At 49.0% G+C, this 115,343-nt stretch carries 86 protein-coding genes, 1 other RNA gene and 1 riboswitch (1 of these 88 cut by a window edge); of the genes, 47 read left to right on the top strand and 40 right to left on the bottom strand.

What is annotated here, in order from left to right; translation table 11 throughout:
• Positions 1–137: 137 nt before the first annotated feature.
• From B2739_RS14525 to B2739_RS14545, 5 genes are all read right to left on the bottom strand, one after another.
• The gene (locus B2739_RS14525) at positions 138–854 is read right to left on the bottom strand and encodes a hypothetical protein (protein ID WP_331346564.1); all 717 of its coding nucleotides are present in this window, start codon (positions 852–854) and stop codon (positions 138–140) included.
• A 151-nt stretch (positions 855–1,005) separates the two neighbouring features.
• Entirely contained in the window at positions 1,006–2,298 is a 1,293-nt protein-coding gene (locus tag B2739_RS14530; protein WP_331346565.1) for a ribonucleotide-diphosphate reductase subunit beta, read from the bottom strand.
• 156 nt (positions 2,299–2,454) lie between these two features.
• On the bottom strand, positions 2,455–5,394 hold the full coding sequence (locus B2739_RS14535; protein ID WP_331346566.1) for a ribonucleoside-diphosphate reductase subunit alpha: 2,940 nt from the start codon (positions 5,392–5,394) through the stop codon (positions 2,455–2,457).
• 66 nt (positions 5,395–5,460) lie between these two features.
• Positions 5,461–5,655: a hypothetical protein gene (locus tag B2739_RS14540; protein WP_331346567.1), complete on the bottom strand. Its 195-nt coding sequence runs from the start codon at positions 5,653–5,655 to the stop codon at positions 5,461–5,463.
• Positions 5,656–6,170: 515 nt separating this feature from the next.
• A complete protein-coding gene (locus B2739_RS14545; protein ID WP_331346568.1) occupies positions 6,171–8,216 on the bottom strand; it encodes a PhoX family phosphatase in 2,046 nt (681 codons plus the stop codon).
• A 258-nt stretch (positions 8,217–8,474) separates the two neighbouring features.
• On the opposite strand from B2739_RS14545, the gene B2739_RS14550 reads away from it, so the two are divergent.
• Positions 8,475–9,335, top strand: a complete 861-nt coding sequence (locus B2739_RS14550; protein ID WP_331346569.1) for an HDOD domain-containing protein — start codon at positions 8,475–8,477, stop codon at positions 9,333–9,335.
• A 66-nt stretch (positions 9,336–9,401) separates the two neighbouring features.
• Here B2739_RS14550 and B2739_RS14555 read toward each other — a convergent pair whose 3' ends face one another.
• Positions 9,402–11,033 carry a methyl-accepting chemotaxis protein gene (locus B2739_RS14555; RefSeq protein WP_331346570.1) on the bottom strand — a complete coding sequence of 544 codons (1,632 nt, stop codon included), beginning with the start codon at positions 11,031–11,033 and terminating at the stop codon, positions 9,402–9,404.
• 296 nt (positions 11,034–11,329) lie between these two features.
• Positions 11,330–12,355: a DUF72 domain-containing protein gene (locus B2739_RS14560; protein WP_331346571.1), complete on the bottom strand. Its 1,026-nt coding sequence runs from the start codon at positions 12,353–12,355 to the stop codon at positions 11,330–11,332.
• 260 nt (positions 12,356–12,615) lie between these two features.
• Here B2739_RS14560 and B2739_RS14565 point away from each other — a divergent pair, with 260 nt between their 5' ends.
• Both B2739_RS14565 and B2739_RS14570 read left to right on the top strand, forming a co-directional pair.
• Positions 12,616–19,056 (top strand): beta strand repeat-containing protein, encoded by a 6,441-nt coding sequence (locus B2739_RS14565; protein WP_331346572.1) that lies wholly within the window; start codon positions 12,616–12,618, stop codon positions 19,054–19,056.
• A gap of 162 nt (positions 19,057–19,218) precedes the next feature.
• A complete protein-coding gene (locus B2739_RS14570; RefSeq protein ID WP_331346573.1) occupies positions 19,219–20,109 on the top strand; it encodes an AEC family transporter in 891 nt (296 codons plus the stop codon).
• Between the two features lie 115 nt (positions 20,110–20,224).
• Here B2739_RS14570 and fusA read toward each other — a convergent pair whose 3' ends face one another.
• Together fusA and B2739_RS14580 are read right to left on the bottom strand one after the other, a co-directional pair.
• Complete coding sequence (gene fusA, locus B2739_RS14575) at positions 20,225–22,318, bottom strand: elongation factor G (RefSeq protein WP_331346574.1); 2,094 nt, start codon at positions 22,316–22,318, stop codon at positions 20,225–20,227.
• Positions 22,319–22,526: 208 nt separating this feature from the next.
• The gene (locus B2739_RS14580; RefSeq protein WP_331346575.1) at positions 22,527–23,924 is read right to left on the bottom strand and encodes a PLP-dependent aminotransferase family protein; all 1,398 of its coding nucleotides are present in this window, start codon (positions 23,922–23,924) and stop codon (positions 22,527–22,529) included.
• Between the two features lie 191 nt (positions 23,925–24,115).
• Between B2739_RS14580 and B2739_RS14585 the strand changes: the two genes are divergently transcribed.
• Together B2739_RS14585 and ilvE are read left to right on the top strand one after the other, a co-directional pair.
• Positions 24,116–24,928, top strand: coding sequence for a PhzF family phenazine biosynthesis protein (locus B2739_RS14585; RefSeq protein WP_331346576.1), 813 nt, complete (start codon positions 24,116–24,118; stop codon positions 24,926–24,928).
• Positions 24,921–25,817, top strand: a complete 897-nt coding sequence (gene ilvE, locus B2739_RS14590; protein ID WP_331346577.1) for a branched-chain-amino-acid transaminase — start codon at positions 24,921–24,923, stop codon at positions 25,815–25,817. The genes B2739_RS14585 and ilvE overlap by 8 nt, the downstream gene beginning before the upstream one ends.
• On the opposite strand, the gene B2739_RS14595 is transcribed toward ilvE, so the two are convergent.
• Positions 25,769–26,692: a hypothetical protein gene (locus tag B2739_RS14595; RefSeq protein ID WP_331346578.1), complete on the bottom strand. Its 924-nt coding sequence runs from the start codon at positions 26,690–26,692 to the stop codon at positions 25,769–25,771. The genes ilvE and B2739_RS14595 overlap by 49 nt on opposite strands.
• 221 nt (positions 26,693–26,913) lie before the next feature.
• Between B2739_RS14595 and purU the strand changes: the two genes are divergently transcribed.
• Positions 26,914–27,774 (top strand): formyltetrahydrofolate deformylase, encoded by an 861-nt coding sequence (gene purU / locus B2739_RS14600; protein WP_331346579.1) that lies wholly within the window; start codon positions 26,914–26,916, stop codon positions 27,772–27,774.
• A gap of 79 nt (positions 27,775–27,853) precedes the next feature.
• On the opposite strand, the gene B2739_RS14605 is transcribed toward purU, so the two are convergent.
• Positions 27,854–29,029 carry an MFS transporter gene (locus B2739_RS14605; protein ID WP_331346580.1) on the bottom strand — a complete coding sequence of 392 codons (1,176 nt, stop codon included), beginning with the start codon at positions 29,027–29,029 and terminating at the stop codon, positions 27,854–27,856.
• A 217-nt stretch (positions 29,030–29,246) separates the two neighbouring features.
• On the opposite strand from B2739_RS14605, the gene B2739_RS14610 reads away from it, so the two are divergent.
• The 5 genes from B2739_RS14610 to B2739_RS14630 all read left to right on the top strand — a co-directional run bounded on the left by B2739_RS14610 (position 29,247) and on the right by B2739_RS14630 (position 36,714).
• Entirely contained in the window at positions 29,247–29,960 is a 714-nt protein-coding gene (locus B2739_RS14610; RefSeq protein WP_331346581.1) for an ABC transporter ATP-binding protein, read from the top strand.
• 3 nt (positions 29,961–29,963) lie between these two features.
• Complete coding sequence (locus B2739_RS14615; protein WP_331346582.1) at positions 29,964–32,324, top strand: ABC transporter permease; 2,361 nt, start codon at positions 29,964–29,966, stop codon at positions 32,322–32,324.
• Positions 32,325–32,338: 14 nt separating this feature from the next.
• Positions 32,339–33,592, top strand: a complete 1,254-nt coding sequence (locus tag B2739_RS14620; RefSeq protein ID WP_331346583.1) for an efflux RND transporter periplasmic adaptor subunit — start codon at positions 32,339–32,341, stop codon at positions 33,590–33,592.
• Positions 33,593–33,771: 179 nt separating this feature from the next.
• Entirely contained in the window at positions 33,772–35,079 is a 1,308-nt protein-coding gene (locus B2739_RS14625) for a PAS domain-containing methyl-accepting chemotaxis protein (RefSeq protein ID WP_331346584.1), read from the top strand.
• 36 nt (positions 35,080–35,115) lie between these two features.
• Complete coding sequence (locus tag B2739_RS14630) at positions 35,116–36,714, top strand: L-lactate permease (protein WP_331346585.1); 1,599 nt, start codon at positions 35,116–35,118, stop codon at positions 36,712–36,714.
• 14 nt (positions 36,715–36,728) lie between these two features.
• On the opposite strand, the gene glgP is transcribed toward B2739_RS14630, so the two are convergent.
• The 7 genes from glgP to B2739_RS14665 form a co-directional block, all read right to left on the bottom strand.
• Positions 36,729–39,275 (bottom strand): alpha-glucan family phosphorylase, encoded by a 2,547-nt coding sequence (glgP, locus tag B2739_RS14635; RefSeq protein WP_331346586.1) that lies wholly within the window; start codon positions 39,273–39,275, stop codon positions 36,729–36,731.
• Positions 39,268–42,060: an HAD-IC family P-type ATPase gene (locus B2739_RS14640; RefSeq protein WP_331346587.1), complete on the bottom strand. Its 2,793-nt coding sequence runs from the start codon at positions 42,058–42,060 to the stop codon at positions 39,268–39,270. Before B2739_RS14640 ends, glgP begins: the two co-directional genes overlap by 8 nt.
• A 29-nt stretch (positions 42,061–42,089) precedes the next feature.
• Positions 42,090–43,088 carry a 2-hydroxyacid dehydrogenase gene (locus tag B2739_RS14645; protein ID WP_331346588.1) on the bottom strand — a complete coding sequence of 333 codons (999 nt, stop codon included), beginning with the start codon at positions 43,086–43,088 and terminating at the stop codon, positions 42,090–42,092.
• A gap of 102 nt (positions 43,089–43,190) precedes the next feature.
• Complete coding sequence (locus B2739_RS14650; RefSeq protein WP_331346589.1) at positions 43,191–43,802, bottom strand: PqiC family protein; 612 nt, start codon at positions 43,800–43,802, stop codon at positions 43,191–43,193.
• A gap of 1 nt (position 43,803) precedes the next feature.
• Positions 43,804–44,793: an MlaD family protein gene (locus B2739_RS14655; protein WP_331346590.1), complete on the bottom strand. Its 990-nt coding sequence runs from the start codon at positions 44,791–44,793 to the stop codon at positions 43,804–43,806.
• A 54-nt stretch (positions 44,794–44,847) separates the two neighbouring features.
• A complete protein-coding gene (locus B2739_RS14660) occupies positions 44,848–45,606 on the bottom strand; it encodes an ABC transporter ATP-binding protein (RefSeq protein ID WP_331346591.1) in 759 nt (252 codons plus the stop codon).
• A gap of 2 nt (positions 45,607–45,608) precedes the next feature.
• Positions 45,609–46,739: an ABC transporter permease gene (locus B2739_RS14665; RefSeq protein ID WP_331346592.1), complete on the bottom strand. Its 1,131-nt coding sequence runs from the start codon at positions 46,737–46,739 to the stop codon at positions 45,609–45,611.
• Between the two features lie 163 nt (positions 46,740–46,902).
• Here B2739_RS14665 and B2739_RS14670 point away from each other — a divergent pair, with 163 nt between their 5' ends.
• Positions 46,903–47,274: a DUF6164 family protein gene (locus tag B2739_RS14670; RefSeq protein ID WP_331346593.1), complete on the top strand. Its 372-nt coding sequence runs from the start codon at positions 46,903–46,905 to the stop codon at positions 47,272–47,274.
• Positions 47,275–47,294: 20 nt separating this feature from the next.
• Here the strand turns inward: B2739_RS14670 and B2739_RS14675 are convergent, their stop codons facing one another.
• Positions 47,295–48,149 carry a 6-carboxytetrahydropterin synthase gene (locus tag B2739_RS14675; RefSeq protein WP_331346702.1) on the bottom strand — a complete coding sequence of 285 codons (855 nt, stop codon included), beginning with the start codon at positions 48,147–48,149 and terminating at the stop codon, positions 47,295–47,297.
• 234 nt (positions 48,150–48,383) lie between these two features.
• On the opposite strand from B2739_RS14675, the gene B2739_RS14680 reads away from it, so the two are divergent.
• From B2739_RS14680 to B2739_RS14705, 6 genes are all read left to right on the top strand, one after another.
• On the top strand, positions 48,384–48,971 hold the full coding sequence (locus tag B2739_RS14680; protein WP_331346594.1) for a YfiR family protein: 588 nt from the start codon (positions 48,384–48,386) through the stop codon (positions 48,969–48,971).
• Positions 48,972–51,707 (top strand): response regulator, encoded by a 2,736-nt coding sequence (locus tag B2739_RS14685; RefSeq protein ID WP_331346595.1) that lies wholly within the window; start codon positions 48,972–48,974, stop codon positions 51,705–51,707.
• Entirely contained in the window at positions 51,704–54,154 is a 2,451-nt protein-coding gene (locus B2739_RS14690; RefSeq protein ID WP_331346596.1) for an EAL domain-containing protein, read from the top strand. The genes B2739_RS14685 and B2739_RS14690 overlap by 4 nt, the downstream gene beginning before the upstream one ends.
• Position 54,155: 1 nt before the next feature.
• The gene (locus B2739_RS14695; protein ID WP_331346597.1) at positions 54,156–56,162 is read left to right on the top strand and encodes a TonB-dependent receptor; all 2,007 of its coding nucleotides are present in this window, start codon (positions 54,156–54,158) and stop codon (positions 56,160–56,162) included.
• A gap of 5 nt (positions 56,163–56,167) precedes the next feature.
• Positions 56,168–58,255, top strand: coding sequence for a TonB-dependent receptor (locus tag B2739_RS14700; protein ID WP_331346598.1), 2,088 nt, complete (start codon positions 56,168–56,170; stop codon positions 58,253–58,255).
• Between the two features lie 267 nt (positions 58,256–58,522).
• Positions 58,523–59,440 (top strand): LysR family transcriptional regulator, encoded by a 918-nt coding sequence (locus B2739_RS14705; protein WP_331346599.1) that lies wholly within the window; start codon positions 58,523–58,525, stop codon positions 59,438–59,440.
• On the opposite strand, the gene B2739_RS14710 is transcribed toward B2739_RS14705, so the two are convergent.
• Together B2739_RS14710 and B2739_RS14715 are read right to left on the bottom strand one after the other, a co-directional pair.
• Positions 59,437–59,868 (bottom strand): response regulator, encoded by a 432-nt coding sequence (locus tag B2739_RS14710; protein ID WP_331346600.1) that lies wholly within the window; start codon positions 59,866–59,868, stop codon positions 59,437–59,439. The two genes, B2739_RS14705 and B2739_RS14710, sit on opposite strands and share 4 nt — an antisense overlap.
• A complete protein-coding gene (locus tag B2739_RS14715) occupies positions 59,861–61,348 on the bottom strand; it encodes a PAS domain-containing sensor histidine kinase (RefSeq protein WP_331346601.1) in 1,488 nt (495 codons plus the stop codon). The genes B2739_RS14710 and B2739_RS14715 overlap by 8 nt, the downstream gene beginning before the upstream one ends.
• Positions 61,349–61,467: 119 nt before the next feature.
• Between B2739_RS14715 and B2739_RS14720 the strand changes: the two genes are divergently transcribed.
• Entirely contained in the window at positions 61,468–61,590 is a 123-nt protein-coding gene (locus B2739_RS14720) for a hypothetical protein (RefSeq protein ID WP_331346602.1), read from the top strand.
• A gap of 20 nt (positions 61,591–61,610) precedes the next feature.
• On the opposite strand, the gene tpx is transcribed toward B2739_RS14720, so the two are convergent.
• Positions 61,611–62,108: a thiol peroxidase gene (gene tpx / locus B2739_RS14725; protein WP_331346603.1), complete on the bottom strand. Its 498-nt coding sequence runs from the start codon at positions 62,106–62,108 to the stop codon at positions 61,611–61,613.
• Positions 62,109–62,478: 370 nt separating this feature from the next.
• On the opposite strand from tpx, the gene ffs reads away from it, so the two are divergent.
• From ffs to B2739_RS14805, 16 genes are all read left to right on the top strand, one after another.
• Positions 62,479–62,574, top strand: an RNA gene (ffs, locus tag B2739_RS14730) — signal recognition particle sRNA small type.
• 197 nt (positions 62,575–62,771) lie between these two features.
• Entirely contained in the window at positions 62,772–64,757 is a 1,986-nt protein-coding gene (gene dnaX / locus B2739_RS14735) for a DNA polymerase III subunit gamma/tau (RefSeq protein ID WP_331346604.1), read from the top strand.
• Between the two features lie 37 nt (positions 64,758–64,794).
• A complete protein-coding gene (locus B2739_RS14740) occupies positions 64,795–65,115 on the top strand; it encodes a YbaB/EbfC family nucleoid-associated protein (RefSeq protein ID WP_331346605.1) in 321 nt (106 codons plus the stop codon).
• Positions 65,116–65,175: 60 nt separating this feature from the next.
• Positions 65,176–65,769 carry a recombination mediator RecR gene (gene recR, locus B2739_RS14745; protein WP_331346606.1) on the top strand — a complete coding sequence of 198 codons (594 nt, stop codon included), beginning with the start codon at positions 65,176–65,178 and terminating at the stop codon, positions 65,767–65,769.
• Between the two features lie 5 nt (positions 65,770–65,774).
• A complete protein-coding gene (gene rnd / locus B2739_RS14750) occupies positions 65,775–66,926 on the top strand; it encodes a ribonuclease D (protein WP_331346607.1) in 1,152 nt (383 codons plus the stop codon).
• 92 nt (positions 66,927–67,018) lie between these two features.
• A complete protein-coding gene (locus tag B2739_RS14755) occupies positions 67,019–67,315 on the top strand; it encodes a YcgL domain-containing protein (protein WP_331346608.1) in 297 nt (98 codons plus the stop codon).
• Between the two features lie 45 nt (positions 67,316–67,360).
• The gene (locus B2739_RS14760; RefSeq protein ID WP_331346609.1) at positions 67,361–67,804 is read left to right on the top strand and encodes a YcgN family cysteine cluster protein; all 444 of its coding nucleotides are present in this window, start codon (positions 67,361–67,363) and stop codon (positions 67,802–67,804) included.
• 57 nt (positions 67,805–67,861) lie between these two features.
• Complete coding sequence (locus B2739_RS14765) at positions 67,862–68,350, top strand: hypothetical protein (RefSeq protein ID WP_331346610.1); 489 nt, start codon at positions 67,862–67,864, stop codon at positions 68,348–68,350.
• Between the two features lie 214 nt (positions 68,351–68,564).
• The gene (locus B2739_RS14770; protein WP_331346611.1) at positions 68,565–70,520 is read left to right on the top strand and encodes a vWA domain-containing protein; all 1,956 of its coding nucleotides are present in this window, start codon (positions 68,565–68,567) and stop codon (positions 70,518–70,520) included.
• Between the two features lie 22 nt (positions 70,521–70,542).
• Positions 70,543–71,004, top strand: a complete 462-nt coding sequence (locus B2739_RS14775; RefSeq protein WP_331346612.1) for a GNAT family N-acetyltransferase — start codon at positions 70,543–70,545, stop codon at positions 71,002–71,004.
• A gap of 135 nt (positions 71,005–71,139) precedes the next feature.
• Positions 71,140–71,607, top strand: a complete 468-nt coding sequence (locus B2739_RS14780) for a Dps family protein (protein ID WP_331346613.1) — start codon at positions 71,140–71,142, stop codon at positions 71,605–71,607.
• A 448-nt stretch (positions 71,608–72,055) separates the two neighbouring features.
• Complete coding sequence (locus B2739_RS14785; RefSeq protein WP_331346614.1) at positions 72,056–74,989, top strand: TonB-dependent receptor; 2,934 nt, start codon at positions 72,056–72,058, stop codon at positions 74,987–74,989.
• Between the two features lie 171 nt (positions 74,990–75,160).
• Positions 75,161–76,732 (top strand): tryptophan halogenase family protein, encoded by a 1,572-nt coding sequence (locus B2739_RS14790; RefSeq protein WP_331346615.1) that lies wholly within the window; start codon positions 75,161–75,163, stop codon positions 76,730–76,732.
• Between the two features lie 44 nt (positions 76,733–76,776).
• Entirely contained in the window at positions 76,777–77,508 is a 732-nt protein-coding gene (locus B2739_RS14795) for a SapC family protein (protein WP_331346616.1), read from the top strand.
• Positions 77,509–77,530: 22 nt separating this feature from the next.
• Positions 77,531–78,544 carry a cupin-like domain-containing protein gene (locus tag B2739_RS14800; protein WP_331346617.1) on the top strand — a complete coding sequence of 338 codons (1,014 nt, stop codon included), beginning with the start codon at positions 77,531–77,533 and terminating at the stop codon, positions 78,542–78,544.
• A gap of 87 nt (positions 78,545–78,631) precedes the next feature.
• Positions 78,632–80,125, top strand: a complete 1,494-nt coding sequence (locus tag B2739_RS14805) for a tryptophan halogenase family protein (RefSeq protein ID WP_331346618.1) — start codon at positions 78,632–78,634, stop codon at positions 80,123–80,125.
• On the opposite strand, the gene B2739_RS14810 is transcribed toward B2739_RS14805, so the two are convergent.
• Complete coding sequence (locus B2739_RS14810) at positions 80,122–80,844, bottom strand: DUF6445 family protein (protein ID WP_331346619.1); 723 nt, start codon at positions 80,842–80,844, stop codon at positions 80,122–80,124. The two genes, B2739_RS14805 and B2739_RS14810, sit on opposite strands and share 4 nt — an antisense overlap.
• 489 nt (positions 80,845–81,333) lie before the next feature.
• Between B2739_RS14810 and hrpA the strand changes: the two genes are divergently transcribed.
• The 6 genes from hrpA (at position 81,334) to B2739_RS14840 (ending at position 89,287) form a co-directional block, all read left to right on the top strand.
• Positions 81,334–85,296 carry an ATP-dependent RNA helicase HrpA gene (gene hrpA / locus B2739_RS14815; RefSeq protein ID WP_331346620.1) on the top strand — a complete coding sequence of 1,321 codons (3,963 nt, stop codon included), beginning with the start codon at positions 81,334–81,336 and terminating at the stop codon, positions 85,294–85,296.
• A 214-nt stretch (positions 85,297–85,510) separates the two neighbouring features.
• Entirely contained in the window at positions 85,511–85,855 is a 345-nt protein-coding gene (locus tag B2739_RS14820; protein WP_331346621.1) for a hypothetical protein, read from the top strand.
• On the top strand, positions 85,855–86,718 hold the full coding sequence (locus B2739_RS14825; RefSeq protein ID WP_331346622.1) for a DUF692 domain-containing protein: 864 nt from the start codon (positions 85,855–85,857) through the stop codon (positions 86,716–86,718). The genes B2739_RS14820 and B2739_RS14825 overlap by 1 nt, the downstream gene beginning before the upstream one ends.
• Entirely contained in the window at positions 86,715–87,473 is a 759-nt protein-coding gene (locus B2739_RS14830; RefSeq protein ID WP_331346623.1) for a DNA-binding domain-containing protein, read from the top strand. Before B2739_RS14825 ends, B2739_RS14830 begins: the two co-directional genes overlap by 4 nt.
• A 294-nt stretch (positions 87,474–87,767) precedes the next feature.
• The gene (locus B2739_RS14835) at positions 87,768–88,721 is read left to right on the top strand and encodes a porin (RefSeq protein ID WP_331346624.1); all 954 of its coding nucleotides are present in this window, start codon (positions 87,768–87,770) and stop codon (positions 88,719–88,721) included.
• Between the two features lie 98 nt (positions 88,722–88,819).
• Entirely contained in the window at positions 88,820–89,287 is a 468-nt protein-coding gene (locus B2739_RS14840) for a hypothetical protein (RefSeq protein ID WP_331346625.1), read from the top strand.
• A 65-nt stretch (positions 89,288–89,352) separates the two neighbouring features.
• Here the strand turns inward: B2739_RS14840 and B2739_RS14845 are convergent, their stop codons facing one another.
• The 3 genes from B2739_RS14845 to B2739_RS14855 form a co-directional block, all read right to left on the bottom strand.
• The gene (locus B2739_RS14845) at positions 89,353–90,078 is read right to left on the bottom strand and encodes a hypothetical protein (protein ID WP_049629396.1); all 726 of its coding nucleotides are present in this window, start codon (positions 90,076–90,078) and stop codon (positions 89,353–89,355) included.
• Positions 90,079–90,383: 305 nt separating this feature from the next.
• Positions 90,384–93,071 carry a TonB-dependent receptor domain-containing protein gene (locus B2739_RS14850; protein WP_331346626.1) on the bottom strand — a complete coding sequence of 896 codons (2,688 nt, stop codon included), beginning with the start codon at positions 93,069–93,071 and terminating at the stop codon, positions 90,384–90,386.
• Positions 93,072–93,191: 120 nt separating this feature from the next.
• Positions 93,192–94,850, bottom strand: coding sequence for a hypothetical protein (locus B2739_RS14855; protein ID WP_331346627.1), 1,659 nt, complete (start codon positions 94,848–94,850; stop codon positions 93,192–93,194).
• Positions 94,851–95,223: 373 nt separating this feature from the next.
• Here B2739_RS14855 and B2739_RS14860 point away from each other — a divergent pair, with 373 nt between their 5' ends.
• Positions 95,224–95,988, top strand: a complete 765-nt coding sequence (locus B2739_RS14860) for a VacJ family lipoprotein (protein ID WP_331346628.1) — start codon at positions 95,224–95,226, stop codon at positions 95,986–95,988.
• A 77-nt stretch (positions 95,989–96,065) separates the two neighbouring features.
• On the opposite strand, the gene B2739_RS14865 is transcribed toward B2739_RS14860, so the two are convergent.
• The 3 genes from B2739_RS14865 to mutS form a co-directional block, all read right to left on the bottom strand.
• Positions 96,066–96,377, bottom strand: coding sequence for a PilZ domain-containing protein (locus tag B2739_RS14865; protein ID WP_331346629.1), 312 nt, complete (start codon positions 96,375–96,377; stop codon positions 96,066–96,068).
• Positions 96,378–96,566: 189 nt separating this feature from the next.
• The gene (gene fdxA, locus B2739_RS14870) at positions 96,567–96,890 is read right to left on the bottom strand and encodes a ferredoxin FdxA (RefSeq protein ID WP_049629401.1); all 324 of its coding nucleotides are present in this window, start codon (positions 96,888–96,890) and stop codon (positions 96,567–96,569) included.
• A gap of 239 nt (positions 96,891–97,129) precedes the next feature.
• Positions 97,130–99,799, bottom strand: a complete 2,670-nt coding sequence (gene mutS / locus B2739_RS14875; RefSeq protein ID WP_331346630.1) for a DNA mismatch repair protein MutS — start codon at positions 99,797–99,799, stop codon at positions 97,130–97,132.
• A gap of 319 nt (positions 99,800–100,118) precedes the next feature.
• Between mutS and hemN the strand changes: the two genes are divergently transcribed.
• Complete coding sequence (gene hemN / locus B2739_RS14880; protein WP_331346631.1) at positions 100,119–101,510, top strand: oxygen-independent coproporphyrinogen III oxidase; 1,392 nt, start codon at positions 100,119–100,121, stop codon at positions 101,508–101,510.
• 176 nt (positions 101,511–101,686) lie between these two features.
• On the opposite strand, the gene B2739_RS14885 is transcribed toward hemN, so the two are convergent.
• The gene (locus B2739_RS14885; RefSeq protein WP_331346632.1) at positions 101,687–103,303 is read right to left on the bottom strand and encodes an antiporter; all 1,617 of its coding nucleotides are present in this window, start codon (positions 103,301–103,303) and stop codon (positions 101,687–101,689) included.
• 230 nt (positions 103,304–103,533) lie between these two features.
• On the opposite strand from B2739_RS14885, the gene narL reads away from it, so the two are divergent.
• A complete protein-coding gene (narL, locus tag B2739_RS14890; protein WP_331346633.1) occupies positions 103,534–104,178 on the top strand; it encodes a two-component system response regulator NarL in 645 nt (214 codons plus the stop codon).
• 18 nt (positions 104,179–104,196) lie between these two features.
• Positions 104,197–105,444 carry a gephyrin-like molybdotransferase Glp gene (gene glp / locus B2739_RS14895; RefSeq protein ID WP_331346634.1) on the top strand — a complete coding sequence of 416 codons (1,248 nt, stop codon included), beginning with the start codon at positions 104,197–104,199 and terminating at the stop codon, positions 105,442–105,444.
• 63 nt (positions 105,445–105,507) lie between these two features.
• Here glp and B2739_RS14900 read toward each other — a convergent pair whose 3' ends face one another.
• The 6 genes from B2739_RS14900 to moaA all read right to left on the bottom strand — a co-directional run bounded on the left by B2739_RS14900 (position 105,508) and on the right by moaA (position 109,903).
• On the bottom strand, positions 105,508–106,794 hold the full coding sequence (locus B2739_RS14900; RefSeq protein ID WP_331346635.1) for a VCBS repeat-containing protein: 1,287 nt from the start codon (positions 106,792–106,794) through the stop codon (positions 105,508–105,510).
• 297 nt (positions 106,795–107,091) lie between these two features.
• Positions 107,092–107,562, bottom strand: a complete 471-nt coding sequence (locus tag B2739_RS14905; protein ID WP_331346636.1) for a molybdenum cofactor biosynthesis protein MoaE — start codon at positions 107,560–107,562, stop codon at positions 107,092–107,094.
• A gap of 8 nt (positions 107,563–107,570) precedes the next feature.
• Positions 107,571–107,870 (bottom strand): MoaD/ThiS family protein, encoded by a 300-nt coding sequence (locus tag B2739_RS14910; protein ID WP_331346637.1) that lies wholly within the window; start codon positions 107,868–107,870, stop codon positions 107,571–107,573.
• Complete coding sequence (moaC, locus tag B2739_RS14915; protein WP_331346638.1) at positions 107,821–108,333, bottom strand: cyclic pyranopterin monophosphate synthase MoaC; 513 nt, start codon at positions 108,331–108,333, stop codon at positions 107,821–107,823. The genes B2739_RS14910 and moaC overlap by 50 nt, the downstream gene beginning before the upstream one ends.
• Positions 108,334–108,337: 4 nt before the next feature.
• Positions 108,338–108,883, bottom strand: a complete 546-nt coding sequence (gene moaB / locus B2739_RS14920) for a molybdenum cofactor biosynthesis protein B (RefSeq protein ID WP_331346639.1) — start codon at positions 108,881–108,883, stop codon at positions 108,338–108,340.
• A 33-nt stretch (positions 108,884–108,916) separates the two neighbouring features.
• Entirely contained in the window at positions 108,917–109,903 is a 987-nt protein-coding gene (gene moaA / locus B2739_RS14925; protein ID WP_331346640.1) for a GTP 3',8-cyclase MoaA, read from the bottom strand.
• Positions 109,892–110,011: riboswitch (molybdenum cofactor riboswitch) on the bottom strand. (Overlaps the previous gene by 12 nt.)
• A gap of 148 nt (positions 110,012–110,159) precedes the next feature.
• Here moaA and yegQ point away from each other — a divergent pair.
• Entirely contained in the window at positions 110,160–111,494 is a 1,335-nt protein-coding gene (yegQ, locus tag B2739_RS14930; RefSeq protein ID WP_331346641.1) for a tRNA 5-hydroxyuridine modification protein YegQ, read from the top strand.
• Positions 111,495–111,607: 113 nt separating this feature from the next.
• Positions 111,608–111,823 (top strand): 4Fe-4S dicluster domain-containing protein, encoded by a 216-nt coding sequence (locus B2739_RS17895; RefSeq protein ID WP_331346642.1) that lies wholly within the window; start codon positions 111,608–111,610, stop codon positions 111,821–111,823.
• 171 nt (positions 111,824–111,994) lie between these two features.
• On the opposite strand, the gene B2739_RS14940 is transcribed toward B2739_RS17895, so the two are convergent.
• From B2739_RS14940 to ubiU, 4 genes are all read right to left on the bottom strand, one after another.
• Positions 111,995–112,372 (bottom strand): putative zinc-binding protein, encoded by a 378-nt coding sequence (locus B2739_RS14940; RefSeq protein WP_331346643.1) that lies wholly within the window; start codon positions 112,370–112,372, stop codon positions 111,995–111,997.
• Between the two features lie 102 nt (positions 112,373–112,474).
• Positions 112,475–113,734: a nitrate/nitrite transporter gene (locus tag B2739_RS14945; protein WP_331346644.1), complete on the bottom strand. Its 1,260-nt coding sequence runs from the start codon at positions 113,732–113,734 to the stop codon at positions 112,475–112,477.
• A gap of 179 nt (positions 113,735–113,913) precedes the next feature.
• On the bottom strand, positions 113,914–114,807 hold the full coding sequence (locus tag B2739_RS14950; RefSeq protein WP_331346645.1) for a U32 family peptidase: 894 nt from the start codon (positions 114,805–114,807) through the stop codon (positions 113,914–113,916).
• 16 nt (positions 114,808–114,823) lie between these two features.
• On the bottom strand, positions 114,824–115,343 hold the 3' portion of the coding sequence (ubiU, locus tag B2739_RS14955) for a ubiquinone anaerobic biosynthesis protein UbiU (protein ID WP_331346646.1). Its footprint extends 488 nt past the window's final position; only the last 520 of its 1,008 coding nucleotides appear in the window; the start codon falls outside the window, past its right edge — the gene reads right to left on this strand; it ends in the stop codon at positions 114,824–114,826.

The following is a 115,343-nucleotide window of genomic DNA, read 5'->3' on the forward strand; positions in this document are numbered from 1 at the left end:
CCCAACATGACCATGCATCCGCAACCACCAAAACACGTGCATCGTTGATTGGTTTTTCGTATTCACGAAAAATGTGCCTTTTGCGATTACGAATGTTGCGGTTCGCAAGCTCAACAGCAGCCTCCATTAAGCCCAGCCTACGTGCTGGTTTGCTTTTCGTTTTTAATTTCTTCCTCTACTTTTACTTCGTATTTTTTGCTTGATAATTGCCAATAAATTTGAGTGCTACCTATTATCAATGAAAATAGAAGACCAAGGATTGATACCCAATATGATGTTTTTGAATCGGAAAGGTATTCGTCAACGAGTTGGTTTTTTGAGTGAAGTTCATCTGCGATATTATTGATGTCATTCGATATTTTTGAATAATCTTCTTCCGACTTTATGCGGATGTTGACAAATAGGTCTCGTTGTGAATTTTGAAGCTTATCAAATGGATTGGTTTCTTCATGTTCAGAAATTACCAAATCTATTTTCGATAAAATAGATTTCTCTTGGTTTATTAACGCATTTATTTTTATATCTTCAAGTACAGATGAAAGTGGAACATTTTTAGGGTAATAGTTATTTTTATTGTTTGCTAAGGCATCCGATAATGTGAAGTCGGGTGTTTGAGACAAGAGTGCGTGTTTTATTGATCTCAAATTACCATCATTTGAGATGATGGCTTTTAGCTGATCTTGCGTGTTTTTTTTATTAATAAGTTGTTCTTGTGTTATGAAAAAGCTATATCCAAATGCACCAACAAAAGTGGGTATTCCTAATAGGCATATACTTAATATTGCTCGGCTAAATACGCCGAGAGTAAAAGATCTAGCTGTAGAATGATCTTTATCTACTAATATAACTTTCATTTTTTCTACTCATTAAAAAACCGCCATTCAGCCCCACCAGAAAACATCTGACAAAACTCAATAGCGGTTCAGGTTTATTCACTCCGGAATATGTAATCCGTTCGTAATGGTTCCCCGCGAGCGGGGATGACACCGAATTAAAAAATAATTTTTAATCCCAAGAAAGCGCCCCACCAGTCTGATATTCAATCACTCTTGTCTCAAAGAAATTCTTCTCCTTACGCAAATCCATAATCTCACTCATCCACGGGAATGGGTTTTGTGCGCCGGGGAATTGTTCTTTTAAGCCGAGTTGTGAGCAGCGGCGGTTGGCGATGAAGTGGAGGTATTCTTCCATCATGGCGGCGTTCATGCCGAGTACGCCGCGTGGCATTGAGTCGCGCGCGTATTGGATTTCCAATTCGGTGCCTTCCAAAATCATTTGGATTACTTCTTGTTGGAACTCTGCGCTCCACAAGTGCGGGTTTTCCAATTTGATTTGGTTGATGACATCGATACCAAAATTCAAATGCATGGATTCATCGCGCAGGATGTATTGGAATTGTTCGGCAACGCCGGTCATTTTGTTGCGGCGGCCCATGCTGAGGATTTGGCTGAATCCGCAGTAGAAGAAAATACCTTCAGTCACTACGTAGAATGCAACCAGGTTGCGCAGCAATTCCTGGTCGGTTTCTGGTGTGCCGGTGGTGAAGGTTGGATCGCCCAAGGTTTGGGTGTGCTTCAAGCTCCACGCGGCTTTGTTCGCAACGCTTGGCAATTCGCGGTACATGTTGAAGATTTCGCCTTCATCCATACCGAGCGATTCAATGCAGTATTGATACGCGTGAGTGTGGATCGCTTCTTCAAATGATTGACGCAAAATGTATTGGCGACATTCAGGGTTGGTGATCAAACGATAAATCGCGAGTACCAAGTTGTTAGCAACCAATGAGTCAGCAGTTGAGAAGTAACCGAGGCTGCGCATCACGATGCGGCGCTCGTCATCGGTCAAGCCGTCTTTGCTTTTCCAGGTGGCGATGTCAGCGGTCATGTTCACTTCTTGTGGCATCCAGTGGTTAGAGCAACCATCCAGATATTTTTGCCATGCCCAGTCGTATTTGAACGGAACGAGTTGGTTCAAATCCGCGCGGCAGTTGATCATGCGCTTTTCATCAACCTGAATACGCGCAGCGCCCATTTGCAATTCTTCAAGGCCCGGTGCCGGATCAAGCGCCGCGAGATTTGCGCGCGCTTTTGCGAGCTCAGGGCTAATGCCTGCTTCTTTCGCTGCATCGGCAAAGCTGGTGTTTACCACGGTATTCTGAGGTGCAGCGGCTTGTGCTTGGGCAACTTGTGCAGGCTGCGCTTGTGATGCAGCAGGTTTATTTAAATTGGCTGCAATCGCTTCTTGGCGTGCGGTTTCTTTTGCTGCTTCTTCGGTATCAAAATCGTCCCAACTTAACATGGTGTTCCTCGTTCTCTCTGTTTGGTTTCTACCCTCACCCTAGCCCTCTCCCAGAGGGAGAGGGGACTGGATCGCGCAAGGTTTTAGTCTGCGCGTATATCACCAGGTGAGCGCTTTATTCCCCTCTCCTGTGGGAGAGGGGCTAGGGGTGAGGGCCTACTGGCACGCCTCGCAATCCGGATTATCAATCGAACAAGCCAAAGGCACTGGCGCTGCTTGGGCAAAGCTCGCTGCTTCTACTTCTGATACGGCAGGTTTTGCTGCAGCAGGTGCTGCGGATAAACCGCCTGCGCCACCGGATGATACCGCGTTCAATGCGCCGGTATTGATGGTGGATTTTTCAGTAGTGGTTGCTGCCAAGGCACGCAGGTAATACGTAGTCTTTAAGCCAGAGAACCATGCCATGCGATAAGTAATGTCTAATTTTTTACCGTTAGCGCCAGCGATGTACAGGTTCAAACTTTGCGCCTGGTCGATCCACTTCTGGCGACGGCTTGCTGCTTCCACAATCCAGCGTGGTTCCACTTCAAATGCGGTGGAATAAATCGCTTTCAAATCGGCAGGAATGCGATCAATTTTTTGCAGCGAACCTTCGTAATATTTCAAATCGTTAACCATTACCGCATCCCACAATCCACGCGCTTTTAAATCGTGAACGAGGTGCGGGTTAACCACGGTGAATTCGCCGGAGAGGTTGGATTTCACATACAGGTTTTGGTAGGTCGGCTCAATCGATTGGGTAACGCCAGTGATGTTGGAAATGGTTGCTGTTGGGGCAATCGCCATCACGTTGGAGTTGCGCATACCTTTCGCTTTCACTTCAGTGCGCAGGGTGTCCCAATCAAAGGTTTTGCTGCGATCTACTTTGATGTAATTCTCGCCGCGGTTTTGTACCAGCAATTCAATAGAGTCGATGGGCAATACGCCTTTGCTCCACAGTGAGCCTTCAAAGGTTGAATACTTGCCGCGCTCTTGCGCCAGTTCGCACGACGCTTTGATCGCGTAGTAGCTCACTGCTTCCATTGAGGTATCGGCAAAATCAACCGCTTGTTGTGAGCTGTAGGCGATGCGTTGTTCGTACAGCGCATCCTGGAAGCCCATGATGCCCAAACCGATTGGACGATGGCGCAGGTTGGACTGCTTGGAGGTCGCCACGGCGTAGTAGTTAATATCGATCACGTTATCCAGCATGCGGATTGCGGTTTTAACGGTGCGCTCGAGTTTTGCTTGATCGAGCTTGCCATCAACAATGTGTTGCGCCAGGTTAACGGAGCCGAGGTTACATACCGCGATTTCATCGTTGGCTTTAGTGTTCAGCGTGATCTCGGTACACAGGTTGGATGAGTGCACCACACCGGCATGTTGTTGCGGGCTGCGCAGGTTGCATGGGTCTTTAAAGGTGATCCATGGGTGACCGGTTTCAAACAGCATGCCCAACATTTTGCGCCACAGGTCTAATGCGCGCACGGTTTTGAATACTTTGATTTTGCCCGCTGCAGCTTCACGCTCGTAGTGCTCGTAGCGCTCTTCAAACGCTTTGCCGTACAGGTCGTGCAGGTCAGGTACATCGTTAGGCGAAAACAGGGTCCACTCTTTGTCATCGAATACGCGCTTCATGAATGCATCAGGCACCCAGTTGGCGGTGTTCATGTCGTGGGTACGGCGACGGTCATCACCGGTGTTTTTGCGCAACTCAAGGAATTCCTCGACATCCATATGCCAGGTTTCCAAATAGGCACACACAGCGCCTTTGCGCTTGCCACCCTGGTTTACTGCTACGGCGGTGTCGTTCGCTACTTTTAAGAAGGGAACCACACCTTGTGATTTACCGTTGGTGCCTTTGATGTAAGCGCCCAGAGCGCGTACTGGTGTCCAGTCATTACCCAAGCCGCCCGCGAATTTGCTGAGCATGGCGTTGTCTTGCATTGCACCGTAAATACCGTGCAGGTCATCGGGTACGGTGGTCAGGTAGCAAGAGGACAACTGCGGGCGCAAAGTGCCTGAGTTGAACAGGGTTGGGGTAGAGCTCATGTAATCGAACGAAGAGAGCAGGCGATAGAATTCAATCGCGCGGTCTTCTTTTTGCTCTTCCTGAATCGCGAGGCCCATGGCTACGCGCATAAAGAATATTTGCGGCAGTTCGATGCGGGTGTCGTTGCTGTGGATGAAGTAACGGTCATACAGGGTTTGCAGGCCGAGGTAGGTGAATTGCAGGTCGCGCTCGGCGATCAATGCTTTGCCCAGTTTTTCCAAGTCGAAATTCAACAGCTCTGGCGATACCAGCTCCAGCTCAACGCCTTTTTTGATGTACAGCGGCAGGGTTTGCGCGTACAGGGTTTCCATATCGGCTTGGGTGGCAGAGGTTGCAACACCAAAGAAGCTCAGGGCTTCGGCGCGCAGTTTGTCCATCAGCAAGCGGGCGGTCACAAACGAGTAGTTGGGTTCTTTTTCAACCAGGGTGCGGGCAGTGATCACCAGCGAGGTATTCACATCTTTTTCTTCTACACCATCGTAAAGGTTACGCATGGCTTCATCGAGAATCGCTCTCTCTTCTACGCCCGCCAAACCGGCACAGGCTTCATGCACGATGGTACGCATACGGGCGATGTTCAAAGGCGCGCGGGTGCCATCGGCCAGCAATACGTTCAGGCTAGGGTAATCCGGATCGGGTTCTTGTGAGGTCGCTTGTTTTTGCGCGCGCAGGCGGGCGTGCTCTTCGCGGTAGAGTACGTAATCGCGTGCGACTTTTTGCTCGCCGGAGCGCATCAGGATCAGCTCAACCTGGTCCTGGATCTCTTCAATATGGATAGTGCCGCCAGAGGGCATACGGCGTTTAAAGGTGGCAGTAATTTGCTGGGTCAGGCTGCTCACAGTTTCGTGCACACGGGTAGACGCAGCCGCAGTGCCGCCTTCTACCGCCAAAAACGCCTTGGTCATGGCGACAGCAATTTTGCTGGCATCGAAGGGAACCACCGTTCCGTTGCGCTTGATCACACGCAATTGTCCTGGCGCGGTTGCCGTCAGGCTCGACGAGCCGCCATGGATGTCGTGTTGGACGTTGGTTGTACCGGTGGTTTGTTCAATGTCAGTTTGCATAGACGTCTCCCGCGTGAGGTCATTCCTGGTTGAATTTGCTACGTAATAAAAAAGTGTTGGGTATTGCTAGCTAGCGTTTGCGATCTTGCTGACCCGCTGGATGGCGTTTGTATCGGCCATCTGGTTATTAAAATCAGGGTCCAGAACACCGTTTTCTGCGATTTTATGACCACTAGATATAGTGGTCAGCTTGCAGCCGTTTGTGCCCATACTACTGATGCCCGCCAATGAAGGATGAATCATCGCACTGGCCGTTAACATAACGCTGCTTTTCAGCACACATTGTGATTAACGTTCAATTGGGTCAAAAATTTGCTTGACGATTTGCCCGCCAAGGGATAGGTGCTGCTTGTAGGTTTAACCTAAGCAATACCTATATCTAGGGGTAAATCGTGAATGGGCTACAAGATAATGCGGTTGGGGGTTTTATGCAAGCTTGACAACCTGTGGATAAGATGTGGGTGACAGGGGTAAAAACTGGGGGCAAGTCGCGCTAACGCCTTGAACCAAGGGCAAATGCAGCATTCGCGCGACTCATAATAAAAATGACAGATGTTCAATTGATTTAGATTTTTTTGGCATACATTGGCGGGGCGATTATGACTACATCTTGTGTTTGTGTTTTTTTGGTGAAATAACGCTTCTGCATCCAATAAAAAAAGGGGCCTAAGCCCCTTGATATGCCCCACATCCCGGTTGGTTTGTTCTCCACATCCCTGTGGTGCCGTCTTTTTATGGTGAGTGAGTGTTGGTAAGACGGTTATGTCCGGCAACATTTACGATCCAATCATGCCGCCGTCATTCTTGGTCACAATCACTGTGGCAGAGCGGGGGCGGGCAGTACCGCCTTCTGGCCAGTGGCTGGTGAAGTTGGTTGATGTAGAGCGGTCACCGGGGTGTTGGATATTCACAAACAGAGTTTTCATATCCGGTGTACCGGTCACGCCAGTCACTTCTGCATCGATTGGCCCAACAAAGAAGCGCTTCACTTGTTTGGTTACCGGGTCGGCGGCCAGCATCTGGTTGTTGCCGTAAGGGCCGGTGCCTTGCTGGCTGCCGCTCATGTCGGTTTGAATCCAGAGCACGCCGCGCGAATCAATCCACAGGCCGTCGGGGCTGGCAAAGTGGTTGTCTGCAGTCAGGGTGACAGCTTTATCGCCAGTGCCAGTGGTGGTGCCTACATCGCCACCCAGCAGGAAGATGTCCCACTTAAAGGTGGTTTTGCCAGCTTCTTCATTCCAGCGGATGATGTGGCCAGTGGCGTTGTTGGCGCGTGGGTTGGCGGCATCAATTTGCTCAGCGGTACGGCTGGTGTTGTTGGTGAGAGTGAAATACACCTCGCCGGTTTCCGGATGTACAGCACCCCATTCAGGGCGATCCATTTTGGTGGCGCCCATGATGTCGGCGGCCAAACGGGTGTTGATCAACAAATCAGCCTGGTTTGCAAAGGTCACACCAGCGGTAGCTGCCTTGGCAGTGAAGGTGCTGTTGGTGATATCTAGCGGCAGCCACTCACCGGTGCCATCGGCATTGAACTTGGCAACATAGAGTACGCCGCTGTTCAGCAGCCAACCGCCAGCCGTCGCTTTATGGAAAGGTTCGGCAGAGACAAATTTATAGATGTATTCGTTTTGTGAGTCATCGCCTGAGTAGCACACTACAGGTTGGCCTTCGACTGCGGGGGCGAAGATCACACCTTCATGGCCAAAACGGCCAAGAGCGGTACGTTTTTGTGGACGGGCTTCCGGGTCAAATGGATCGATTTCTACCATCCAGCCAAAAGTGTTTGGCTCGTTGCGGTAGTCGTCCAGTGCGGTTGCTCCTTTGGTCGATGCATCAAAGCGCACGTATTCATCCGCACCTGAGTCTGCCAATTCCCAGAAGTAGCGGCCATTTTTGGTGCTTACACCGTAACGCTTGTGTTCGCGTGGCTGGGTTGCATCTTTATTAACAAAGTAACCTGCCCAGTTTTCTTCAGCGGTGAGGTAAGTATTCCAAGGGGTATAGCCCATACCACAGTTATTCAGGGTGCCGCGGGTAGCGGTGCCATTTGGACTGTACTTGGTGGCAAGTTTTGCATAGCCGGCAGCGGGGCCACGGATATCCATTGGCGTTGCACCGGTGATACGGCGATTGAATGGGCTGCCGTTAACGACTTCCCAGTTGCTGCCATTCTTTTTAATGTGAATCACACTCACACCGTGACCGGCGATTTCTTTGCGTACTTCATCGGCAGGGCGGGTTGCACCAAGGGTTGCACCATTGGGGTGGAAAATTTTGTCATCCAGATATTCATGGTTCATCACCAGCAAACCTTCGCTGGAATTGGTGCCGGTGGTTTTGGCATCCATCGGGAAAAAGTGCACGCCATCGTGATGTGCGCCCACTTGTTGTTCCTGATCGGCACCGGTGTTGCTGGCATCGCCTTTATAGGCAGGCATAGTGCCAGTCAGCGGCGTGCCCCAAGGGACGAATGCAGTCGCGGTATAACCTTCAGGAACGGTAATCGCATCGTTACGGTTGGTGGCGATAGCAGTAAAACCAAGCAGGGGAGCCAGTGACGATGAAGAACTGGAGCTGCTGGAAGATGCCGGGGCACTTGAGCTGGATGCGCTTGAAGAACTGTTACTTTTTTTGTCGTCATCGTCGCCACCACAGGCGACCAGGCTTGCGCCCATAAAAGCAGCCACTGCAGTGCTCAGGCTACCTTTCAAGAATTGGCGGCGCTGGGTCATCACTTCGGCAAAAGTAGTGTTGTTGGAATTGTTCGACAAAGGCTCAATGCCGGAATTGTCGATCTCATAAATAGTATGGTCGGTCATCGGTTGCTTCCTGTTGTTTTCTTGAAGGGGATTCAGATGCAAGGATTAAAGCGACGCTCTATGTCAGTTAGACGACAGTTTTTTGAAGATTTGGTAACAGTCTGATGACGTTGTGCCTGCAGAGTACGGAATTAGGGGGCGGCTTGGCAGATTGCACTGATTACCCCGGCGGGTAAATCTGCTAACCTTGGCGACAACGATCAGTAACAAGATTAATGAAAACGATTAATTAAAAATCAGCGTGATATGGAATCCAGCGTGGAATCAGTGCAATCAGATTATTCAGTGTATCGCAGTGTAATTAGCGATCTATTAAACGGCAAAGAACAATTGCCCAGTCTGCCGTCTATTACCTTTGAAATCCGCAAGGCGATGGGGCAGCAAGACCTGTCTATGGTCGAACTCAGTAAGTTATTAGCGAAAGATCCCGCGTTGTCTGCAGTCTTGTTGAAATACGCTTCCAGTCCATTAGTGGGCAGCCAAACACCACCGCAAAATCTTCTCGATGTGATTCGTCTGTTAGGGATGAATCAGGTGGAGCGCATCACCATGGTGCATTCCATCAAGAGTTTATTTTCTGTTCACTCGGTGAAACATAAGCGTTTGTTTATGGAGGCCTGGCGTCGCTTGGCATTAAAGGCGAGTTTGAGTACCTATATTGCCAAGCACCTGCATTTAAAAAACGTCTTGCCCGATAACGTACTCATGGCGGCGCTGCTGAGTGAAGTAGGAACGCTGGCAGTATTGTCAGCCTTTAAAAATTCCGAGCAGACTCCAGATATTCCCGCCTATGTTTCGCTCTGCCGCGAGTATGCAAAATCACTGGGTGTGATCACGCTTAAACAGTGGCAGGTAGATGAGCAATATCTAAAAGTAGTGCAGGAAATTGGCAACTGGACCGGCGAAAACCCGGGCCCGCCTAATCTCACCGATCTCATTAATTTGGGTTTGTATCACTCACTCAAACTCACCCACACCAAAACTGATTTGCCGCCCATTCAAGAATTGACGGCCTATAAAAAATTGGAAGCGCCAGAAAATTCTGTGGTTGCCGGTGGCCTTACGTTTGTGATGACCAACGTGCAGGAAATCAAAATGGTAGCGAAAAGTTTGTTCTAAACATTTTCGCTACCATTTACCCCGACATCCAAATCAGACCGTATAGATAGCGCAGTGTGATTTGGGTTAATGGGTTTTGAATTGTTTCACTGCTTCACCTAATACCGTAGCAAGGCGATCCAGCCCATTACTGGATTGGGTGATGGTGCGAGCCTCTTGCTCGGCCAGGTTAGCCGACTGGGTAATACGCTCAAAGTTTTTGTTGATCTCTGCTGCCACTGCCGATTGCTGTTCTGCGGTAGTTGCGATTTGGGTATTCATATCATTGATGCGTGTCACTGAGGCATTGATTGCTTTCAATGCATCGCCCGCGCGACGCGCTTGGTCCACACTTAAGCCCGCTTGCTCTTGTCCCTGTTTCATAACGTCTACTGCCTGCTGGGAGCCGTCTTGCATGCGCTGGATCACCTCTTGAATCTGGCGGGTAGACTGCTGGGTTCTACTGGCCAGGCCGCGCACTTCATCGGCCACTACCGCAAAGCCACGCCCTTGTTCACCGGCGCGTGCGGCTTCAATAGCTGCGTTTAACGCGAGTAAGTTTGTTTGTTCGGCAATACCTTGAATGACCTCCAACACTGAACCGATTTCACGGCTGCCGGCCGAAAGGTTATCAATCACTTGCGCTGCTTCACCCACTTTGCCCGCCAGTTGCAAAATGGTCTGTTGGGTCTTATCCACTTCTTGCTGGCCAGCAAGGAAATCGCTCATGGCCGTTTGCGCCACGCTTGCTGCTTGGTTGGTGTGTTGAGCCACATCAATAACGCTGCTGGCCATTTGTTGAATGGCTGAAGCGCCGCGTTCGGTTTCCTTTTTTTGTTGGCCAATCAGAATTTCATTTTGTTCAGATGTATGCAGCAAATCACGCGATGCCGACATTAAATCTGCAGCGGCTTTCATGGTGCTATTGGTCATGTGATTCAGGTGGCTATTTAATTTGTGCAGTGCATTCATGATGCTATTGGGTTTGGACGTATCCAATTGCAAACGTAAATCACCATCGGCGATCTGGTTGATAATAGACGCGGCTTTTTCTGGCTCGCCACCCAAAATCTGCAGTAAACGTTGCACTGTAAGATAAGAAAAGACGGAACCGATCACCACAGAAAGCGCGGTAATAATCAACATAAACCATTGGAAATTATTGGTTTCATCCCGCACGGATGTCACTGTGCTTTGAATCACTTTTTCTTGTTCATCAATCAGTGCATTAATACTTTCGAGCCACTGCGCATAAGAAGGCGATACTTCTGTCAATAAAAAACGCCGCGCTTGTTCAAAATCACCCGCGTTGATTTGATTTGTGGCCTGCTCTGTTAATGCCAGAGTTTTTTGCTCGATATTTTTGATCGCCGCTAGCAGTGCCAACTCTTCTTTATTGCTGCCATTTTTGGCGGCATAGAGTCTGTCCAACACACGGGCAGATTCCTGATAAAACTGATCGAGCTTCGCAATATCGGCAAAGTGTTTTTGGCTGAGATTGATATCCCCCTCCAGTACCGCATCGCGAATAGAGATGGCTCTATCGTGCACGCTGCCACGAAAGTTAATCGCTTGACGCTGTTCTACCGACGTCTGTTCGGCAACTTTGGTCAGCAAAGTATCGGCGTTATTGATTTTGACAACGCCAATCGCGGTGGTTAATACCATCAGTAATAACAAGAGTAAAAAGCCAAGATATAAACGATTGATCACTTTCATAGAATGGTTTCACCAGGTTGCGTGGTTTATAAGGCTTTATAGGAATAGTGGGTAATGTTGAGATTGCACTCAACTCGTCCGACTAAACGATAGGTGATGAATCATGTGTCAACCAGTGCGATTGCCTTTATCGCACAAATAAATATTTTCAATGAACTGAAAGTACAGATAGCACGTAAGCGAGGGCCAGTAAGTGAAGGCGAGCAAGAATGACAAGCAGGGATGAGCAGTGCAAAAGTCAGGGCAGCGAGGTGTGTGCGCTAGCCTGATGTATCGAGCACGCTTGGGATTAACTATCAGGAATGATTCTTGGAGTGAAGCGCCCGCGCCAGTTCGATCACCGACAAAGGCGCGGAGCCTTCCGCTTTATTACTCAGCGTGACAAATACATTTTGCCCGCCGTTTGCGGTGCCGCGAATGACGTTTGCTAATGCCATGCGCGTTTCGGTATCCGGGTCGATGATTTTATCGTAAGGCTCATAGGCGTCTTTTGCCTCTTCATAACCAAACGCACCGTGCACCGGGTTTAAATTCCAGCGGCACACCAACGGCCCCGGCCAGAGCGCGCGCAGAATCGGGAGCTGCTCGCTAATGCGCGGCATTTTGGCGTGAAGCCCCATGCAGTAGGTGGCACCGGTATCGCGCAAAGCGTTCACAAATTGCGGCGTTAGCCACTGCGGATCGCGCACTTCGACGGCGACAACGCCATCGGGCGCGGTATTTTTCAAGTTGGGGATCGATGCCAATAACTGATGCAAACGGTCAATCAATTTCGGCATCTGCGCGAGCCAATGACCGGGCAGGGGGCTGATCTGAAAAACCAATGCCCCCAATTTATGTTGCAAGCCTTCCAGTGCAGGTTCAACAAACATCTGCACTGCTTCTTCTGCATTTAAAAAATGCGCGTTGGGTCGCATGCCTCTGCCAGTTTCATCGCGAACCAAGGCATCGGTAATCAAACTCGGCGCTTTCACCACAAAACGAAAATCATCACTCACTTGCGATGCATACTGCGCGAACTGCGCAACATTGAGTGGGCGATAAAAACTGCGGTCGATACTCACGGTGCGGAACAGCGGATGTTTGTCGTAAGCCGCCAGCCCATAGCGCGACAAATTGGTCTCGGCGTATTCACCATTCCACACCAATCCATTCCAGCCCGGATAATTCCATGACGATGTTCCCAGCCGCAGATGCGACGGCAGTGAATCTGCCAGTGCAATCCATTCCGGGTCAGGAACAACCGGCTCCACAGATTTACCTGATTTTTTAGCGGGTTTTGCCGAGCGATCTTGTGGTTCACCGAAGAGAGAATCTTGCATATCCAAATCACTTGAAGCTGATGGTCATTGAGGCTAAGGAAGGATATAGAAGAGGTTTTTGGATGTCAGCTTTTACTAACATTTAATCAAAACAATCCCTTCAGCGTTGAGTCCGGCACATCAAGCATTTTTTTATTTCTTATGGGAATAAAAAGTATGATCTGAAATATCGTGTTATTTGTTTTTGGGCTAGAACAGTCTAGGCTTATCGATGTTTATTTACTTTGTTGAACATAACTATGAGTGCTTGGGGTACAAGTATGGCACGGTTGATATCTGGAAGCTCTTCGCAGTTCAAAATCTCTTTTGCTATTGCGCACCCTTGTCTGCGTGCGTTGTTTTTCTGGGTTGCATTAGCCCTGTCGATTCCAATTGCTTATGCAGCGGCTCCAGCAGACGAGAATTATGATGACGATAGTGGCGTTACATTTGATAACACGGACAGTTTCACTTCTGATGGTGTGAAATACACGATAACTGGCAGTGCAGGTCCTTATAGTTCACACACCTACAACGGCAATATATCTGCACCTTCTGGTTCTGCTTTGGGAAATAATGGAGCAGATTACTACATACAATTTGATACTGTGCCACTCGGTGGTGTTGCGAGCATTAAAATTGAAGCTGCAGATAACAGCTATTTCAAACTTGCTGGTTTAAGTATTGATGCAATAGCTGACGGAAATATAACAATCACGCCTTATGATGGAGTAATTGCCGGTACCGCAATTAATTATACAAGCAATGGTAGCTTCATTACGCATGAAAACATCGATCTTTCTGCGAACGCTAATTTTCAAAATATAAATAGCTTCACAATATCAGGTAGTAACCTGGTGCTGAATCTCGATGACATCAACTTTGAATCTGCTGTTATCCCTTCACCCATCATCACCTCTGTTAGCTACGACGCTTTCACCGGCACATTAGCTGTTACCGGCACCAATATCACCAATGGAGGTACTATCGACGTTAGCAAGCTGACTTTAACCGGCCAAGCCGGTGGTACCTATACGCTGACTTCATCCAATGTTACATCTGCTAGTACAACCTCCTTTTCAGTCACTCTTAACGCCGCAGATAAAATCAATGTTAATGGTTTGCTCAACAAAAATGGTGCAACGGCGGTGGGTGGTACTACCTATAACTTAGCAGCTGCAGCCAATTGGGATGTTACCGGCGCAGCGCCTGCAGATCTCACTGGAAACGCCGTAACTGTCAGTAATGTGAGTCCCCCAACAATTACATCTTCTACCTATGATGCAAGCACAGGTGTTCTTAGTGTTACTGGCGCTGGTTTGGTCAAAACGTCAGGAGCATCTAATGACATCACTGTGTCCAAACTTACGTTTACCGGCGAGGGTGGAGCTACATACGCGTTAACATCGAGTGATGTTGAAATTGATTCCGCCACCAGCTTTTCAGTGACGCTCAACGCTACCGACAAGGGCGCTATTAACCAAATCGTCAATAAAAACGGCACCAGCTCTACAGGCGGTACAACCTACAACCTTGCGGCTGCTGATGATTGGAATAGTGTCATTGGAAATACTGATACATCAGATGCCACGGGTAACGGTATTACCGTTAGCAATGTGGCGGTGCCGACCATTATCAGTGCTGCCTACGATGCCTCCACCGGCGGGTTGGTAGTAACGGCTACAGATTTGTTGAAAGTAAGTGGCGCGACCAACGACATAGTAGCCAATAAATTCACGTTCACTGGACAGGGAGGTGCTACTTATACCCTGACGAATACAGCCAATGTTGAAATTACATCGGGTACTAGTTTTACCTTGATACTCAGTGCAACTGATCGTAATGCGGTTAACTTGCTATTGAATAAAAACGGTACCAGCTCAATAGGAGGCACTACCTATAATCTGGCAGCCGCTGAAGATTGGAATGCAGGTGCAAATTCAGCAGTGGTTATTGCTGACACCAGTGGCAATGGCGTGACGGTAAGCAATGCTCCCACTGTTCCCGGCGCTCCAACCATAGGCGCAGCCACGGCCAGCGATGGCCAAGCCTCGGTCGCCTTTACTGCGCCTGTGAATGACGGCGGTGAGTCCATCGATAGTTATGAAGTGATTCCCAGCCCTGCCGTGGCGGGTGGTCCGTTCACAGGCAATGGTTCACCGATTCTCATCACAGGTCTTACCAACGGCACTGCCTATACCTTTACTGTCACCGCGACGAATGCCATCGGAACCAGTGTTGCTTCCGGTGCATCAAACGCGGCAACTCCCAAGGCCGATCAGGTAATTACGTTTGCCGATCCGGGTGCCCAAAACTTTGGTACCACACCCAACTTGTCGGCGACCTCAGACTCGGGGCTCACTGTCACTTTCTCATCGTCTACTACCGGGGTGTGTACGGTAAGTGGAGTGGCTCTGACCTTTGTGACAGCAGGCACTTGTACGATTGATGCCGACCAAACGGGCAATGCAGCGACCAATGCTGCCCCGACCGTAACCCATTCTTTTGCAGTGAATGCCATAGTTCCCGGTGCACCCACCATCGGCACTGCAACTGCAGGCGATACAGAAGCGAGCGTGAGTTTTGTTGCGCCTGCGAGCACGGGTGGCGCGGCGATTACCGGTTATACGGTGACGTCAAACCCCGGTGATCTGACAGGTACTGGTGCTGGTTCACCCATTACCGTAACGGGTCTGGCCAACGGTGTTAGTTACACCTTTACCGTGACCGCAACCAACTCGGCGGGTACCGGCGCTGCTTCTGTGGCATCGAATTCGATTATCCCTGCTTCGCCGCAAACCATCACCTTTAACGACCCCGGAGCACAGACCTTTGGGGCTACACCAACGCTGACAGCAAGTTCGTCGGCAGGCGGTGGTTATGTTGTCACCTTCACCTCATCCACCACCAGCGTGTGTACGATTACCAGTGGCGGGATACTGACGTTCATCAGCGCGGGTACCTGTACCATCAACGCGGATCAGGCGGGCGATTCATCCTACTTGCCAGCAGCCCAGGTGAGCCGTTCGTTCACTGTTAACCCTGCAGTGCCCGGTGCGCCAACCATAGGGACTGCAGTTGCTGGTGATACCCAGGCGAGCGTAGCCTTTACAGCACCGGTCAATACCGGTGGTACGAGTATCACCGGCTACACGGTGACGGTGAGCCCGCCGGATGTTGGTCCGGTAAACGGTGCCTCTTCTCCGATAGTGGTGACCGGTTTGACCAACGGGCAGGCCTATACCTTTACCGTGACGGCAAGTAACGTGGCCGGTGCCAGCCCTGCATCGGGCGCATCCAACTCGATTACGCCCAAGTCGATCCAGACGATTACCTTTACTAACCCGGGGCCGCGCAACTTTGGTACTACGCCAACGCTGATAGCGACCACCGATGCAATCGGTTTGACGCCGACGTTTACCTCATCGACCCCCGCCGTGTGTACCATCACCTCGGGCGGTGCGTTAACCTTTGTATCTGCTGGTACTTGTACGATCAATGCCGATCAGGCGGGCGATGGGACCTATCTGGCTGCCCCCCAGGTGACCAATAGCTTCACTGTGAACGCCGTAGTTCCCGGTGCGCCAACGATGGGTACCGCAACGGCGGGCAATACCCAGGCAACCGTGACCTTTAGTGCGCCTGCCTCCAATGGCGGTTCAGCAATTACCGGCTACACCGTCACCGCTAACCCCGGTGGTGCAACAGTGAATGGTGCTGGCTCACCGGTCACCTTCACCGGCCTGACCAACGGTACGGCCTATACCTTTACGGTTGCTGCGACCAACAGCGTGGGCACAGGTGCGGCTTCGGGTTCTTCCAATGCGGTAACGCCGTCAGTCCCGTCAAACAATGCGCCGGTGATTACACAGGGCGGTTCTGTCAGCGTCACCATGAGTGAAGACGGCACTCCGACACCTTTTGCCCTGAGCCTCAGCGCAACCGACAGTGACAACGACACCCTGACCTGGAGCATCACCAGTCCTGCCCAAAACGGCAGCGCCAGTGTGTCCGGCGGTAGCGTCAGCTATACCCCAACGGCTAATTTCAATGGCAGCGACAGCTTTACTGTTCAGGTCAGTGATGGCAGTGCAACGGCCAGTACCAGCGTCAGTGTCACCGTCACACCGGTGAACGACGCTCCGGTGATCAGTGGTACCCCATCCACCAGTCTGGATCAGGACACGGCTTACCGCTTTACCCCAACCGCCAGCGATATTGATACCGCCGATGTGCTGACCTTCAGCATCACCAACAAACCCACCTGGGCGAGTTTCAATACGGCAACTGGTGCTCTGACCGGAACGCCGGCAGGAACCGATAGCGGCAAAACCACCGGTATTGTGATTAGCGTGAGCGACGGCACCACCAGCACCGCGTTGCCGGCGTTTGATATTGAGGTCATCTCCACCATCGACCCACTGCAACCTATCGTTACCGCACCTGCAGAGCTGAATGTGGATGCAACGGCTCTGAGTACATCTATCACCCTGCGCCAGTTATTGGGTGCAAGCCCCAATGCCTCACAGGCCGAGGTTGATGCAGCGATTAAAGCCTTGGCAAAAGACGGTGTATCCGGCAATGACTGTTGTACCACCACAGTAGAAGGGCTGACAGCAACCAACGCCTTGTTGCTCGCACCGGGCCGCCACGAGCTCAAATGGAAAGCCATCAATACAGTGGGTGTGAGCGGCGAGGCAGTGCAGGTTGTTAACATCAAGCCGCTGGTATCCCTGAGCCCATCGCAAATTGCAGTTCGCGGCAGTGACATTGAGTTCCGTGTCGTGCTCAACGGCCCGTCGCCGGTTTATCCGCTGGCTATTCCCTACGTCATTGATGCCGCAACCACGGCGACGGCAGCAGAACATAACCTGACTGGTGGCACAGCAACCTTTACTCAAGCTGGGCAGGTGGAAGTGGTGATCCCGGTAGCGCTTGCCGATGTAACAGGCTTCAGCGATAGCCAATTGGTTGTCGCACTGGGCTCCGGCATCAACAGCGGTGCCGTCAAAACGCACGTTGTCGATATCCGCTCCGGCAACGTACCGCCCGTGGTGAGCCTCAGCATTACCCAGGGTGGTATTAACACCAGCCTGGTATCGCCAACCGGCGGGTCGGTGACGGTAACCGCAACCGTGGTTGATGCCAACAAGGCCGACACCCATACCTTCGACTGGTCAGCGACCAGTGGTTTGGCCGATACGGACGGCGATCCCGCCAATGCCAGTAGAACCTTTGATCCAACAGGTTTAACCGGCAGCCATCAATTGAACGTCACAGTGGCAGATTCTGCAGGGGCGAGTGTTCGGTCATCAGCCTACTTCCGTGTGGTCAGTTCACTGCCAGTGTTGGATGTGAATACCGACACGGATCTGGACGGTATAAGCGATGCACTGGAAGGTACGGGTGATACTGACGACAACGGCATTCCGGATTATCTGGATAACATGCCTTCAAGCAATGTCCTGCCGCAGCAGGGTAATACCACCAACGCTTTCTTGATCGAGTGCGATCCGGGCGTGCGTTGTGGTTTGGGCTTGTTTGCCCGCAGCGGCGGCAGCGGTGGGGTACAGATATTGGATCAAGAGATCGGTACGTTGAATGATTTGATCGTTGACCCTGCCTTCGAGCCTGTGGGTGGCATCTTTGACTTCGCCGTCCGCGACTTGCCGACACCAGGGCAATCGGTGCGTGTGGTTATTCCACAGCGTTCGGCGATTCCTGCCAATGCGGTCTATCGCAAATATCAGCGCGGCCGCTGGGTAAACTTTATCAGCGATACCAACAATGCGGTGCACTCTACAGCAGGCAACCCCGGCTATTGCCCACCGCCCGGTGCTGCAGATTGGACACCCGGCTTGACCGCGGGCCATATGTGTGTGCAGTTAACCATTGAAGACGGCGGCCCGAACGATGACGATGGTTTGGTGAACTCGGCTGTCGTAGACCCGGGTGCAGTGAGCCAGGCGAAAGCCGTTGAGCCACCGGAACCCAAACCACCGAAGGAGGTTAAGACCAGCGGTGGTGGCGGTGCAGCAGGTGCATGGTTACTGCTCGGGCTTGGGCTTTTGTCACTGCGCAGGACGAGGAGTGTTAAAGCCATGAAAAAAGTCATTGCACTGCTCACCTTCGGCCTAGTTGCCTCAGGCACCCAGGCCAATCCGGCGGACAAGCTGCACCTGCGTATTGATGCCTATCAGGTCAGCGGCAGCCAGAAGGCCGGTGATTTTAACCCGGCCATGCAATCGGACTTCAACTACACGCTGAGCCAATACGATGTGGATCGCAACGGCTACCAACTGTCGTTAGGCTATGGATGGAATAAATTCACCTACACCGAAATAGGCTATCTGGATCTGGGCGATGTCACCGTCAACCTGATGCTCGATGGTGCCACCGATGAAACCGCCTTCGGCAATTCAGTCGCCGGCCATTACCCGATCACGGCAGATGGTATAACCCTGGTGCAGGGTTATATCTGGCACTTTGCAGACCACTGGCAATTATCCCCCGAGCTGGGTCTATTTATGTGGAGCGGTGATGTTGATACCAAAGGAGCCGGGTTCAACGTGAAATACGATGACAGCACCGATTTACTCACGGGCTTGCGTCTGGATTATCTCTTCAACGATCACATAGGTCTGGGTGCGGGTGCGCGCTACATCCGACTGGATGACCAACATGTGACCCTGTGGGGTGTATCGGGGCGGTTCAGTTTCTAAATCAGAATTGAATGAACATGCTGCAAAAAAATCCCGCTGTGTGCGGGATTTTTTTATGGTTTGCGTTTTTAATAAATGTAATTGTCGTGCTCTGGAAAATGGTTGCTATTAATATGCGCACCCCGTTTTCTTTCTACATTAATTTTCTACGCTGGACTTTTTATGTTGAGCGAATTGCTCGCTATTCTCGCCCCTATTGTTATTTCCGTCGGCGCTGGATTTATTTGGGGTAAAACCGGTACTGGTTTTCCATCGGATTTTATTTCACGCATTGTCATGAATATTGGCTCGCCTTGTTTGATCGTCAGTGTCATGGCCAAGGTGGAAGTACAGCCAGAAGTGATGGGGCAGGTTGCCCTGGCAACAGCATTGACTATGACAGCGATGGGATTGTTTGGTTGGTTATTGTTGCGTTGGATGAAGTTGGAGATCGCTACTTATTTGCCGCCGCTGGTGTTTCCCAATAATGGCAACATGGGTTTGCCGTTATGTTTATTCGCTTATGGGCAAACTGGACTCGCGCTTGCGTTAGGTTCTTTCATGGTGATGATGGTTGCCACTTTCACCGTTGGTTTATTAATTGTTGCCAATAGCGAAGGTGGAATTTTTAAGCGTATGGAATCTATCGCTAAACAACCCGTCATTTATGCGATGGCAATCGCTGTGATTTTATTAATCACAGATACCGATTTGCCGCGTTGGATCAGCAATACACTGGATTTACTGGGTGGAATTGCTATTCCATTAATGACAATTGCATTGGGCGTATCGCTTGCAACATTAAAAATCCACTCATGGAAACGCAGTTTATTATTTAGTGTGTTACGTGTTGGTGGTGGTTTGTTGTTGGGCTTTATTGCCTGTGAATTAATGGGTTTGACAGGGGTGTCGCGCAATGTGGTGTTACTGCAGTCTGCAATGCCAATTGCAGTGTTTAATTATTTGTTGGCATTGCGTTACGGTCATAAACCGGAAGAAGTGGCAGCAATGGTTGTGGTGTCAACGCTTTTGGCTTTTATCGGTTTGCCGTTTTTACTAATGGTTATTTTGTAATGATATGTGTGCCGCGAGCTTCACAAAAAGTGGGGCAATAAAAAAAACCGCCTACAATAAAAAACCCGCCTAGAGACTAGGCGGGTTTTTTATTAGCGGGGCGTTTGCTTAAAACTTAGTTTTTAGCAGCAGCTGCTTTCTTTTCTTTCTCTTTGGCGATTACCGCTTCTGCCACGTTAGCAGGGCATGCAGCATAGTGATCGAATTCCATAGAGAACTGACCACGGCCAGAGGTCATGGTACGCAGGGTGCTGATGTAACCAAACATTTCTGATAGCGGAACCTGTGCCTTGATACGCACACCAGTTACACCTGAGTCTTGGCCATTGATCATACCGCGACGACGGTTCAAGTCACCGATAACATCACCTACGTGATCTTCTGGAGTGAACACGTCTACCTTCATGATTGGCTCCAACAATTGTGGGCCAGCCTTAGGCATAGATTGACGGAATGCACCTTTTGCAGCGATTTCAAACGCGATTGCAGAGGAGTCTACGGCGTGGAATCCACCGTCGAACAATTCTACTTCTACGTCCAATACCGGGAAGCCAGCCAATGGACCAGTGCCCATCATGCCTTCAAAGCCCTTCTCGATGGCTGGGTAGAATTCTTTTGGAACGCTACCACCCACAACGGTAGTGGTGAACTTGAAGCCAGAGTTTGGCTCGCCCGGACGGATGCGGTAGTCGATCTTACCGTACTGACCAGAACCACCTGATTGTTTCTTGTGGGTGTAAGAGTCTTCGATCTCACGGGTAATGGTTTCGCGGTAGGCTACTTGTGGTTGACCAACGTTCAGCTCAACACCGTAGGTGCGCTTCATGATGTCCACTTTAATATCCAAGTGCAGCTCACCCATACCTTTAAGGATGGTTTCGCCTGAGTCTTGATCGGTCTCTACACGGAAAGTTGGGTCTTCTGACACCAGCTTGCCGATGGCGGTAGCCATTTTCTCGATCATGCTCTTGTCTTTTGGTGTTACCGCGATAGAGATTACTGGCTCAGGGAATACCATGGGCTCCAAAGTACAAGGAATCTTTGGATCACACAGGGTGTGACCAGTTTGCACGTTCTTCAAACCAATCAACGCAACGATGTCACCGGCTTGTGCGGTGGTCAGGTCGGTACGGTCGTTTGCATGCATCTCCACCATACGGCCAACGCGTTCAGATTTGCCGGTGAAAGAGTTGAGGATGGTATCGCCCTTGTTAAGAACGCCTGAGTAGATACGAATAAAGGTCAGGGCGCCGAAACGGTCGTCCATGATTTTGAACGCCAGTGCGCGGAAAGGCTCGTCAGCAGAAACGATAGCGTAGTTACCCGTTTCGTTACCTTCTTCGTCAGTCAAAGGCTGTGGGTTAACTTCGGTTGGGTTTGGCAGGTAATCCACTACCGCGTCCAACAAGAGTTGCATACCCTTATTTTTGAAAGCAGAACCGCAATAGGTTGGGAAGAAGGCCATCTCGCGAGTACCTTTACGGATACAACGCTTGATGTCTTCGATAGATGGCTGCTCGCCTTCCATGTAAGCCATCAGCAGGTCATCGTCCACTTCAACGGCGTTTTCAACCATTTGGTCGCGGTACATTTCAACATCATCAACCATGTCAGCTGGGATGTCGGTAACTTTGTAGTTTTCTGGAAGGCCAGAATCATCCCATACATAAGCTTGACGGGTCAGCAGGTCTACCACGCCTACGAAGGTGTCTTCACGGCCGATAGGCAGGGTCATGATCAGCGGCTTGGCACCCAGTACTTTTTTGATCTGATCAGTTACGCGCAGGAAGTCAGCACCGATACGGTCCAGCTTGTTAACGAAAATCAAACGAGAAACTTTAGAGTCGTTCGCATAGCGCCAGTTGGTTTCTGATTGCGGCTCTACACCACCAGAACCACAAAATACGCCAATACCGCCGTCAAGTACTTTCAATGAGCGATACACTTCTACGGTGAAGTCAACGTGTCCGGGGGTATCGATAACATTGAAGCGGTGACCTTTCCAGAAACAGCTCACAGCTGCTGACTGGATGGTAATACCACGTTCAGCTTCTTGTTCCATGAAGTCGGTAGTTGTAGAACCATCGTGCGTGTCGCCGGCTTTATGGATTTTACCGGTCAGTTTGAGGATACGCTCAGTGGTAGTGGTTTTACCGGCGTCAACGTGAGCGAAGATACCGATGTTTCTGTAAAGGGATAAGTCAGCCATAGGACTCTCTTTATGTGTTAATACTAAGGTTAGAAAAAAGCTGGGTTAGAAAATAGCGGCGTAATATACAGGAAGTTATCCAAAATTGCGCACAGAAAAAGAAGGCTATCTTGATTGTTTTACATTTTTTGGATCGATAAGGGCGATTTTTGGGGTAATACGATGAAGTTTGGCCTGTCTGACGCTCTTGCTGATGAGTTCCTGTGGTTCATAGCAGAGAAGTTAAGCTCACCAGTGCCCGCTCAATCCGGTTGCTCCATACGCAGGCACAAGAAAGCCGGATAAATTGCCGGTATTTCTGGCTGGCCGAAAAAATAGGGCCGGGCGCGATGCTGATTCCCTGTTCCATGGCTTTGTATGCCAGGGCAAACGTATCCACATCACCCGGTAATTCCAGCCAGATGACAAAACCGCCTTCAGGACGGGTGATTTTGGTGCCTTCGGGAAAATAATGGACAACGGCTTCTGTCATGCGCGCCACTGCTTGTGCGTAATCGCTGCGCACCCGTCGTAAATGGCGCTCGTATTGACCGTTTTCCAGCAGTTCAGTAACTGCCAGTTGCGGAACTGTTGTTGTTGCCAGATTCAACACGTACTTCATGTACTCTACTTTTTCCTGATAGCGCCCCGGCGCAATCCAGCCTACGCGCAAACCCGGCGAAAGGGTTTTGGATACTGAGCTGCATAGAATGACGTTTTCATCCAAGCCCTTGAGTAACGAAGGTCGGGCGTGACTGAAGCCCAAATCACCATAGATATCATCTTCAATCAGTGTGATTTCCTTTGCTTTGAGCATCGTGACCAGTTTTTGTTTGTGTTCATCGGGCATGAGGCAACCCAATGGATTGCTGAAATTCGGTGTGACGACACAGGCTTTTACCGGCCAGCGGCCGAGTGCCAGTTCGAGCGCTTCCAGCGACATGCCTGAGTGTGGGGTAGTGGGGATTTCCAGAGCCTCCAACCCAAGTGACTCGATCACCTGTAACAATCCATAAAATGTCGGTGACTCTATGGCGACCACATCACCCGGTGATGTGACCGCGCGCAGCGCCAAAGTCAGTGCTTCCTGGCAGCCGTTGGTAATGACCAGATTGTCCGGATGCACAGCGCAGCCCGCATCGGCCAAGCGGCGCGATAATTGACGGCGCAGCTCGGGTGCGCCGGGCGAGAACTCATAATTTGCGGTGCGTACACGATAGTGACGCGCCGCTTTGGTGAGTGCTTGTTCAATCTGGCGTGTTGGTAGGAATTCTGCTGCGGGAACGGCCGCGCCCAACTGTACGACCGCCGGATCATTCGCGGCCTTGATCAGTTTCAACACCATATCCTGACCGGTTACCAGCGCCGGGCGCATAGTGGTAACAACAATGCGTGGAGGTGATACCGCCAACACCGGTTTGGTTTTGACATAAAACCCTGAGCGGTTGCGTACTTCCAGTAAGCCCCAATCCTCCAGTTGACGATAGGCCGATATAACGGTGGCGATACTCAACTGGCGCGCCTGTGCTTGCTGACGTACTCCGGGCAGGCGATCACCATCCTGAAATCCTCCTGCATTAATCAAGCTGGCCAGCTCATCGGCCAATTTCCGGTAGAGAATATCCATCGCAGCTCCGTTTTGGTGAAGGTTGTTCGCTTTGAATAGGTACAGTTAGCACCAAAACAATAGATACAGATTATGATTATCAATATCTGTAACGTATCAATTGTTTTTTTTTGAAACTGTAATGGTTGTTGCTCAGGAAATACACTGCTTTCTCGAAAATAACCCAGTAAAGCGAATTCAGGAGGTGCGTTATGGGTTTTCCTCTGTATCTAGTGGATGCTTTTGTTTCCACATCCTCAACGGACAGTCCATTTAGCGGTAATCCCGCTGGTGTATGTATTTTGAAGCAAGAACAGCCTGCCAGCTGGATGCAAAACGTCGCACTGGAAATGAACCAGTCCGAAACAGCCTTTGTGCACAAACGTTTCGATGGCAGTTGGAATTTGCGTTGGTTTACCCCTCAGGTGGAGGTAAATCTCTGCGGCCACGCGACTCTCGCTGCCGCTCACGCACTCTGGCAGCACGCAGGTGAAACAGCGCCGCTGCTGACCTTTCACACCCTCAGTGGTCAGCTTACGGCCGTGCGCAATGGCGATGAAATCCAGCTTGATTTCCCATCAGACTTTCCTCAATCCGCGCCTCGGGTTCCGTCCGGTTTAATTGAGTTACTAGGCAAGCAACCACATTGGTTTGGAACAGGGAAAGACGATCTTATTGCGGTATTGGATTCGGCCGATGATGTGCGCAACTTTGTGCCTGATGCAGAAAAAATCGCGTCGTTTACAACACGAGGATTAATCATCACTGCGCCAGGCGATACGGGTTCTGGTTTGGATATGGTCTCGCGCTTTTTTGCGCCCAAAGTTGGTATCAGTGAAGATCCCGTGACCGGTTCCGCTCACTGCATGCTGGCGTGTTATTGGGGAAATCGCCTCGATAAAACCCGCTTGTATGCGCATCAGGCATCAGCGCGCGGTGGCTGGCTGACACTGCATTTACGTGATGATCGTGTTCTATTAAGCGGTAAAGCCCGCACTATGTTGACAGGAGAATTTTATGGCTGATTTAACAAATGCGGATCAGAAACCTACAGCAGCCACTCCAGTGTGTTGGCGCAACGGTCACATTGTTCCACTCGAACAAGCAACGGTTTCTGTTTTTGATCACGGACTTTTATATGGCGATGGCGTGTTCGAAGGCATCCGTTTTTACAACGGCCGCGCCTTTCGTTTGCAAGCACATCTGGAGCGATTATTTTTATCGGCACGCGCAATTGCACTCAATATTCCCTACAGCATTGAGCAATTAACTAACACTGTTATTGAAACCATTTCAGTAGCGCCTGAAGCCAATGGTTATTTGCGTTTAGTTGTCACCCGCGGCCCCGGTCCGCTGGGAATTGATCCTTCGCGCTGCCATTCGCCAGTGGTGTTTATTGTTGCCGATCGCTTGCAATTGGTGAGCGAAAGAGTGCGTAGCGAAGGAGCAAAAGTCATCATCGCCGCCACACGCCGTTTGGGAGCCGATGGACTTGATCCGCGCATCAAAAGTTTGAATTACCTCAATCACATACTCGCGCGTATGGAAGCCACGCACGCCGGTGCCGATGAAGCCATTTTGTTAAACAGCGCAGGCAGAATTGCCGAGGGTAGTGCGGATAATATTTTTATCGTACAGCGCGGCGAATTATTAACACCGCCAGTAATTGAAGGCGCGCTGGATGGCATCACCCGCCAAGTGGTATTGGAACTTGCTGAAAAGCTCGGCATAAAGTCCCGCGAAATTCCACTCGCCCCTTACGATTTATTCACGGCAGATGAATGTTTTCTTACCGGAACCGGAGCGGAGTTAATTCCAGTGGGATACGCGGATGGTAGAAAAATACCGGAGTGCCCCGGCCCGATTTATTCGCGTTTGGCAGTGGCGTTTAGGGAGTTGGTCACTTCAGGTTGATTGTCGCATCCCAACTCAGTCCAGTCTTTTACCTGTGGGTTGAAAAAACCGGTTTTTTCATAGATGTAACGCAGGGTTCCGTTGGTATGAAGTTCTTTCAATCCTTTTTGTAAGGCTTCGTATACCACTAGTCCCTTGGGATGTTTTTTGCTGACAATAAAATGAAGTGATTCGTTGAATGCAACTTTCATCCCTTGTAACGGAACCAAATTAATATCGTTGAAGGAACCGTTTAGATCGGACGAATTGAAAAAAGGAAATAACATAAAGTCCGCACGTTTGGCGACGATCATTCGCGCCATTAAATGAGGGTTGGATGCTGCTGTGATTATTTTCGGGGTTATGCAGGTAATTTCAGCATTATCGTGAATCCAATTTTGGTTGGTCGTTATTGCATAGTGTTTCAACTCGTCGGCATGTTTGATGGACAATAGTTTTTTATTATCTGGAACCGTGTAGATACCTTTCACAAATTCTTTTTCTTTTAATACTGGATCGGAGATGTAAAACAAGTCTGGATTAATATCCGTTTTCCAAACGATAAAACCCGGCATCAGTGTTACTGAATTGGCAGAGTCATGGATGATGCGCAAATAATCAGGTGTATTATTGAATTCAAATGCTGGTTTGAGTCCACCAAGCTCCAACGCTCTGCACAGTATTAACAACTCGGCCACGATTTGATTATGGCCTATATGAGTGTGGTGGATGTTCGGGCAGCTTCCGTTATTGAATGCCAGGGGGCGCGGGACAAAACTGGCACTGTACATACCAATCGGTAAGGTGATTATTTCTGTTGTCTCTACATCCCGGGTATTGCCGGGTTGCGCGAGGAGTATTCCCAGTATCAAGCACAGCATGTGTAGTTGTTTCATAACGGGCTTTATATTATCCAAATCGCGGGGAGTACCTATATCAGGTAATACTGTTGCAAGTACACCTGTAGCAATTGGAAGTATAGACACATGGATGGAAGCTATTTACCGGTTATTTAAAGATTGAAATGCCCGAATGCTTGAATTACCCCCGTGCATTCCTTAGTCTGGGTGCCTTTTCGAATTAAGGGCTCCCAGCCTCTGTTACGGGATTACACTTCATGTCTGCTGTCAAAGAAATCGTTTTAACTTTTAGTTGTCAGGATTCCAAAGGCTTGGTGGCCGCCGTTGCTACCTTGTTTGCGACTTTGGGTTTTAACATTAAAGAGTCTTCGCAATTTGAAGATGTGCACAGTAACCGCTTTTTTATGCGTACCGTGTTTGAGTGCCCGGCTGGTTACAATTTGGGGCAGATTCGCTCGCTGTTTAAGCCGCTGGGTGAGCAGTACCAAATGGATTGGAATATTTTTGACAGTGCGAGCAAACCCCGTGTGCTGATTGCGGTATCGCAATGGGGGCATTGTTTAAATGCGTTGTTAAATAGCTGGAAAAACGGCTCACTGCCCATTGATATTGTGGGTGTGGTTTCCAACCACAATGTGATGCGCGATTTAACTGAATGGTATCAACTGCCATTTCATTATTTGCCCATCACGGCAGATACCAAACCCCAGCAAGAAGGGCAGTTGTGGCAACTCATGCAGGATTTGCAGGCGGATTTTTTAGTGCTCGCACGTTATATGCAAATTCTGTCCGATGATTTGTGTCACAAACTCAATGGTCGCGCGATTAATATCCATCACTCATTTTTGCCCGGATTTAAAGGTGCAAAACCCTATCACCAGGCATTTGATCGCGGCGTGAAATTGATTGGCGCTACGGCGCATTTTGTGACGGCGGATTTGGATGAAGGCCCGATTATCGAACAATCGGTTGAGCGCGTTTCCCACGTAAATTCACCGGATGAAATGGCAGAAATTGGGCGCGATATTGAAGCGGTAGTTTTAAACCGCGCTGTGCGCTGGCACGCCGAGCACCGTGTATTGATTAACGGTACCAAGACGGTGGTGTTTTCGCGCTAAACGCGAATGCTTTTTTGAGGTAAATGAAAACGCGGTGACGAAATACTCACCGCGTTTTTTTATTGCCCGTGTTTGGCGATTATCGTGCAGTCGCCTTTTTCGCCGCACTTGCCAGCGCTAATAACCCCAGCGCGACCAAGCCAAAAGACACACTCAAACTGGTCAGCTCGGCGATAAATCCAATCACTGCCGGGCCTGCCAATAAACCTGCGTAACCCATACTCACGACGGCGGCTATGGCCAAGCCCATGGGCATGGAGGTTTGGTTGCCGGCGGCGGTAAAAAGTACCGGCACTATGTTGGATGCTCCAACGCCCACCAGCGTAAAACCGACAAAAGCGGCGGGGCTGTAGGGAATCAGGATCACGAGTAAAAATCCGCTCGCGGCAAACAACCCACCCCAGAGCACAACACGGGTGCCACCGAGGGCGTTGACGATTTTGTCGCCGGTAAAGCGACCAATGGTCATCGCAACCGAGAAGCAGGCGAAGCCCAAACCCGCGTAGACCGGATCTATGCCGCGCAGGGTGTTGAGGAATACCGCGCTCCAATCCAGCACCGCACCTTCAGCGAGAAAGGCGACAAAACAGAGGCTGCCAATCAATAGCACTTTACCGCGCGGCACCACAAAAAACGGTTCGCGCTCGCCGCTGGTATTTTCATTGCGATCTGCCGGTAACAGATCTTTAGCGGCGTAGGCCAGCATCAGCAATAGCACCGTGGCAAGGCAGAGCAGGGCGTGGAACGGCGATAAACCCAACCACATTAACGCGCTCATAATCACCGCACCGAAAATCCCGCCCAAACTGTAAAACCCGTGAAAGCCCGACATCATGGCGCGGCCACTGGCTTTTTCCACCACTACCGCCTGCATGTTCATGGCGACATCAGTAGCGCCGAGCATCATGCCAAATACCAGCAGGTTGATTGCCATACCGCCAATACCGGGCGAAATGGCCAAACAGACTAAACTGACACACATCAACAATAAACTGATGGTGATGACCCGGCGGCAACCGTAGCGATTCACCAGCGGCCCGGTCACTGGCATGGCCATCAGCGAGCCTATGCCAAAACAGAGAATCAGCAGCCCGAGGGTAGATTCGCCAATGGCCAAACGCGCCTTGGCAAAAGGAATCAGCGGTGCCCAAGCGGACATCGCAAGGCCGGTAATCAGGAAGGTAAAACGGGTGGAGAGGTATTGCGCGGGGCCAATCGGGAGGCGGTTGGCAACCATGGTTTGGGAGGCAGACATAACCAAAAATCCGACAAATAAAAACAGCCGCGCACTATACCTCTGGCACCAAAAGCCTGGTTAGTGAGGATTTGTAAATTCTATTCAGGCTGGCGGACTCGGCTATCCTTGATATGAGGCAATGTTTCTTCCGTAATTGCAGTTAGGATTACAACAAACTGGATATTGACGTGCCAGGCATCGACCCCCAAGGCATCGACAGGAATTGAACCCGCTAATGAGCAATAAAGAAGTTGTGTTCCGCACCCGGCAACTCACCCGCGTTTATCACACCGGCGAGGTGGAAATTCGCGCTTTGGCGGGCGTGGATCTGGAATTGTACGCCGGGGAATTTGTGGTGCTGCTGGGCGCATCCGGCAGTGGTAAATCCACCTTGCTCAATATTCTGGGCGGGCTGGATCGCGCCAGCAGTGGCGAGGTCTGGTACGGCGAGCAGGATTTAAGCCACGCCGATGACGATCAGCTCACCGAATTTCGTCGCCAGCATGTCGGTTTTATCTTCCAGTTTTACAACCTTATTCCCAGCCTCACCGCGCGTGAAAATGTGGCGCTGGTGACGGATATCGCCCGCAACCCCATGCCACCGGAAACCGCACTGGGTTTGGTGGGTTTGGGGGAGCGGCTCGATCACTTTCCTGCCCAGCTCTCGGGCGGTGAGCAGCAGCGGGTGGCCATTGCCCGCGCCATCGCCAAGCGGCCAGAAGTCTTACTGTGCGATGAACCCACCGGCGCGCTGGATTCAGCAACCGGCATTCGGGTGTTGGAGGTGCTGCAGCGCATTAACCGCGAGCTGGGCACTACCACGGTGGTGATTACCCACAACGCAGTGATTGCCGAGATGGCCGATCGTTTGATTCGGGTGAGCGATGGCAAGGTGAGCGAAGTCAGGCTCAACCCAAACCCGGTCGCGCCCGACCAGTTGCACTGGTAGCCCATGCGCGCCCTACAACGCAAACTGCTGCGCAACCTCTGGGGCATGAAAGGTCAGGGGTTGGCGATTGCGGCGGTAATTGCCACTGGCGTCGCCATGTTTGTGATGTCGCTAACCGCGCTGGATTCGCTCAACCTGAGCCAGCAGTCGGTGTACCGCAGCCAGCAATTTGCCGAGGTGTTTGCCAGCGTAAAACGCGCGCCCGAGTCGCTGCTGGAGCGGCTGCAACAGCTGCCGGGAGTCGCCATCGCCGAAACCCGCGTGCAAGCGCCACTGCGGATTCAAATGCCCGCATTTGCCGAACCTATCACCGGCCTTGCTCTGTCCATTCCCGATGGCCAACAGCCGCTGCTGAACCAGCTCTACTTTCGCGCTGGCGGTTTGCCTGATTCTGCGCGCGACGATCAACTGGTGGTGAGCGAGGCCTTTGCCGAGGCGCATCAACTCAAGCCCGGCGATCAACTGGCGCTGATTATCAATGGCCGCTACCAAAACCTGCAGGTGGCGGGCATAGCCCTGTCGCCCGAGTTTATTTACCAAATCCGCCCCGGCGATTTGTTCCCCGATTTCTCGCGCTACGCCATTGTGTGGATGAACCGCCGCGCGCTGGAAGCTGCGTTTGATATGGACGGCGCCTTCAACAATTTGGTCATCAGCCTCGCCCCCGGCAGCCGCCCTGAACCGGTGATTGCCGCGGTGGATCTGCTGCTGGAGCCTTGGGGCGGTTTGGGCGCCTATGACCGCGACGAGCAGATGTCGCACCGCTACCTCACCCAAGAGCTGGCCCAGCTCAAGGCGATGGCGATTATCCTGCCGCTGATTTTTATCAGCGTGGCGGCGTTTTTGTTAAACGTGGTGGCGGCGCGGGTGATTCGCACCCAGCGCGAGCAAATCGCGGTGTTAAAAGCCTTTGGTTACAGCCGTGTGGATGTCGCCCTGCATTATCTGCAACTGGTGCTGGTGGTAGTGTTTATCGGCTCCCTCGCGGGGGTATTGCTGGGCGTATGGATGGCCAGTGGCATAGCCAGTTTGTATCAGGATTTTTTCCGTTTCCCGTGGTTGGAGTTTCGTTTGCGCGGCGTGGTGGTGCTGGCCGCTATCGCCATTGCCGGTGGCGCGACCTTGCTGGGGGTTTTGGCCACGGTACTGAGCGCGTTTCGCCTGCCACCGGCAGAGGCTATGCGGCCAGAGCCACCGGCGCGCTATAGCATCAGTTTCATTGAACGCTTGGGGCCGAAAACCCTGAGCCAACCGGTGCGCATGATTTTGCGCAGCCTGGCGCGCCAGCCGGTAAAGGCGGCGCTGTCGGTGGTGGGGATCGGGTTTGCGGTGGCGATTATGATGGTCACCGGCTTCCAGCGCAGCGCCATCACCTACATGTTGGATGTGCAGTTTCGCCTCGCGCAAAAGCAGGATGTAACAGTGAGTTTTTATGAGCCAGCGGAGCGGCGCGCGCTCTACGAATTACTCGCGCTGCCGGGGGTGACCTATGCTGAGCCGTTTCGCGCAGCACCGGCGATTTTGCGCGCCGGGCAGCGCGAATATCGCACTCCAGTGCAGGGTTATGTGCCCGATGCCCAGCTGTTTAGCGTGCTCAATACCCAGTTGCAGCCCATCGCCATTCCCACGGAAGGCCTGCTGCTTACCGATCATTTGGCGCGCTTTTTAGGTGTTAAACCCGGCGATAGCCTGCAAGTCAGTGTGCAAGAGGGGCGGCGCCCGCAGCTGGATATTCCGGTGGTGGGGCTGGTGCAGGAATACATAGGCGTAGGGGCTTATATGCACCACGCCCGCCTGAGCCAGTTGCTGCGCGAGAGCGAGACGATTAGTGGTGCCTTTTTGGCGGTGGATGCACAGCAACTGCCTGAGCTACAGCGGCGCTTGGAGCAAATGCCACGGGTGGCGGCGGTGACCCTGCGGGAGAACAGTATCCGCGCCTTTTTTGACATGATGGATCAAAGCATTCTCATCTTTACCCTGTTCAGCATGGCCATGGCCGGTGCGATTGCCTTTGCCGTGGTTTACAACAATGCGCGCATCGCCTTTGCCGAGCGCAGCCATGAGCTGGCCACCTTGCGGGTGTTGGGGTTTGCGCGGGCAGAAGTGGCGTTTATTTTGGTGGGCGAGCTGATGCTGTTAACCCTGCTCGCGCTGCCGGTGGGTTTTGGTTTGGGGGTGCTCTTGTGCCAGCTGCTCACTCTGGGAATGCAAACGGATTTGTACCGGGTGCCCTTGGTGTTAACGCCGCAAACCTACGCTAATTCGGCGCTGGTGGTGTTGGTGGCGACCCTGGCCTCACTGTTAATTGTCGGGCGCTCACTGGCCCGGCTGGATATGGTATCGGCGCTTAAAGCGCGGGATTGATGAAGGACTTTTTTATGGGGTTAGCCAAAAGCTCTACGCAGTCAACGACAGACTCTACGCAGTCAACAACAGGCTTTATGCACTTATCCAAACGACAAACCCTTATTTACGGCGGTTTGCTCGCGCTGCTGGTGCTGGCGTTAATCGCCGGTTTTCGCCCGCCCGCCGCACTGGTGGATAGCGCTCTGGTAGCGCGCGCCAGTATGCAGGTGACGGTGGAGGATGAAGGGCGCACACGGCTCGCGGATCGCTATCAGGTATCGGCACCGGTGGCGGGTTATTTGAGCCGTATAACTCTGGAGCCGGGCGATACCGTCACCCCGGGGCAGGCGCTGTTTAGCATCAACCCCACACCCGCCAATGCGTTGGATGCCCGCAGCCGCGCCCAAGCGGAAGCTACCTTGGCCCGAGCCGAGGCGGCACTTGCCGCTGCCCAAACCCAGGTAGAGGCCGAGCAGGCGCGACTGGAATTGGCCAATCAAGAACTGGCGCGCATTCAGCCGCTCACCCAAGCCGGTCATTTACCTGCCGATACTTTGGATCGCGCCCGCGCCGAAGCCCGCCGCGCCCAAGCCAGTGTCAATTCCGCGCGCTTTGCGGTGGATGTCGCGCACCACGAACTGGAAAATGCCCAAGCCACTCTGGCCATTGGTGGCGGCACCCAGCGCGATGCGCCGCTGACCGTGAATTCGCCCATTAACGGGGTAGTGCTCAGCCGCCAGCGCCAGAGCGAAGGCACAGTGCAATCGGGCGAGGCGATACTGACGCTGGGCGATTTGAATAACTTGGAGGTCGAGGTGGATTTGCTCTCCCCCGATGCCGTGCGGGTACAACCGGGTATGCGCGTGGAATTAACCCGCTGGGGTATGGAAGGTGTGCTGCCCGGCAGAGTGCGGCGCGTTGACCCTGCCGGTTTTACTCGTGTTTCCGCACTGGGGGTAGAGGAGCAGCGGGTGTGGGTGATTGTGGATATAGACGCCCCCCGCGCCCAGTGGCAATCACTGGGCGATGCCTACCGGGTGGAGGCGCGGTTTATCCTCTGGGAGGGCGAGAATATTCTGCAAATCCCCGCCAGCGCGCTATTCCGGCAGGGTGATGAATGGCGCTGTTACGTGATTGAACAGGGCCGCGCCAAACAGCGCGTGGTGAACCTTGGCCGCCGCAGCGGCCTGCAAGTAGAAATTGCCAGCGGCCTCAACGAGGGCGAACGGGTACTGCTGTACCCCGGGCAAAATATCCAGCAGGGCTCGCGGGTTAAGTTGCGCTAATGACCGGCCTGCAGTGCTTTGCTATGGCATTCGACGTTAAGAAATAGAGGCCATTTACCAACAGATCAGGCAAAAAAGCCGGAGCTTGGGACGGCTAGGGATGCAATCATGGCTGGTTGAGTTTTGTACTACACTCAAAAACCGGAGAGGTGTATTAGTGATTGTTCAAGGAGCTAGTCATGAAATTGTTTTCTTTCAAAAAAGATGGTCAAGATGGGGACAAGCAAGAACTGCAGAAGCAAGGCGCGGAATATTTACGCGATGAGATGAATGCAATTCAAAGCAACACAGCCACCATTAGCTTTGACACTCAAGGTTATATTCAAGATGTCAATGAGCTGTTTTTATCTGTCGTCGGATACTCAAAAAACGAAGTGGTGGGTAAACATCATCGAATGTTCTGCACCAGTGCAACCACTAATGCACGTGAATATGAAATTTTTTGGCGCGATCTAGCTTCTGGTAGAGCCTTCTCCGGCACCTTTGAGCGAATTAATAAAAGCGGTCAACCGGTGTATTTGTATGCCAATTACTTTCCGGTAAAAAATTCTGCTGGAATCGTAACAAAAATTATAAAAATTGCTTGCGACGTAACAAAAACACAAATGGCGTTAAATGATAAAAATGCCATTTTGTTTGCACTGGATAGATCTCTTGCGGTTATCGAATTCACGCCGCAGGGCGAGGTTATTACGGCAAATGAAAATTTCCAAAAAACCATGGGTTTTCCCCTACATGCGATTGTTGGGCAGCACCATCGGATTTTTTGCGATGCTGATTTTTATCGTGAAAACCCGGACTTTTGGAAAAAATTAGCCAGTGGTGAACACTTCTCTGGCAAATTTAAACGCAAGGATTCGCAAGGCAGTGTGGTGTGGCTGGAAGCGACCTACAACCCTATATTTGATAGCGCCGGCAAGGTGACAAAAGTTATTAAGTTTGCCTCAGATATTACAGAGCGTGTAGAAATAGCCATGCGAGCGATTGATCTTGCAGCTGCAACTTCTGAGCAAACATCACAGATCACCACCAACGCGGTCAGTGTGCTAAATGAAGCCATAGAGACGTCCCATCATATTGCTGATGAAGTAAAGCAAGCCTCACAAATTGGTGCGCAGTTGAATGTGCAATCCAAAAACATTAATGACATTGTGACCACTATACGTTCCATTGCTGAGCAAACCAATTTACTCGCGTTGAATGCGGCGATTGAAGCGGCGCGCGCCGGTGAGTCAGGTAGGGGTTTTTCAGTTGTTGCCGATGAGGTGAGAAAACTCGCAGCAGATACCGCAAAAGCCACCGCTGAAATCAGCAAGGTCGTACAAAACAACACGAGTTTGATTAACAATATAGATTCAAAACTTAACCAAATTAATGGTGTTGCCTTGCACGGTGAGGAGAGCATCAGTGAGGTGGCTATTGGCTTGGCTCAAGTACGCAATGGTGTTGATGATTTTGTGCGTATGGTTGAAACCATGCGCCCTTAACATCACAAGGTTCTTCGCCAGGGTGTTTGGTAAACCATGACCAATTTGCAACTCTTCACCACCCTGGTGCCTATCCTCGCCGTATTTGTGCTACTGGTGCTGCTGCGCCTGCCCGCCACCCGCGCTATGCCGTTGAGTTTGGTTATTACCGCCGCCTTTGCGTTTTATGTGTGGCAGGTGCCGACGGTGCAGTTGGCGGCGTCGGTATTGGAAGGCTGGGTAATCGCCTTCACCATTTTGATGATCGTGTTTGGCGCGATTTTGCTGTTGAACACCCTTACTGCGCTGGGTGCGATCAAGGTGATTTGCGCTGGTTTTGCGCGCATATCACCGGATCATCGGGTGCAGGTCATTATCATCGCCTGGTTATTCGGTGCTTTTTTGGAAGGTGCCAGTGGTTTTGGTACACCGGCGGCTATTGGTGCGCCGTTGTTGGTGGCGCTGGGTTTTCCGCCTATGGCGGCGGTGGTTATGGCGCTCTTGGGCGATAGTGCGCCGGTCTCATTCGGGGCGATAGGCACACCGGTCATTGTGGGTGTTGGACAGGGTATTCCTGATATCAGTGCGGGCGAATTACAGGCGATAGCGGTAACGGCGAGCGGTATCGATCTTCTGGTCGCGAGCTTTTTACCTCTGTTGATGTTGGCGCTGCTCACCCGTTTTTTTGGTGCGAATAAATCCTGGCGCGAAGGCTTGGCGATCTGGCCGTTTGCCTTATTCAGCGGGTTGGCATTTACGCTACCGGCCTATGTGATTGCGCGCTTTTTGGGGCCGGAGTTTCCCAGTCTGTTGGGCGCGTTGGTGGGATTAGGGCTGGTGGTAAGTGTTGCCCGACGTGGTTGGTTGTTGCCCAGCACTGCCTGGCGGTTACCGGTGTTGGAAGATGCTGAAACGCGAGAGACGGTTATTCCAGCGCCCATGGGTTTGTTCGCTGCCTGGTTGCCGTATCTGGTGGTGACAGGTTTGTTGGTACTGACGCGGGTAGATGCTTTGCCGTTTAAGGCGCTGCTGCAATCTGTGTCAGTCGAGTTTGACCAACTATTAGGTAGCGCCATTTCCACGCGTATTGCGCCTTTGTATCTCCCCGGAACCTTGTTTGTGTTGGTCGCATTGGCGGTGGCGGTGTTTTATCGTTTGCCGTTTGCCGCCACAGCATTGGTTTGGCGCGAATCCCTCGGGCGTATCTGGCCCACCCTTATCGCGCTGGGCACCTCTGTACCTATGGTGCGCATTTTCATTAATTCGGATGTGAACAGCGCCGGTCTTGCTGCTATGCCAACGGCGCTGGGTGAGTCGGCTGCAGCGACTTTTTCGTCTGGATGGCCATTGGTAGCGCCATTTATTGGCGCGTTAGGCAGTTTTGTCGCCGGTTCATCTACCTTCTCCAACATGATGTTTGCCAGCTTGCAGCAAGACGCCGCGCTCGCCAGTGACCTGTCATCAAGGGTGATTATTGCCTTGCAAATGCTCGGTTCAAACGCGGGTAATATGATCTGTGTAATGAATGTAGTGGCAGCTGCTTCGGTGGTAAAACTGGGTGGGCGGGAAGGTGAAATTATCCGTTTCACGCTCCTGCCCGCACTGCTGTATTGCAGTGCTATCGGGTTGGTTGGCTGGTGGTTCGCGAGTGAGTAGGTGGGGTTAAAAGTTTAGGTTTGCCAACAAATCAGCGCATTTTCACCTGGCACCAGTGCATGTTGGTGGGTGGGTATCACCCGCAAACTAAAGTCGCTGGAGGGGCGATCTTGTGGCAGCAGGCCGTTGTAACGGTAGGCATTGGAGATGCCGGTGCGGGCGAGGTTTAAGGCAATACGCTGCGCCGGGTGTGTACCTTTGGGGTCGGCAATAGCTTCTACGGTAAGGGTTTCAGGAGGGATTGCGCCCAAGTGGATATTGACCTCCAGTTGCCAACCGTTGCTGGTCTCGCTCAGGTTATGTTCTCCAATATGAATTTCATGCCAGTGTTGGTGCAAATGCCGTGTCCAGCCATTGAGTGTTTTGGCGAGTGCGGCTTGGTTTTCGGTCCGCGCCTGAAACTCGCTGGCGGCGGGTAAGTAATGTTGCTCCAGATACTCTTGTAACATGCGGTTGCTGCTGAAACGCGGTGTTAGTTGCGCCATGCTGGTTCGCATTTGCTGAATCCAATCCCGTGGCAGATCTTCGGTATCGCGTGTGTAAAAACGAGGAATGATGATGTCTTCCAGCAGATGATAAAGCTGCTCTGCATCGGCACCGTCTTGTGCGGAATCATGTTCCTGGCCATCGCCCAACGCCCAGCCAAATTCCGTTTGGTAAGCCTCCGCCCACCAACCATCCAGCGTGGATAAATTCAATCCGCCATTGACCAATATTTTCATACCGCTAGTGCCGCTCGCCTCCCAGGGGCGGCGTGGATTGTTGATCCACACGTCTACGCCCTGTACCAAATGTTGGGCGAGATCAATGTCGTAATCCTCTACGAAGACTAAATGGGGTATGACCTCTGGTCGCTGTAAAAAAGCCTGCCAGTGCTGCAGTTTGGTTTTGCCAATATGATCGGCCGGATGCGCTTTGCCCGCGACGATCAACTGCACCGGGTATTTGGGATTACAGAGAATACGCGCGAGGCGATCGGGGTCATGCAGCAGTAAATCCGGGCGCTTGTATTCGGCGAAACGCCGGGCAAAACCCAGCGTAAGGATATTGGGGTCGAGCGGTAGTTCAATCGGGATTGCGCAGTTGGGTGAGCCCGGCGGGGCACTTGTTTCAGCAAGGACTTCATGTCGCCATTGGCGCGCAAAACGCTGGCGGGCGTAGTCAACCAAGCGCGCCCGACTGCTGGCGGCCATATGCCAGAGTTGTTGATCGCTCACGTCTTGCAAGGCGTTGGGGCTAATGTTTTGCAGGTCATCGCGCCAGCGTTCTTTTCCACAAGCGTTGGTCCAAATCGCATCGGCTTCGGGCGAGTCCCACGTCGGCATATGCACACCATTGGTGACATGGCTCACCGGTACATCCCGCTCTGGCCAGCGCGGAAACAGGGGTTGAAAGATTCGTTGGCTCACTCGTTGGTGCAGTTCGCTTACGCCGTTACTGCGTGCGCAGGTGCGCATGGCCAGATAGGCCATGTTGAATGGTTCATTGGTATCTTTGGGGTCGACGCGCCCGAGTACCATAATGTCGTCCAGTGTCACGCCCATGGCCAATGCTGATTCACCGGCGTAACGGCGCAATAACTCGGCGGGGTAGCGATCAAACCCGGCGGCAACCGGTGTATGGGTGGTGAATAAGTTGCCTGCGCGTGTCGCCCAGAGCGATTCCCAAAAATTGGTGTTGTGTTTAACGCTGAAACTCCGGATGCGTTCCAGAGTGGCGAAGGCAGCATGGCCTTCGTTTAGGTGGCAGATGTCGATATCGAGCCCGAGCGTTTCAATCAGCCGCCAGCCACCAATCCCCAGTGCAATTTCCTGTACCAACCGCAGCTCGGTGCCGCCGCCATAGAGTTTGCTGGTAATGCCCCGGTCGTGCGGTTGGTTGCAGGGATGGTTGCTGTCGAGCAGGTAGAGTTTTACTTTGCCAACCTGTGCGACCCAAATGCGAAAACGCACCTGGCGACACAGGAACCCGGTTTCGATATCCAACCAGCTGCCATCGCTATCGCGCAGGGGATATATGGGTAAACTGCCGGGATCGTTGTAGAGATAAGTCTCTTCTTGCCAGCCATCGCGGTTCATGCTTTGGCGAAAATAACCTTCTTGGTACAAAAGGCCAATACCCACCAGCGGCAGCCCCAGATCGCTTGCGGTTTTGAGATAGTCGCCCGCGAGCATACCCAGCCCGCCAGCATAGAGTGGCAGCGCATCGCACAGGCCAAACTCCATACTGAAGTAGGCAATGCCGCGTATTGCCGCAGCGGGTGAGTCGGGGGCATTCAGATATTTGCGTTGGTACCAGCCGGGATCAAGCAGGTAGCGTTTGCGCGCCTCGACAACTTGCTGCAGTTGCAGTAGAAAATCCGGGTCAGACGCGAGTCGTTTGAGTGTGGCACCGCTGGTCAGTTGCAGCACACTCACCGGATTGCCGGTTTGTTCCCAAACCTCGGCATTCAAGCTGCGCCAGAGTTGATCGCTGGCGTGGTTCCAGCTCCAGTGCAGGTCAGCTGCCAGATCTTCCAGTATTTTTAGTGATTCAGGCAGTAGGCGTTCAAAATTAGCCATGGGATTTCCCTCCGGAAGCGGTCTGGTTGTGAGCGCGTGTTTGCGCCCGCCGGGCAATCACTTTTTCCAGCTCTACCAGCAGCAAGATCGGGCTGGTGGCGAGCAGGATAATCAACCAGTCTTCAAGGCTGATTGCAGCGACCGCAAAAATGGTGTGGCTCAGGGGCAGGTAGGTAAACAGCAGCTGGGAGAGCGCCACCAACACTATCGCCAGTAGGCTCGGGCCCAGGCCTTGCCAATAGCGCAGGTGCCAGATTGAATCGTAAAAGGTGCGCGCAGTCAGCAGGTAAAAACATTCAAATATCACCAGCGCATTCACGGCAATACAGCGCGCCTGCTCAATGCTTGCCCCTTGCTCCAGCTTCCAGCGGAAGAGTGCAAATACGGTTGCGGCACCCAATCCTCCGACCAATAGAATCCGGTACAGCAGCGCTGCCGTAATCAAACCTTGGTGGTGATGGCGCGGCGGGCGCTCCATGATGTTGGCCTCACTGCGTTCAAATACCAGCGCCAGCGCAAGGGTAACGGCGGTGATGGTATTGACCCAGAGGATCTGCGCCGGAGTGATGGGCAGCATCCAGCCAAATAAAATGGCGAGCGTAATAATGCTCGCCTCGGCCAGATCGGTCGGCAAGATAAAGGCGATGGATTTGACGATATTGTCGTAGATGGTGCGCCCTTCGGCGACCGCCTGTTCGATGGTGGCAAAGTTGTCATCGGTCAGCACAAAGGCGCTCGCCTCGCGCGCGGCATCTGTGCCTTTCATACCCATGGCGATGCCGATATCGGCAGTGCGCAGGGCGGGAGCATCGTTAACCCCGTCACCGGTCATGGCAACCGTGTGGTGGCGCGCTTGTAAAGCTTCCACTAACTGCAATTTATTGGCGGGGCTGGTGCGCGCAAAAATATCCACGCTTTCAGCGATCTGGCTGAAATCGGCGGGGCTGAGCTGATCCAGCTCGGCACCAGTCATCACCCGTGTGGCGTTGAGCCCGAGTTCCTTGCCTATGGCGGCGGCAGTGATTGGATTATCGCCAGTGATCATCATCACCCTGATACCTGCGCTGTGGCAGGCATCAATCGCGGTGATTGCCTCGGGGCGGGGTGGGTCGCTCAGGCCAGCGAGTGCCACCATCACCAAACCGTGTTGCATATCCTGATGGGTAAGCGGCTGGTTGCCGGGAAGAGGTTTGCATGCCAGCGCCAATACCCGCATGCCTTGCGCTGCCAGATCATTAAGCTGTTGCAACCAGTAGGTTTTATCCAAAGGCTCATTGCCGGATACCCCCAGCTGCCATTGGCAGAGTTCCAGCAGGCGGTCGGGTGCGCCTTTAATAGCCATGACGTGTGCGCCATTTTCCTCGCTGTAGGATACCGCCATATAGCGCTTTTCCGATTCAAAGGGCAGCGTATCTTGTCTTCGCCACTGCTGATGCGCCTGCCCGGCAGTCAGGCCAAATTTGAGCGCCAATACATAGAGCGCGCCCTCGGTGGGGTCGCCATGCAGCTGCCAGCGATTGTTGTCGTGTGTGAGGTTGGCATCGTTACAGACCAGCGCGATACGGCAGGCGCTGGCCAATTGTTGATCATCGGTGTGAATTGAGCTGGCCAGGTGCTCACCCTTGCGGCGGAAATCCCCGCGCGGTTCATAGCCTTCGCCGCTCACCAGGTAGTGGTTGTTGGCAGTAATCAGCTGGCGTGCGGTCATCGCATTGGCAGTAAGGGTGCCGGTTTTGTCGGTGCAGATGACATCCACCGAGCCCAGCACTTCCACCGCAGGCAGGCGGCGCACCAGCGCATGTTCAGTCGCCATACGCCCCACACCCAAGGCGAGGGCGATGGTAACTATTGCGGGTAGACCTTCGGGGATGGCAGCAACCGCGATACCGATTGCCGCCTGAAACATCTGCGTCAGGGTGTAGTCGCGCACCAGAATGCCAAACGCCATGGTTGCCGCTGTTACCACCAAAATCACCAGCGTCAATTGTCGGGCGAGTTTTCCCAACTGACCCTGCAGTGGGGTTTCAGTAGTGTCTACCTCCTGCACCAACTGATGGATGGCACCAATTTGGGTTTGGCTGCCGGTGCTGATTACCAAGCCGCGCGCGGTGCCCTGTGTTACCAGCGTGCCCATGTAAGCCATATTGAGCCGCTCGGCGAGCAGTGTGTCGGCGGGTAGTACGGCTATGGTTTTTGAAATGGATTGGGATTCGCCGGTCAGCAGGGCTTCATCGCAGCGCAGCTCTTTGGCTTCAAACAGGCGCACATCAGCGGGAACGCGATCACCCGCTTGCAGCATCACTACATCACCCGGCACCAGTTGGCTGCTGTTGATACTGAGGCTCGCGCTGACACCGCTCTTGTTGCGCACCACCATACACAGGCTTTTGCTTAACGACATAATCGCGCGCAACGCGGCTTCGGCTTTACCTTCTTGCACATAACCTATGCAGGCATTGATCAGCATAACCGCGAAAATCACACCCGCATCGATCCAATGTTGCAGCAACAGGCTAATTGCCGAACTGATTAGCAGCACGTAAATAAACAGATTATTAAATTGTTGCAACCAGCGGCGCCAAGCCGGTGTGGGGGGAGTAACGGGCAGTTGGTTATCTCCCCATTGCAGGCGTCTGGTAGCGGACTCTGCTTCAGTGAGGCCCGCAATGCTGCTGTTAAGTGCGCTAAATAATTGTTCCGGTGTTTGTGCGTGAGCGTCATCCAGCGAAGGGGGCTTTTCTAATAAAAGCGAATCGGCGCCGGTTGAATCAGTGATGTTATGCATCGCGCTATTCCTTTGAGCCGGTGAATGAGTTAACTGACGATACACATCTGCGTGAATTCTTGACGTTCAAAGTGCGTGATATTTGCGAGTGTAATATCGGCGATGGCGGTGAGCGCTTCGCGCGTAAAAAATGCCTGATGGCCGGTGATCACTACATTGGGAAACGTTAATAAGCGCGCAAACACATCGTCTTGTAACAGGCGATTGGAATTATCTTCAAAAAACAAATCACCTTCTTCTTCGTAAACATCCAAACCCAGGTAGCCAATTTTTTTGTTCTTTAATCCATCAATGACGGCACGCGTGTCAATTAATCCACCGCGCCCGGTATTGATCAGCATCGCGCCATTTTTCATCTGCGCGATGCTATTGGTATTCAGTAGATGATGGGTTTCGCTGTTGAGTGGGCAGTGCAACGAAATAATATCGGCCTGCGGCCAGAGCTCTGCGAGTGAGCAATAATTCACGCCTGCCGACTGCAATTCAGGATTCGGTTGTGGATCATAAGCAATCACTTTGCACCCGAGTCCCAGCATAATCTTTGCTAACACCTGGCCAATTTTCCCCGTGCCGATTACGGCTACAGTTTTGTTGACCAGATCAAAGCCGAGCAAGCCATTTAATGCGTAATCATTTTCACGCACGCGGTGATAAGCGCGATGTAAATTGCGGTTGAGCATGAGGATCAACCCCAGCGCATGTTCGGCAACCGCGTGGGGCGAATATTCCGCGACACGCGCAACGACGATGCCGAGTTTTTTTGCCGCGGCCAAATCCACCTGATTAAACCCGGCGCAGCGCAGCGCGATAAGTTTTATGCCCAGTGCGGATAATTTTTGCAGAACAGTTGTATCCAGATGGTCATTCACAAAACAACACACCGCTGTACAGCCTTGTGCAAGCAATGCGGATTGCGGGTTGAGTTGGGATTCATGAAAAATTAATTCATGGGGCTGGGCGAGTGCGCTGTTGGCCTGCGTTAAAAATTCGTGATCGTAAGGTTTGGTGCTGAACACGGCGACTTTCATGACAATCCCTCTGGTTTGTGTCATACCTGCTGATGCATCGTTCTTTCGTTGTAAGGCTTTAGCGTTGCAAGAGTCTAGCGTTGCGGAAGTCTACGCTGAGAGTTATTTCGAACCATTGATTGTGATCAACGCTTGATTCATTTCTTCGGCTAATTCTGCCAGTAATTCGCTGTAGGCTTTTGTGATTTGCGAGGCGCTTTCACCGCTGGATTTGCTCCGCACAAAACGCTGCTGGGATAAAACGGTTTTGGTGCTGTTGTCGATCAATTTCCAGCTGGCGTTAATTGTGGCTGCGCCATTGATCAGCTGCAAATCGTAAATGTTCAGGCGCACACTCAATGCGGGTGTGACATCGCTGCGCCAGGGGAAATGCTCCACCAAGCGCGTGCTATCGCGATTCATTAAGTTGATCGCCAACACCCGCGCAATCCCTTTTTCCAAGGGTTCCCCCCAATGGTCATTGTCTGCCAGTTGTAGTCGGTTGGTATCGCGGTTGCGCACTATGTATGAGCGATCCAAATAATCGGCCAGCTCAATCGGTCCAAGTCCAATGGTTTGGGTAATTGCATCATTTTGATTTTGTGTAGGTGTGGCGCTCAGCAAATAATAGTGTTTGCGCGGTGATTGTTGGCAGCCGCTGGCAAATAGGAACAGTAAAAAAATAATAATCACATTTTTCATCCGATGATTATTTTCCATTTTAAGGTTGCTCACGTTATTCCTCCTCGGGAAGCGATTTTTTGCCGCGCAGCAGGGCTTCAGGTTGTTGCTCCAGTGTTTCACTTAAATTGCGAAACGCATTGACAGAGCGGCTGATATCTTCCAGCGTTGTGGTCAATTGGTTCACTAAAGGTGCATCTTCTGAAAAACTTTGGGTAATGCCTTCTGCAGCTTTGTTGAACTGGGTCAGACTTTTTTGCAGCTCTATCAGGCTGGTGTTGATATTGCCTGCGAGCTCCGGTGTTTGTTGGTTAAGCGTTACCAGTAATTGATTTAACTCAGTGTTGGTGCGATTCAGGTTTTTGCCCAGAATGGCGATTTCCTGATTCAAGGTGTTGGATGTAAGCGCAACGGAATCGGCTGCGGTTTTGACACTGCCGAGCGTCTGCTCAATTGCACCGCTTGTGGCTATCTTGTTGATATTGACTGCGAGTTTGTCCAAATTATCAATCAAGCCTTTGATATTCATTTCCTGCAGGTTTTTGGAGATCGCCTCAAATGCAGTGGATGCCGTGGGGATCTCTAAATAACTATCTTGCAGGTTGTAGAGTTTGGGGGTGGTGCCGGGAAAGAAATCCAACTCAACATATAAGAGCCCGGTTAAAAAACTTTGATAATTTAATTGCGCACGCAAACCTTTGTTGATGGCATCCTCGAAAAACTCCCGATCCACAGTGATACCTTTTCGGCTAATGCGCTGCAGTGCCAAATCGGCCGTGACAATAGCGGCAATATTTTGTTTTTGGCCATCGGTGTCATCGCTGGGAAAATTAATTTGGATATCGGTGATTTCGCCCAGTACTACGCCTTTTAATTTGATGGGTGCGCCAACTTGCAAGCCTTGTACGGACGCTTCAAAGTACATCACCACGCGCTCTTTGTGTGAAAAGAGTTGGCCGCCGGAAAAAAATAACATGGCGATAAACACCAATAAAATGGCACCGACAATAAATGCACCTATGGCAAAGGATTTTTGTTGGCTCATGTTGCTCCAGTGATGCGTTAATGGATTCCCGCTGCGGAAATCCAGATGTTTTCATTACACCGCAGTACCCGCCCGACTTAAAAATTGCCGCACTTTTTCCTGTGGGCTGTGGTGGAGTAATTCTTTCGGATCGCCAGCATCCAACATGGTTTTGGATTGTGCATCCAGAATCACGCAGTGGGTGCCAATGGATAAAATGCTTGGCAATTCGTGCGAGACAATAATTATCGTTGAATTTAAGGCTTTGCAGATTTGCACAATTAATTGGTCGAGCCGCAAGGAGCTGATGGGGTCTAGCCCCGCTGAAGGCTCGTCAAAAAATAAGAGTTGTGGGTCAAGCGCTATCGCGCGCGCAAGTCCTGCACGCTTATGCATGCCGCCGCTGAGTTCCGAGGGATAAAAAGTTTCATAACCGGCCAATCCTACTAGTGCTAATTTGTAGGCAACCGTTTCGGCAATTTGTTTTTCCGATAGGTCGGTATATAGCTGCAATGGCAGTGCAACATTTTCTGCGAGGCTCATGCTGGAAAACAAGGCACCTGATTGATAGGTGATGCCCCAGTTTTGCAAGAGTTTTAGTTGTGTGTCCTCGCTTGATTGATAGTAGTTGACCCCTTCATACAACACTTCGCCTTTGCTTGGCGGGATCAAACCAATCATGTGTTTGAGTAGCGTCGTTTTTCCGCAACCACTGCCGCCGATCACAAAAAAAATATCGTTCTTGCGAATATCAAAATTTAAATTTTGCTGCACCACACGGCTGCCGTAACCGATGCTGAGATTGCGCACGCTGATAAACGGATGGGTATTCATGGTTAAATACCTAGCTTGTCATAGAGAATATTAAACGCTGCATCGGCAACAACCAGATACACAATAGCACGCACCACTGCGTTGGTTGCGGCCATGCCCACGGCATCGGAATTGCGGCCGCACTCTATGCCGGCCTGACAACCGGCAATTGCGATTAATATTCCAAAGAAAATACTTTTGATTAGGCCGGTGGAGATATCCATCCAATCTACCGCGCCTTGGGTTTGTAAAATATATTGGTTGAAATTGACATCCATACTGGTGGCGACCAATGCCCCGCCGAGCATACCGACTACATCGGCGTAGATGCATAGCAGCGGCATAATAAACACCAATGCGAGCAAGCGCGGCAGCACTAAAAATTCCATGGTGGAAATTCCCATGGTTTTGAGCGCATCAATTTCTTCATTTACTTGCATGGTGCCTAGTTGCGCAGCATAGGCTGCGCCAGTGCGGCCCGCCATAATCACCGCCGTCATCAGTGCGCCCATTTCGCGCACCATGCCTATCGCCACCAAATCGGCGACATAGACTTGCGCGCCCAACTGGCGCAATTGCACTGAACCTAAATACGCGAGAATCATACCGACCAGCAGTGCAATCAAGGTCACAATCGCCAGAGCGTGCGGGCCGGACTGGTCGATGAAAAAGACAATATCCTGCTTGCGTGTTTTAGCTTTGCCGCGCACCCAACGAATAAGCGCGAGGTTGATATCGCCGATAAAAGTGAGTGTCCGCGCAACACCAAGCCATTGGGAATGGATATTTTTTTGCAGGCGCTCAAGCGCACTGTAAGTGTCGTTGCGGGCAGTATGTTGATACGCGGGAATTGCTGTGGCGAGATTAAGTAATTGTTGCAGGGTTTCGGCGCTGCTGTGGGTATCCAGTGCGATCTGTTGTTGCTCGCACCAGCGCGTGAGTTGCAGCAAAGCAACCGCGAGGCTGGAATCCCATTGTTTGAGTTCACCGGTAACCAGCGTGATGGTTTCACAATTGGCCGGGATTGCAGCGCAGATGCTCGCACCATCCGGTGTGTGACCCAGTTGCCAGTTGCCGCATAAATGCAGATATATCTGGCTGGGCTGCGTGTCCGCTGAATCCGCTGGTTCAATACGAAAGAGCAAAGTGTTCATCCTTATCTTTCAAATTGGGCATCGGGTTTGAGCATAGTCGCTTTGGGATGGAAAATGAAACCTCTGACCCTGCAAGTTAATGCAAATCGGTAGGGGAGAACTGTTATCCTGCGCACCCAACGCCTTTCCCTAACGCCTTTAACAACCAGATTAACCGGACATTATGGCCAGATTATTATTCAGACTTGCACAAGTTCCCGATGACGAAGCGGCGGAAATCCGCGCGCTGCTGGATGAACATCAGATCCGCTATTACGAAACCGATGCCGGTTTTTTCCGCGTGGGGTTGGATGCGATCTGGTTGGCCGATGGTTCGCAAGAAGAGCGTGCGCGCGAGTTAATCCGTGAATATCAAGCCGAACGCGCAATTCGCCAACAACAAAATTATGCGCAATTGGTGGAGGCGGGGCAGGTGCCCAGTGTGTGGCAGCACTTTTGTGCCCAGCCGATCCGTTTTATTGCATCGGCTGTTGCCATTATTTTTGTGGCAGGTTTGACGTTGATTCCGTTTGTGATGTTGTTAAAAATCAAATAAAACACCGGCGCTGAAACGGTTTATCCGGCCTCGACAATAGCGCCTTTGTTGATTCCTTCGTAGGCTTTGACACGGATGCGCGAACCCGGATTTTCCTGCCAGGTTTTTTGTGCAATGTGATGCGCGATAAACTCCACCGTCGTGTCGGTATCCATCAAATAACAGCAGCGTTGCGGCAGGGTAATTTCAAACTGCCCTTGCTGCGCTTCATAAGCAAAATAATAATAATCGACACCGCCGTTAACCGGTGAGCTCACCAGATCTTCGCGTGTGCCTAAATAAATATCCTTCCAGGTATTAGCCCATTGTTGTTCCAGTGCGGGCGATTTCTGGCCGTTGGCCCAAATATCAATACGCGACCTGTGCCCATGGGCGATGCGCTGGCAGTTGCCTAAATGTTTTTTCAATCCGTGGCTGTAGTGGTAGTAAGCGCCTTCAATGGCTTCCAGCGTAAAGTCCAATTCCATGCGCACTACAGTGGTAGGGAATTGCTGTTTGAGTTGGGTGATACACCAGGCTGCGACCGACTCTTGTGTGAGCACTTCAGCATCCACCAGTGCGATGGCATCGCGCGGGGAACGGGTTTGTAAAAACTCGCCCGCGTTGCCAAATTGCCAGCGGATATTCAGGAATTTGCCTTCGTCGTCAATACGTATGTTGGGTGAGCGCACAGGCACGGCAAGGCGATGATCCAATTCGGTATCGAGCCAATGGCGCATCACTTTTTTCACGGTGCCAAAGTCGCACACCATACCTTGTTCATCCAGCTCACCCAGAAGGCGCACATTCGCCAGCCAGGTTTCACCCAGCAGGCCGCGCTCCGGGTCGAGAAAACTGAAATCGACATTGGTGAGGTTATCGACAAACAACAACATAAAAACGCCATCTTGATGAAATAGGAGGGCGCGCATCATACCACTTAGCGCAAACGCTTTGTTTGAAGCGAATTTTAGCCGTAGTTTTTCGCGAATATTGATTCTCTGGACTATTCTCAGGACTGTTCCCTGAACTAACCTCAATTCACTGATTTCCTTCAGAGTTTGCTCCTTTTTGACGGTGGGCAACCAGCCGGGTTGTAGGTAAATGTCATTTTGTGTCTGCGCGTGCTGATGGAGGTTCTTTTGGGTGTGGGGCAAGTGAAGGCGATAGGCCAAAGCCTGCTGCGCTGGGGGTTGCTATTAATCCTCGGCGGATATTGCTTGGCCGCTTCTGCCCAGGCATCGGAGGCTGGGTTGCGCGTCGCTTTTGTTTATAACTTCATCAAATTCATTGAATGGCCTGCATTGCAGGATAGTGAATTGTCCCTGTGTGTTTTGGGCGCGGAGGGGGAAACCCGCAGCGCACTGGCACCAATCGATAAAAAGGTTCAGCAAAACCGCAGTATCCATGTGATCTACATGGATCACATCAGCCAAACCAACGAACCGGATCTGGCGCAGGCCTTCAGCCACTGTGAGCTGCTTTACGTCACCGAAGTGGGTGCGGCTATGCCGCTTCCGCAAATCTTGCAACCCGGCATGTTATTGGTAGTGGATGAAGCCAGTCCTACCGATGAGCGTGTTGGCATCGCCTTGATGCGCACTATCGATAACCGCATCGAATTCCAAATCAACGAGTCTGCGATCAATCACGCCGGAGTCAAAATCAGTAGCCAATTGCTCAGACTGGCCAAAAAACGTCAGGGGGGGCGTGGTTAGATGTTTATTCATTGGAATATGGTGCGCAAGATCAGCTTGCTGGTGATGGCTCTGACCAGCCTCACAGTGCTGGGAACGGTATTCGCCAGCGCGTGGCAACAGTACAACTACATGCGAATGCAGGCCAATAGCCAATTGCAGACCTTGGCCGATGTCACCGCTCTCAACCTTGCTGCGCCAAGTATGTTTATTGATGCCGAATCTGCACGGCAGACGTTGGCTGCATTGCGCGTAGAGTCCAAGGTGTTGGGCGCCCGTTTGCGTCTGAAAGACGGCACACTCTTGGCGGAATATGTCGCGCCCGGTAAATCCCTGGTATTGGATGACCATCTGCCAGCCAAGGTGTACTGGGAGGGGGAATATTTAGGCGAGCTGGAACTGGACATCAGCCTGCAGCCTATACGCGTACAATTTTACGAAGTGCTGGTTTGGGTGGGGATTATCGCGCTGGCGGCGTTGGTGATTTGTGCATCCCTTACGTTGATTTTGGTGTCATCGCTGCTGCGCCCTCTGGGCAAACTCAGTGAAGTCGCGGAGAAGGTGGGGCTTGAAGGACGTTATCAGGAGCGCGCGCCCGAATTAAAAGTGCGCGATGAAGTGGGTCTGCTGACGCGCCGCTTCAACGCCATGCTCGACCGTATTGAAGCGCAGGATTCGGAGTTGCGCCTTAATCAGGAGCTGCTCGAACAACGGGTATTGACCCGCACGGTAGAGTTGCAAACGGCGCGCGAACAAGCCGAGGCGGCGAGCAAAGCCAAGAGTGAATTCCTGGCGGTGATGAGCCATGAAATCCGCACCCCGCTTAACGGCATCATGGGAATGACCGGGCTGCTGATGGACACCGAGCTGGATGCCAAGCAAAAACGCTTTGCCCGCGTTGCGCGTCGCTCCAGTGAAGATTTGTTGTTGATCATCAACGATATTCTGGATTTTTCCAAAATCGAAGCTGGCCGTTTGGAGTTGGAGTATCGCCCCTTCCAGCTCAACCTGTTGGTGGAAGATATTGCCGAGCGCTACGCCCCGATTGCACAGGGCAAATCCCTCGAATTGTTATGTAAAACGCCTTTGCCACCCTTATCGGCAGTGGGCGATTCTGCCCGTTTGGGGCAGGTTATTACCAACTTGCTGAGCAACGCGATTAAATTCACCGAGCAGGGTGAAGTCATCATCGAGGTGGATTTATTAGAGAGCAGGGATAAACAAGTGCTGTTGGAGTTTTCAGTGCGCGATACCGGTATCGGCATTACGCCCGAGCAGCAGGCGCGTTTGTTCCAATCTTTCACCCAGGCCGATTCTTCCATGGCGCGCAAATATGGTGGCACCGGATTGGGGCTGGCGATTTCCCAGCGCTTGATTGAAATGATGGGTGGAAAGATTCAGGTAGACAGCCAACCGGGCACCGGCAGCCGTTTTCATTTCCACCTGCGTTTGCAACAGGTCAGTGACCCGCGCGATTACCAGTTGGTAGAAGGTTTTGGCCAATTGCACACTCTGGTGGTGGACGATAACCCGACCAACCTTGAAATTCTGGATTACTGGTTAAGGTCATGGGGTATGACGCCGGTGTTGGCATCCTCTGCGCAACAGGCGCTGGTGCTGCTCCAGCAGGGAGTGGAGCAGGGTAAACCGTTTGAACTGATGCTGACCGATTGGTGCATGCCGGAAATGGACGGTGGCCAGTTGTTGAAAGCGATCGCTGCCGATGCCCGTCTTGCCTCTATCCCAGTGATTATATTGAGCTCGGCCGGTATGGCGGCGCGGCCAGACATAGCCGCGCGTATGCCGTTACTGCTCAAACCGGTTCGCCAGTCCGAGCTACATAACCTGATTGCCCAGGTGATTGCAGGCGAGGTAAACAATCATTTTGTGATTGATCATCCCATCGCCAGCGATGCAACCCAATCCCGCCTGTCCGGACGGGTACTTCTGGTCGAAGACAATCCCGTCAATCAGGAAGTGGCGAGTGCCATGCTCCAGCGTATCGGGGTGACTATGAGTATGGCCAATAACGGGCAGGAAGCGGTGGAGTTGCTGCAGCAGGAGCATTTTGATCTGGTACTGATGGACTGCCAAATGCCGGTAATGGATGGTTTTGAAGCCACTGCCCAGATCCGTCGGCGCGAGGTTGATCTGGGAATAAACCCTCTGCCGATTATCGCGTTGACCGCCAACGCAATCAGTGGCGACCGCGAAAACTGCCTCGCACGGGGCATGAGCGATTATCTGAGCAAACCTTTTGCCCAATCGCAGTTACATGATGTTCTGGCGCGCTGGCTGCCGGATCGCGCCGAGGCCATAGCGGCATCTACCGTACCGCTCGTTGCGCCTGTTTCCACCGCAGTGAACGCATCCGCCAGTGCAGCCGCCGAGAGCACGGCCGCTGAAGGCGTTGAAATTGACCAGCAAGTCATTCGCCAACTACGCGAATTACGCGAAGGGCTGCTGCTCCGCATTATCGGTTTATTCCGCAGCAGTAGTCCCGCATTACTGGAGCAGCTCTCGGTAGCGGTGGCGACACAGGATGCCGACCTGCTGTACAAAACGGCGCACAACTTTAAAAACAGCGCCGCCAATCTTGGCCTGGTGGATTTGGCTGGAGCCTGCCGCGACTGCGAAGCGGCTGCGCGTCAGGGCAGTGTAGAAAACGCGGTACAACAATTGGAAAGCATCCGGCACCTTTACAGTTTATCGCTGCAAAGTCTGGCCGAGTTGGAGCGGAAGGAGCAAGGTAATTGAAAGAGAGTAAATCCGCAGTGCCAGCATTGGTGTTAATCGTCGATGACGATGAAGCCGCGCGCCTGACTACCAGTATTACGCTTGAGCGGGCGGGGTATCGGGTGATGGAAGCTGCCGACTGTGCCAGCGCCCGTGCCCGTTTTGCAGAGACTCGCCCCGATATTGTTTTGCTCGATGTGCTCTTGCCCGACGGCGATGGTTTTTCACTGTGCCGCGAACTGTTATCCCAACCGCGCGGCCGCGATTTACCTATCGCGATGGTGACCGGGTTGGACGATATCAGCTCTATCCACAACGCCTTTGAATCCGGCGCGATGGACTTCATCACCAAACCGGTCAGTTGGGGCACTTTGCCGTTCCGTATTCAATTTATCTTGCGCGCCAATAAAGCGATCAAAGAAGCCAGTATTGGCGAAGGCAAAACCCGCGCATTGCTTGCGGGTATTCCTGACATTATTTTGCGTATCGACCGCGACGGCCACGTCATCGACATGCAGGTCGGCACCTATGTGAATGAAATGGAAGAGTGGGTGGTGTATGACCCGGTGACCGGTGAAGGCCATTTGCCGGGGCCGGTCTACGGTATTCTCGCACCGCAAATCCGCCGCGTATTTGCCGGTAAAGGTGAGCAGCTGGTTGAGTTCGATTGGTCGCAAGCGGCGCGTAAACCCAGAACCTGGGAAGCGCGCGTCATCCTCCGTGAACAAGACGAAGTGGTGATGGTGATCCGCGATATTTCCCAGCGCAAACAACAAGAGGCAGAGCTGCGCTTATGGGCGAAAGTGTTTGAAGGCAGTAATGAGGCGATCCTGATTACCGATACCAACCTGAATATCATCCTCGTCAATAAAACCTATGAGCGGATTACGGGTTACAGCGAGCAAGAGGTGTTGGGCGTAGATACCGCGAAAGTCGGGGCCCAACTGCATTCGCACAGCTTTTTCCGCAATCTGGTGCATATCCTGAAAGAAAAGGGCCACTGGCAAGGCGAGTTGATAAACCAACGCAAAAATGGCGAGAAGTTTCCGACCTGGTATTCCATTAGCCAGGTCTTGAACAGCGATGGTCAACCGGAAAATTACATCGCCATTTTCAGCGATATTTCTGAACGGAAAAAATCCCGCGAGCGCATTGATTTTCTTGCCCATCATGACAGCCTGACGGAGCTGCCCAATCGCGCGTTGTTGAATGACCGTTTGGAAATGGCGATCAATACTGCCAAGCGGCGCGGCGAAAAAGTCGGGATTTTATTTATCGATCTCGACCGGTTTAAAAATATTAATGATTCACTGGGCCATACCGCAGGCGACAATATTTTGTGCCAGACAGCTGCGCGTTTAAGCGAGGCCGTGCGCACCGACGATACCGTCGCGCGTTTGGGAGGCGATGAATTTGTAGTGCTCTTGCCGCGTGTGCGCGATGAACGCAGCCTGGTTGAAGTGGCGATAAAAGTTCGCGAGGAGTTGTTAAAGCCCTATACCCTGGAAGACATGCCTTTGCACCTGAGCCCGAGTATCGGGATTGCGGTCTATCCGGAAGACGGTGAAGACCCTAACACGCTGATTAAAAATGCCGATGCGGCTATGTACCTTGCTAAAGAAAAAGGCCGCAACAATTACCAGTTTTATACACCGGTGTTGAATGCGCGCACGCTTGACCGCTTGAAGCTGGAGCATGACCTGCGACAGGCATTGGCACTGGGGCAGTTTGAGCTGCACTATCAACCTCAGATACAGCTATCGGGCGATCAATCCGCTAACCTGCATTTATACGGCGCAGAAGCCTTGATCCGTTGGCGGCATCCGGAGCGCGGTCTGGTGCCGCCCAATCACTTTATTCCACTGGCAGAAGAAATCGGCCTGATCATTCCGCTCGGCGCTTGGGTGATTGCAGAGGCAGCGCGGCAGGTCACGCATTGGAAAAATTCGGGTGTTGCTGATCTGGTGGTGAGCGTGAATATCTCGGCGCTGCAATTCCATCAAGCCGGTTTTCTATCGGAAGTACAAAGCTTGTTAGCGGCGGCTGGCGCAGCGCCCAGCTCATTGGAGTTGGAACTGACTGAGTCCATGTTGATGAGCGATATGGAAGTATCCATCCAGGTGCTTCAGGCATTTCGCGACCTGGGGTATCGCATTGCGATCGATGACTTCGGCACCGGTTTCTCCTGTCTGAATTACTTGCGCCGTTTGCCAGCCAATATCCTCAAGATCGACCAGTCTTTTGTGCGCGATATGGGTAGCGACAGCGCCTCGCTTGCGATTGTCAGTTCCATTATCCGCCTTGCCGATTCACTGGGTATGAAAACGATCGCCGAGGGCGTGGAGACGGCTGAAGAATTGGCACTGCTGGAACAACAAGGCTGCCGGTTAATGCAGGGCTATCACTTCTCCAAACCCTTACCTGCTGCCCAGTTTGAAGACTGGGTAGCCAAATGGAATGGTGTTTGAAATGACCGGGCGGGTTCGATTGCGCGCATTGAGCCTGTGCTTGCTATCCAGCATCGCGGGAGTTGCCGCGGCCGATGACTATTTGTCGATGGATCTTGAGCAGCTGCTGCAAGTCAATATCACCGGCGTGACCTTGCGCGATGAATCGCTCAAAACCGTGCCTTCCGTTGTAACGGTATTTACCCGCGAGCAGCTGGATACCTTGGGGCTGGATTATTTGTTTGAGTTGATGCGCTTGGTGCCCGGCTTTCAGGTTAACCGTGTTGCGGATAACCCATTGAATTACACCTTCAGCGCGGCAGGGCGGCGCACCGGTAGCCGCGCACGCGAAGTGGCATTGGTGGTGGATGGCCGGTTGTTCGTTGACCCCCGTTCCAGCGGTGCCGACAGTGCTTTTGCATTATTTCCACTGGCCAATATCGAGCGGGTGGAAATCATTCAAGGGCCGGGTTCCGCCATTTACGGTTCAGGTGCATTTACTGGCGTGATCAACATTGTGAGCCGCCGCAGCGGTAACGCGGTCAGCGTGATGGCGGGCAGCGACCAACGGCGCAAAGCGGATCTGCATGTTAACCATGCGCAGGGCGATTGGCAGTTCAATCTGTTTGCCCATGCCTATGAAGATCAGGGGCAGGAATATCGCTTGGCCAGTGGCCTTGATACCCGTGACCCACGGCAGGAATTGGGGGTGGATGTAGGGCTTGCCTATCGCCAAACCCGCGCTCAACTTACCTGGTTCCGCCTGAGAGCGGACGATTTTTATGTGCTCGAAAAAGTGTTCAACGACTTTAATCATTTCCAGCCCCAGTATCGTCATTTCATGCTGGAGCAGGGCTTTAACCCGCGTGCCAACTGGCAGACCAAATTAAGTTATCACTATCAAAGTGATGATCAGGATTTACATGCGCTGCTGTCACCTGCGGGTGCTTTGACATCGGTCAGCCAACCGGCCAGCGATGATCCGGTGCTCACCAAAGTCAATTTTTTTGCGGAGGCGCATAAGCTTGCCTTGGCTAACGATGTGTCGCTGAGCGATGAGGGCAGTGTGCAATTTGGCCTTGAATGGCTGCGCGCCAAAGAAGTGGATGCCAAGGCCTATACCAATTTCAATTTGGCGCAGATCGTCAATCGCCAGTTTCCGGTGGCGTATTACGGTAATTTCGATAATTTCACCGTGGTAGAGACTGCCACCCGCCGCGATACCGCCAGCGCTTACGCCCAATGGTTGCAAGAGCTGGGGTTTGATACCCGCCTGACCTTGGGGGTGCGCTATGACCATTATGAAAACATTGGCGATCACCCCAGTCCGCGCTTGGGGCTGGTACATCAGTTGAACGAACAACACAGTATCAAATTGCTTTACGGCGAGGCGTTTCGCGCGCCGTCATTTGCGGAAACCCATCTGACTAATAACCCGTTTATTCGCGGCAATCCGGATCTAGACCATGAATTGGTCAAAACCTGGAATCTGGTGTGGGTGGGGATGTGGCAAAACACCAGCCTCAATCTGGCCGGTTTTTACAATCGCTATGAGGCACCGATCATCTCCGGGTTGGACGAGATAGGCGCGCGTTCTTACATCAACAGTAATGATCAGCAGAGTAGGGGTGTCTCTTTGGATATCAAGCAACAGCTGGGCGAAAACTGGTTAATGCGCCTGAGCCTCACCCGTTTTTCCGACCTGCCCGATTCCGCCTTCGCTGAAACAGATCGGCTAGCTGCATATATACTTAACTACCATAAGGGCGCATGGAATTTGAACGTATCGTTCAATTATCAAGGGGAGCGGGAGTACCTTCGAACAGCCAATGAGCGCGAGCAGATGGGTTCCTATTGGTTGGCCAATAGCCAGTTGAGTTATGAATTGACCAAAGGCACACGGATCAAACTCACAATCAAAAACCTTATGGATGAAGCATACGCAAGTCCACCGCAGGGTGCGGGAATTATTGGGGGGATTCCCAATCGCGGCCGGGAGTGGGGAATGGGCATTGACTGGCGTTGGTGACCAACATGCGCGACCCCGTTCAGGTACAGGAAGGAGGCATTATGCCGACTAAAAAGTCACGTTATCGATCATCTATAAACTACGTTGCCGCTACCAGTGCGTGGATTTTTACGTGCATTCTGGCCAACAGCAGCCGCGCCAGTGAAGATCTGACTTACCTCGACCTGAGCCTTGAACAGCTTCTTGAGGTGCCAGTTACTGGCTCAACCCTGACCGAAGAATCACTCAAAACTGTACCTGCCTCGGTGTCGGTATTTACCCATGATCAAATTAGCCGTTTGGGGGTGGATTACCTTTACGAGTTACTCAGCCTGGTGCCGGGTTTCCAATTTGATCGCAACTCCAGCTCTGGTGTGGCTTATACCTATAGCGCCCGTGGGCGGCGCAGCAGCCAGCAATCGCTGGAAGTGTTGTTGTTGATCGATGGCCATGTGGTCAATGATCCGCGCGCAGGCAGTCCGGATATTACAGTGCCTCTGTATCCCCTGGCACAGGTTGAGCGCCTTGAAGTTATCCGTGGCCCCGGTTCAGCCATTTACGGTAGTTCTGCCTTCAATGGTGTGATCAATATCGTCACCCGCAAGCAGCAAAAATCCATCGCACTGGCCTATGGTTCACAGCAGCGCAGGCAATTGGAAAGCCTCTGGTCGGGAACATTAAATAGCTGGGCAGTGGATGGTTTCATTCAGGCTTACAAAGACCATGGTGATGATTTTGTCTTGCAGGATAGTTTTAACCTCAAACCCATTGCCACAAGTGATCCGCGCCAACAGTTCGCGGCAAACCTGGCGCTTGCGCGCGAAAAGACCCGCGTTGCCTTGTCTTACTCGCGCACCAAAACCGCCGATTTTTATCAGTCAGATAACACCGGCAACAACTACAACGCCAATGACCGCACGCTTTGGCATCTGGCGCTGGATCAGGACTTTGAATGGCTGGCTAACACCCGTTCAACGCTTGCCCTGAGTTACCAACAGTTTATTTACGATTTCAATTTATTCCTGGCCGGCCCCGGCCAACTTGCGGCAGTGAGCAACCCCAGCAGTGCTGAACCCTTTAAAGGCGATGCACGCCTTGCTGGCGAGAGCTGGCATATCACCTTCAGTAATGATTGGGCGATCAATGCCGATGCCAGTGCCCAATGGGGTGTGCAACTGGCGCGCAACGAAGAAACCGATGCAAGTGCGGTCGGTAATTTTGATTTGGAGCAGCTTATCCAACGGCGCTTTCCAATTACCTATTATGGCGACCAGGGCAAAACCTTTCCTTTGGGCAATGAAAGCTCACAAGACAATATCGGGATTTACGCCCAGTATCTGCGCAACCTGCGCGCCACTACGCGGCTTACGCTGGGTGGGCGTTACGATGAATATCCCGATATCACTGGCCGTTTCAGCCCGCGTTTGGGTTTGGTTGAACAGCTGAATGATACCTACAGCCTCAAGTTGTTATACGGCGAAGCCTTCCGGGCACCCACATTGACCGAAACCGGTTTGATGAATAACCCCGTGTTGCTTGGCAATCCAGACCTGACCCATGAAATTGTCAAAACCTGGGATCTTATTTTGATGGGCAACTGGCAAGCCACCAGCCTGAGTATCGGTCTTTTCCAAAACCGTTACGAAAAACCAATTGAAACGGTTTTTACTACCACTGGCCGTACCTATGGCAATGGCGACAGGGAGCAGAGCCAGGGCATTGAGTTGGAATGGCTACAGGAGATTTCCTCGCACTGGTCATTGCGCACCACTTACACCCGGATGGATTTGCCCGATTCCGCCGCGCGTGAGGCAGAGCAATTAGCCTCGGTAGAATTGAATTATGCGGCCGAGCGCTGGAACTGGAATCTGATGGGTTTTTATCAAGACCAGCGCAACAACCCTATTACTGACAGCACCTGGAATACACTCGATGATTTTTGGGTACTGAACTCCCGCTGGCGCTATGAAATGAAACGGGGATACAACCTGACGCTGACAGTAAAAAATCTCACCAACAGCGATTATTCCACCCCTTCCCAAAGTTTGGGCAAACCGCAAGGCATTCCTAATCGCGGGCGGGAATTGAATGCGGGGATTGAGTGGAGGTTTTGATCTGCTGCGAACATGGTCACTCCCGCAAGAGTTCTTCACGAATCACTGGTCATCTGAATCCTGTGAGGGGGCAGAGGCGGGCTTGCAGAAAACATGAATAAAACTGGTGATTTTTAGGTTTAGCGTGAATAATACTAATAATAAAGGCGAATCCCTCACCATCTTTCTCTCTTCCAAATGGAGGGAGTCATAACCCTGTTTGCAAAAAGGGCGCAGCGCAGCCGGGGGGGATTTGTTGTTGGAGATTCATTACCCCCGGAAACAACCATGATCGAAATCCGTCACCTGAAAACCCTTATCGCCCTGCGTGAAACCGGCAGTTTGGTGGAGGCTGCCGAGCGTTTGTTCCTGACCCAATCGGCACTTTCACATCAGCTAAAGGAATTGGAATCACGTCTGGAGTGCGAGCTGTTTATCCGCAAGAGCCGCCCGTTGCGGTTTAGTGAAGCGGGTAAGCGAATTTTGCAGTTGGCTGATGAGGTAATTGCCAAAGTCAGTGAAGCGGAGCGCGATGTAAAAAAACTCGTGCACGGTGAAGCGGGGCGTTTGTACATGGCGATTGAGTGCCACAGTTGTTTCAACTGGTTGATGCCGACCATCGATATTTATCGCAACCAATGGCCGGGAGTTGAGTTGGACTTTTCCGGCGGATTTACGTTTGAACCACTACCTGCCTTGGCGCAAGGCGATATCGATTTGGTGATTACGTCGGATCCGTTACCGATTAAAGGTGTGGAGTATGTGCCGCTATTTGGCTACGAAATGCAAATTGCGATCGCCAATAATCATGCATTGATCGAGCGGTCTTTTTTACAGCCGCACGATTTGGTTGAACAAACACTGATTACATATCCGGTTGCGCGTAATCGCTTGGATATATTTAAACAGTTTTTAGAACCAGCGCAGTGCGAGCCTAAAGCTGTGCGGACATCGGAACTCACATTAATGATGGTGCAATTGGTCGCCAGTGGGCGCGGTGTATGCGCGTTGCCGAATTGGGTGCTGGCGGAATATGTGCAGCAAGGGCTTATCAGTGTGCGTTCTGCCGGCGCAGAAGGAATATGGCCGACCCTTTATGCGGCAGTGCGTGAAGAACATTTATTATCTCCATTCGTGCAAGATTTTTTGCAGTTGGCCAAAGCGCATTGTTTAAAGCATTTACAGGGTGTCATCCAGATTGGTTAAAGTGGAAATGTAATGGTGGTGCGATAGTTTTCAAGCAATGAAGCTAATTTTGAAAACTGCGGCCCGACTGCAGACTTAACCATGTAGCCTGCAATATTTTCGCGATAAGCGCGGGATTTATCAGAGTCGGCATCTGACGTGGTTAGCACAAAAATAATAGAATCTTGCAGTACTTCATCCTGTCGAACTTCTTGTAAAAATTCAAAGCCGTCCATGCGCGGCATATTAAGATCCAGCAAAACAATGTAAGGTTTTTCTATAGTGAGTTCACTATGGTGTTCTCGTAATATCTCCAACGCTTCAATACCATCGCGCGCCAGAGTGATGGGAAAATCCATTGCATGTTTACGCAAACTGCGCACGACAGATTCTGCGGCGACATCATCGTCGTCGACAATCAGGATGTTGACTTTAGTAGGGTTATTCATCGATATCTTTCCTCGCAAAACGTGGCCACCATACATGGAAACTACAGCCTTTACGGTCAGTGTTGCTGATAAGCTCAATTTGTCCGCCGTGGCTTTCAGTTAAACGCTTGGCCAATGCAAGGCCAATTCCGCTACCGTTGGAAGAATTGTTGCCCAATGTTTGGAACAAACGAAATACGCGTTCTTGCGCGGTAACGGGAATGCCGGGGCCGTTATCGCTCACTTTAAATAAACAGTAACTGCCGCTGGCTTCTGCACTGATAGTAATACAGGGATCAACCCCGGTGTGATGTTTAAGTGCGTTAGAAAATAAATTGCGCAGTACAGTCTCCAGGGGAATTTTGGCAGCATAAATTTCGCCGATGTGAATGTCCTGCTGTATGTTGAAATGCGCGGGAACCGGATGCAGCTCAATAATTTCCGCAATCAATTCACTCACATTAATCGCGCTGGATTCCTTGGCTTTTTTTCCGGCGCGGGCATACAGTAATAAATCCTCAATCAACCGCTCCATACGCCCGATACGAAGACGGATGCGTTCAATATTTTTGCTGACGGCTTCAGGTACTTGCTCGCCTAAATCTTCATTAATCCATTCAACCAAATCACTAATGCCACGCAGTGGCGATTTCAAATCATGAGAGGCAACGTAAGTAAATTCTTCCAAATGAGCATTGGCTTGTTTCAGATTAAGCTCCAGTCGTTTGCGCTCGGTGATATCGGTGACAACGGCAAGTGTCAGGTTTCCTGCATCACTTTCTACCGGGCTTAAACCAATTTCGATGGGAATTTCGGTTCCGCTTTTGTGGCGGCCAGTAAGATCCCGCCCCAGCCCCATTGCGCGTAAGCTGGGTTTTTGTACGTAGCCTGCGCGCAGTTTTTCATGGCCAGCACGGTAGCGTTCGGGCAATAAAATATCCATGGATTTACCCAGCAGTTCCTCTTTGGTGTACCCAAAAAGAGTGAGCAAGCTTGGGTTGATCAGTTGGATAATGCCTTGCTCATCGACGAGTAATTGGCCATAAGGTGATGCCTCAATCACCTTGGCTAATCGCTCCTCCAATTGTTTGCGGCGAGTGATGTTAACTATAGTGGCAACAATAAACTGTTCGTTGTCGGCAATCAGGGAGCGCAAACCAATTTCCAATGGAAATTCACTGTTGTCTTTGCGTTTGCCGTACAGATCACGCCCTGCACCCATATAACGCGTCGATGGTTGGTCGATGTAACTTTGCCGCAATGTAGCGTGGTTGCCGCTGAATCGATCGGGTAGCAATGTGTCAACCGATTGGCCTAATAGTTCGTTGCGTGAATATCCGAACAGGCGCTCCGCTTCCGCATTCAGATAGCTGATGCGTCCATCCTGATGTGTGACAATAATCCCCGCAGGTACTGCATCCAGCAGCTCCGGAATGTAGCCGGGCTGGCTATCCTGATAGTTATGTTGATGACGGCTCTGGTGGCTATCCTGTGGTGGCATCTGGTAACTCTCCCTCTGGTAAACATCCTCATACGGCCACAATTGTGTGCAATCAGTGCGGACCAAACTGATCTATCTGGTTTTTAGTATAGGTGCATTCCCGGGCGTTGGTAGGGGTAATGAAAAAGAGTATTTTTTCAGAGTGTTTAGCAATAAAAAGAATAATTATTTGCTGTTTTTGTGTTGTTGCGGATGATGAGGAAACCAATAAAAAAACGCCAGCGAAAATGCTGGCGTTTTAGGGATGGCGGAGCGCCCGATCTTAAGACAATGCTTTTAACGCAGCATCATAATTCGGTTCGTGGGCAACTTCACTGACCAGCTCGGTGTGCAATACTTTGCCTTCTGTATCCAACACAACAACAGCTCTTGCAGTCAATCCGGTCAGTGGGCCGTCAACCAGTTTTACGCCGTAGTCGCTGGCAAAGTTGGCGCGGAATGCAGATGCAGGAATAACCTTGTCCAGACCTTCTGCACCACAGAAACGTGCAAGTGCGAAAGGTAAGTCTTGTGAAGCGCATACGACGACGGTGTTATCCAAAGCGCTGGCTTGAGCGTTAAACGTGCGGACAGATTGTGCACAAGTTGGAGTGTCAACACTGGGGAAGATGTTGAGAACAACACGCTTGCCAACCAAATCGGCAGAAGAAACTTCTGATAAATCTGTCTTGACCAGTTTGAACGCGGGAGCCTTGCTGCCAACAGCAGGCAAGTTACCGTTAGTGTTGAATGGGTTTCCTTTGAGAGTCACCGTTGCCATAAAAATACTCCTGACCTTGTGTGTGATTTGTGCGTAAAAATACTCAGTGAAGCCTAGTTGATGGTGGCGAAAAAGGGAATTGCAATGAGTGCCATCGGGAAAAAATCTTTCTGTAATAGTGATTTGTTCAATTTTTACCGCATTTGTACAGTGAAAAGACAATTGGTTGTGGCCGTGCGGTCGATGGGTTTTGACGGATGTTTGGCTGCCAGTCAGTTGGCTTGGCTGTTGTGGGGTGCGGTTGTGGTGGCGATAGATAAGCGGATAAATTCCGCCTTGCATTGGTAAGGTAAAGTGATGATAATGCGCGCCTCTTGCATCGGTCGGCCTGAAACACAGGCAAAGCTGAAGCGAGCTGCAATGGTGATCTAGCCGGTCCCCTCGCAATAATGATCTGTGAACCCCGCCAGGCCCGGAAGGGAGCAACGGTAGCAGTAAGTTATGTGCCGGGGTGTGGCTGGTTAGGTCGCCACCCAACCCTCTGCAAAACTCCCTTTTTCTCACGCACCCAGTATGGGTTTCTTCTTTAGTCGCTGGGCTCCTTTGGTGTCTATTTTTGGCATTGGTCGCTATAATCGCCGCCTGATTTTTTGCCTGTATTGATCGCCCTTTATCAAATACAGCTCAAATAAAGCCACTTTGGAATCGAGAGCAGCAATCGGCATGAGTTATCAAGTCCTGGCGCGTAAATGGCGTCCTCGTATTTTCCGTGAAATGGTAGGGCAGGAGCATGTCCTGCAGGCGTTGATCAATGCGCTTGATCACAATCGTTTGCATCATGCTTATTTGTTTACCGGCACCCGTGGTGTGGGTAAAACGACTATCGCTCGGATCCTCGCCAAGTGCCTGAACTGTGAGACCGGCGTCAGCTCTGAGCCTTGTGGCCAATGCAGCAGTTGCCGCGAAATTGCCGAAGGCCGTTTTGTTGATCTGATTGAAGTGGACGCGGCTTCACGTACCAAAGTAGAAGATACCCGCGAGCTACTGGAAAATGTCCAATACGCACCGACCCGCGGCCGTTATAAGGTTTACCTGATCGACGAAGTGCACATGCTCTCCAACAGCAGTTTCAACGCACTGCTGAAAACTCTGGAAGAGCCACCACCACACGTCAAATTTCTGCTCGCGACAACCGATCCGCAAAAATTGCCGATGACTATTTTGTCGCGCTGTTTGCAATTCAATCTTAAAAACATGAATCCTGAACGTATTGTCCAGCACCTGAAATTCGTGTTGGGCGAAGAATTGGTTCCGTTTGAAGAGGCGGCGTTGTGGCATTTAGGGCGCGCTGCGGATGGCAGTATGCGCGATGCAATGAGCCTGACCGATCAAGCAATCGCATACGGTTCGGGCAAAATTACCGAAGTTGAAGTCAGTACCATGCTGGGTACGATCGACCAAACAGCGGTGTACGACATTGTTAATGCATTGGCATCGCTTGATGGCCGTGCGGTATTAGCTGCCGTAGAGAGAATGTCCGAGCAAGCGCCTGATTACGCGAATGCTTTGGCCGAAATGCTGGCTGTGTTGCATCGCATCGCGATTGCGCAAGCGTTGCCCGAAGCGGTAGATAATAGCCATGGCGACCGCGAGCGGATTATGCAGCTTGCCCAACAATTGCCATCGGAAGATGTGCAATTGTTTTATCAAACCGCCTTGCTAGGTCGTCGCGATTTACCCTTGGCACCCGATGCCCGCGCCGGCTTTGAAATGGTGCTATTGCGGATGTTGGCATTCAAGCCGCAAGGCGTAACCGATGTGCCTACACAGACTTTGCCGCAGGGACAACAGCCTAAAGTCGTACAAGCTCCTCCCGTCGCTAATCAAATTTCGGGCGTTAACCAAACCCCAGTTGTTAATCAGGTTCAAAGCGTTAGCCAAGCTCAAGGAGTTAGTCAGGCGCCTGTCATTAATCAGACTCCTGTCATTAATCAGGCTCCTGTCGTTAATGCTCCAGTAACGGCTCCAGTTGTTGCTCCTGTACCGGTCGTGGAAACTCCCGCCCAGATTGCTACCAGTCCTGCATCCCATAGGCCTCCCGCAGAAGAGCCACCGGTAATGGATACGGCTTACGACAGCGTTCCCGATGACGAATACGCTGAATATGCCCAGGCACCTGCGTACTATGATGTTCCTGCCACTGAATCTGCGGCTGTAACACAAGAGGTAAGCCAGCCAAAAAAGCCTGAGGCGGCGCTGCCGCCGGTTGTTGCTGCGCCTGAGCTACCGCCTGCTGCCAAAACTATACGCAAGGTGCCTTATGAGCAGGCTACACCGGCTGACTGGACAGATATTTATGTGGGTTTGGGCGTGACTGGTATTTTGCAAAGTACAGTCGCGAACTGTCAGATGACAGGTCGGCAGGGTAATGAATTTTTCTTTGTACTGGATGAAACCAACAGCACGCTTTTCGATATAAGTCATGAAAAGCGCCTGCAAGATTTATTGGTCGATTATTTTGTCGAGCAAGTCAAAGTACGTATTCAGATTGGTAAAGTGACAGCGGAAACTCCCGCGCAAATGGCGATACGTTTACGCGCAGAGCGCTTGGATGATGCCATCAAGTCAATTAAAAATGATCCTGTAGTACAGCAATTAATCGCACAATTTGGTGCGACGCTAAACGAAGAAAGTATCCAGCCAATTTAACGATGCACGTCAGTTATTGTGAAGTAGGAGAAACGTTATGAATGGTCTCGGCGATTTAATGAAACAAGCGCAACAGATGCAAGCCAACATGCAAAAAATGCAGGAAGATTTGGCAAAAGCAGAAGTGAAGGGTGAAGCGGGCGCTGGCTTGGTCAGTGTGGTGATGAATGGTCGTCACGATGTAAAACGTGTTCATATCGACGCAAGTTTGATGAGCGAAGATAAAGAGATGTTGGAAGATTTATTGGCTGCAGCGGTGAATGATGCAGTGCGCAAAGTAGAAAGCCAAAGCCGCGAGCAAATGGCGAAAATGACTGCCGGTATGGGAATTCCGCCGGGTTTTAAAATGCCATTTTAAGACGATGAGCCTTCGTATTAAAAACAATTAGCCAATTCATATTCAGTAAAGTGCACATACATGTTTAGCCCGCTTATCGATGAACTCATGGCATCCTTGCGTTGCCTGCCCGGTGTTGGACCAAAATCAGCGCAGCGTATGGCACTGCATTTGTTGGAGCGTGACCGCACTGGAGCTGAGCGGCTTGCGCAGAGCTTGCATCGCGCTGTTGAAGGTGTCGGGCGCTGTCAACGCTGCCGCACGTTAACCGAGCAAGCGCTTTGTGGTATCTGCGCTAATACTCGCCGCGATAACAGTTTGTTGTGCGTCGTGGAAACACCGGGTGATGTATTGGCAATTGAACAAGCGGGTACGTATCAAGGTAAATATTTTGTGTTGCTCGGCCATTTGTCGCCTATCGATGGAATAGGCCCTGAAGATATTGGTGTGGATCAATTAATTACACTGCTGCAACAAGAGTCCATCACTGAAGTGATTTTGGCAACCAACCCTACCGTGGAAGGTGAAGCCACTGCTTATTACATCAGCGAGCGTGCTAAAAATCTGAATGTCACTGTTTCACGTATTGCCCACGGTGTCCCACTCGGTGGCGAGTTGGAGTTCATTGATGGCGGCACGCTTGCTCACGCATTTTCCTCTCGTAGAAGTTTATAACCCCGATGTTAATTCCTAGTGAACCGATTTGGATTGATCAGGATGATCAATTGCAAGAACTTTGTAATCGCTGGCGTGCACAAGCGGCGATTGCTGTTGATACAGAATTTATGCGCAGTGAAACGTTTTATCCGATTGCCGGGTTGTTGCAAATTGGCGATGGAAAAGGCTGTTATCTGATTGACCCTTTGGCTATCCGGAATCTGGAACCACTGCGCGAATTAATGTTGGATGATGCTGTAACGAAAGTATTGCACTCCTGTTCTGAAGATCTTGAAGTATTTCAGCGTTGGTTGGGCTTGGTGCCTGCACCGATATTTGATTCCCAAATTGCCGCGGCATTCGCGGGTTTGGGATTTAGCTTGGGTTACTCATCGCTCGTCAAACAGTTGCTGGAAATTGATATTCCAAAAGACGAGACGCGTTCAGATTGGGTGCAGCGACCGCTTAGTGCGTCACAGTTAAAATATGCGGCGCTGGATGTTGCGCACATGTTGATTGTCTACGGAAAATTATTGCAATTACTCAAATCCAATGAGCGTTTGGAGTGGGTTAAAAGTGATTGCGCCGATGTAGTCGGGAATGCACGCAAGCCAGATGATTACAATGATGCTTATCAAAAAGTCGGCTTCGCGTGGAAACTGCGCCAACAAGAGTTGGCGATCTTGCAACGTTTGTGTATTTGGCGGGAAGTTGAAGCGCGTGCGCGCAACATTCCGCGCAATCGGTTGATTAAGGAATCGGCCCTGTGGGAAATTGCACGTAAGAAAATTCAGGATATTTCACAGCTTGCCAAAGTGGCCGATATTCCCTCGCGCACATTAAAAAATGATGCGGAAACGATACTGCATATTGTGAGTGATGCGCTTCTGTTGGATGAGTCAGCTTGGCCTGCACGGCTCGACCCTCCGCTTGCACAGAGCGAAGGCCCGCTGATGAAATCGTTAAAAAGCTGGGTGCGAGAGTTTGCTGAACAGGCAAATTTACCGGCTGAAATTTTGATCCGCAAAAAAGATTATGAATTTATTGTGCGCTCGGGAATGAAAACAGGTGAATATCAATTGCCTGCACGTTTATTGGGGTGGCGTTTTGTATTAATTGGTGAGCAGTTGTTGCGTATTGCACAAGCTCAAGCTGACAAGAGCGAAGCTGTTTAGTGGTGTGCGTAACTGCGTGGAAGTACTTATTTAGATGCACTTGTTTAGATGCACTTGCTTGAATGTAGCGACTCAATAGAAAGATATTCAATATGAAAATTATTTGTGAAATTTATCGCAGCCCAAAAGAAGAGGGTATGTACCTCTACGTGAAGAAAGAAGAGGGGTTGAGCAAGGTGCCGGACGAATTATTAAAAATGTTCGGCAAACCCCAGCAAGCGATGGTGTTGCTGTTGACTCCAGGCAAAAAACTCGCCTATGCCAGTGTAGAAAAAGTGGCTGAAAATTTGGAAGAGAAAGGATTTTATTTGCAGATGCCCCCGCGCGGCGATCGCGATCCGGATGCAGAGCGCGTGCGTGCACTTAACTCAAAATTATCTGGCCGTTGATTCTGGCAGGCCAACCATTTAATCGATCAAGCAACGGCACTTTTTATGGCAGTACGGGTTTTTTGGTTAGAAAAAACGCTCGCACAGATGTCGGCAGAGGAATTTGAATCTCTTTGCGATGGCTGCGGCAAGTGTTGCTTGCATAAATTGGAAGATGAAGATTCGGGCGATGTCTACTACACCAAAGTGGCTTGCCGCTATCTGGATCATGACACTTGCCGCTGTCAGGAATACACTGATCGCCAGCGTTTGGTAGAAGCCTGTGCCGTGTTGACGCCGGAAAGTGTTGGCGATACCTATTGGTTGCCTGAAACCTGCGCCTATCGATTAGTGGCTGAGGGAATTCCGCTGTTTGATTGGCATCCTCTGGTATCAGGTGATCCTGAATCTGTGCATACAGCAGGTATATCGGTACGTGGACGTGTTGTGCATGAAAACACAGTCAATCAGGATGACCTGGAAGATTATGTCATTCGTTGGGTTAATTAAGGGCAGTGCTTAAGGGCATTACCCGTTTTAAGAGTATCCGCTGGAGGAGACTGATTAATGGAAAATATGACCGACTATCAATACGCGTGGATGATGTACCTTATTGGTGCGGTAGGTTGCAGTCTGGCAGCCTGGTTGTTATTCCGTCGTGCCGGCCGAGCCTGGACACATTTTATTGTTATCACCGTAATGGTTCTTCTGTTTACGCCTTACGCGATTGATCCGGAAACCATGACGATGGCGCCCGCGATTTACACGCTGGTATTTGGGTATTTTGAGGGCGGCTTTGTTGCAATCAAGCCTGTTATCAAGTTAATGCTGGGGTTGTGGGCGGGCGCCTTGGTGTTGTCCCTGCTTTATCAACTATTGACGCGTGCAAATGCACGCCCTGCTGTACGGCATGAATCTTCTGCGGGGTATCGTCAATCCGGTAGGGATGATGAGTATGCAGAAAGCGCTTATTACGCCAATCGCAAATTAACGCGCGAGGAGCGAATTGCACGTGATGAGCTGTTGCATGAAGAACCAATCCGTGCGATTCGCTGACTAAAATCCAACATACTATGTTTCTCACAAAAGCCAGCTTTTTGCTGGCTTTTGTGTTTTCTAGCGCACTGTTTTATTGAGGTTTACCTGCGCCATTTGGGATTCGGCAGTACCCAAAATGGCGAATTGACTGTTTCCTGCTATAACTAAGAGCAATATTGGCCACTATAAATTGCTAATGCCCCTGCGCAGCAATGTTTTTATGGGAACCTCCATGCGACAGTTAAACCGTCTGGTTATTCAATTTTTTATTGTTGGTTGTTTGTCGTCCATTGCTTTGGCGACCATGGCAAACGAACTGGCAAAACCACTGCCAGCAGATGTCAGGGTCATTATTGATATCTCTGGCAGCATGAAAAAAACAGATCCAGAGAATTTACGTAAACCCGCCGTGGATTTGATTGCGCGCTTGATGCCTGACAACAGCAAAGCAGGCTTATGGACATTCGGCCAGTCGGTCAATATGTTGGTTCCTCATCAGGTTGTTGACCAATCCTGGCGTAATCTGGGTGCGCAAAAATCAGCAAGCATCAACTCTGTCGCCATGTTTACCAATATTGGTACTGCCTTGGAAAAAGCGACAGAAGATTATGAAACTCCTTCTGCGGATTATCGCCGCAATATCATTTTACTGACTGACGGTGTAGTGGATATCAGTCAGGAAGCTGTAGTGAATCTCAATGAGCGCAAACGTATTCTTACTGAATTGCTGCCGCGCTTAAAAGAAGCTGATTACCGCATTCATACCATTGCGTTATCCAGCGATGCGGATCAGGAGTTGATGAAAAAGTTATCGATTGCCACTGACGGCATTTTTGAAGTGGCCGATACTGCCGATGAATTAATGAGTACCTTCCTGCGCATTTTTGATCAAGCCGTACCCGCTGAACGTGTGCCTTTGGATGAAAATGGTTTTCTGGTGGATGCCAGCATCAAAGAATTTACGGCATTGATTTTTCGACGCGCTGAAGTGCCAGCTACGGTCATTATTGCGCCAGATGGTAAGGAGTACAGCACTACTGACCCTAAAAATAACGTCAATTGGTATCGCACCGACAAATACGACCTGATTACGGTTCAGCAACCCTTGGCTGGCCAGTGGAAAGTCAAAACTGAAATGGCTCCCGGAAGCCGTATTACTGTGGTCAGTAACTTGCAATTGGTGATGCAACCGCCCAAAAGCAATCTTCGCTCCGGGCAGGTATTGGAATTGGTTTACTCATTTCAGGAAAATGGCAGCACCATCACCAATAAAGATTTTCTTGGGTTGTTAACAGCAAAAGCTTTGGTGAGTAGTCGTGGTTCGGTTGAAACACGCGAAGTTGATTTGACCCTTCCCGCTCCCGATGATGGCATTTTCAAACATGAACTGGCCGGCTTTGAGGAGCAGGGTGAGTACGATATTTCTGTCTTGGTTGACGGCAAAACCTTCAAACGCGAATACATCCACCATCTCAATATCACAGATTCAGCATTTGTTCTGGAAAAAACCCAGGAAGAAAAAGACGGTAAAAAAACCTGGATCTATCGTTTGGGGGCTGATCTTGAAATAGTGGATGTGGCAAATACCAAGGTCATTGCCGTCATCACTGACTCCAAAGGCAATAATTTGGAGCGGCAGCTCAATACCATTGGAAACTCTCGCTGGGAGTTTTCATTTGCGCCACTGCAACCGGCGCGTTATGACATAACGCTTAAAGTCGAGGGGCTGCAAATAGATGGCAGCCCACTCACCGAAACCATCAAGGCCGACCAGTTTTATTATCCTGATGAAGCAACTGCATTAGGCATCCAAACACAAAGCTCTGCTGCATCGTCGGTAGCCAGTGAGCCAGTTGTTGAAGCAGAGGCTGCGCAAGAGGAAGACACGTCAAGTAATCTTTGGATATATGTGGCGCTGGGCGTCGGTAATTTATTGGTGCTGGTATTGGGATATTTCGCTTATCGCTTGATTGCAGGCAAGGGCAGTAAAGATGAGCTGGCAGAAATTGAACAAACTCTGGCAACCAATCCGGCCGCTGGCACTGCCGCTGCGGTTATGCCGATAGATGTTGCCGACGATAACCAAATGATTCCGATGGAATCGTCGGAAATGAGCATGCCCGACGACCTTATGGCCGATAACCTGTTCCCGTTGGATAATATGGAAGAGCCCAAAGACAAAACCTGATCCAGCGCAAGGTAATTTTTTCGTGTCACCCGCTAGTATTTCCCCGTGTGTTTTTGAAATCCAACTACCAGAGCATTTTGCTCTGGTGGATCGCTTCTATCGCTCCCAGGGTTACAAAGTGAAATGTGCTGCCAATGAGCGCGTTTACACCCAGACCCATCAAGGTGAAGGCTTTGTTGCGGCGGCGCGCCTTGTACCGCAGCAGTCCGGACATTACTGGCTGCGCAATTTGTTAGTGAAGGATGTCTGGCGAGGTCAGGGACTGGCAACAGGATTAATGCGTTCAATGCTGCAGGATATAGCTCCGCAAGGATGTTACTGTTTTGCGTTGCCACACCTGAGCGTGTTTTACGAGGATTTGGGTTTCATCCATGAGCCTGCCGATTGTCCTGATGAAATTGTCCGTAAATTCCAGACATACCGTTCGCGTGGTCGGGATTGGCTGCTTATGGGGTATCGGGAAATGTCTTTATCTAACCCATAGGCAAAAGCTAATGGCACGCAGGTGAATGCCTGACTATAGTCTTTTCAAGTAATACTTTTTTGAACTAATACATTAAAAATCAATCTGTTAGTTCATTGGCTTTGTTTTATTTATATCGTTGACTAAGGAGACACTATGAATATTGATATTGGAATTTCCCAGGCGCACCGTGAAGAAATTGCCCAGGGGTTGTCCCGCTTGTTGGCGGACACCTACACCCTCTATTTGAAAACCCATAACTTTCACTGGAATGTCACCGGGCCTATGTTCCAGACCTTGCACTTAATGTTTGAAACCCAATACAACGAGCTGGCGCTGGCTGTGGATTTAATTGCCGAGCGTATCCGTTCTCTGGGATTCCCGGCACCGGGTACTTACAAGCAATATGCGGCCTTGAGCAGTATCAAAGAGGAAGAGGGCATTCCTGTGGCAAAAGATATGATCCGTTTGTTAGTGGAAGGGCAGGAAGCAGTAGTCCGCACTGCGCGCTCGCTCTATCCATCAGTTGAAGCCGCCAGTGACGAAGCGACAGCAGACCTGCTGACCCAGCGTATCCAATTACACGAGAAAACTGCCTGGATGTTACGCAGCCTGCTGGAATAAGCATGGGCTGATCTTGCCTAGGTAGTAAAAAGGGAGCACCCGTGTGCTCCCTTTTTTATTGGGATTTTTATGGGCAAAAATTGCACGTACAAGTTGAAAATTTTTCCTAGAACGCGAATAAAAAAAGATGAGACGAGCGCATCAAGTGAGGTTTTTAAGGTGAAAGTAACCTTCATCTATTAGTTTAAGTCATTGAAAGTAAATGATTTTATTAGATATACGGATAAAAAGAGCTTATCTGAACTTCCCATGTTTGAAGGGGTTGGGTTATTCGGACGCGGATGGTCTTGCAAACTTGTAATTATGCGCCGGGATCTAGAGAGATAGCTGTTTGATCCCATTCAAAAACAAAGCAAGACCAGTGTAGTAACTGGCTAGGGAGCTCCAGTCGGCGGCGACCACAACACAGCGAGTTACGATAACAATAAACGGTTCGAGGATTAAGTTCATGCAAACCCCAATCAACTTTAAAAAGAAGGTAATCGCTAGCGCTATTGCGACTTCTATGTTGGCAGGCTTTAGCGGTGCAGTACTGGCACAAGACGGTACTGACGGATCAGTAGAAGAAGTATTGGTAACGGGTATTAAAGGTTCTTTGCAACGTGCAATGGACGTTAAACGCGAAGCAGTCGGTGTGGTGGATGCAATCTCTGCAGAAGACATCGGTAAGATGCCTGACTCCAACCTCGCAGAATCCCTGCAACGTATTCCCGGTGTGTCTATCGACCGTGTAAACGGTGAAGGTAGTAAGGTAACCGTGCGTGGTTTAGCGGGCGACTACAACCTGGTAACCCTGAACAGCCGTCAAATGCCTGCATCATCTTTCGGTACCAGCCGTTCATTTGACTTCGCAAACCTGGCTTCTGAAGGTATTTCAGGTGTACAAGTTTACAAAAGTGGTCGCGCGGATGTGCAATCCGGTGGTATGGGTGCGCTGATCAATATCCTCACCCCTCGTCCTCTTAGCAATCCGGGCTTGAAAGCTGTTGTGGGTGCTAAAGCGGTGAAGGATGAATCTTCTGTAATGGAAGATGGCTTGACTCCTGAAGTATCTGGTTTGTTCAGCAATACCTTTGCAGATGACACTATCGGTATTACGTTGACCGGTAGCTATCAAGAACGTAACAGCGGTGACCGTAACGCTAACGTTGGTGGTTGGTTCTCTCACGCAAAAGATGGCGGTGACTGGGCTGGTGTGCCTGATGATCAAAAACCAAGTGGTGATCGTGCTTACGCAATTCCGGTGAACATTGGTTATTCCGTGACCGAGGTGAATCGTAAGCGTTTGAATAGCCAGCTTACTTTCCAATATCAGCCTGTTGAGCAATTGACTGTTACTGCTGATTACTTGTACGTCCAGCAAGAAACCGAAACTAATCGTTTCTCCAGTGGTATGTGGTTTACCCGTGCCAGTGGCGTAGATGTTAAATGGAGCGATACCAACCCTGCGTATCCGGTGTCTTACACTGAAAACACTGGTTGGCACGAACTCGACAACTCATTGAACTACAACCTGGCCAAATCTGACCTCAAGTCAGCCGGTCTGAATGTGATGTGGGATGTAACAGATAATTTGGCTGTGGAATTTGATGGCCATAACTCAACCTCTTTCTCAGGTCCAAACGGTAAGTGGGGCAACGGCAACACCTTCAACATGGGTGTTTACGATAACTACAGAGCTTCTGTTGATTTCACTGGTGATTTCCCAATCCTGAACGTCGGATACCAAGATGGTCGTACATCCGCTATTCCAGATGTTTCCCGTGCCCAATTGACTAACAACGTATTCCGCGTACAGCTGCAGGATTCATCGGTAGATGAGTATCAATTGAAAGGTACTTATACCTTTGACGACAGCTTTATCGATAACATCAAAGCGGGTGTTGGTACTAATGAAATCACCAACCACTACTTTAACCTCGGTGTTCAAGCACAAAACCAAGGTAGTTGGAACGGTGTACAAGGTGCCAATGGTATAGGTGATATCCCTACTTCTTATTGGAGAATTGACCAGTTTTCCAAGTATTTTGACAACGGTGGTGCTGGCAACGCTGGATTCCAAAACAACTTCATCCACGGTAACTGGAATGATTTGTTAGCGATTGGTGCCGAGTTGTACGGTTCTGATAGCGGCGATTGCCCAAGAGCTTATTGCACCTCTTATGATCCGGCAAAAGCAAACGATGGTTTCGCAGATCAATCCACTATCGAAACTTCTGATTTTGCTTATTTGCAAGCTGCCTTCAAGCCCGAGATTGCCGGTATGCCTGCAAACCTGGCTGTAGGTGTGCGTTATGAAACAACAGATGTTGAATCATCTTCCTACTTGTCTACTTACACTCCATACATTCGTTGGAATGGTGGTAACGAGTATGCGCTGTTGCCTTCTGGTAGCAACGATGAAACAACCTATGGTGATTACTCGAAGACATTGCCAAATGTTGACTTCGACATTTCGTTGACTGACGACATCAAGGCTCGTGCGTCTTATAGCCAAACTATTGCGCGTCCAAACTACAACGACATCAAAGGTGGTTTTGTTTGGGGTACTGCTCCACGTATTGCAATGGGTGATGCTTCTGCAGGTAACCCGGATTTGAATCCGTTGGAATCTACTAACTACGATATTTCTGCCGAGTGGTATTACGCCGATGCAAGTTACGTGTCGCTTGGCGTATTCAAGAAAGACGTAGTTGATTTTATCGGAAGCTCACCCGTTGTCATTCAAGATACTGGTTTCCACACTCCGGTGAATGGTCCTCGTTGGAATGCTGCAGTAGCGGCTGTAGGGAGTGATTTGCTTGCGATTCAAAACTACATCCTTGCAAATTATCCAGGCAGTGTAGATGCAGCGACTGGTCATATTTTTGCTTTGGCAGAAGATCCAATTCTTCCGTTCACTGTTACTCGTCCAGTAAACAACAAAGATGCATCACTTGATGGTATTGAATTGGCTATCCAGCATACCTTCGGTGAATCTGGCTACGGCTTCCAGGCTAACGCCACTAAAGTGGATTCCGATACCGAGTACGACGATCTGTCAAAAGCAAACCAGTTTGCTATTTTTGGTTTGAGCGACTCAGCTAACTTCATCGGTTTCTACGATAAAAATGGTCTGCAAGTTCGTATCGCGTACAACTGGCGTGACAGCTTCCTTGCAAGCGTTGGTGATTCAGCGGGCGCAAACCCTGTTTACACCGAAGCTTATGGTCAAGTTGATGCGAGCGTAAGCTATGACGTTACTGATAACCTGACGTTCTCGTTGGAAGCATTGAACCTGACCGATGAAACCCAGCGTCAATACAGCCGTCACGAAAACCTGGTTCGTAACTACACTGAAACTGGTGCTCGTTACAACGTAGGTGTTCGCTACAGCTTCTAATACTTGGAAGTGTTGTAAGTGAAAATGAAAAAGCCGCTGGAAACAGCGGCTTTTTTAACGGTTTGCGTTATTCTGGTGTCTGTTCATACTGTTTGTTACTAAAAAATTATTACTCACTAATAAAAAATATTATCTGCCAATAGCAATTATCAGAAGTCCAGTAGGTCGTTTATGGCTGATCAAATAACACGGGTTGTAATAGTGGGTGGTGGTTCCGCAGGTTGGTTGGCGGCGGGCATTATTGCGGCAACAAGTCCAGCACATGTGCAAGTCACACTGATCGAATCTCCCGATGTAGCACCTATCGGCGTAGGTGAGGGCACTTGGCCTACCATGCGCGCAACATTGCAAACGATTGGTATATCGGAAACGGATTTTTTCCGGGAGTGCGATGCCAGTTTTAAACAAGGCTCCAAATTTTCTCGTTGGACAAGCCTGTCAAAAGACGATGACTACTATCATCCGTTCACTGCACCCGCAAAATATCATGAAATCAATCTGGCTCCTTTCTGGTTGCCATTTAAAGATAAAATCGATTTCGCGAATGCAGTTTGCCCGCAAGCGGCAATATGCGATTTAGGCTGTGCGCCCAAACAAATCACCACTCCAGAGTTTGGTGCAGTATTAAATTACGGTTATCACCTGGATGCAGGAAAATTCGCGCCGTTTTTGCATAAACATTGTGTTGAAAAGTTAGGTGTTAATTACATTAGCGCAAATGTCACTGCCATTAACTCTCATGAAAATGGCGATATAAAATCTGTGACTACCAATGCTCAAGGTGAAATTGTGGGCGATCTATTTGTAGATTGCACCGGGTTGTCATCCATGTTGCTTGGCAAGCATTACGATGTCCCGTTTATATCACAACAAAATATTCTGTTTAATGATTCTGCTCTTGCAGTCCAAATTCCTTATGCTGAGGGTGCAGATACAATTGCATCGTACACCTTATCCACTGCGCAAACCAATGGATGGATCTGGGACATAGGTTTGCAATCACGCCGTGGCATAGGCCATGTTTTTTCCAGTCGTTATACTACCGATGAACTTGCCGAGCGCGAGTTGCGTAATTACATTGCGCCAGTGGTAGGCGAAAAAATAGCGCAAGAGTTACCTGTTAGAAAAATTGCATTTAACCCTGGTCATAGGGAAACCTTCTGGCACAAAAACTGTGTAGCGATTGGTTTGGCCGCCGGTTTTATTGAGCCATTAGAAGCGACTGCGCTAGTGTTGATCGAGCTCTCGGCCAAAATGATCGCAGAACAATTTCCTGCTAATCGCAGTGCTATGGATATAGTGGCCAAACGATTCAATACCACATTGCGCCATCACTGGAAGCAGATAATTGATTTTCTAAAACTGCATTATGTGCTGACAAAACGAACCGATACAGAGTACTGGCGTGATAACTGCCTCGCCAATACTATTCCCGATAGCTTGCACGAATTACTCGCGTTGTGGAGGGTGCAGTCCCCCTGGTTGTATGACGAAATGTTACGCGAAGAAATGTTCCCGTCAGCCAGTTATCAATATATCTATTACGGTATGAAAGCGATAACCGATGTAACTGGCGCAAGTAGAAGCATTGGTAGTGGGAAGCATCTGCACGATAAAAAATTAAGAAAAGCGGAAGCGCTGTTTATGGAAAACGCACAGCATATCCAGCAGTTGAAAAAAGTATTACAACCTAACCGTGAATTGATTGAAAAAATTAAACACCATGGGCTGCAAACTATTTAAGCCCAACTATAACAATAATGGAGATTATTTCTCCTGGAGTCACTATGCCTAATTTTGCTTTGCTAAATAACGTTGCCCACAAAAATTTGCGTGTCATTCGCGATAACACATCGCAGTATGGCGATAATGAAATGTCCGTAGTGACCTTTCCACAAGAGTTTCGCGCCATCCAAAATGAATATCCAATCTTCTTTCAAAAAAATACTGAAACAGGAAAGTTTATTCCCATTGCATTAATGGGGCTTCGTCAAAATGAAAATCTGTTTTTGTCTGAAAAAGGTTGGGATGCACAATATATTCCTGCATCCGTCAAAAGACGTCCTTTTTTAATTGGAATACAGCCACCCAAGCCGGGCGAAGGCAATCAGCCAAGCCGTATGGTGTATGTTGATATGGATAGCCCGCGTGTTAATGAAACAGAGGGCGAGCCAGTATTTTTACCCCATGGTGGTTACTCACCCTATTTGGAATCAATGGTGGATCTGTTGGAGTACATCCAATATGGCACAGATTTGAATGAACAATTTGTGGGTGCATTACTGGCAAATGAATTGCTGGAAGTGGTTACTCTTGAAATTACGCTGAAAAATGGTGAGCGTCACAATCTTGCAGGCCTTTACACCATAAACGAAGACAAACTAAGTGGTTTGGCCGGTGGTGTAGTAGCAGATTTGCATAGCAAAGGTTTTATGGAGTGTATTTACATGGTGCTTGCATCCCATTCCAACGTGATTAAATTAATTGCCCGGATTGAGGCGAAGTTATCAGGCCAATAACCCACATCATCAAGTTGTTTTTATGATTAGCATTGATAAAAAAGTGAAGGTTATTGAAGGCTGCGTGCCCGATAAAATCCCCGATGAAGTATTGTCTTCATCGGAGCCTTTAATTTTGAAAGGCTTGGCGTCCTCTTGGCCAATTGTGCAAGCTGGTTTGACTTCTGCTGAGGCGGTTGAGCAATACTTGTTGAGGTTTTACAAAGGACAAGAGGTGGCGGCTTTTTTGGGTAAACCGGAAAATAACGGCCGTATTTTTTACGATGAGAGCCTTACCGGTTTTAATTATGATTCTGTTTCTACGAAATTGGATTTCGCATTGAAACAGCTGCGCCAGCATGCCGAAAATCCTTCACCACCGACGATTTACATTGGCTCTACATCGGTCGATCAATATCTGCCGGGTTTTCGTGCCGAGAATGACATAGCGCTGGGTGAGCATAATCCGTTAGTGAGTATTTGGATCTCCAATAAATGCCGTATTGCGGCGCATTGGGATAGCCCATTAAATATTGCCTGTTCAGTTGTTGGGCATCGCCGGTTTACGCTTTTTCCATTTGAGCAAATGGAAAATTTGTATGTAGGCCCTCTGGATAAAACCCCTGCTGGGCAAGCCATCAGCTTGGTGGATTTCTATAATCCCGACTTTGAAAAATTCCCCAAATTTAAACATGCATTGCCCCATGCGCAGGTTGCCGATTTGGAGCCTGGTGATGGTTTATTTATTCCCAGTATGTGGTGGCATCATGTTGAAAGCTTAAGCCCCCTCAATATTTTGGTGAACTATTGGTTTAAAGGTGCTCCCGGATTTTTTGGAAAGCCGATAAATGCACTTTTCAATGCAGTGTTATCCATTCGCGATCTCCCTCCTGAACAACGCGCTGCATGGAAAATGATCTTTGATCATTATATTTTTGACTACAACAAAGAAGCGCTTTCGCATATACCCGAGCAAGCTCAGGGCGCGATTGGTGATTTGACCGATGACAATGCCCGAAAAATTCGTGCTCGCCTATTGAATCAATTGAACAGATGAACAAGCTGAAAAAATAAAAAATTGGCAGATAAACCAATTGCACAAAAAATCAAATCAATCGATAAATTAAAAATGTCTGGTAACACTATGATCGGTGATCAAGCAGTAAAAAACGTGGTGATTGTTGGTGGCGGAACTGCCGGCTGGATGGCAGCAGCGTCGCTTTCCAAATTGTTAGGCAAAAGTATCGCCGTTACCTTGATTGAGTCTGATGAAATATCAACTGTAGGTGTTGGCGAGGCTACGGTGCCACCATTGATATTGTTAAACCGTTACCTTGACATTAATGAACAGGAATTTCTTACCTTTGTTAAGGGCAGCATCAAACTTGGGATTTCATTTGAAAACTGGAAAAACGTTAACGAAAATTACTTCCATATGTTTGGCACACCAGGGAAAGACACCTGGGCAGCAAGCTTCCAGCATTTCTGGTTGCGCGGAAAAGAACTGGGAGTTAACAATCCATTAGGTGATTATTCCCTGGAGCATAAAGCCGCAGAGCACAATAAATTTGCGCACATGCCCAATTCATCACTCAATTATGCTTATCATCTTGATGCGGGCTTTTATGCAAAATTTCTTCGCAATATCGCGGAAAAGGCGGGTGCTACGCGCATTGAAGGAAAGATAGTCAATGTTGCATTAGATGAAGATGAGTACATTAAATCGATTGAGCTGGCATCGGGTCAAATAATTGAAGGTGATCTTTTTATTGATTGCTCTGGTTTCAGGGGCTTGCTTATCGAACAAACGTTGCATACAGGCTATGAAGATTGGTCACATTGGTTGCCATGTGACAGTGCTGTAGCGGTGCAAACTGAATCGGTGCGTGATCCTGTGCCTTACACTCGCTCTATCGCTCACGCTGCAGGGTGGCAATGGCAAATTCCATTGCAGCACCGTGTAGGCAATGGTTTGGTGTACTGTAGCCGTTATATATCTGATGATGATGCGAAAAAATTATTGTTGGAAAATATTGATGGCCGTTTGATTACCGAACCAAAAGTTATCAAATATCGCACGGGGCAGCGGCTCAAGCACTGGAATAAAAATTGTGTTGCACTGGGGTTGGCGAGCGGATTTATCGAGCCTCTGGAATCTACCAGTATTCATTTGATCCAACGTGGAATAACGCGATTAATTCAAATGTTTCCACATTCTGGAATTCGTGCTTGCGATGTGAATGAATATAACGAGCAGATGAAAGTGGAAATCCTGAATGTGCGGGATTTTATTATTCTTCACTACCATTTAACCGAGAGAAACGACAGTCCCTTCTGGGAATACTGTAGAAGTATGGATATTCCGGAATCGCTTGAGTATCGCATGAAAATGTTTCGTGAAACTGGCAAGGTCTTTGTTAAATCTTACGAGTTGTTTTCAGAATCATCCTGGTTGCAGGTGATGGTGGGGCAGGGATTGATTCCAGAAAACTATCATCCTGTTGCGAATGAAATTCCAGCAGACAGTTTGGTGAAATTCCTTGCGGACATTCGCGCACAAGTAAACCAAAATCTCCAGAAGATGCCGCTACACAAAGACTATTTGGATTTCTATTGCAAAGCGAGCGACTGGAATTAATCGCTCTTTTCCGTTAAGTAAATAAAACTATTTAACGTCAGTCGCCCCACAATAGGGTTGGGGCGGAACTGGAAGTTTTCGGGAATGGATGCCGAATGCAGTATATCGCTAGGGTACATAATTAAACGGTTGAAATTGGCTTCATACCGGCCAATTTCTTCATAGTATTTGTTAGAACCATTGATGTATTTTTTATGCCAGCTCGTATCCAGCGCCTCTCTTGCAAGGTGTTCGCCGTAAACATCCATGCGCTCCGGCGAGAGCTGCTCAAACCCGGTTGCCCGGTGGCGATAAAACGATGTGCCGCCTTTATCGGGTGTACAAAGATAATGCACACAAGCCAGTTTTTCTTTATGGATGGTATCAACGTGAGGGCGCGATTGCGGCAAAGCCAAACGTGCAGGCGGAGTGAGGACTAAAGAATAGGTCGATTGAGAATAATGGATGTTTTCTCGCGTAAGATTAAACGCTTCACAAATAATATCGGGCAAATAGGTTTGCAGTGCTTGACTATAAAATTCCGGCACATTGGATTGTATTCCGGGGTAAAAATCTGTGCCATCACGAAAATCTCCAAATTTTACCGCAAACCCCAACAAGGCTTCCGCCTCATGTAAGAAATTATCGATCACCAATATCGGTGTTTTTTCATTGCCGACAATGTCAATACGGTATCTGAATTGTGAGTGTAATGGTGGTAAGAAATCAGTGTTATTCATTTTATTTTCTCGCGATAAGTTCGCTGATTTTATCACCGATTTTGACTGCTCTTCCATTATTAAGTTGTGTGAGGGAATGATTTTGAAAAATCAAACAGATGCTGGTCAAAAAGAGTCATTTATTCGTATTATGAGGTCTAATTTATTAGATTTTTTTTAATATATTTATTTGCAGGTGCAATCCCGTTTATGTTCGAAGGATTCAAATTTGACAGATTTGAACTGGGTGTTCCCACATTAATAGGGATAGTTATTGTGTTAGGTATTATTTCATTTTTGTTGTATTGCGCTTATCTTTATTCAAGATCTTCTTTGCTGAAGAAGGGTTAAGGAAGATTAAAAGAATTATGCGCAACCGATAGCGCTTACTACTGTACTCATGGGGTTCTATTTGCCCCAATTCCCATCCCCACGTATCATCCCAATCCTATTTCCAGCGCCATTTTCCTGATGGCGTTTACTGGGCTATTGGGTGATTATTGGGTCGCTATGTCGAATATTTGGTTAAGTTATAAACAGTCTGTCGTCAATGTCATGGGGCGTGACCGGCATAAGCTTGGGCGGCGTTTGAATGAGCTGGAGAAGCTGGCGCGGGCGGGTAAGCCTTATGAAGAGGCGCTGGAGAAATGGCAGGCGCAGTTGGCGAAGTCGCAGGCTGAGGTGGAGCGCCGCCAGTTGTTGGTGCCGGAGCAGATTGAATTCCCTAATTTGCCTGTCTGCGAAAAGCGCGAGGAAATTGCGCAGATTATTGCCGCGAATCAGGTAGTGGTGTTAGCGGGTGAGACGGGTTCCGGTAAGACCACGCAGATTCCCAAAATATGCTTGAGTATTGGCCGTGGTGTAAATGGCCTTATTGGTCATACCCAGCCGCGCCGGATTGCGGCGAATACTGTCGCTAACCGAATTGCTGAGGAGCTGAAAACCACACTGGGCGAGAAGGTGGGTTATCAGGTTCGCTTTAGTGACCAATCCAATGACAATACTCTAATCAAAGTAATGACCGACGGGATTTTGCTCGCGGAAATCCAGAATGATCCTTTCTTGAATAAATATGACACGCTAATTATTGATGAGGCGCATGAGCGCAGTTTGAATATCGATTTTCTACTCGGCTATTTAAAACAGCTTTTACCAAAACGCCCCGATTTAAAATTAATTATTACCTCTGCAACTATCGACCTTGAGCGATTCTCGCAGCATTTTAATAATGCGCCGATTATTGAAGTCTCTGGCCGCACTTATCCTGTTGAGGTTTGGTATCGCCCGCTTTATGAATTTGAAGCGAGTGATGATAGCGATGCAGAGCCGGATCAATACGCGGCGATTGTCGATGCAGTACATGAAATTGAACTTAATGAAAAAACCGGTTCCGGTGTTCGCGGTGGCGATATTCTGGTGTTTTTGAGTGGTGAGCGTGAAATTCGTGAGACTGCAGAAGCGTTGCGCAAAGCACAATTTGCACATATGGAAGTGGTGCCATTTTATGCACGCCTGAGTTTGGCCGAACAGCAAAAAGTATTTTCACCGCACACCGGTCGTCGCATTGTGCTCGCGACAAACGTGGCTGAAACCTCGATTACTGTACCGGGTATTCGCTACGTGATTGATCCGGGTTTTGCTCGCATTAGCCGCTATTCTTATCGCACCAAAGTGCAGCGTTTGCCGATTGAGCCAGTATCCCAAGCCAGTGCCAACCAACGCAAAGGCCGCTGTGGTCGTGTTGCTGAAGGTATTTGTATTCGCTTATACAGCGAAGAGGATTTTAATTCGCGCCCCGCATTTACCGATGCGGAAATCCTGCGTACCAATCTTGCTGCGGTTATTTTGCAAATGCTGCAATTGCGCATGGGCGATATCCATAAATTTCCGTTTATCGATGTGCCTGATCATCGCTTGATTAGCGATGGTTTTAAATTGCTGGAAGAGTTGCATGCGGTTAATTCCAAAAATCAATTGACGCCGATCGGTCAGCAGCTGAGTAAATTGCCGCTTGATCCGCGTCTTGCGCGCATGCTGATCTCTGCACAAGAGCAATCCTGCGTGCGTGAATTACTGATTATTGCCAGTGCGCTTTCAGTGCAAGATCCGCGCGAGCGGCCGGTTGAAAAACAACAAGCTGCCGACCAAATGCATCGTCGTTTTTGGGCGGAGCATACCGACTTTGCCGGTTTTATTAATCTGTGGGATTACTTTGAAACCCAACGGCAAGCACTCACGCAAAATCAATTACGCAAACTCTGCAAAAAAGAATTTCTGTCGTATTTGCGGTTGCGTGAATGGCGCGATGTGCATCACCAGTTGTGCGTTGCAGTCAAAGACTTGGGTATTCGCGTTAATACTGAGCCAGCAAATTATGAGTCTGTGCATAAAGCGCTGTTGACCGGATTGCTGGGAAATCTGGGTTTTAATCACGAAGAGCGCGAGTACCTTGGTGCGCGCAATCGAAAATTTTCTATCTTCCCCGGATCATCGCTTGCGAAAAAAACGCCCAAGTGGATCATGGCGGCAGAGTTGATTGAAACCTCAAAATTATTTGCGCACACGGTTGCCAAAATTGAACCTGAGTGGGTTATTGCGGCTGCGGAGCATTTAATCAAGCGTCAGCATTTTGAACCTCATTATGATTCGCGCGCAGGGCAGGTGATGGCTTATGAAAAAATCACCTTGTATGGATTGACGATTGTCGAGAAAAAAGCAGTTAACTATAGCCATATCGATCAGGCGCAATCGCGTGAAGTGTTTATCCGTGCAGCGTTGGTAGAAGGCCAATACGCGCAGCACCCCAAACGTAAACACTTGCAACAACAAGCAGGATTTAAGGATTTTTATACGCATCAGCAAAACTTGTTGCAAGAGTTGGAAGATTTAGAAGCGAAATCTCGCCGGCGCGATATTGTGGTAGATGAACAAGTTATTTTTGATTTTTATAACGAGCGCATTCCATCGCATATTACTAATCTGGCAGGGTTTGAATCCTGGCGTAAAAAAGCGGAGCAAAGTAATCCGCAATTACTGTATATCACGCGCGAAACCTTAATGCGCCACGGTGCAGGTGATGTCACTGCCGCACAATTTCCAAATGAACTTGAATGGCGTGGAATGTTGTTTCCACTCAGTTACCATTTTGAACCAAACCATCCATTTGATGGAGTTAGCATTCACGTTCCCATGAGTGTGTTGCATCAGGTTCCGGAATATCGTTTGGAGTGGTTGGTGCCGGGAATGTTGCGCGATAAATGTATTGGGTTGATTAAATCGCTGCCCAAAAATCTACGCAAACATTTTGTACCTGTGCCAGATGTTGTGGATAAAGTATTGGCTGTTGTTACGCCCGATAACAAACCATTGACTGAAATAATTGGTTTGCAATTAAAGCGTTTAACCGGTGTGGATATTCCCAAAGATGCTTGGTTAGAAACCCAAGTAGATGACTATTACCGCTTTAATATCCATGTAGTGGACGACAAGGGAAAAATCATTGCCAGCAGCCGCGACTTGGATTCACTACGAAATAAATACCGTGAGCGGGTGCAGCAAAACATTCAATCGGCCGCAACCGATATTGAGCGCGATGCTATTACCAGCTGGGATTTTGATGAGCTGCATAGGTCGATTCAATTGCCACGGGGAGGGATAAGTATTCGTGCGTATCCGGCACTGGTAGATAAAAATACCAGTGTCGCGTTACAAGTACTCGATAACCCCTTGCAAGCGTTGGATTTAACCCAGCGTGGTCTTGCTCGCTTGGTATATTTGTCGCTTGCACAAACGGTTAAATATTTGCAAAAAGAATTACTAAAAGGGCAAGAGGTCACATTGACACTGGCAGGAATTGGAAACCGCGAGCAAGTGGCTGATGATTTGATTATGGCTTCGATCAAACAACTCGCGGTTCCGGATCAACAGAAGCTGCCACGTTCAAAGCCTGAATTCGATGCGTGTGTAATGAATACAAAAGATAAATTGATTGCGCATGCGCAAGAGTTGGCGAACCATCTTGTCAGCAGTTTGAAATTACTGGTCGATGTTAAAAAGCAACTCAAACAGCAAAAAAATATGCTGCTGCTGGCATATACAATCAGTGATATTAATCAGCAAATTAGCCAACTTTTTTACCCCGGGTTGATCTATAAAACCCCGGCGCAATGGTTGTCGCAATATCCAAAATACATGCGCGGTATCCAGCAGCGTTTGGAAAAAGCGGCACTCAATCCACAGAAAGATAAGCTGCAATTAGCAGAGGTTGCGCCTCATTGGCAGCGCCTTGCAGATTATCTGACGAAAGAGGGTGAGTATCGCCTCACGCAAAATGCAGCACTGCAAGATTACCGCTGGTGGATTGAGGAGTTGCGTATTTCTTTATTTGCCCAGACGCTGAAAACCCAGGTGCCGGTATCGGATAAACGTCTGGATAAACAATGGGAGCAGGCCATGTTGGATGCGCAGGGGTAAAGGTAGGATTAAAAGGCAGAGTTAAAAAGTGTTTAGCTGCTGTAACAAAGCCGGGGAATGTTAGTCTATCGGCTAGGCATTTGGTCTTGGGCAAATAATTGACGCCATTATGTAACCAGACGCTGGGGACACCGCTAGCTCTGCCGCCTTGGCTGTGCTAGTTTTTCTGTCGGCCTTACCGCCGTCAATAACACATAACCTGCTGGAGTGTATTATGAATAACAAAATTTCTTCCATGTCTGCTTTGTTCGGCGCTGCTGTGGTTGCATCGGCTGCCTTGGCTCCTATCGCATCTGCTGCTGATGCAAACTTTACCGCAACATCGCTGAATGCCGGTTATACCTTGGCAGATAATAGTTCAGCCAAATCTGAAGGTGAGCACAAGTGTGGCGAGGGTAAATGCGCTACAGAACACAAAAAGTCTGATAAAGAAGGCAAATGTGGTGAGGGCAAGTGCGGCGAAGGAAAATGCGGAGCCGATAAAAAAGCCGAAGGTGAAGGAAAATGTGGTGAAGGTAAATGTGGTGGCGATAAAAAAGAAGAGAAAAAAGCCGAGTAATGCGAGTTAATCCTGCCGCAGCGGATTACACCGCTGCTATTAGCGGCGCTGGTCTTGGCTTGCGCCGTAGCCTCTTGAATACGCTGGAGCAATCAGCGCCAGACGATATTCATTTTATGGAAGTTGCGCCGGAAAACTGGATTAATGTTGGTGGTCGGTTGGGTAAAAAATTCCGGTCATACACCGAACGTTTTCCTTTTGTTTGTCACGGCCTTTCATTGTCTATTGGTTCGCCTGCGCCGCTTAATACCGAGTTATTATTGGCGATAAAAAAATTCATGCATGAACATAGTATTCGTTACTACAGCGAACACTTGAGTTATTGCAGTGATCACGGCCAGCTTTATGATTTGCTCCCCATTCCGTTTACGGAAGAAGCAATCGATTACGTCGCAGAGCGCATCCAACGTGCACAGGATATTCTCGGGCAGCGTATCGCCATTGAAAACTCATCGTACTATTGTGCGCCCCAGCAAGAAATGAGCGAGAGTGAGTTTATCAATGCCGTGATAAAAAAAGCGGACTGCGCGCTCTTGTTGGATGTTAATAATATTTACGTGAACAGTATTAATCACCAGTACGACCCTTACGAATTTTTGGCGAGTTTGCCGGGCGAGCGCACAGCCTATATTCATATTGCTGGCCATTTTGAAGAAGCAGAGGATTTACGCGTAGATACGCATGGTACGCCTGTGATTAACCCGGTGTGGAAACTACTGGAAAAAACCTATGAATTATTTGGTGTAAAACCCACATTGTTGGAGCGGGATTTTAATATTCCACCACTTTCAGAATTAATGGATGAATTGGCGGAAATTAAAAAGCGCCAACAATCATTTGCAACAGGCGGCTTGTTGCGATGAAAACATTCCAACAAACCCAGTTAGCATTTGCACGACACATGCGCGCACCACAGGAATATCCTGCACCGACAGGAATAGAAGACCGCCGCTTGGGGATTTACCGCGAGCTGGTGTACAACAACATCGAAAGTTTGATTGCGACGGTTTTTCCTGTACTGCGTTCGTTACTGCCGAATTCCCATTGGCACAGCATAGTGCGCGATTTTATCCAGCACCATGAATGCAAAACGCCGTATTTTTTGGAAATCAGCGAAGAGTTTTTGCATTATCTTGCGCAGGAGCGAGGTGTGCGTGAGGGTGATCCGGTATTTTTATTGGAGCTGGCACACTATGAATGGATTGAGTTGGCATTGGATGTCAGTGAAGAATCTATTCCCCCAGCAGGGGATTTACCGGCCGATGTAATGGCTGCAAAACCGCGAGTGTCGCCCTTGGTAGCGGTTCTCGCTTATCAATATCCCGTCCATAAAATTTCCCCGCAATACCAGCCACAGCTTCCAGAACCGGTGCATTTGGTTGTGTACCGCAACCGTGCTGATAAGGTTTGTTTTATGGAAACCAATCCACTTACTCAGCGTCTGTTGTCATTATTACAGTCCTGTTCTGAATTGCAGTCCTGTTCCGACACTCTGGCAGATGTTGTGGGGATTATCGCTAAAGAGCTGGGGCAGCAGAATATGGGCGGATTGGCTGATAATGCATTGGCGCGGATAACACATTTATTCAGTGCGAGCGTGATCAGTCACTTCGAGTGATTTTTGTACTAATATGGATTATTTTTAGTCAATTATTGGTATTTTGATTATCAAAATCGAAAAAAAATACATAAACAATCGACTTTTGATCTAAAACAATGCCCAGGTACAAGACTTCATCGTTTTTCTTTCTATAATTCATGACGCGTATTCAGTGTGTTTGTCATATTTCTGTAACTTTACGGTCACACAATGGCAACGCGACTGAAACACAAGTGTCATTATTTCAATAAGCCTGATCCCCGATGCCCAGGAATTGGACATCAACAAACACACATCAAAGGAGTCAACTCCATGAAAAAATCATTATTAGCTTTGCTGATCGCTTCTGTTATTCCCGCTGCTGCATTTGCAGATGTTGTTGTCTACGGTAAAGCAAACGTGGCGATACAAAATGCAGATGAAGCTGCATTGGATGATAACCGTATTGAACTGGTGAGCAATGCTTCACGTATCGGTTTAAAAGGTGGCGAAGAGATTAACTCCAGCCTGAAAATCATTTATCAATTTGAATACCAAACTGAAGTTGATGATGGAACCAATGGTTCGCAAACCATTGCACAACGCAATATTTATTTGGGCTTGCAAGGTTCTGCCGGTACCATCATGGGTGGTCATTTCGATACCCCAACCAAAGTTGCCCAGGAAAAAATCGATTTATTTAACGATCTTGAAGGCGATATCACTCACATCTTTAAAGGTGAAAACCGTGTGAGCAATATTGTGCAATACACCTCGCCATCATTCGGCGGTGGTTTTGCAGCGTCTGTTGCTTATGTGTCTGAAGAAAACGACGGCACCTTCAAACAAGCAGGCACACCGACCAATGGCACATCGTTATCCTTTGGTTACACCAGCAATGTATTTTATGCCGGTATTGCCGCTGATCAGGATGTAGAAGCTGACGGCGTTGATTTAGTGCGCGCTGTTGCACGTGTTACTTTGGGTGCAGTGCAATTGGGTGTGTTGGCTGAGCAATACGAGAACGACAATACCGGTGTTGATGAAGATGGCGCACTGGTTTCTGCTCTGTGGAATATCACAGACAAGTGGGCATTGAAAGGCCAATACGGCCAATCTGATGTCAGAATGGCCGACGGTGAAAGCGCAAGTATTGGTCTGGATTACAAAATGACTAAAGCGGCAACGTTATTCTCTTACATTACCTCTGTTGAAAACGAGCTGGTGAATGTTGCTGGTGAGCGTGACGATACTTACATCGGTGCTGGTATGGATTTCAAATTTTAATTTGCCAGTGTAAATGAGTATTGAAAGGGTGCTTATGCACCCTTTGTTGTTTTAATTGGCCGCTTTTACCGGTTTAAATAATCGTGCGGGAGAATTGGATGAAACACATAGCGATATTTTTTTTAGGGTTGTGCGCGGCATTTCCCGTATTGGCAAATGATGAATGCGAAGCTGCTGTTGATGCAGCCGATTCCATGAATGTGAACCAAAAAGATTGTGATTACAGTAAAGAAGGGCTCAACGGCTTTTTGCAAAAAGCGTTTAAAAAAGGCAGTGAAGGTGCTGTATTGGAAACAAGCGGTAATAGTAAATCCGAATCACCTGAAGCCATTGAAAAAAATAATAAGGTTGCACCCGCAAAAAGTAATGTTCGTGAAACTGCACAGCAGTCGTTCAGATTGAGTGTTGAGGTTGACCAGTGGGCGAATTTGCCGGTAGCGAGGGCGCAGCTGTTGCCTAAAGCATTGGAAAAATGTGGGAAAGGGTTTTCCATCACTGGCGAGCATTACCGTAGTTTGGCAATGGGCCGGATTGAGTTACAGCTACAATTTGAATGCGATAAATAATGTAATGCTTGAAAATAAAAAAGGTCACAGTAATGTGACCTTTTTTATTACAACATCGGGTTTTACTATTTCGCGTAATTCACTACAGCGATGTAGTGCATAGCGGTGGGTTTGTTTTCCACGAAGCCTGGAATAAATTTGGATTTTTTCAGTGAGCTTTCGATGCTATCAGCATCGGCTTGTTTACGCAGCGCCGCTTCAATGGTACTGACGGTTTCTACTTTTCCGTCGGCTTCAATGTTGGCCATCACACGGGTCATTTTGCCTTCGGCAAAAAATAATTTACCGTCGCCGCGCTCTTTGGTGGTGTAGTGTGCGTACCAATCGCTGGTGTCCAAACGTTCTTGCGGTGCGAAATAGTGAGTGCCGTATTGTGCTTGCAATGTGCCCAGGTTTGGCAGCAATACAATCGGTGCTTGGGTTCCGCCCAATGAATAGACAACACGCATTTGCATTCTTACCGGTACGGTTTTTCCGTCGATAGTTGCGGGTTCAAAAGTGGCGGATTTCAACGCAGACTCAGTGACTTTTTGCATGGAAACCAGCGGACTGTTTTCGTAGCAATTAACAGCGTTGATATTACCGGTGCTCATTACATCGGCCTGGCAATAAACCGCAACGGTTTTTACACCTTCGCCAAAAGAGGCGGGCAGGGTAATTTGTTTAGTTAATGTTTCAGCAGCATTGCCGAAGTTAGCAGGGGTATAAGCGGTGGCGTAGCTCGCAAATGGAGCTGCAGCCGCTACAATTGCCAGTGAGCGAATCAATTTTTTAAGAATATTGTTAGTCATTTTAGTGCTCCTCGTGAATCAATAAACGGCAACCTGCACCCTTTCGGGTCAACGATCTCCGAACTCATTGTCAGATTAGCACCGGCCTTAGCATACTATTGTGAATAGTTTGTGACAATTTCGGGCCTAAACACAAAAAAGTTAAAAAGTTTTTGTTATTTACACTGTTTTTATAAAAATCCTTACGGGAAAAATAATGGCAAGCAAAAAAAGCCACCCGAAGGTGGCTTGTGTAATCCTTTTAAATAAATCTCCGTTAAATCCATTTCCTTATAGGCGGGACATCCTGTCTCTCCCTGTCCTTTTTAAAAGTTGTAGCTGATGTCAAGGCTGATGCTGGTGCCCACTTCTTGACGAAGAATGGTGACATCTTGCCCTTGCACATTGGTTTGGGTGATTTCACGATCTTCATCCAGCAAGTTGCGCAGTTTTGCTTTGAGGATGAGCTGCTCAATCGGATAGTAGGAATAGGTAAAATCCAGCGAGCTAAACGGTTGCTCAAAGGCATCGTCGTGACCAGTATCAACGGCAGCGAGTGTCAGTTTTTCACCGGCGATATTGTAGGAAAGCGCTGCGCCGTGTTTACCATCATCCGAGTCATAACCCAATTGCGCATTGAGTACGTAAGGCGATTGGCCACTCATGGTGCGAACGCTATTGGTGTAACCACCGTTGGTGGGTGAAACCACTTCTGAATCACTCAGTGTCAAATTACCTGATACGAAAAATCCGTAATCAAGATTCCACAAGCCTTCAAATTCCACACCGTAGAGCTCGCCAGACAATGCGTTTTCAAAACTCATGATGATGTCGCTGTCTGAACCGGGTTCCAGTTTTTGTTCGATAGGATCAGTGATGTCTTTGTAGAACAAAGAAACGGTCAGGTTGTTGCCGCCATCGAAATACCATTCACCACGTAAATCGATATTATCCAACATGGAATCGCGCAGGTTTGGATTGCCGCGCACGCGGATATTCAATTCAGGATCGATATAAACCACATCGGCCATTTCACGCAGGTCAGGGCGCACCACCGTTTGCGCATAACTCAAACGCAACTGGAAGGTTTCTGAATTCATGAAGCCATCGTTGATGTAGGTTAATGCCGCCGATGGATACACATCGTCACTGCGACGAGTGTAAGTCTGGTTTTCGTTTTGCAATTCTTTGATCAGGTTTTCCAGCGTAATGCCGGTGTAATCGAGCAGATCGAGTGGCAACAGCGCGGTGCGGAAATCTTCGTAGCGCGCACCAGCGGTGATGCGCCAGGTATCGCTCAGGGTTGCATCGATCATCCCGTAAAACGCATCGGTCATTTGCCCGGCAATATAACTTTCGGTACCGAAACCGCGGCTCATGGTCAATTCAAAATCGTTGCTGAGATTATTGATTTTGCTATCGGTAAACACATCGCCCGGCATGCCTTCCAGGAAGCTGCCGCCACCCACATCAATCAGTGCGGTGTAACCAAAATATTGGCGCGATTTGTCGTTGTAGCTATAACCACCGCTGAGCGTAACTTCGGCGTTGTCAAACAGCAGGGGTAATTTTGCATTCCAGCCGTGGCTTATTACATCGTCTTGCAAATTCAAAAATGCAAATTGTGCCGATGAATTGGAGGTAATGCGTGTGCTGAGAATTTCACCGGTTTGTGGATCTACCGTGTTATCACCGCCAATGGTGGTTGCGCCGGGAATATTGGTTTCCACTGTGGAATCCGAATAAAACCAATCGACACTGATATCACCCAAGGTATTGCCGGAAAGTTGGTCGAATTTGTGCGTACCCAAGGCTTGGGTAATTTCAACTTCGCGATCCTGATAGCGGGTTTCGTAGGTAACTTTTTGGTTGCCGTCAGCCAAATTGTTGTTGCTGTTTTGCGCAAAAGTAATGGCTGCTTCATCGGTTTCGTTGCCGATCAACATGTAACTGGCTTCGATGTTGTGCATGTCTTGATAGTTGATACCGACACCAATCGAACCCAGTTCTTTTGTGTCTTCCTGGGTGCGTTTAGTGGAAGAGTAGGTGACATCGGGTGAGCCTACGCCTTGGCGGATTTGGTTTTTGTTGCGCCATTCGGTTTTTTCAGACCAGTTGAGAATGCTGCCGACAGTCCAATCGTCACCAATATCCCAAGAGTTGCCGAGTGCAACTGAGCCGTTTTGATCCAAAGGTGAATCGTCTTCACGGATAGCGACATCGCGGTTTAATGACAACATCAAACTGCGGTTGATCGCAATGGATTCCTGCGCTTGTTCGGGCGTCACACTGTTATCAACTTCGGTGCTCAGAATACGGCGGATACCGTTGATATCCAGATAGCCTTGGTAAGTGTCCAATGCTTGGTCGATGGCTTTTGGTAAGCCACTGGTTTTACCGCCACCTGAATAGGTGATATCGCCATCGCCGCTATTGGTGTTGGTACCGGTACCGAGGGTGATGTTAAAAATAAATTCATCCGGAACACTCTTGGTGCGGATGTTGACGTTGCCGCCGCCAAAGTGCGCGGGCAGGTCAGGTGAATAGGATTTCTGGATTTTTAAACTATCCACGATGGATGCGGGAATAATATCCAGCGGTAATACATTGCGCGTCAATTCTGGCGATGGCACTTGGGCACCGTTCAATTGCACGCTGGAGTAACGCTCACCAAGGCCGCGCACATAAACGTATTTGCCCTGGTTTAAGGTCACGCCGGTCACACGGGTGAGCGCGACGGCCACGTTGGAGTCACCGGTGCGGGAAATTTGGTCTGAACCCATCAGGTCAGCAGCGAACGCATCTTCCATTCGCTCCTGCACAATCGTTTGTGCACCGCTTTGCTGGCGGCCGGTTACTAACATTTCTTCCAGTACGGGCGCTTCTATCGCAGGCATTGGAATACTTGGTTGCTCATCGGCTTCTTGGGCGAAACCGGGTTGCGCCAATACTGACAGTGAGGCAGCAGAAATGGCGATAAATAATTTGTGGCGGTTGGGTAAACAATTTTGCATGGTCATAACCTTTTCTGATTCGTTGGTCTGCAGGGCGCGGCATCTGGTGTTATCAAAAAGAGAGGCGCCCTAGGGCGCCTCTTTTCCGTTGCCAGCAACAAGGCGTATGTATGCCCTGAATTAGTTGGCGGTCATGCCTACAGTCCAGCCTGAAACCCAGTCGTTGCTTTCGCTAACGGCACCGATGAAGTTCACGCTATCAAAGAAGTTGTTGCTTCCTGCTGCTGGTGCAGTAGTGGTTGATGGATTTTCAGACAGTTTGGTCACGTCGGTTACCGGCACAGTGATCGCTGCCGCGTTGCCATCGGTCATGCTCGCCAGAGTCAGGTAAGCGCGTGGGTTAGTCGCCAAATCTTTGAGGATGTTGGCTGGCAAACCACCGGTGACAGCTGAGTCGATTACCACGTTGTTGTTGCCTGCGGCGGTGAACCAGGTTTTCAGGTTGAAACCAGCATTGCTTGGGTCAACCTTGCCGGTTTTGATCGCTTCGGTACAGGCAACCAGGGTGCTCTTAACAACAGAGATACCTGCTTCCATCGCATCGCCAGTTTGTGGGCCTTCGGTATCATCGTGTTCAAAGCATTCGTTAGATGACATGCCGGTGGCGTTAGAGGTGATGATCGAGTTGTAGATTTCGAACTGGGTGCCTTCACGCAACAGTGGGCCTTCTGAGTCACCTTTAGAGGTTGGGAAGGTGCCTTGGTTGGTATCAACCGCGCTGGTCACACAGGTGTGGTTGGAGATGCGTGGGTGGGTCATTGGCAGAATGCCATCGCCACGGCCTTCACCGGTGTTGTCGCCTTCGATACAACGGTTTGCACCAGAGGTATGGATGGCCAATGCGAATTGGATGTTACCTACGTAGCCATCAGCAAAGTCGAAAGAGTCATCGGCAACGTTCACAGCAACTACGTGCTTGAGGTTCACTGCACCGCCGAACATTTCAAAGCCATCGTCACGGGTAGAGTAGGTTTGTACGTAATCGACAACAGTACCTGAGCCAACGGCGTAAAAAGTAATACCGTTCAATTCATTGCCATCAACCACTTCATAACCAGCGTGCTTAACAACAACGTAACGCAATACGCCTGATGATTCGCTGTTGTTGTTACCACCGTAAGTACCTGGGCGGCCTTCAGAGGTCACGTGACAGTTGCTTGGGTCGGTACATTTGTTGGTCAAACCTTGACCGAGGATTTGGATGCCGCCCCACAGACCGCGATCACCTTCGGTCGCTGATTTTTCAATCAAGTCTTTGGTCGCACTGAATACGATAGGTGCTTCTTTGGTGCCTTCTGCAAAAATTTGTGAACCGCGCGCTACACGCACGTAATCAACCGGGTTGCTGAATGCTAATTTCGCCCCCGCTTTGATGGTCAGGATAGGGCCAGCGCCTGCTGCTGGTACCTTAACGCCAGCGGCAACATCGTTGGCATCAATATCTTCACCGACAAACAAGCTGTCCTGGAAAATGTGCACACCGTTGTTTGCCAGAGCAGGGATTTCAAGGTCAGTAGTCAGCGGGCGTGTATCGCTCACAAAGGTTACGCCGTAAGTACAGTTATTACCGCTGAAAGTTCCCTGGAATGTTTGACCACCCAACTCATAAGAGGCGCAAGGGTTATTGGCAACTGAAGAGCTGCTAGCACCGTTGTTGTTAGTGGTATTGTTGTTTGAATCAGTCACAGTGTTGCTTGGGTTCAAATTGATATCACCGCCACCACAGGCAGCCAGGGTTGCAGCGAGTACATTCAATGCAAAAAGATTTTTCAGTTTCATGGGGCCACTCTCTTCTAGTAAGGGAACTCTTTAATAAGGGAAATGTGAACGCTGCGGTTTTTGTGAGAGCTGTCCGCTTCTGCGTTTGTGGCGCTATCTTTGATGACAAATATGAAATCTGGACGACAGTTTGATGAAAGTTTTATTTCGGTTAGATGTCAGAAATATGTCAAAAAGGCTTTGTTGCAATTTGTAACTGGCGCAATTTTTCGCGATAAAGGCGGTTGTTGGCGGAGTGATGATTGGTTAAAGTGGCCGGCATCGCGCCTGCCATATCGGGTCGCTATACGTCTTATTCTTTCCGCAATTCAGGTTTGCAATTCGGGTCTGCAACTCAGACCGGCAATCGCTTACCTTATCTTCCAGGGAACTTATGAAACTGAATCTCTCGCCTTCATCGTCTTTCTCCTTACGTCCATTGGTTGCCGGGTTAGCGGTTACATTGGGCTTGGTCATTCCACTTGGCGTGTTTGCGCAGGATGACCAGGAGGCCGCAGACCAGGATCCCTGGCAGGGGTATAACCGTGCGATGTTTAAGTTCAATGATGCGGTTGATCGCTGGACGCTCAAACCTTTGGCGAAAAGTTATAAATTTGTCATGCCCGATCCATTGGAAACTGGTGTCGGTAATATTTTTGACAACATCCAGGAAGTCCCCAATGTTATCAACGGCGTACTGCAGTGGGATCTCAAAGGTGCCGCACATGACACAGGGCGTTTGCTGGTGAATAGCACCCTGGGGATTGGCGGTTTGCTGGACGTAGCCAAATACATGCACCTACCAGCCGATGAAGATGAAGATTTTGGCCAGACATTGGCGGTGTGGGGGGTTGGGCAGGGGCCTTATCTGGTATTGCCATTTTTGGGCCCAAGTACTGTGCGCGATGGTTTTGGTAAGCCCATCGACTGGTATACCGACCCGACTACCTATATCGATCACGTGCGTACCGAAAACACGATGCGCGCATTTAAGCTGTTGGATACCCGCGCAAGTTTGCTGGATCTTGAAAAGAATATTACGGGTGATCGCTATACATTTGTGCGCGATGTGTATTTGCAGCGCCGTGACTACCTGATCAATAACGGCGAGGTTGAGGACGATTTTGGTTCAGAAGACTTTGATGAAGAAGATTTTTGACGGGGAGTTTTGATCGCAAGCGGCCACTTTTCAGTGGCCGTTTTGTTATGTGCGATCAGTAATGTGTCGGCGTGGTTCTAGTTGGGAAGTATCTGGATAATTTCCAAGCCTAAGATGTAATCGCCGTTATCGTTAGTCGATGTGCGTGCAACCTTTGCTTTGGCTTTCAGCGTTGGGCTGTGGCCGTGATCAGAAGACACCTCAACCTCAACTTCAGTACCTGCAGGAAGGCTTTGTTTGGCTTCCACTTGCAGGCCTCCACCACTTAGATCCAGGCACAAGCCCTCAATGACATCGGCTGACGAAGCCAGTTTTGCACTCAAAGGTGCACCGATTTTCATCCGGATAAAATCGCGCTTTTCGCTGTAAGGCTTATCGTTAATCCCCATAGCTTGTTCCTCGTTATTAGTGTGATTGACGAGAGGTTATGGTCTTGGCAAGACTTCAAAGAGTGTAGCACAGGGGTTTGGGTTGCCAGCCATCCATAGTGGATTTCTGTGATCTTCTTGATTACAGGCGAAAAAAAACCGCGCAATGCGCGGTTTTAGCCAGTAGGTACATTGTCCTACCTAAGGCGATTAACGCTCCAGATATTGCAATTTGCCTGGAACACCATCCCACTCGGCGTGGTCGGCAGGGGCATCTTTCATTTCGGTGATGTTTGGCCACACCTGCGCCAGTTCGGCGTTCAATTCCAGGAATACCGCTTGGTCTTCCGGTAGTTCATCTTCCGAGAAGATGGCGCCAACAGGGCATTCAGGTTCACACAAGGCACAATCAATACACTCATCCGGGTGAATCACCAGAAAATTGGGGCCTTCGTAGAAACAATCTACAGGGCAGACTTCCACACAGTCAGTGTGTTTACATTTGATGCAATTTTCCCCAACTACAAACGTCATAGGAGACTCCCACAAGTAACAGAATTCGATAGTCAATGCGCCAGTTCACCGGGCGCAACGCAAGAGCGCGCATTCTAAACAGCCAAACCCGGTTTGGGTAGGCTTTTTCCGCTGAAACATCCCCGAAAAGCGCTGATTTCAGTGTGAAAAAGCGCAGTTGAGAATGGTTCTTTTTGAATACCGATTTTGGTGATAACCCATATCAAATTTGTCGATACCCGTTAGCTATTTTCCTCGCATTACCTTCCTCGAGAGTAAAGCTCTTTTAATTTGTACAGCTGCTCAAGCGCTTCACGCGGCGATAAATTATCCGGATTGATTTTATGCAATGCCGCCAACGCCGGATTAGGCAAGCTATCAAACAAACCCGATTGCGCCGGTGATTCAACGGCGGGCGCATGTGCCGGATTATTCAGCAGGGCATTTACCGTGGCATGTGCCACGATATCTACCGATTCCGTTGCGCTAGCCGAAATTGTGTTTGATTTAATGGAATGCGGATGCTCACCATTTTCCAGCAAATGCAATTGCTGCTGTGCTTCCGCCAACACCTGCGCAGGAATGCCAGCCAATTTTGCAACTTGCAGCCCATAACTTTTGCTCGCGGGACCTTCTTGCACTTTATGCAAAAACACAATGTTGTCTTTGTGTTCGGTTGCATTCAAATGCACGTTCGCAATTCCGGAAACTGTTTCAGGTAATGAAGTAATTTCAAAATAGTGTGTGGCGAATAAGGTAAACGCACGCACTTTTTCAGCGAGATGTTTGGCGCAAGCCCAGGCGAGCGACAAACCATCAAAGGTACTGGTGCCGCGCCCGATTTCATCCATCAACACCAAGCTGCGCTCAGTCGCGTTGTGCAAAATGTTCGCGGTTTCAGTCATCTCCACCATAAAAGTCGAACGGCCACCGGCCAAATCATCGGCTGAACCAATGCGGGTAAAAATCCGGTCAACAATACCAATCGTTGCTTGTTGCGCCGGAACAAAACTGCCAATGTGAGCAAGCAGTGTGATTAATGCCGCTTGCCGCATATAAGTGGATTTACCGCCCATATTCGGGCCGGTGATGATGAGCATATGGCGCTGCGGATTAAATTCCAGATCGTTCGGCACAAAGGGTGCGCTGGTCACTTGTTCAACCACCGGATGGCGGCCACCAACAATATGAATGCCCGCACGCAAGGATAATTCCGGCTTGCAAAAACCCAGTGCATCCGCACGCTCTGCCAACGTGGCAAGCACATCCAATTCAGCAACGGCCGCTGCAGAATCCTGCAATGGAATTAATTGCACATTCAAAATATCAATCAGTTCTTCGTAGAGTGCTTTTTCACGCGCAAGTGCGCGGCTTTGTGCAGAGAGCGCTTTATCTTCAAATTCTTTTAATTCCGGTGTGATGTAGCGCTCGGCATTTTTTAATGTCTGGCGACGGATATAATCCGCCGGTGCTTTTTCCGACTGTGCCGAGGTCAATTCAATAAAATAACCGTGCACGCGGTTGTAACCAACTTTTAAGGTTGGAATGCCGGTGCGCTCGCGCTCGCGTGTTTCCAAATCCAACAAATATTGCCCAGCGTTAGTGCTAATGTTGCGCAGCTCATCCAATTCAGCATCGTAACCTTCCGCAATTACACCACCATCGCGGATCACCACCGGCGGGTTTTCAATAATTGCGCGCGATAACAATTCCACCAAATCGGGAAAGGTGGAAATTTGCTGCGCGAGATTTTTTAATTGCGGCGATTTTTTTTGCGCAAGTTCATTTTGCAATTCCGGATAAGTACCAATCGACATCAGCAAACGCGATAAATCGCGCGGGCGCGCGGAGCGCAATGCCAAGCGACCAAGAATGCGTTCCATATCGCCTACACGTTTTAAAATGCCGTTGAAAATTTCAAACGCATAATTGTGCTGCAATTCAGCAATCGCATCTTGCCTGCCAGTTAATAAATCCAAATCGCGCAACGGGCGGTTCAACCAGCGGCGCAACAAGCGGCTGCCCATACTGGTCGCGGCGCGATTCAACACCGAAAATAAAGTGTGCTCATCGCCGCCGGTCAGGTTGATATCCAGTTCCAGATTACGGCGTGTTGCTGCATCCATAATCACCGCTTCATCGCGGTTTTCATGCGCAAGGCTGCGCACATGAGGCAGGGCGGTGCGCTGGGTTTCGCGTGCGTAACTTAATAAACAACCGGCAGCACAAATTGCCGCCTTTAAATGGTCGCAACCAAAACCGGCTAAATCTTTCGTTGCGAATTGTTGAATCAACAAACGCTCGGCGGTTTCCAAATCAAATTCCCAAGGGCCACGGCGGCGCAAACCTTTGCGATTCTCGACTAATGCCTGTGTGGTGATGTGATCGCTAATTAATAATTCCGCAGGGCTTAATCGCTGTAATTCGCCCAGCGCCGCCTCCAAGCCTTCCACTTCCAGCACCAGAAAGCGGCCGCTCGCCATATCCAGCGATGCAATCCCAAATGTCTCACCCGCCTGATGCAATGCCACCAACAAATTATCACGGCGTGAATCCAGCAGCGCCTCATCGCTCACCGTACCCGGCGTGACAATGCGCACCACCTTGCGCTCAACCGGCCCTTTGCTTGTTGCAGGGTCACCAATCTGTTCGCACACCGCGACCGAAACGCCTTCTTTCACTAATTTGGCGAGGTAGCCGTCGGCCGAATGAAAGGGGATTCCCGCCATCGGAATCGGCTCGCCATTCGACTTGCCGCGTGCAGTCAAGGTGATGTCCAGAATCTCCGAGGCGCGCTTGGCATCATCAAAAAACAGCTCGTAAAAATCCCCCATGCGATAAAACACCATCTCGTCTTTATGCTGGGCTTTAATGCGCAGGTACTGCTGCATCATCGGTGTGTGCTGGTCTGTTGGTTCAATCGTATTCATTGCGATGGATTTCTTGTAATCAATTGATTTTTAAATGTTTTTTTGATTCCGCAAAGGCCGGTGGCGCGAGCCTTTCTATGGCCTGCAGTGCGATGGCGGGCATTATCCCATAGTCTGGCTGGTAGCGGAGTACCTTAAGTACCGGCACTTATGTAGTCAGAGATTTATCAGCCAGAAGCCTATTGGTTGTGGGCTCATGTTTTTTGGGTGTGTGTGGATTGATGCATGTCAATAACTTTCATTATGGAAAGAGTATTCTGATGAAATCCTCATCATCAAGACTCTGCGTTGGAGTCGCTGAATAAATCAAGGTTGTCTCATGCAATACTTCCAAGCGCCACTTGAATGGAATTCGGATCTCATCAGGCAATACGATTTAACCGGGCCGCGCTATACCTCATATCCTACCGCCCCACAATTTTGCGAAAGCTTTTCCAGTACCAGTTTTACAGCAGCAGTGGATCGGAGTAATGCAAGTGGTAGGCCGCTTTCTCTTTATTTTCATATTCCCTTCTGCGACACCCTTTGTTTTTATTGTGGCTGCAATAAAGTTGTTACTAACAATAAGGGGCGTGCGCAACCCTATCTGGAGCAGATGGTGCGCGAGATGGCCATGCAGGCAGACATGTTTGATACCTCACGGCCAGTGACCCAATTGCATTGGGGTGGAGGCACTCCTACATTTATCAGCGATGATGAAATGTCCTGGCTAATGGCCGCAACACGCAACTACTTTAATTTGCGCGATGATGATAGCGGGGAATATTCGATAGAGATTCATCCAGGGCGAGTATCTGCAAACACTATGGCGCACTTGCGTAAGCTTGGATTTAATCGGGTCAGTATGGGTGTGCAAGATTTTGACCCCAAAGTTCAAAAAGCAGTTAATCGCTATAACAGTGTTGATGAGGTTGGTGCGTTAGTAAAGGCGCTACGCCAACAAGCGTACCACTCGATTAGCATGGATTTGATTTATGGATTGCCCATGCAATCAATGAGTAGTGTCAGTGAAACATTAAATAGGGTGATTGAACTGTCGCCAGATCGTTTATCACTTTTTAATTACGCGCACATGCCACATCTATTCAAAAGTCAGGCGTTGATCCATGAAAAAGATCTACCTTCGGCACAGCAAAAATTGGATCTTTTGCATATGGCGATAGAGCGTTTGCAAAACGCCGGGTATATCTATATTGGAATGGATCATTTTGCCAAGCCTGATGATAGCTTGGTGAAAGCGCAGCAAGAGGGAAATTTACAGCGTAATTTTCAAGGATACTCTACACATGGTGAGTGTGATTTGCTGTCGTTTGGTGTTTCGGCGATTAGCGCATTTGGGGGTATTTATTTACAAAATGCGAAAAAAGTTGAGGATTATCAAATAATCGTTGCATCTGGTTTAATCCCTTTTGTTAAAGGCATTAAATTAAGTGACGAGGATTTGCTGAGGCAATTTGTGATTAATCAGTTAATTTGCCATTTTAAATTGGGTTTTTCAGAAGTTGACCGGCTGTTTGGTATCAATACCCGCAATCACTTTTCACAGGAGCTGGCGCAATTAAAACCTATGGTTGATGATGGCTTATTGGTAGTTAATGAAGAGGGAATCGAGGTGCTTAATGCGGGGCGTTTATTGATTCGCCGGATTTGCATGGTGTTTGATGAATATCTCAATAACTCTTCAACTATTCGTTACTCAAAAGTAATTTAAAAAATATTTAAAAATTTTAGAAAATAATAGTCATCTAATAAGTTTACGTAAGCAGATAAAAACCCCGCCCGAAATCCACGTAAAAATTGCAACCCGTTAACAAGACAATAAAAAGGGCAGTGCTGATGCAACTGCCTATAAAAATAGGTGCGATGAAAATAAACCTGTGATTTCAATTATGGATTGTAAAATTCGCCCTGTTTACGCAAATAAAACCACCAATTGAGCAGTACACATACTACGTAGAACACTGCAAAACCTAACATGGCATATTCTGGTGTTGCGGCTTTAATCTGTTCACCAAATACTTGTGGAATATAAAACGCTCCATAACCTGCGACCGCTGAGCTCCAGCCCAGTGCCGGGCCAGCTTGTTCTTTGGGGAAAATATTCGCAATGGAACAAAAGGTAGAACCGTTACCCATTCCACTGGCGGCAAATAATCCTAAAAACACCAGAAAGAAGGGAACAAAATATTGTTCCGGGTTTGCAGATTGATACGCAAGCCGCATGTAGTAAGCAGCTACTATGGAAAGGATAACCATTGTGATAGCACACATTTGGGTTACTAACGCACCGCCAAATTTGTCTGATACCCAGCCCCCTACTGGGCGAATCAGCGCACCAATAAATGGCGCTATCCATGCATAAGTGAGCGCGCTGGGGCCGTTGGGGTTAACAGTGTTATGCGTCATCACACCGTCTACTTCCAGATGACTAAAACCAAAAATGACCTGAATAGATAAAGGGAACGCGGCCGAGAAACCGATAAATGAACCAAAGGTCATGACATACAAAATGCTCATTACCCACGTGTGTTTGTTATTAAAAATTTTATACTGGCGATCAAGGCTGGTGCGAATTGTACCGGGCAGTACTTTCAGTAACATCACTGTAGTAAACAGCACCAGCACTAACACAAGTTCTTTAGGGATGCCAAAGCCGGAGCCGTTGACACCGGCAGGCATTATTAACCAAAGTCCGACAGCTGAAGTGATAAAGCCAATGCAGAGCATTGCAATGATTATCGAAAATGAACGCAATGCGCCGCCCTTTAAATTAGGCGTAACTTCGACGGTATTAATATTGTTCATACCAAACCAAATCGCAAACGAAAGCGGGATTAACAATAACAACCATATAAATCCGGCATTTTGAATCCAGGTTTCACTACCTGCGGGTATGGAGCCGATTAACGTGCCGCTCGCAGATTGTAAAATCATCGGCTCACCACCCCAGCTTCCAAAAGCGGCAAAGGTCATAAATAAAGGAACTAATATTTGCATGGTGGTAACACCAAAATTACCAAGACCAGCATTTAGCCCCAATGCTAAACCCTGTTGTTTGCGTGGATAAAAAAAACTGATATTAGACATGGATGCTGCAAAATTACCGCCACCAATACCTGATAGCAGAGCCATCAATTGAAAAATCCAAAAAGGCGTGTGTTGATCTTGTAATGCTATGCCCGTACCAATGGCCGGCAACATCAGTAAGCTGGTGGTTAAAAAAATGGTGTAGCGGCCACCGCATAAGCGAATAAAAAAGCTGGATGGAATACGCAGTGTTGCACCGGTTAATCCGGCAATCGCGGTCAGGCTGAAGAGATCTGCGGCTTGATAAGGGAAACCCAAATTCAACATTTGTACAGTGATAATGCTCCACTGCATCCACACCGCAAAACCACAGAGCAAACTGGGAATAGAAATCCATAAATTGCGATTGGCAATACGTTTACCTTGTGCGTCCCAAAATGTTTGCTGCTCCGGTTCCCATTGTTGTAGGTCTGCCATGTGTCACCCTCTAAAAAGTGGTATCAGTTCAGGCTTTACTATGGCGTTGTTCGGGCAAGTACACTATTCGTCCTCAGTATTAAATTGAGAGGGGATTAGGAGTTATGGTATCTACCCCATTAGAGTAGGCATTATTAAACCTGCTACCCATAAATAGGCATTTACTGCCTTTTGGGGCACACAAACAGGTAAACTGGAAATTAATCAGTAATCCATAAGAGGAGGTCGGTGTGACTGAAAATGCCGCAACTATTATGTTGGTGGATGACCATCCACTTTTGCGCAAAGGTTTGCGTCAATTACTAACAATGTCAGGTGACATGGAGGTTGTTGCTGAAGCGGGCAATGGTAAAGATGCTATTGCGATGGCAGTTGAATTAGATCCTGATTTAATTTTATTGGATTTAAATATGCAAGGTATGGATGGCCTTGAAACACTGCGCCGTTTGCGCGATGAAGGTGTTACTTCGCGCATTGTGATGTTAACGGTATCCGATGCCGACGAAGACGTGCTCAGTGCAATTTCTGCAGGAGCCGATGGTTATTTGTTAAAAGATATGGAGCCCGAAGAAATGTTGGTGCAGGTAGATCGCGCCTTATCGGGAAAAATGGTGTTAAGTGAAGCGGTGACACAAGCGCTGGCGACAGCGATTCGAAATCCCGCCAGTAAAGCGGCAGTGGGGAGCGATAGTCTGACCCAACGGGAATTGGAAATACTTAAATTAATTGCCAAGGGTTTAAGCAATAAATTAATCGCGCGCGAGTTGGATATTTCAGATGGCACAGTCAAGGTTCATGTTAAACATCTGCTTAAAAAACTCAATTTGCGTTCGCGTGTTGAGGCAGCAGTATGGATGATTAACCAACAACATTAATGATGTGGAGACCATCCTATGGATTGCTGCTCACAGCCGGGTTTATTGCCACTTGAAGATGCCTTGGTGCGTATGCGCCAACAATTATTGCCCGTGCAGGGCACTGAGAGCGTTCCATTAGCACAGGCACTGGATCGCGTTTTGGCGAGTGGGATATTGGCAAGTATCAATGTACCGGCGAGTGACAATTCTGCGATGGATGGTTACGCGCTGCGTAGTATTGATGTGCAATCCGGTTTAAATACATTTGAAGTGATTGGTGAATCGCTAGCGGGGCATCCGTTTAACGTTACGGGTGACATTCAACATTTGTCTGTGGGCCAAGCGGTGCGAATCATGACTGGTGCGATGATTCCCGCGGGTGCTGATGCAGTAGTGATGCAAGAAAATATCCAGCGTATTGGTAATCACATTCATATAAAAAAAACGGTTGTGTGCAACGACAATATTCGTCGTGCCGGTGAAGACATACGGCAGGGCAGTGAGGTGCTTGTAAAAGGCCATCGCATCAATGCATTGGATATAGGCCTACTGGCCTCTCTTGGTATTACGCAGGTTAATGTCGTGCGCAAATTGCGTGTGGCGATTTTATCCACTGGCGATGAATTATTAATGCCGGGTGTGACACACAGCGTTGGCAAAATTTACGATAGTAACCGCCCGCTCTTATTGGCACTTTTGCAGCGGTTGGCGGTAGATATAAAAGACATCGGCATAGTTGCGGATGAACCTGTTTTATTGCGTGATGCATTTACCACAGCGGCAGACTGGGCTGATGTTGTTATCTCAACCGGTGGTGTATCGGTAGGTGATGCGGATTACACCAGAACAGTGCTGGCTGAAATTGGAAAAATTGATTTTTGGAAAATAGCAATCAAACCAGGAAAGCCCTTTGCATTTGGCAAACTCGGCAAGGGTTGGTTTTTTGGTTTGCCGGGTAATCCGGTTGCCACAGCCGTGACTTATCATCAGTTGGTTGTCCCTGCACTTCGTTATCTATCGGGTGAAGTAGAAACTACAGCAATTCATATCACTGCTATTGCAGGGCAACGCTTTAAAAAGCATCCGGGACGCATGGATTTTCAGCGAGGCATTTTGCGCAATGTGCAAGGTGTTAATCAGGTGGGGAGTGCGGGATCACAAAGTTCCGGCGTGCTCAGTGGCATGGCGAATGCCAATTGCTATGTGTGCCTGGAAGAGGCGCGAACTTCTGTTGATCAAGGTGAAGTGGTTAATGTTATTCCTTTTGATCGATTCATCAGTTAAGGCGACTATTAAAAACTACGCTTCCATCATTTTAATTGGTCGCCATAAATCCATGCATACTGTCTAGTGAATGCCCATGTTTTCTAAAATCACGATGCGTGGTTCGGGCGTTGAATTACCGGGTTTACTTTTATCGTTTTCATCCTTGGGTTTAAATAAAAGATCTAATCTGAGGCTACCGGCGACAATATCCAAATAACCGTCGCCGGTTACATCGGCTAATTCAAACGTAGCAATGCTGGCGGGTTTGGCGGTCAGATCATGCTGCACAAAGTTTTGCTTTCCATCATTCTCAAACCACACCATGCTTTGCCGTTTTGGATCATTCCAATCATTCATAAAGCTGCTGGCAACGACATCCAAATCCCCATCTTTATCCATATCTCCGGCTAGCGCCAGGGCTGCTCCATAAAAGCGGCCGATATCGTGAAACCTAAATTGATCGTTATTCAGGTTTTCTAACCATTGAACACCATGGTATGGCTTTAAATCTTGTTGGGTGTCATACGCATCGCCGTTGGTAAACAACACATCAAGATCGCCATCTTGATCCAGATCGACCAAGCGCATACTGGTGGAGCCAAACATGGGGTGAGGCCCACGTGCGATTACCTTGTGAGTAAATTGTTTGTTGCCCTGGTTAATAAACACCATAAACAATTCATGTTCCTGGGAAATAAGGCTAATAAAATCCATATGCCCATCATTGTTCATATCCCAGGGAGTTATGTTGAGCGCGCCGGTAACGTCTAACAGGGAGTGTTTTACATAATTGTTTTTGCCCTGATTTTCCATCCAGAATATTTCACCGCTATCGCCTCCACCAAAGGCAGCTACAGCAATATCCAAATCATTGTCACCATCTATATCAATGGCTCTGGTCTCTGCAATTCGACCTATGCCATCCATAAGCTTTTCTTTGGAGAAAGTGTTTCCATTCTGGTTGCGCAATAAAAAAATATTTCCGACTTTTTTATCGGTATAGGGCAGAACGCCAATATCACCAATAACAACATCTTTATCAGCGTCGCCATCGTAATCCATTACGTCGGCATAAACTGACGCACCGATATCTGCAATTTTTTTCTCACGCCAGGTTTTGTTATCTTTTGAAAGGAGGAATACTGCATTGTTGCCCATATCACTTACTATGAAATTTGTTTTTTTGTTGCCTTCAATGGTCGCCAGTTTTATGTTGGTGATAAGCGGTAACTCCTGTTTTGCTCCAACAATGTGCTGTTTGAAAGTTAATTTTTGATGTGTCTGGTTGTACGGCAACCTAGGCAAGGTTTCAGGTGAGCTACCATAATAGAATGCAGTAATATCTCGCGTTTGGTTTTCATCTATCATGGGTTTACCGAATTTTTTTAACGCAAGCTCATTCATTGTCTTGATAATTCTTGGCCAACTTGCTTTAGGCGCAACACTAGGGCTTGGCATTGAATGACATAGGCCGCAATAGTCATTCGCCATCTTGACTATTCGATCAACCTTTTCGTCTGCTAACGTGTTTTGGCTTGATACTAGTATTAATGAAAAAAGAAGATAACTGGTGGTCTTTAGAGTCATAATTTTATGGTGCTTATAATGATGTATGTATTAAAAAGGGTTCGGCGCTAGTGAAATGAATGTAATAAATTGATCGTTTTACCAGCGCTGGGCAAGTTGTTCGTCACTGTCTTTTGCCGATACCCAATAAGATTCAGGTTTGCTGTTGGGGTAGCGTTTCAATGTTTCTTTTTTCCAAAAAGGAGCGCTGGTTTTGAGTTTATCCATAATAAACTGAGCCGCTTTAAATGCGTCAGTGCGGTGTGCGCTTGATACTCCCACCAAGACAATCTGATCACCTGGCAAGAGCTTTCCAGTGCGATGTATTATTGTTACACGGAGTAATTTCCAGCGTGCGCTGGCAAGTTCACTGAGCTTTTCCAGCATGGCTGCTGTCATGGCAGGGTAGTGCTCAAGTTCAAGGTTGAGGAGTTGTTGTGGAGCTACAAAGTCACGGACTAACCCAGTAAATAATACTACAGCCCCGCACGGCGAGGTTACGGTTTTTAATAATTCGTATTCCCCGGATAAATCAAAGTCATCTTCTTGAACCAGAATGCGGCTAAGCATGAAATATCCTAGCCTCCCGTAACCGGTGGGAAAAAGGCCACTTCATCTCCCGCAGCAACGGTCGTGTCATTGTTTGCCATGGAGTGATTGACCGCGATGAGCAATTTTTTTTCTGAAAAATATTTTTCCCATTGTGGGTTATTCTGGATAATAAACGTTTTCAGTTGATCAACATTTTGCCCTGTAAAGTCATCGACAGAAAGCTCTGAGCACCCTAAACGTTCACGCAGGTCTGCAAAAAAACATACTTTGATCATATTAATTTTCCCTGCTCCAGTCTCCGCTTTTACCGCCAGATTTTTGCTCAAGATAAATACTACTGATTTCCATGTTTTTATCGACTGCTTTGCACATGTCATAAATAGTCAATGCGGCAACACTCACGGCAGTTAGTGCTTCCATCTCAACACCTGTTTGGCCGTTTGTAATACAACAAGCCCGAATGGATATTGAACCAACCGATAAATTGCAGTCAAAATCAATGCTAATTTTTGACAGTGCAAGCGGGTGACATAGCGGAATTAAATCGGCAGTTTTTTTTGCCGCCATAATCCCCGCAATGCGCGCACTAGCCAAGACATCGCCTTTTTTTAAACCGGCATTTTTAATCAGACCAATAACATTGGGCTGGGTAATGACAATGGCACTGGCTACGGCAATGCGTTTAGTAATTGTTTTGTCACTAACATCTACCATGCAGGCCGCACCGTTTTGATCAATATGGCTCAGGGCAGCTTGCTTGTGATGAATAACGGGTGTTGTTGTAGTCATTGTTTTACCCCCGGGTTGCGCAATGCGGGCGTGTAGTCTTTTTTAAATGGGGAACAAAGTTGCAGGGGCCCTGGGTAGAATCCAATTGATATTTAATGATCTCATCCCATGCGGTTTTACAGGCATTGGTAGAGCCGGGCAGACAAAAAATTAACGTGTTATTGGCAAGCCCGGCAATGGCGCGTGATTGGATAGTGGATGTGCCAATGTGACGGTAGGATATTTGCCTGAATAACTCGCCAAAGCCTTCAACGGTTTTATCAAACAGCGGCTTCATTGCTTCGGGGGTTGAATCACGCCCGGTAAAACCGGTACCACCGGTAATTAAAACAACCTGAACTGCGCTGTCGGCAATCCACTGTGAGCACTGCGCACGAATTTGGTAAATATCATCAATCACCAAGGCGCGAGCAGCGAGCTGATGTGATGCTTCCTGTAAACGTTCAGCCAATGCAGTGCCAGATGTATCTGTCTCCAGATTGCGTGTATCCGATACGGTAAGCACTGCAATTGCTAAAGGTTGTGTCTGATCTGTGGTGTGATGCCCCATAGATTTCACTCCGCTATTTCGGTGATAAAGATCCTAGCCTCCAATCATGGCAAGGTGACGGGTTGAGCCTGTGTTCTGTTGGTATAAATCATGTCCTGCGGTTTTGTGTATCAGCGCATCGTGCAAAAATTGCATGACCGGTTGAGGGTCGTCACTTTGTAACAAATGACGGAGCGATTGATGTTTTTCAGCAAATAAACATAAATACAATTCTGCTTTGCTGGAAACTCGCAGACGATTGCAGTCGGCACAAAAGTTTTTGCTATAAGGCATGATCAGACCAATAGATCCCGCATAATCCGGGTGAATAAATTCTTTTGCCGGGCCGCTGTTGACACTGCGAATTTTGTGGGTCCAACCATCTGCCATGAGTTGTGCCTGGATACTATCGCCACTGAGATGTTGGCGGCTAAAAAACGCAGCGTTATCACCGGTGCGCATAAGTTCAATAAAGCGCAGCGTAATGTTGCGTGTTTTTACAAACGCGAGAAAGTCGCTCATCTCGCTGGCATTTTGTTCGCGCAATAATACGGTGTTGATTTTGAGTTGGTTAAAGCCCAATGTTTGCGCCTGTTCCAAACCCAGTAAAATACTGCGCAATTTTCCGCTGCCGGTGATGAGTTGAAACATCTCGGGGCGCAAACTATCGATACTGACATTCAATGCATCAAGGCCGGCTTTACGCCACTCATGCACATCTTTTTCCAAGCGAAATCCATTGGTAGTGAGCGCCACTGATTCAATTCCGGGAATCGTTTTACAGCACCGGATAATCTCGCACAGGTCGCGCCGTAGGGTTGGTTCACCGCCGGTTAGACGAATTTTTCGTGTGCCGAGTAGGGCAAACGCGGTGACCAAACGGCGAATTTCAGTGAGCGTTAAATCATCGCTCATGGAATGGCATTCACTACCATCTGGCAAGCAATAACTACAGCTAAAATTACATTTTTCGGTAAGCGATAACCGTAAATAAGTAAATGCGCGCGCAAATGTATCCGTAAGCGGATGTTCAACTAACATAAAACACCTTTCCAAAGCGGGAGGCTTATCAATTTCTCAATAAACCCATTGGCTTAATACCATAGTCGGGATGACCTTAGGCTCTTAAGCTCGGCGTAATTGCATACTAGCGTGTTGTTTGTAAAAACATTATTGCCGTGAAGAGGTGGGGGTTTTACCCATAAGTAGGTAGCGTGCGTGTGTTTGTGTTAGGTCAAATAAAAAGTATGACGATGGCATTACACTGCACCCATTTAAATATTTTTGGGGTTTTATTATGTTGCCTATATCTGAACCGGCTGCGGCTAAGCGAAAACCGGAACTCTTATCGCCAGCGGGTAGCTTAAAAGCAATGCACATGGCATTTGCTTACGGAGCAGACGCCGTATATGCGGGGTTGCCGAGATACAGTTTACGTGTGCGTAATAATGAATTTACGTTGGAAAATATGGCTTTGGGCATTGGTCAGGCTCATGACCTGCATAAGCTGTTTTATGTTGTAGTGAATTTGTTGCCGCATAACAGCAAAATTAAAGATGTGGTACGCGATATGGGTGAAGTGATTGCACTCAATCCGGATGCGTTGATTGTATCTGATCCAGGAATAATCTATCTGTTGCGTGAATCTTTCCCGCATATCCCCTTACATCTATCGGTGCAGGCTAATACGATGAATTGGGTTGCAGTAAAATTTTGGCAAGCACAGGGTATCACCCGTGTGATTTTGTCGCGCGAGTTGGGGCTTGACGAAATTGCTGAAATCAAGCAGCGCTGTCCTGAGATGGAACTGGAAGTATTTGTGCACGGAGCTTTGTGTATGGCCTATTCCGGGCGATGCCTTATTTCAAATTATATGAACAAGCGTGATCCTAACCAGGGTGCTTGTACCAATGCTTGCCGGTGGAGTTACTCGGCCGCAAACAGTGCAGAAAAAATAGTGGTTTCAGATCATGCTACATCACAATCTATTTATGTTGCAGCGTCGGATAATTTACACGATCAATATTTGCTGGAAGAAGATGAGCACGGAAGTTATCTCTTTAACTCCAAAGATTTGCGTGCGGTTGCTTTAGTTGAAAAGCTGATTGCTATTGGTGTGGACTCACTTAAGATCGAGGGGCGCACAAAATCACCCTATTATGCAGGGCGCACAGCACAGGTTTACCGTAAGGCGATTGATGATGCTTGTGCAGGAAAGCCGTTTGATGAATCGCTGTTGTATGAGCTGGATGGCTTGGCTAATAGAGGATATACCGAAGGCTTTTTGCGCCGTCATCATTTACAGGCTATGCAAGAGTATGCGCGCGGCCACAGTGTAGGCGAAGAACAAATAGTCGGCGAGGTGATTGGAAAGAATCACGCAGGAGAATTAATTATTAATGTTAAAAATAAAATTCTAGCGGGCGAGCAATATAACTTGATGACACCGAAAGGTAATTTCGCGTTTACACTGTCCCGGATGAGCAACCTACACGGAGAATCTATTCAATTGGCTCCCGGCTCGGGGCATAGGGTATGTATAACGCCTCCGTTGGGTATGGATTTGAGCGATGAAAAATGGCTGACTTGTGCGGTATTGATTAAAGCGCGAGAAGGCTCAGCTGCAGCGTAAATCATGCGCGAATATTACTGGTGAAAATGCAGAGTGAATAATACAGAGTGAACAATACAGAACGAACAATACAGAGCCAACAATACAGCGCCGATAATGCAGGGCGAAACCAGATGAAAAAAACAGCGCATCAGTTCTTGCTGGAAATTGATGGCTCTTGTATTAATTGTGATATGTGTGTGCCTGAGTGCCCCAGTGATGCTATCGCAATGGGGGAGCGCCACTATGTGATAAATATTGATACCTGTATTCGCTGCGAGGGCTATTATCCATCACCTACTTGTGTGGCGGTTTGTCCAATAGATTCTGTACGGAAAAAGATATTGTAATAAAAGGGATTCTATAAGAAAAAAGATTCTATAAGTAAACAGAAGCTCTATAAGTAAACAGAAGCCCTATAAGAAAACAGAAATCCTATAGGTAAAAACTCCTATAAAGAATCAATCCCGTAAAAAAGTCCCGTAAAAAATTCCTGCAAAAAAGTCCCTGTTAATCAATTATTATTCTAACTGCCTGACAGGCAATAATTGATAAACGCTATTTAATGCTTTATGCATATCGCTTATGGAATAGTTTTGATGTTCCCGTTTTTTTAAGCCCAGGCTGCTTAATTCCAGATGCCAGGTAGGTTCAATATTGTGTTGATGAAGCACTTGTTTGACACAGGCAATTTTACACCCATCTAACGCAAGAATAGGGCGGCCGGATTTTGCTATTTTTACCAGCCCCTTCACGTTGCCCCCAACCCCTGCGATACACGACATTTGCGCATGCTTTTCGCGGTCTAGAACAATCGCCAGATCATTGGCCATTTGAGCCAGATTGGAGCAGCCTGAACAGGAGTATACCAGTGGGAAGTATTCAATTTTTTTACTCATATTCATCTCCTGAAGCGTTGATGAAATTACATAAAGCACAACCAATAGTAAAAAAATGTTGAACTAATGCGTTTGATTTTCATCAAGTGTTATTGCATGGCTTCAATGTTTCAAGAGGTTGCGGCGCTGTAGCTCGCCTGCCGCGTGTATAGGACGAACCTCAGTGAAGTACATCCACATTAAGGATGTCCAGATAATGCCGAACATAAACATAAATGCCGAGGAGCGGACGCCCGTTAGATCCACTAAGGCACCGAATAACACCGGTAAAATAAATCCACCCAGTCCGCCTGCCAATCCTACAACGCCAGAAACAACGCCAATATTGTGTGGGTAATCATCGGATATGTATTTGAATACGGACGCTTTACCAACAGCAAAGGCAATGCCCATGGTAAACATAATGATGGTAAAGCTGGTGGCGTTTAAGCCAAGATGAAAACTCATAGGGCCATTGATCGTGGTAATCACAATTTCAGTAGGCGGGTAGGATAGAAAAAATAAACACAGCAGTGATACCCACAGCACCCACCAGGTGACGGTGTGCGCACCAAATTTGTCGGAGAAATATCCGCCCAGCGCGCGCAAAATGCCACCCGGTAAACTAAAGGCAACTGCTAATAACGCCGCCGTTTTTAAATCGAAACCGTATTCGGTGATGTAGTATTTTGTCATCCACAATGAGAGTGCGACATAGCCGCCGAATACAATTGAGTAGTACTGGCTGTAGCGCCATACACGCGGATCTTTTAACACCGCCAATTGTTGTTTGATCGTGATATTGCTGGTCGCCTTATGGGTGCTATCAGTAAAACTAAAAAACCAGAATAACAGTGCAGTAATCAACATAAGCACAGCGTAAACTTTGGGAACCATGGTCCAGCCATAAGCGACAACAATTATCGGTGCAACGAGTTTAGTTACTGCTGCACCGGTATTGCCGGCACCAAATATTCCCATTGCTAATCCTTGCCGCTCTTTTTTAAACCAACGTGCGCAATACGCAATGCCAACAGTAAATGATCCGCCAGCAACGCCTACAAACAAACTTAATACTAAAAATTGCCAGTAAGCTTGTGCATAGGAAATTAGCCAAATAGGTATGACGGTTGAGATCATCAGTAAAAAAAATACAATTCGCCCACCGAACCTGTCGGTCCACATTCCCATTGGCAAGCGGATTAATGAGCCGGTTAATACGGGCATTGCAATCAATAAACCAAATTCCGTTTCATTGAGTGAAAGCGCTTCTTTGATGGGGATGCCGATGACCGCAAACATCATCCAGATCATAAAACAAATGGTAAATGAAAAGGTGCTGGCGATAACAACAGACCAGGCTTTGTGTTCACTGCTTGCCATAAAAAGCTCCCGATAAGCACAATTAAAATCATTTAACATTAACAATAAATTTTTCTGTTTTATCGGCAGTGTACTGCCAGGCGGGCAGTGCTTGCTATCGGGCGATAGCACTATGAATTGGTACTGCTTACTCACAAATAGGTAAGCGTTAACGCAGGTAAATTACGATGGCTGGTGGCTCAGGTGTTATTACTAGTGGCAATAATCAATTCTTTTCCTGCTTGATCATGCCAAAAACCATTGCAGTCAGGATTTTCCAAAGGAAATGTTGTCGGGGTGTGCAATTGTTGTTGAAAGCGTTCAAGCCATAAAAAAGTTTCATGCTCTTGTGGGCTTAAACGAATAATGTCGATAGTGTTTTGCAAACCTTGCAGGTCATTGATTAAATTGTGGCGAAAGCCCGATTGGGTTTGTATGCCATTCAGTGTAAATAAACGCTCGCCCTCCTGACTGGTGACTGCTCTGCCTGCGGGGTATTTTTTGCAGCATAAATCACATTGATCTTTGGGTTTTCCTTCGGCTCGCGCAGTAAAACAGCGTGCGGACCAAGCTAGCGGTAAATGGCCAAAAGCAAATAGCTCGGTTGTAAAATACTCCCGCAGATCAGTTATTTCGCTGTTGTTTAACAGGGTACTGATCCAGCGTAAGGGCAATTCAACCGGTACTACCCAGCGCTGCATGCCCATTTTCATTAAATACCGCAAACTGTGCTGGTTGTAGCAGTTGAGGGTATTGCCTGCTACGAAAGGTAGCCCCCGCTCATTGAGCAAACGCACAGCACCAATATCGTTCGCTTCAATTAAAAATTCACCGTTGTCGCAGTAGCGATTTAGCTCGCGCAAATCTGCTGGGGACTCCAATAGCGTCATAGTAGAGAGCACGACTTCTTTACCTGCTTCACGCAGTTGGTGCGCTATGGCGATGTAATCTTCCAAACGCAATTCGCGTCGTTTAGGACAAACTGTTTCGCCCAGGTAGATAATATCCACGTTGGATTCCGCTGCACTGCGATAAAAATCCAAAATGTTATTTTTATCCCAAAAATATAAAATCGGACCGAGTGAAAATTTCATAATAAACCCCTTTCTTCTATCGCCATTGCCGTTCATAAGCGCCAAGGGTAGTTTGGCTGCCTTCTGCCAATTGCGTGAGCGCCGCCTGCCATTCCGTTTTGACTAAAAATTTTTCCGGAGTGGAGCGGCAGCAATCAATAGCCTGTCGCCATGCACGTGTCACTTGTGCAACGTAAGCGGCGCTGCGTTGACGCCCCTCAATTTTTAATGAGCGAATACCCAGCGCAAGTAATTCCGGCAATAACTCCATGGTATTTAAACTGGTGGGTTCTTCTAATGCGTGATAAGGCGTTGAGCCGGGTTCATCGGCGAGGGTAAAACGGCCTTTGCAAAGTGTGGGATAACCTGCGGTTTCGTTCGTGCCAAAACGATCAATTAATACGTTATTCAAACGCGACTCCAACACGCCATTGTGATCTTCCCAGCGCACAAATTCGGCAGGAGAACAGGCGCCAAACGTGTTGGGCGATTGACCGGTTAAGTACGAACTTAAATAACAGCGGCCTTCCGCCATAATGCACAGGCTGCCAAACGCA

The sequence above is a fragment of the Cellvibrio sp. UBA7661 genome, assembly GCA_002483365.1.
Classification (GTDB): domain Bacteria; phylum Pseudomonadota; class Gammaproteobacteria; order Pseudomonadales; family Cellvibrionaceae; genus Cellvibrio.

Bases quoted from the DNA above. Each gene is read 5' to 3' on its own strand.
- B2739_RS14805 (WP_331346618.1), top strand. From the start codon at position 78,632: ATGATCGGTGATCAAGCAGTAAAAAACGTGGTGATTGTTGGTGGCGGA.
- B2739_RS14800 (WP_331346617.1), top strand. From the start codon at position 77,531: ATGATTAGCATTGATAAAAAAGTGAAGGTTATTGAAGGCTGCGTGCCC.
- B2739_RS14860 (WP_331346628.1), top strand. From the start codon at position 95,224: ATGAAACTGAATCTCTCGCCTTCATCGTCTTTCTCCTTACGTCCATTG.
- B2739_RS14625 (WP_331346584.1), top strand. From the start codon at position 33,772: ATGAAATTGTTTTCTTTCAAAAAAGATGGTCAAGATGGGGACAAGCAA.
- B2739_RS14795 (WP_331346616.1), top strand. From the start codon at position 76,777: ATGCCTAATTTTGCTTTGCTAAATAACGTTGCCCACAAAAATTTGCGT.
- B2739_RS14665 (WP_331346592.1), bottom strand. From the start codon at position 46,739: ATGAACACTTTGCTCTTTCGTATTGAACCAGCGGATTCAGCGGACACG.
- B2739_RS14705 (WP_331346599.1), top strand. From the start codon at position 58,523: ATGATCGAAATCCGTCACCTGAAAACCCTTATCGCCCTGCGTGAAACC.
- B2739_RS14655 (WP_331346590.1), bottom strand. From the start codon at position 44,793: ATGAGCCAACAAAAATCCTTTGCCATAGGTGCATTTATTGTCGGTGCC.
- B2739_RS14645 (WP_331346588.1), bottom strand. From the start codon at position 43,088: ATGAAAGTCGCCGTGTTCAGCACCAAACCTTACGATCACGAATTTTTA.
- B2739_RS14950 (WP_331346645.1), bottom strand. From the start codon at position 114,807: ATGAAATTTTCACTCGGTCCGATTTTATATTTTTGGGATAAAAATAAC.
- rnd (WP_331346607.1), top strand. From the start codon at position 65,775: ATGTTAATTCCTAGTGAACCGATTTGGATTGATCAGGATGATCAATTG.
- B2739_RS14535 (WP_331346566.1), bottom strand. From the start codon at position 5,394: ATGCAAACTGACATTGAACAAACCACCGGTACAACCAACGTCCAACAC.
- B2739_RS14630 (WP_331346585.1), top strand. From the start codon at position 35,116: ATGACCAATTTGCAACTCTTCACCACCCTGGTGCCTATCCTCGCCGTA.
- B2739_RS14840 (WP_331346625.1), top strand. From the start codon at position 88,820: ATGAAACACATAGCGATATTTTTTTTAGGGTTGTGCGCGGCATTTCCC.
- B2739_RS14765 (WP_331346610.1), top strand. From the start codon at position 67,862: ATGGAAAATATGACCGACTATCAATACGCGTGGATGATGTACCTTATT.
- B2739_RS14760 (WP_331346609.1), top strand. From the start codon at position 67,361: ATGGCAGTACGGGTTTTTTGGTTAGAAAAAACGCTCGCACAGATGTCG.
- hemN (WP_331346631.1), top strand. From the start codon at position 100,119: ATGCAATACTTCCAAGCGCCACTTGAATGGAATTCGGATCTCATCAGG.
- moaC (WP_331346638.1), bottom strand. From the start codon at position 108,333: ATGACTACAACAACACCCGTTATTCATCACAAGCAAGCTGCCCTGAGC.
- B2739_RS14820 (WP_331346621.1), top strand. From the start codon at position 85,511: ATGAATAACAAAATTTCTTCCATGTCTGCTTTGTTCGGCGCTGCTGTG.
- moaB (WP_331346639.1), bottom strand. From the start codon at position 108,883: ATGGGGCATCACACCACAGATCAGACACAACCTTTAGCAATTGCAGTG.
- B2739_RS14530 (WP_331346565.1), bottom strand. From the start codon at position 2,298: ATGTTAAGTTGGGACGATTTTGATACCGAAGAAGCAGCAAAAGAAACC.
- B2739_RS14945 (WP_331346644.1), bottom strand. From the start codon at position 113,734: ATGGCAAGCAGTGAACACAAAGCCTGGTCTGTTGTTATCGCCAGCACC.
- B2739_RS14565 (WP_331346572.1), top strand. From the start codon at position 12,616: ATGGCACGGTTGATATCTGGAAGCTCTTCGCAGTTCAAAATCTCTTTT.
- B2739_RS14605 (WP_331346580.1), bottom strand. From the start codon at position 29,029: ATGTCTGCCTCCCAAACCATGGTTGCCAACCGCCTCCCGATTGGCCCC.
- dnaX (WP_331346604.1), top strand. From the start codon at position 62,772: ATGAGTTATCAAGTCCTGGCGCGTAAATGGCGTCCTCGTATTTTCCGT.
- B2739_RS14940 (WP_331346643.1), bottom strand. From the start codon at position 112,372: ATGAGTAAAAAAATTGAATACTTCCCACTGGTATACTCCTGTTCAGGC.
- B2739_RS14845 (WP_049629396.1), bottom strand. From the start codon at position 90,078: ATGACTAACAATATTCTTAAAAAATTGATTCGCTCACTGGCAATTGTA.
- mutS (WP_331346630.1), bottom strand. From the start codon at position 99,799: ATGAATACGATTGAACCAACAGACCAGCACACACCGATGATGCAGCAG.
- B2739_RS14670 (WP_331346593.1), top strand. From the start codon at position 46,903: ATGGCCAGATTATTATTCAGACTTGCACAAGTTCCCGATGACGAAGCG.
- B2739_RS14720 (WP_331346602.1), top strand. From the start codon at position 61,468: ATGAAAAAGAGTATTTTTTCAGAGTGTTTAGCAATAAAAAGAATAATT.
- B2739_RS17895 (WP_331346642.1), top strand. From the start codon at position 111,608: ATGAAAAAAACAGCGCATCAGTTCTTGCTGGAAATTGATGGCTCTTGT.
- B2739_RS14540 (WP_331346567.1), bottom strand. From the start codon at position 5,655: ATGTTAACGGCCAGTGCGATGATTCATCCTTCATTGGCGGGCATCAGT.
- B2739_RS14560 (WP_331346571.1), bottom strand. From the start codon at position 12,355: ATGCAAGATTCTCTCTTCGGTGAACCACAAGATCGCTCGGCAAAACCC.
- B2739_RS14695 (WP_331346597.1), top strand. From the start codon at position 54,156: ATGACCGGGCGGGTTCGATTGCGCGCATTGAGCCTGTGCTTGCTATCC.
- B2739_RS14905 (WP_331346636.1), bottom strand. From the start codon at position 107,562: ATGCTTAGCCGCATTCTGGTTCAAGAAGATGACTTTGATTTATCCGGG.
- B2739_RS14810 (WP_331346619.1), bottom strand. From the start codon at position 80,844: ATGAATAACACTGATTTCTTACCACCATTACACTCACAATTCAGATAC.
- B2739_RS14780 (WP_331346613.1), top strand. From the start codon at position 71,140: ATGAATATTGATATTGGAATTTCCCAGGCGCACCGTGAAGAAATTGCC.
- B2739_RS14545 (WP_331346568.1), bottom strand. From the start codon at position 8,216: ATGACCGACCATACTATTTATGAGATCGACAATTCCGGCATTGAGCCT.
- B2739_RS14785 (WP_331346614.1), top strand. From the start codon at position 72,056: ATGCAAACCCCAATCAACTTTAAAAAGAAGGTAATCGCTAGCGCTATT.
- B2739_RS14555 (WP_331346570.1), bottom strand. From the start codon at position 11,033: ATGAAAGTGATCAATCGTTTATATCTTGGCTTTTTACTCTTGTTATTA.
- B2739_RS14675 (WP_331346702.1), bottom strand. From the start codon at position 48,149: ATGTTGTTGTTTGTCGATAACCTCACCAATGTCGATTTCAGTTTTCTC.
- B2739_RS14710 (WP_331346600.1), bottom strand. From the start codon at position 59,868: ATGAATAACCCTACTAAAGTCAACATCCTGATTGTCGACGACGATGAT.
- B2739_RS14525 (WP_331346564.1), bottom strand. From the start codon at position 854: ATGAAAGTTATATTAGTAGATAAAGATCATTCTACAGCTAGATCTTTT.
- B2739_RS14680 (WP_331346594.1), top strand. From the start codon at position 48,384: ATGGAGGTTCTTTTGGGTGTGGGGCAAGTGAAGGCGATAGGCCAAAGC.
- B2739_RS14830 (WP_331346623.1), top strand. From the start codon at position 86,715: ATGAAAACATTCCAACAAACCCAGTTAGCATTTGCACGACACATGCGC.
- B2739_RS14855 (WP_331346627.1), bottom strand. From the start codon at position 94,850: ATGAAACTGAAAAATCTTTTTGCATTGAATGTACTCGCTGCAACCCTG.
- B2739_RS14660 (WP_331346591.1), bottom strand. From the start codon at position 45,606: ATGAATACCCATCCGTTTATCAGCGTGCGCAATCTCAGCATCGGTTAC.
- B2739_RS14790 (WP_331346615.1), top strand. From the start codon at position 75,161: ATGGCTGATCAAATAACACGGGTTGTAATAGTGGGTGGTGGTTCCGCA.
- hrpA (WP_331346620.1), top strand. From the start codon at position 81,334: ATGTCGAATATTTGGTTAAGTTATAAACAGTCTGTCGTCAATGTCATG.
- B2739_RS14825 (WP_331346622.1), top strand. From the start codon at position 85,855: ATGCGAGTTAATCCTGCCGCAGCGGATTACACCGCTGCTATTAGCGGC.
- B2739_RS14740 (WP_331346605.1), top strand. From the start codon at position 64,795: ATGAATGGTCTCGGCGATTTAATGAAACAAGCGCAACAGATGCAAGCC.
- B2739_RS14610 (WP_331346581.1), top strand. From the start codon at position 29,247: ATGAGCAATAAAGAAGTTGTGTTCCGCACCCGGCAACTCACCCGCGTT.
- B2739_RS14755 (WP_331346608.1), top strand. From the start codon at position 67,019: ATGAAAATTATTTGTGAAATTTATCGCAGCCCAAAAGAAGAGGGTATG.
- B2739_RS14850 (WP_331346626.1), bottom strand. From the start codon at position 93,071: ATGCAAAATTGTTTACCCAACCGCCACAAATTATTTATCGCCATTTCT.
- yegQ (WP_331346641.1), top strand. From the start codon at position 110,160: ATGTTGCCTATATCTGAACCGGCTGCGGCTAAGCGAAAACCGGAACTC.
- glp (WP_331346634.1), top strand. From the start codon at position 104,197: ATGGATTGCTGCTCACAGCCGGGTTTATTGCCACTTGAAGATGCCTTG.
- B2739_RS14640 (WP_331346587.1), bottom strand. From the start codon at position 42,060: ATGCATAACATCACTGATTCAACCGGCGCCGATTCGCTTTTATTAGAA.
- B2739_RS14620 (WP_331346583.1), top strand. From the start codon at position 32,339: ATGGGGTTAGCCAAAAGCTCTACGCAGTCAACGACAGACTCTACGCAG.
- fusA (WP_331346574.1), bottom strand. From the start codon at position 22,318: ATGGCTGACTTATCCCTTTACAGAAACATCGGTATCTTCGCTCACGTT.
- B2739_RS14685 (WP_331346595.1), top strand. From the start codon at position 48,972: ATGTTTATTCATTGGAATATGGTGCGCAAGATCAGCTTGCTGGTGATG.
- moaA (WP_331346640.1), bottom strand. From the start codon at position 109,903: ATGTTAGTTGAACATCCGCTTACGGATACATTTGCGCGCGCATTTACT.
- purU (WP_331346579.1), top strand. From the start codon at position 26,914: ATGTCTGCTGTCAAAGAAATCGTTTTAACTTTTAGTTGTCAGGATTCC.
- ilvE (WP_331346577.1), top strand. From the start codon at position 24,921: ATGGCTGATTTAACAAATGCGGATCAGAAACCTACAGCAGCCACTCCA.
- B2739_RS14865 (WP_331346629.1), bottom strand. From the start codon at position 96,377: ATGGGGATTAACGATAAGCCTTACAGCGAAAAGCGCGATTTTATCCGG.
- B2739_RS14585 (WP_331346576.1), top strand. From the start codon at position 24,116: ATGGGTTTTCCTCTGTATCTAGTGGATGCTTTTGTTTCCACATCCTCA.
- recR (WP_331346606.1), top strand. From the start codon at position 65,176: ATGTTTAGCCCGCTTATCGATGAACTCATGGCATCCTTGCGTTGCCTG.
- B2739_RS14715 (WP_331346601.1), bottom strand. From the start codon at position 61,348: ATGCCACCACAGGATAGCCACCAGAGCCGTCATCAACATAACTATCAG.
- tpx (WP_331346603.1), bottom strand. From the start codon at position 62,108: ATGGCAACGGTGACTCTCAAAGGAAACCCATTCAACACTAACGGTAAC.
- B2739_RS14570 (WP_331346573.1), top strand. From the start codon at position 19,219: ATGTTGAGCGAATTGCTCGCTATTCTCGCCCCTATTGTTATTTCCGTC.
- glgP (WP_331346586.1), bottom strand. From the start codon at position 39,275: ATGGCTAATTTTGAACGCCTACTGCCTGAATCACTAAAAATACTGGAA.
- B2739_RS14770 (WP_331346611.1), top strand. From the start codon at position 68,565: ATGCGACAGTTAAACCGTCTGGTTATTCAATTTTTTATTGTTGGTTGT.
- fdxA (WP_049629401.1), bottom strand. From the start codon at position 96,890: ATGACGTTTGTAGTTGGGGAAAATTGCATCAAATGTAAACACACTGAC.
- B2739_RS14615 (WP_331346582.1), top strand. From the start codon at position 29,964: ATGCGCGCCCTACAACGCAAACTGCTGCGCAACCTCTGGGGCATGAAA.
- B2739_RS14580 (WP_331346575.1), bottom strand. From the start codon at position 23,924: ATGGATATTCTCTACCGGAAATTGGCCGATGAGCTGGCCAGCTTGATT.
- B2739_RS14900 (WP_331346635.1), bottom strand. From the start codon at position 106,794: ATGATAGATGAAAACCAAACGCGAGATATTACTGCATTCTATTATGGT.
- B2739_RS14885 (WP_331346632.1), bottom strand. From the start codon at position 103,303: ATGGCAGACCTACAACAATGGGAACCGGAGCAGCAAACATTTTGGGAC.
- B2739_RS14700 (WP_331346598.1), top strand. From the start codon at position 56,168: ATGCGCGACCCCGTTCAGGTACAGGAAGGAGGCATTATGCCGACTAAA.
- B2739_RS14595 (WP_331346578.1), bottom strand. From the start codon at position 26,692: ATGAAACAACTACACATGCTGTGCTTGATACTGGGAATACTCCTCGCG.
- B2739_RS14835 (WP_331346624.1), top strand. From the start codon at position 87,768: ATGAAAAAATCATTATTAGCTTTGCTGATCGCTTCTGTTATTCCCGCT.